78 protein-coding genes, 2 tRNA genes and 1 pseudogene (2 of these 81 running past the window's edge) are annotated in these 115,343 nt (G+C 44.3%); 35 read left to right on the top strand and 46 right to left on the bottom strand.

Translation table 11 applies throughout. The annotated features are described in order from the left end of the window. From BQ8014_RS04600 to BQ8014_RS04580, 5 genes are all read left to right on the top strand, one after another. On the top strand, positions 1-1,477 hold the 3' portion of the coding sequence (locus tag BQ8014_RS04600) for a beta-galactosidase, LacZ type (protein WP_080903334.1). 1,649 nt of this gene lie to the left of the window's left edge; the window shows 1,477 of its 3,126 coding nt (coding positions 1,650-3,126); its start codon lies off the left edge, out of view; the stop codon is at positions 1,475-1,477. A 685-nt stretch (positions 1,478-2,162) separates the two neighbouring features. After that, the gene (locus tag BQ8014_RS04595; protein ID WP_080903333.1) at positions 2,163-4,001 is read left to right on the top strand and encodes a hypothetical protein; all 1,839 of its coding nucleotides are present in this window, start codon (positions 2,163-2,165) and stop codon (positions 3,999-4,001) included. Beyond that, entirely contained in the window at positions 4,001-4,690 is a 690-nt protein-coding gene (locus tag BQ8014_RS04590; RefSeq protein ID WP_080903332.1) for a hypothetical protein, read from the top strand. The genes BQ8014_RS04595 and BQ8014_RS04590 overlap by 1 nt, the downstream gene beginning before the upstream one ends. A 231-nt stretch (positions 4,691-4,921) precedes the next feature. After that, the gene (locus tag BQ8014_RS04585) at positions 4,922-6,013 is read left to right on the top strand and encodes a metallophosphoesterase (RefSeq protein ID WP_080903331.1); all 1,092 of its coding nucleotides are present in this window, start codon (positions 4,922-4,924) and stop codon (positions 6,011-6,013) included. Positions 6,014-6,020: 7 nt separating this feature from the next. After that, entirely contained in the window at positions 6,021-7,160 is a 1,140-nt protein-coding gene (locus tag BQ8014_RS04580; protein WP_080903330.1) for a metallophosphoesterase, read from the top strand. Between the two features lie 25 nt (positions 7,161-7,185). Here the strand turns inward: BQ8014_RS04580 and BQ8014_RS04575 are convergent, their stop codons facing one another. Then, a complete protein-coding gene (locus tag BQ8014_RS04575) occupies positions 7,186-8,130 on the bottom strand; it encodes an NAD(P)-dependent oxidoreductase (protein ID WP_080903329.1) in 945 nt (314 codons plus the stop codon). 200 nt (positions 8,131-8,330) lie between these two features. Between BQ8014_RS04575 and BQ8014_RS04570 the strand changes: the two genes are divergently transcribed. Next, the gene (locus tag BQ8014_RS04570; protein ID WP_080905818.1) at positions 8,331-9,281 is read left to right on the top strand and encodes a diacylglycerol/lipid kinase family protein; all 951 of its coding nucleotides are present in this window, start codon (positions 8,331-8,333) and stop codon (positions 9,279-9,281) included. A 62-nt stretch (positions 9,282-9,343) separates the two neighbouring features. On the opposite strand, the gene BQ8014_RS04565 is transcribed toward BQ8014_RS04570, so the two are convergent. Then, positions 9,344-9,916: a 30S ribosomal protein S16 gene (locus tag BQ8014_RS04565; protein ID WP_080903328.1), complete on the bottom strand. Its 573-nt coding sequence runs from the start codon at positions 9,914-9,916 to the stop codon at positions 9,344-9,346. Between the two features lie 190 nt (positions 9,917-10,106). Between BQ8014_RS04565 and BQ8014_RS04560 the strand changes: the two genes are divergently transcribed. Continuing rightward, complete coding sequence (locus BQ8014_RS04560; protein WP_080903327.1) at positions 10,107-10,949, top strand: tetratricopeptide repeat protein; 843 nt, start codon at positions 10,107-10,109, stop codon at positions 10,947-10,949. A 201-nt stretch (positions 10,950-11,150) separates the two neighbouring features. On the opposite strand, the gene leuB is transcribed toward BQ8014_RS04560, so the two are convergent. The 6 genes from leuB to BQ8014_RS04530 form a co-directional block, all read right to left on the bottom strand. Further along, the gene (gene leuB, locus BQ8014_RS04555; RefSeq protein ID WP_080903326.1) at positions 11,151-12,230 is read right to left on the bottom strand and encodes a 3-isopropylmalate dehydrogenase; all 1,080 of its coding nucleotides are present in this window, start codon (positions 12,228-12,230) and stop codon (positions 11,151-11,153) included. Positions 12,231-12,245: 15 nt separating this feature from the next. Next, positions 12,246-12,698 (bottom strand): methylglyoxal synthase, encoded by a 453-nt coding sequence (locus tag BQ8014_RS04550; protein ID WP_080903325.1) that lies wholly within the window; start codon positions 12,696-12,698, stop codon positions 12,246-12,248. A 51-nt stretch (positions 12,699-12,749) separates the two neighbouring features. Further along, entirely contained in the window at positions 12,750-14,279 is a 1,530-nt protein-coding gene (locus BQ8014_RS04545) for an alpha-isopropylmalate synthase regulatory domain-containing protein (RefSeq protein ID WP_200814447.1), read from the bottom strand. Further along, a complete protein-coding gene (gene leuD, locus BQ8014_RS04540) occupies positions 14,279-14,869 on the bottom strand; it encodes a 3-isopropylmalate dehydratase small subunit (RefSeq protein WP_080903324.1) in 591 nt (196 codons plus the stop codon). The genes BQ8014_RS04545 and leuD overlap by 1 nt, the downstream gene beginning before the upstream one ends. A 62-nt stretch (positions 14,870-14,931) precedes the next feature. Further along, positions 14,932-16,329 (bottom strand): 3-isopropylmalate dehydratase large subunit, encoded by a 1,398-nt coding sequence (gene leuC / locus BQ8014_RS04535; protein WP_080903323.1) that lies wholly within the window; start codon positions 16,327-16,329, stop codon positions 14,932-14,934. A 23-nt stretch (positions 16,330-16,352) separates the two neighbouring features. Further along, positions 16,353-17,849, bottom strand: coding sequence for a 2-isopropylmalate synthase (locus tag BQ8014_RS04530; RefSeq protein WP_080903322.1), 1,497 nt, complete (start codon positions 17,847-17,849; stop codon positions 16,353-16,355). A gap of 541 nt (positions 17,850-18,390) precedes the next feature. Here BQ8014_RS04530 and BQ8014_RS04525 point away from each other — a divergent pair. Further along, entirely contained in the window at positions 18,391-18,801 is a 411-nt protein-coding gene (locus tag BQ8014_RS04525) for a hypothetical protein (protein WP_234997985.1), read from the top strand. A gap of 108 nt (positions 18,802-18,909) precedes the next feature. Here BQ8014_RS04525 and ilvC read toward each other — a convergent pair whose 3' ends face one another. The 27 genes and pseudogenes from ilvC to BQ8014_RS04390 all read right to left on the bottom strand — a co-directional run bounded on the left by ilvC (position 18,910) and on the right by BQ8014_RS04390 (position 60,748). After that, positions 18,910-19,953, bottom strand: a complete 1,044-nt coding sequence (ilvC, locus tag BQ8014_RS04520) for a ketol-acid reductoisomerase (protein WP_080903321.1) — start codon at positions 19,951-19,953, stop codon at positions 18,910-18,912. Positions 19,954-20,030: 77 nt separating this feature from the next. Beyond that, the gene (locus BQ8014_RS04515; RefSeq protein WP_080903320.1) at positions 20,031-20,768 is read right to left on the bottom strand and encodes an acyl-[acyl-carrier-protein] thioesterase; all 738 of its coding nucleotides are present in this window, start codon (positions 20,766-20,768) and stop codon (positions 20,031-20,033) included. Then, the gene (gene ilvN, locus BQ8014_RS04510; RefSeq protein ID WP_080905815.1) at positions 20,765-21,325 is read right to left on the bottom strand and encodes an acetolactate synthase small subunit; all 561 of its coding nucleotides are present in this window, start codon (positions 21,323-21,325) and stop codon (positions 20,765-20,767) included. The genes BQ8014_RS04515 and ilvN overlap by 4 nt, the downstream gene beginning before the upstream one ends. Positions 21,326-21,338: 13 nt before the next feature. Then, the gene (ilvB, locus tag BQ8014_RS04505; protein ID WP_080903319.1) at positions 21,339-23,039 is read right to left on the bottom strand and encodes a biosynthetic-type acetolactate synthase large subunit; all 1,701 of its coding nucleotides are present in this window, start codon (positions 23,037-23,039) and stop codon (positions 21,339-21,341) included. A gap of 27 nt (positions 23,040-23,066) precedes the next feature. Beyond that, positions 23,067-24,743 (bottom strand): annotated as a pseudogene (gene ilvD, locus BQ8014_RS04500) (dihydroxy-acid dehydratase); the annotation flags it as partial. 70 nt (positions 24,744-24,813) lie between these two features. Further along, positions 24,814-26,646, bottom strand: a complete 1,833-nt coding sequence (gene ilvD, locus BQ8014_RS04495; protein ID WP_080903317.1) for a dihydroxy-acid dehydratase — start codon at positions 26,644-26,646, stop codon at positions 24,814-24,816. A gap of 1,058 nt (positions 26,647-27,704) precedes the next feature. Next, on the bottom strand, positions 27,705-28,145 hold the full coding sequence (locus BQ8014_RS04490) for an Hsp20/alpha crystallin family protein (RefSeq protein ID WP_080903316.1): 441 nt from the start codon (positions 28,143-28,145) through the stop codon (positions 27,705-27,707). Between the two features lie 177 nt (positions 28,146-28,322). Then, complete coding sequence (gene murQ / locus BQ8014_RS04485) at positions 28,323-29,153, bottom strand: N-acetylmuramic acid 6-phosphate etherase (protein ID WP_080903315.1); 831 nt, start codon at positions 29,151-29,153, stop codon at positions 28,323-28,325. Continuing rightward, complete coding sequence (locus BQ8014_RS04480; RefSeq protein ID WP_080905814.1) at positions 29,143-30,009, bottom strand: ATPase; 867 nt, start codon at positions 30,007-30,009, stop codon at positions 29,143-29,145. Before BQ8014_RS04480 ends, murQ begins: the two co-directional genes overlap by 11 nt. 7 nt (positions 30,010-30,016) lie before the next feature. Next, on the bottom strand, positions 30,017-31,252 hold the full coding sequence (locus BQ8014_RS04475) for an exo-beta-N-acetylmuramidase NamZ family protein (RefSeq protein ID WP_080903314.1): 1,236 nt from the start codon (positions 31,250-31,252) through the stop codon (positions 30,017-30,019). A gap of 11 nt (positions 31,253-31,263) precedes the next feature. Further along, the gene (locus BQ8014_RS04470; RefSeq protein ID WP_080903313.1) at positions 31,264-33,123 is read right to left on the bottom strand and encodes an MFS transporter; all 1,860 of its coding nucleotides are present in this window, start codon (positions 33,121-33,123) and stop codon (positions 31,264-31,266) included. Between the two features lie 17 nt (positions 33,124-33,140). Next, a complete protein-coding gene (locus tag BQ8014_RS04465; RefSeq protein WP_080903312.1) occupies positions 33,141-34,610 on the bottom strand; it encodes a glycosyltransferase family 2 protein in 1,470 nt (489 codons plus the stop codon). Between the two features lie 7 nt (positions 34,611-34,617). Then, on the bottom strand, positions 34,618-37,620 hold the full coding sequence (locus tag BQ8014_RS04460; RefSeq protein WP_080903311.1) for a golvesin C-terminal-like domain-containing protein: 3,003 nt from the start codon (positions 37,618-37,620) through the stop codon (positions 34,618-34,620). Positions 37,621-37,671: 51 nt separating this feature from the next. After that, entirely contained in the window at positions 37,672-38,838 is a 1,167-nt protein-coding gene (locus BQ8014_RS04455; protein ID WP_080903310.1) for an exo-beta-N-acetylmuramidase NamZ family protein, read from the bottom strand. A 153-nt stretch (positions 38,839-38,991) separates the two neighbouring features. Further along, positions 38,992-40,752, bottom strand: a complete 1,761-nt coding sequence (locus tag BQ8014_RS04450; RefSeq protein ID WP_080903309.1) for a RagB/SusD family nutrient uptake outer membrane protein — start codon at positions 40,750-40,752, stop codon at positions 38,992-38,994. A 19-nt stretch (positions 40,753-40,771) separates the two neighbouring features. Further along, on the bottom strand, positions 40,772-44,134 hold the full coding sequence (locus BQ8014_RS04445; RefSeq protein WP_200814342.1) for a SusC/RagA family TonB-linked outer membrane protein: 3,363 nt from the start codon (positions 44,132-44,134) through the stop codon (positions 40,772-40,774). Positions 44,135-45,312: 1,178 nt separating this feature from the next. Further along, positions 45,313-47,154 (bottom strand): SusD/RagB family nutrient-binding outer membrane lipoprotein, encoded by a 1,842-nt coding sequence (locus BQ8014_RS04440; RefSeq protein WP_080903308.1) that lies wholly within the window; start codon positions 47,152-47,154, stop codon positions 45,313-45,315. Positions 47,155-47,185: 31 nt separating this feature from the next. Further along, a complete protein-coding gene (locus BQ8014_RS04435) occupies positions 47,186-50,425 on the bottom strand; it encodes a SusC/RagA family TonB-linked outer membrane protein (RefSeq protein WP_369808781.1) in 3,240 nt (1,079 codons plus the stop codon). A gap of 1,161 nt (positions 50,426-51,586) precedes the next feature. After that, positions 51,587-52,426, bottom strand: coding sequence for a hypothetical protein (locus tag BQ8014_RS04430; protein WP_080903307.1), 840 nt, complete (start codon positions 52,424-52,426; stop codon positions 51,587-51,589). A 72-nt stretch (positions 52,427-52,498) separates the two neighbouring features. Next, positions 52,499-53,638, bottom strand: a complete 1,140-nt coding sequence (locus BQ8014_RS04425; RefSeq protein ID WP_080903306.1) for a dipeptide epimerase — start codon at positions 53,636-53,638, stop codon at positions 52,499-52,501. 51 nt (positions 53,639-53,689) lie between these two features. Then, a complete protein-coding gene (locus BQ8014_RS04420; protein WP_080903305.1) occupies positions 53,690-54,889 on the bottom strand; it encodes a C40 family peptidase in 1,200 nt (399 codons plus the stop codon). Positions 54,890-55,157: 268 nt separating this feature from the next. Continuing rightward, on the bottom strand, positions 55,158-55,634 hold the full coding sequence (locus BQ8014_RS04415; protein ID WP_080903304.1) for a DUF456 domain-containing protein: 477 nt from the start codon (positions 55,632-55,634) through the stop codon (positions 55,158-55,160). A 4-nt stretch (positions 55,635-55,638) separates the two neighbouring features. Then, entirely contained in the window at positions 55,639-56,016 is a 378-nt protein-coding gene (locus tag BQ8014_RS04410; protein WP_080903303.1) for a YbaN family protein, read from the bottom strand. Then, positions 56,013-56,993: a methionyl-tRNA formyltransferase gene (gene fmt / locus BQ8014_RS04405; RefSeq protein WP_080903302.1), complete on the bottom strand. Its 981-nt coding sequence runs from the start codon at positions 56,991-56,993 to the stop codon at positions 56,013-56,015. The genes BQ8014_RS04410 and fmt overlap by 4 nt, the downstream gene beginning before the upstream one ends. Before the next feature lie 3 nt (positions 56,994-56,996). Then, positions 56,997-58,781: a chloride channel protein gene (locus BQ8014_RS04400; protein ID WP_080903301.1), complete on the bottom strand. Its 1,785-nt coding sequence runs from the start codon at positions 58,779-58,781 to the stop codon at positions 56,997-56,999. A 3-nt stretch (positions 58,782-58,784) separates the two neighbouring features. After that, a complete protein-coding gene (locus tag BQ8014_RS04395) occupies positions 58,785-60,185 on the bottom strand; it encodes a sugar transferase (RefSeq protein WP_080903300.1) in 1,401 nt (466 codons plus the stop codon). After that, on the bottom strand, positions 60,185-60,748 hold the full coding sequence (locus tag BQ8014_RS04390; RefSeq protein ID WP_080903299.1) for an L-threonylcarbamoyladenylate synthase: 564 nt from the start codon (positions 60,746-60,748) through the stop codon (positions 60,185-60,187). Before BQ8014_RS04390 ends, BQ8014_RS04395 begins: the two co-directional genes overlap by 1 nt. Before the next feature lie 573 nt (positions 60,749-61,321). Here BQ8014_RS04390 and recJ point away from each other — a divergent pair. From recJ to BQ8014_RS04370, 4 genes are all read left to right on the top strand, one after another. Continuing rightward, positions 61,322-63,046, top strand: coding sequence for a single-stranded-DNA-specific exonuclease RecJ (gene recJ / locus BQ8014_RS04385; RefSeq protein ID WP_080903298.1), 1,725 nt, complete (start codon positions 61,322-61,324; stop codon positions 63,044-63,046). Between the two features lie 3 nt (positions 63,047-63,049). Further along, positions 63,050-64,978, top strand: coding sequence for a RecQ family ATP-dependent DNA helicase (locus BQ8014_RS04380; RefSeq protein WP_080903297.1), 1,929 nt, complete (start codon positions 63,050-63,052; stop codon positions 64,976-64,978). 120 nt (positions 64,979-65,098) lie between these two features. Then, positions 65,099-65,821 carry a 3-keto-disaccharide hydrolase gene (locus tag BQ8014_RS04375; protein WP_080903296.1) on the top strand — a complete coding sequence of 241 codons (723 nt, stop codon included), beginning with the start codon at positions 65,099-65,101 and terminating at the stop codon, positions 65,819-65,821. A 158-nt stretch (positions 65,822-65,979) separates the two neighbouring features. Further along, positions 65,980-67,653, top strand: a complete 1,674-nt coding sequence (locus tag BQ8014_RS04370; protein ID WP_080903295.1) for a putative transporter — start codon at positions 65,980-65,982, stop codon at positions 67,651-67,653. Here the strand turns inward: BQ8014_RS04370 and BQ8014_RS04365 are convergent. Further along, positions 67,642-68,844 (bottom strand): THUMP-like domain-containing protein, encoded by a 1,203-nt coding sequence (locus tag BQ8014_RS04365; RefSeq protein ID WP_080903294.1) that lies wholly within the window; start codon positions 68,842-68,844, stop codon positions 67,642-67,644. The two genes, BQ8014_RS04370 and BQ8014_RS04365, sit on opposite strands and share 12 nt — an antisense overlap. A gap of 214 nt (positions 68,845-69,058) precedes the next feature. On the opposite strand from BQ8014_RS04365, the gene trxA reads away from it, so the two are divergent. After that, a complete protein-coding gene (gene trxA, locus BQ8014_RS04360) occupies positions 69,059-69,532 on the top strand; it encodes a thioredoxin (protein ID WP_080903293.1) in 474 nt (157 codons plus the stop codon). A 19-nt stretch (positions 69,533-69,551) separates the two neighbouring features. Here the strand turns inward: trxA and BQ8014_RS04355 are convergent, their stop codons facing one another. Both BQ8014_RS04355 and BQ8014_RS04350 read right to left on the bottom strand, forming a co-directional pair. Then, entirely contained in the window at positions 69,552-71,246 is a 1,695-nt protein-coding gene (locus BQ8014_RS04355) for a S41 family peptidase (protein WP_369808780.1), read from the bottom strand. Positions 71,247-71,316: 70 nt separating this feature from the next. Next, positions 71,317-72,294 carry an adenosine kinase gene (locus BQ8014_RS04350; protein WP_080903292.1) on the bottom strand — a complete coding sequence of 326 codons (978 nt, stop codon included), beginning with the start codon at positions 72,292-72,294 and terminating at the stop codon, positions 71,317-71,319. A gap of 102 nt (positions 72,295-72,396) precedes the next feature. Between BQ8014_RS04350 and BQ8014_RS04345 the strand changes: the two genes are divergently transcribed. From BQ8014_RS04345 to xylE, 6 genes are all read left to right on the top strand, one after another. Next, positions 72,397-72,473: transfer RNA gene (locus BQ8014_RS04345), tRNA-Asn, on the top strand. Between the two features lie 34 nt (positions 72,474-72,507). After that, a tRNA-Asn gene (locus tag BQ8014_RS04340) sits at positions 72,508-72,581 on the top strand. A gap of 281 nt (positions 72,582-72,862) precedes the next feature. Continuing rightward, a complete protein-coding gene (locus BQ8014_RS04335) occupies positions 72,863-73,579 on the top strand; it encodes an NrtR DNA-binding winged helix domain-containing protein (protein ID WP_080903291.1) in 717 nt (238 codons plus the stop codon). 18 nt (positions 73,580-73,597) lie between these two features. Then, the gene (locus BQ8014_RS04330; protein WP_080903290.1) at positions 73,598-75,085 is read left to right on the top strand and encodes a xylulokinase; all 1,488 of its coding nucleotides are present in this window, start codon (positions 73,598-73,600) and stop codon (positions 75,083-75,085) included. Between the two features lie 26 nt (positions 75,086-75,111). After that, complete coding sequence (gene xylA, locus BQ8014_RS04325) at positions 75,112-76,431, top strand: xylose isomerase (RefSeq protein WP_080905810.1); 1,320 nt, start codon at positions 75,112-75,114, stop codon at positions 76,429-76,431. 138 nt (positions 76,432-76,569) lie between these two features. Then, positions 76,570-78,129, top strand: coding sequence for a D-xylose transporter XylE (gene xylE / locus BQ8014_RS04320; RefSeq protein ID WP_080903289.1), 1,560 nt, complete (start codon positions 76,570-76,572; stop codon positions 78,127-78,129). 147 nt (positions 78,130-78,276) lie between these two features. Here xylE and BQ8014_RS04315 read toward each other — a convergent pair whose 3' ends face one another. Further along, positions 78,277-80,229 (bottom strand): glycoside hydrolase family 97 protein, encoded by a 1,953-nt coding sequence (locus BQ8014_RS04315; RefSeq protein WP_080903288.1) that lies wholly within the window; start codon positions 80,227-80,229, stop codon positions 78,277-78,279. 159 nt (positions 80,230-80,388) lie between these two features. Between BQ8014_RS04315 and trmB the strand changes: the two genes are divergently transcribed. Together trmB and BQ8014_RS04305 are read left to right on the top strand one after the other, a co-directional pair. Next, the gene (gene trmB / locus BQ8014_RS04310; protein WP_080903287.1) at positions 80,389-81,147 is read left to right on the top strand and encodes a tRNA (guanosine(46)-N7)-methyltransferase TrmB; all 759 of its coding nucleotides are present in this window, start codon (positions 80,389-80,391) and stop codon (positions 81,145-81,147) included. Positions 81,148-81,183: 36 nt separating this feature from the next. Then, positions 81,184-82,293, top strand: coding sequence for an Mrp/NBP35 family ATP-binding protein (locus BQ8014_RS04305; RefSeq protein WP_080903286.1), 1,110 nt, complete (start codon positions 81,184-81,186; stop codon positions 82,291-82,293). Positions 82,294-82,362: 69 nt separating this feature from the next. Here the strand turns inward: BQ8014_RS04305 and BQ8014_RS04300 are convergent, their stop codons facing one another. The 3 genes from BQ8014_RS04300 to secDF form a co-directional block, all read right to left on the bottom strand. Then, entirely contained in the window at positions 82,363-82,788 is a 426-nt protein-coding gene (locus tag BQ8014_RS04300) for a VOC family protein (RefSeq protein WP_080903285.1), read from the bottom strand. 99 nt (positions 82,789-82,887) lie between these two features. Continuing rightward, a complete protein-coding gene (locus tag BQ8014_RS04295; protein ID WP_080903284.1) occupies positions 82,888-84,036 on the bottom strand; it encodes an iron-containing alcohol dehydrogenase in 1,149 nt (382 codons plus the stop codon). Positions 84,037-84,197: 161 nt separating this feature from the next. Beyond that, positions 84,198-87,239 (bottom strand): protein translocase subunit SecDF, encoded by a 3,042-nt coding sequence (gene secDF / locus BQ8014_RS04290; RefSeq protein WP_080903283.1) that lies wholly within the window; start codon positions 87,237-87,239, stop codon positions 84,198-84,200. A gap of 181 nt (positions 87,240-87,420) precedes the next feature. On the opposite strand from secDF, the gene BQ8014_RS04285 reads away from it, so the two are divergent. Next, positions 87,421-88,245, top strand: a complete 825-nt coding sequence (locus BQ8014_RS04285; RefSeq protein ID WP_080903282.1) for an alpha/beta hydrolase — start codon at positions 87,421-87,423, stop codon at positions 88,243-88,245. A 354-nt stretch (positions 88,246-88,599) separates the two neighbouring features. On the opposite strand, the gene BQ8014_RS04280 is transcribed toward BQ8014_RS04285, so the two are convergent. Further along, positions 88,600-89,805 carry an MFS transporter gene (locus BQ8014_RS04280; RefSeq protein WP_080903281.1) on the bottom strand — a complete coding sequence of 402 codons (1,206 nt, stop codon included), beginning with the start codon at positions 89,803-89,805 and terminating at the stop codon, positions 88,600-88,602. Between the two features lie 210 nt (positions 89,806-90,015). Between BQ8014_RS04280 and BQ8014_RS04275 the strand changes: the two genes are divergently transcribed. The 11 genes from BQ8014_RS04275 to BQ8014_RS04225 all read left to right on the top strand — a co-directional run bounded on the left by BQ8014_RS04275 (position 90,016) and on the right by BQ8014_RS04225 (position 108,481). Further along, positions 90,016-91,029 carry a LacI family DNA-binding transcriptional regulator gene (locus BQ8014_RS04275; RefSeq protein ID WP_080903280.1) on the top strand — a complete coding sequence of 338 codons (1,014 nt, stop codon included), beginning with the start codon at positions 90,016-90,018 and terminating at the stop codon, positions 91,027-91,029. Between the two features lie 68 nt (positions 91,030-91,097). Next, entirely contained in the window at positions 91,098-92,309 is a 1,212-nt protein-coding gene (locus tag BQ8014_RS04270; protein WP_080903279.1) for a sugar MFS transporter, read from the top strand. Positions 92,310-92,352: 43 nt separating this feature from the next. Next, the gene (locus BQ8014_RS04265; protein ID WP_080903278.1) at positions 92,353-94,914 is read left to right on the top strand and encodes a GH116 family glycosyl hydrolase; all 2,562 of its coding nucleotides are present in this window, start codon (positions 92,353-92,355) and stop codon (positions 94,912-94,914) included. Between the two features lie 95 nt (positions 94,915-95,009). Continuing rightward, the gene (locus tag BQ8014_RS04260) at positions 95,010-96,182 is read left to right on the top strand and encodes a DUF6786 family protein (RefSeq protein WP_234997982.1); all 1,173 of its coding nucleotides are present in this window, start codon (positions 95,010-95,012) and stop codon (positions 96,180-96,182) included. 12 nt (positions 96,183-96,194) lie between these two features. Continuing rightward, the gene (locus tag BQ8014_RS04255) at positions 96,195-98,135 is read left to right on the top strand and encodes a glycoside hydrolase family 172 protein (protein WP_080903276.1); all 1,941 of its coding nucleotides are present in this window, start codon (positions 96,195-96,197) and stop codon (positions 98,133-98,135) included. Positions 98,136-98,168: 33 nt separating this feature from the next. After that, positions 98,169-99,347: a glycoside hydrolase family 172 protein gene (locus BQ8014_RS04250; protein ID WP_080903275.1), complete on the top strand. Its 1,179-nt coding sequence runs from the start codon at positions 98,169-98,171 to the stop codon at positions 99,345-99,347. An 18-nt stretch (positions 99,348-99,365) separates the two neighbouring features. Further along, entirely contained in the window at positions 99,366-101,141 is a 1,776-nt protein-coding gene (locus BQ8014_RS04245) for an L-fucose isomerase (RefSeq protein ID WP_080903274.1), read from the top strand. A gap of 217 nt (positions 101,142-101,358) precedes the next feature. Continuing rightward, positions 101,359-104,526 carry a SusC/RagA family TonB-linked outer membrane protein gene (locus BQ8014_RS04240; protein ID WP_080903273.1) on the top strand — a complete coding sequence of 1,056 codons (3,168 nt, stop codon included), beginning with the start codon at positions 101,359-101,361 and terminating at the stop codon, positions 104,524-104,526. A 12-nt stretch (positions 104,527-104,538) separates the two neighbouring features. Next, a complete protein-coding gene (locus BQ8014_RS04235) occupies positions 104,539-106,299 on the top strand; it encodes a RagB/SusD family nutrient uptake outer membrane protein (RefSeq protein WP_080905809.1) in 1,761 nt (586 codons plus the stop codon). 18 nt (positions 106,300-106,317) lie between these two features. Then, positions 106,318-106,743 (top strand): DUF4945 domain-containing protein, encoded by a 426-nt coding sequence (locus tag BQ8014_RS04230; RefSeq protein WP_160150030.1) that lies wholly within the window; start codon positions 106,318-106,320, stop codon positions 106,741-106,743. Between the two features lie 73 nt (positions 106,744-106,816). Continuing rightward, positions 106,817-108,481, top strand: a complete 1,665-nt coding sequence (locus BQ8014_RS04225; RefSeq protein WP_080903271.1) for a ribulokinase — start codon at positions 106,817-106,819, stop codon at positions 108,479-108,481. A gap of 253 nt (positions 108,482-108,734) precedes the next feature. On the opposite strand, the gene porU is transcribed toward BQ8014_RS04225, so the two are convergent. The 3 genes from porU to BQ8014_RS04210 all read right to left on the bottom strand — a co-directional run bounded on the left by porU (position 108,735) and on the right by BQ8014_RS04210 (position 114,379). Next, positions 108,735-112,091, bottom strand: coding sequence for a type IX secretion system sortase PorU (gene porU, locus BQ8014_RS04220; RefSeq protein WP_080903270.1), 3,357 nt, complete (start codon positions 112,089-112,091; stop codon positions 108,735-108,737). A gap of 745 nt (positions 112,092-112,836) precedes the next feature. Continuing rightward, positions 112,837-113,712, bottom strand: coding sequence for an NAD kinase (locus BQ8014_RS04215; RefSeq protein ID WP_080903269.1), 876 nt, complete (start codon positions 113,710-113,712; stop codon positions 112,837-112,839). A gap of 4 nt (positions 113,713-113,716) precedes the next feature. After that, entirely contained in the window at positions 113,717-114,379 is a 663-nt protein-coding gene (locus BQ8014_RS04210) for a CBS domain-containing protein (protein ID WP_080903268.1), read from the bottom strand. A 149-nt stretch (positions 114,380-114,528) separates the two neighbouring features. Between BQ8014_RS04210 and BQ8014_RS04205 the strand changes: the two genes are divergently transcribed. Continuing rightward, entirely contained in the window at positions 114,529-115,200 is a 672-nt protein-coding gene (locus BQ8014_RS04205; protein WP_080903267.1) for a MotA/TolQ/ExbB proton channel family protein, read from the top strand. A 13-nt stretch (positions 115,201-115,213) separates the two neighbouring features. Continuing rightward, positions 115,214-115,343, top strand: the 5' end (the start) of a protein-coding gene (locus BQ8014_RS18950; RefSeq protein ID WP_087880542.1) for a cell envelope integrity protein TolA. The gene runs 692 nt beyond the window's last position; 130 of the gene's 822 nt are visible here — the first part of the coding sequence; it begins with the start codon at positions 115,214-115,216; its stop codon lies beyond the right edge, outside the window.

Here is a 115,343-nt window from a genome sequence, read left to right as displayed (position 1 = left end):
AATGGGTAACAGTATGGGTAATTTCCAGGATTATTGGGATTTAATGCGTTCGAGCAAGAATATGCAAGGCGGATTCATCTGGGAATGGCTGAATCAAGGATTCCCGGCTACCGATGAGCAGGGGCGCCCCTACTGGGGATACGGAGGCGATTTCGGAATGTATAACAAACAGAACGATGGAAATTTCTGTATCGACGGAGTCATTACGCCCGACCGCAACTATAATCCGCATACGTACGAAGTGAAAAAGGTCTATCAGAACATTCTTTTCCGGGCTAAAGACCTGGACAAGGGGATTATCGCCGTGATCAATGACTTTAAGTTCAAACCACTGGATGACACCTATGTATACCGTTGGGTTTTACTAAAGAATGGCGAGCCGGTAGCCGATGGCAATTTTGATGTCTCTGTTCCCGCCAATTCGGAAAAGGATGTAAAACTCCCCTTGCCGAAGTTGACGAAAGAAGCCGGCGTGGAATATTACCTGCAAGTATATGCTAGTCTCCGCAAAGAACAACCCATTCTCCCGGTCGGTTTCGAAGTCGCCAAAGAAGAGTTTGCTTTCGCCGGTAACAATTATTTTGCAGCAAAGGAAAGTATAGGAGAGAATTTACAGGTGAAGAAAGACGATAATAAAATCACTGTTACCTCCGGGGATATTTCCTACGAATTTGCACTAAAAGACAGATGGAAAGGACTCGCATCTTTCAAAAATCAGAACTCCATTCTGGACCAGTTGCCCGTTCCCAACTTCTGGAGAGGTCCTACCGATAACGATTTCGGAGCCAATGAGCAATCGACGCTGGGAATCTGGAGATCGGCCTCACATAATCTGAGTTACCAATATAACGGCGTTAAGGAAGCAAACGGCACGGTCGCCGTCTCATATATATGCAAGCTGAACGGAATCAAAGCAGAAGTCGCCCTCACCTATACCGTGAATAAGAACGGAAGCCTAACCATCGACTATCATTTCACGGCCGACGGGGAAACACCGGAACCGATGCGTATCGGTATGTTGCTCACCTTGCCGAAGCAGTTGAATCACTTCACCTACTACGGACGGGGCCCATGGGAAAACTACATCGACCGCAACAAGTCCACATTAATAGGCATTTACCAAAGCACCGTAGAGGAAGAGGCCTTCCCGTACATTCGCCCTCAGGAGACCGGAAACAAAACCGATGTACGTTGGTTGACACTAACCGACGATAATGGCAAAGGAATCCGTATCGAAGGGGCCCAACCGCTATCCGTCAGTGCAACGAACTACCGTCCGGAGGATCTGGATCCGGGACTAACGAAGAAGCAACAGCATCATTCTGATCTGCTTCCACGCAAGGAAGTGTTGTTGAATGTCGACCTGATCCAGCGGGGAGTTGCCGGATTGAATTCGTGGGGAGCCAAACCTTTGGATCAATACCGTATCTTAGGAAAAGACTATCGTTATTCCTATACAATCTCGGTAATCGATTAATTCATCACGCCGAATGGTTTTGACAAGAAGAAAATGATTTTGTTTTTTATAGAGTATCATATTTTAGCTATTTATTTTTAAAATAAAATATCATTGTAAACTCAGACTTTATATACAAATTATTATATAACAATGAAAGTTTAAATTACTCTATCCTCTGAAAAGATTGGAGTAATATATGCAGAAGAAGGTAGAAGAGGGTGTCAAAAGTCATCGCTTATCAACTTAAAAATTGATAACTATGAATGAACGCAGTCATAACTATGAACAAACGCAATCATAACTATGAATCTGTTCATTCATAGTTATGAATTTTAGCAGGATTTTCTTTTGGCACCTCTTCTGTTTCTTCCAAAAGGGAAAAGACATAGTCCAAGATTTGAATGCATTCGTTAAGTTCTTCCCTTGTTAAAAATTATATTTTTCTTTCAGTACGCATAATTTCTCCTTAAAAAGATTTGCCCGCCGAACGCTGATAACTTACGACCAGACGGATCAGATAGGTTTTGTCTGTTACAACATTTCTTCTTCACGTTGCCACTTAACAAAGCATCCGCCACTACAACTCCTTAAAAAACATACTGTATTTAGGCCGGTTTATTAAAACATTTTATAACTTTAAACGCCCAAAAGTTAATCCTTTGGGCTATTTTTTGAAAACTTCCAATAGACTCACATAATATCTATGAAAAAATTACTTATAAATATAATCTGCTCATTATCGTTTTTGTCATGTCAATTCGATAGTGATAATATTCATTTTGTAGAAATAGAAAAACCGGAGCAAACAGCTGTTATAGGAATTGATCTTGCCGGGGTTACGCCCGAAGGAACTATATATCTATACACCGGTACCAAACTATATTACTCTTTATATACATCAGGCAAAGACCTTCTGGATATAAGTTTCAACCTGGATGGTGAAACTGTTAACAGCCAAGGCGGATACTTTCTCTTAGACCCGGCTAATTTGAGCGAGGGAGACCATCCATTAAGTGTGGATATCAAAGTCAAAACCGGATCGGGCAGTGTTGCCGAATTACTTGGAGCCGAATATTATCAAGGGAAATACGCGTTCACGGTGAAAGTCGTGAAAAATGCAGACCTTGCGTTGACTATCAGCCACAAGAAAAATACAGAGGGGTATCTGGAATTGAACTGGGATAATCCCAATCTGGATAAACTAAATGTAGATTACTATATTATACACTTTGAAGATGCTTATTCCGGTGGAAGACAAAGTATCAGAATTAGTAACCCCGGCCAAAGAAGTTATATTGATAAAAGTTTTGTTTATGGAGCAAGGGTTTATGATATAGAAACCGTATTTAAGAATAACTCAATAGATCCATGGGTTACCCAATATTCGGTAAACTCTGCCGAGATAACAGAAAAGGATGTATTTTTCGAGAGTATCACATCTGAGAAAACCAAAGTTACATGGAAAGCCAACGAATATAAATGTAAATGCATTTTAAAAACGCCCGATAACGAAGTCATATTTGTCCCTGATGGACAATCATATGCAGAAATAGCCACACCTGCGTTTCCTGCCGGCAACGGCTATTATAGTCTATATATATTGCCCGACTACGCACTGAACGAAGAATATATCCGATTATATCCTTCCGTATATATTTATAAAAACAGTTATCCGTTATTATCAGAATACGGGGCATCATCGTTTGCATACGATATCCGTAAAAAGTTACTCTACACCACATCGGGCTATTACATTATCAGTTATGATGCAACAACGATGAGAGAGTTGACCCAACTAAAAACAGCAAGTGATAATACCTTTACCCAAATATCATGCTCGTCTATAACCTCAAAGATGGCTGTAAATATAGGATCGGATATTTATATCTATAAAGACAATACATTTGAGAATCCGGTATATTTCTTTGGTAAAGCGATACCTTATAATAGCAGCTACAATATTTTTTATCTAACGGATAACGATTTAATCGTTGCCGGGATGAGCAGCACCAATGACGGATATGTAGATGTATATAAAGCCACGAACGGCAATTGGTTGTATACGATTCCTCTCAAAGAATATTATTCTAAAGTAACCATATCGCCGGATGGTAAATACCTGTGTGATTACGGTTCGCAAAAATATTGGATATATGAATTAGGAGCAAAAGAGGCAAAAGAGATTCACCATGCCGAAAACAAATACTTAGTGTTTAATAATTGCTTCTTCAACCCAACCAAACCACACCAGCTTGTGATGACCGGTTACGATAGGCTGTATACGATTGATGTTCCTTCGTTTAACGAATCAGAGATGAAAGCGTTGTCATACGTATGTAATGACCCTTTTACCGGTAATTTTATATTTTCAGACAAAAACTATTCCGACAATAGAATGATGAATATAATGAGTCCGGATATGAAAACAACCTTATTAAAGGTCAAAACCAATTATCCTTATATTAAGCTATATAATAATTTCATGGTATCCACATTCTATTCACCGTCATATCATTACGATCTTACTAATTATCTGAAATAATGAAAAAAACACTATTGATATTATTTTGCCTGACAGCAGCCTTTCGGGTAGGAGCTCAGTTTACTGTCAGCTATTCAGCCGGATATGGCCGTTACGACATGGGCGATATGAAAAATGTGTTATCTACCATACAATCACAATTGAATAGTGCAGTCCCGGGTTTAGGTCTTACCAATGTCGATAATTTCCCTGCCTATATTAACCATACGCTGGATATCGGTTATAAATATAAAGTACATGAATTTGGGTTGAAAAGCAGTTTTCTTACAACAGGAGGTAAATTATCCCGGGCCGACTATTCGGGCGAATACAGTGTGAAAATGATTGTTAACGGATTTAGGGAAGGTATATATTATCGAAACTACTTTTACACCGACGAGAAAGATGCTGGACCGTTTTTTTCCTTATTTGCCGAACTATCACCCAATGTGATGATTAGCCATTTAAAACTAAAAGAAGGGTTTTCTATCGCAGATGCCGACGACAAATATGTCGATGAAGAAAACTTTACTAAAGTCGGTTTTACGATATTACCACAAGCAGGAGCAAAATATAATTTTACCCGGACGGTTGGGATACTCATTACAACAGGATATGAATTTTCATTTTCATCGGGCATCGAAGGCGGAGATAATAAAATAAACTGGTCCGGAATCAGACTTGCAGGTGGCTTCTCTTATTTATTTTGAGTTACACGAAAGCAATCTGATTGCAGACCGCTTTTTTATTTTCATAGCTGTGGATATCGATATGCCGGCATAATAAGGTATAATCGTTTCAAGCGTCAGATTAATTACATTCTGTTATTTGGAAGAAATCCCGACTCTTTTGAGAATGGGAATAGCAAATTTCATTATTTTTGTGTAATTCCACCCACCGTACCTACGTAGCATTCTTTATCTTTGCAAAAATTGAAAGAAATGTATATATTCTTTTTTATCTTTCTGGGCAGCTATATACTGGGTAATATATACGTATTTTTCCGTGGCATGCAAGCGATTTGCAATAGTCCGGTTTATGCGAAGGTACTCTTCACAATCGTTTACTGGTGCCTTGCCTTATTGATTATAATGACCTATGCAACCCGGAAGTCAAACCTACCGAACAGTCTTTCACATTTCCTCTATGAGGTCGGTAATGGTTGGCTGGTCTTTACCCTTTACATGGTTATCGCACTGCTGGCGATGGATCTCATACGACTTTTCAACAGGGAATTCAGCTGGGGATTTGTCATCGCTTTCCTATTGACAATCGGCCTGTTAAGCTATGGGTATTATACTTATAAACATCCGAAGACACAAGTTATCAACATAGATATCAACAAGCCGGTGAACACGGCGGGAAAAGCCCTTAAAGTAGTTGCGATCAGCGACCTGCACCTGGGAAACGGAGCAAACAAAAAGCAGTTGCAGAAATATATTCTCATGATCAAAAAAGAACAACCGGATCTTATTCTTATCGGAGGCGACCTGATCGATAACAGCGTCGCTCCGCTCTATTATCAAAAGATGGCGGAAGAACTCTCCCAGCTCCATGCGCCGTTCGGCGTTTATATGGTGCCTGGAAATCATGAATACATCAGCGGCATCAGGGAAAGCATCGGTTATATCCGGCGACTTCCGTTTCATTTCCTTCAGGATTCGGTGGTTACATTGTCTAATGGCGTGCAGATCGTCGGACGGGACGATCGGAGCAATCATTCCCGGAAATCACTCTCCGAACTGATGCAAGCCGTCGATCCGGACAAACCTGTTATCCTGCTGGATCACCAGCCGTACGACCTGGACAAGACCGAAGCGGCAGGCGTTGACCTACAATTCAGCGGGCATACCCATCATGGGCAGGTATGGCCGATGAACTGGCTAACCGACCATCTATTCGAGGTCAGCCACGGTTACAAGAAGAAAGGGAACAGCCATATCTACGTCTCATCCGGCCTTGCCCTGTGGGGTCCTCCTTTCCGGATAGGCACCTCCAGCGAGATGGTCGTCTTCCGGTTAACTTTTAAGTAAAAATGGAATGAGATTATTTTTGCAATCGTTTTTCCCCCAAATTCTCCTCACCTTTTATATCTATTGGCGCGGACGGCAGGCTTTATCCCCCAAAAGCTTCGGGCAGATTCTGTTTACGGTTTTGCTGGGCGGCGAGTTGCTGCTCTTTCTGACCGGATATCTTTTTCATCAGGATTTGCCGGACTCTCTCCTCGTCCCGATTCTCTATATCTGCAATACCTGGTTTGTTGCCAGCCTCTACCTTACGATGCTCCTGTTGTCGCTCGAAGCCGTCCGTCTGATACAGAAAAGGCATTCTTTCCTACCGAAGCGATTAACGCGAAATCCCCAACAGACGCAGACGCGGCTCTTCCTGGCGATTGTGTTCACCCTTGCCGCCCTGATGGGCTACGGCTATTATACAGCCAGACATCCGGTGGTCAAACATGTCCACCTGACCATTTCCAAACAGGCGGCAGGAAGAGACAGCCTGAAGATTGTCCTGATGACCGACTTGCACCTCGGCGAAATGATCGGCAAGAAGGAACTTCAGCGCTTCGTTGCGTTGAGCAATGCCCAGCAACCGGACTTAGTCGTTCTGGGAGGTGATATCTTAGACTATGAATCACGTTATGCTGAAAAAGCCCATCTGGAAGAAATATTAAAACAATTAAAAGCACCGTTGGGTGTTTATATTATTAACGGAAATCATGAGTTCCGTGCCAATCGAGAAACAAAAAGAAGATGGTTACTAAAGACAGGGGGAATCTTACTCGTAGACTCGGTGAGCCAACCGGACAAAAGTTTCTATTTGATCGGACGAGATGATTTTATCAATAAAGGGCGAAAATCGCTCTACCAACTCCTTTGGGGCCTGGATCGCAAGAAACCGTTGATCGTATTGGACCACCAACCGGCCGCACCTTCTGAAATAGAAATGAATCGAGTGGATCTAAGTTTACATGGACATACACATAACGGCCAAATCTGGCCAAATTCCTGGCGGATGAAATTTATTTGGGAATGGCCGTATGGACTATACCGTAAAGGGAACAGCCAAGCTTATGTTTCTTCCGGCATAGGCTTTTCCGGCTCACCCTATCGTATCGGCACCCATGCAGAACTGGTCGTTCTTCATCTCCGGTTCGATACCGGGAAATCTTTGTAGAAACGGGCGCTGCCGGTTTGCAATCTCATCCCACTCTATTTTTAGGTATCCCGTTTAAAAAAGCCTTTATATTGTCAAACAGGATGCCGGCTCTTTTTATTAATGCTTCCCGCGTTGCAAAAGCAATATGAGGAGTTGCTATCAAATGTTTGGCGTTTAAGAGAGGATGTTCCGGGTTAATCGGGGGCTCTTCCTCAAAGACATCGATCCCCGCACCGGCGATCCGGCCTTCATTCAAGGCGTCAGCCAAGGCTTTGCTGTCGACCACCGCTCCTCTTGCCGTGTTTATCAATACGGCATTCTTTTTCATCAGGGCGATCTTATCCTTATTGATTAACCCTCTGGTCGAATCGTTTAACGGGACATGCAGCGAAACGATATCACAAAGAGAAAGTAAAGTATCCAAATCAACATACTGAGTGCCATCGAGTTGCTTTACTGTCCTAGAATAGGCATAGACCTCACATCCGAAACCCTTCGCTATCGAACAGACCCTTGTCCCGATAGCTCCCGTCCCCACGACTCCAAACTTTTTCCCTTCCAATTCAAACCCGACAAGCCCCTCTTTCGTTCCCGATTTTCGAACGACCTCGTTGCAAGGAATAATATTCCTGTAAATCGAAATTAAAAGGCCGAATACCAGGTCACTTACGGCTGCAGTAGAATAACCGGAACAATTGCAGACCGTTATGCCTCTTTCTTTGCATGCCTCCATTGCGATATGATCGACGCCGGTGAAGGCTACCGCAAGCATTTTTAAGTTTCCGCAACCCTGGATGACCTCTTTGTCCAGCGGCAGATTGGATACCGCTATAATACCGGCATCCTTACCCCGTTCTATTAAAGTCTGATTATCAGCTACCCGGGTATCATAACAGACTATTTCCACAGAATCACCCAACGATTCTTTTGCCATTTGGAGAAGGACTTCTCTTTCAACTCCCAACGGCTCAATGATAACTAATTTCATTATTATTCTCTCCTCTATTTTCTTGCACTTCCCTATTAGGAATAATAACAACAAAAGTATTAACTTTTCAGATAGATTTGATTCTGCCGGTAACAAAATTCAAAAACAGAACATCTCCTTCCTGCAATATGCTCCATAAAAAAGATATGGAAGAGGTATTATTCCCTTTTTTGTACTATTTTTGTTCAAACGTCATTTATATGGAAAAGACAAAAGTATGTGTGATCATTAATCCCGTGTCGGGAACCGAATCGAAGAGAAACATCCCAGAAATGGTCGCGGCGGCTTTCGATCAGAAGCAATATGATATCATCATCCGGATAACGGGTTATCCGGGCCACGCAACGGAAATAGCCAATGATGCAGTGAAAAACCGTTTCAAATACGTAATCACTGCCGGGGGAGACGGCACGGTAAATGAAGTGGCGAGAACACTGGTGAACTCCGACACGACTTTAGGGATCATCCCTTTCGGTTCGGGTAATGGCCTGGCAAGGGAGTTGAGCATCGCGATGGATCCGGAAAAAGCGATCGATATCATTCTGAAGGGGAATACCCGCCGGATCGATTACGGCGTGGCCAACGGACACATCTTTTTCTGTACTTGCGGCGTGGGCTTCGACGCGTTCATTAGCGACAAATTCGCAGAAGAAAAGAAACGGGGGCCGTTGGGATATCTGCGGAATATCCTGGAGGGCGTGGTGGATTTTAAATCGGAAAAATACGAAATCACCTGCGACGAAGGCACTATAAAAGAGCGGGCCTTCATCGTTACCTGCGGAAATGCCTCACAATATGGGAACGACGCCTTTATTGCTCCAGGTGCCGACATGGAAGACGGTAAAATGAATATCTCCATCCTGAAACCGCTCAATGCGCTGGAAATCCCGCAAACCACCTTACAGCTTTTCACCAAAAATATCGACAAGAATAGCAAAATGACCAGTCTGCTCACCGGTTCGGTAACGATCAAGCGCACTCATCCCGGTGTTATGCATGTAGACGGTGAGCCGGTAGAGGCCGGAACCGAAATCCAGGTAAAGATCATACCCAAAGGGCTGAGCGTACTTGCTCCCAAGCCTGCAGGGGTAAGGAAAAAAGAAAATGAAAATATCTTCAACGCTTTGACCCGCTGGTTTGCGGAAGAATAACAGCCAACAAAAAAGCTACCCTTTCGGAGGGTAGCTTTCTTTGTTTCCTTAGCGTTCGTTGCTTATTCGGCAGCCGGAGCCTCAGGAGTTGCAGCTTCCGGAGCAGGTTCTACGACTGGAGCCGGAGCCTCTGCCGCTTTCTTGGCAGCTTCTGCTGCTGCCTGTTCAGCTGCAATTTCGGCCTTTTTCTTTGCCAATTCGGCCGCTCTCGCCTTATTTGCTTCCTTCTCTGCTTCTAACTGAGCTTTAGCAGCCGCTTGGGCGGCTTCGCTGTCTTTATTCTTTACTGCTTGTAAAGCATTTTGTTTATCCTTTAACCAAGCCTGGAACTTTGTTTCGGCTGCAGCTTCATCAAAAGCTCCTTTTTTCACTCCTCCCAACAAGTGTTTTTTAAGGTATACTCCTTCACGGGAAAGAATATTCCGGGTGGTGTCTGTCGGTTGTGCACCTACCTGTAACCAATACAAAGCTCTCTCGAAATTCAAATCTATTGTAGCAGGATTGGTGTTCGGGTTGTAAGAACCTATCCTTTCAATAAATCGTCCATCTCGTGGAGCCCTGCTGTCTGCAACAACGATCTGATAAAAAGCGTAGCTTTTACGACCGTGTCTCTGCAATCTAATTTTTGTTGCCATGTTGAATAATTTGAATAATTAATGCTTATTTGTATTAGCGGCTGCAAAGTTAAGGCTTAATAATTAATACACAAGTAGAACAAAGATAAAATATATCGATATATTGAAGATATGTAGTAAAGTTTTAATTATTTCTTAATTCTCTCTATAGCCAAATATATTCTGTAGCTTTGCCTAAAAGTAATAAACGATGCGAAATTGTTTGAGAATTTATTCAATTTTTCTCTGTCTGCTATTCCCATTCTTTTGGTGCAATGGGCAGGTGCAAAGTTACGAAGAATTGATCGGAAAGAGCTATGACTTCATGGAAAAGGATAGCCTTGATGCGGCGGAAGTCTGTCTAATTGCCGCTATGAGGCTGGAGCCCGGCAACCGGTACAACTATGCACTTTTGACAAATCTCGGAACAATACAGCGGCAGTTGGGTAAGCTCGATGAGGCATTGATTTCCTACACTGCTGCCCTCAGCCGACAGCCGAACAATGCGCTTATCTTATCCAACCGGGCTTCGCTCTATCAGGAGATGGGCGACACGGAGAATGCGCTGACCGACTACAATACACTGCTCGCCAAAGAGCCGAATCGTATGGAGGCACTTTACTCCCGGGGCATTCTTTATATCAAGGAGAAAAACTTCCTGTCGGCAGAAGCTGACTTTCAACATATGCTCGAGATTAGCGACAAGTCCAATAAAGCACGCCTGGGCTACGCTATTCTTGAAAAGATGCGAGGAAATTATAAAGAGAGCGAGGATATTTTCGAATATCTCATCAGAGAGGAACCAAAGAATATACGGCTATATGAAGAACGTGCCGAACTATATTTTATGGAAGGGAAAAACGGTAGGGCGATGTCCGATCTGGAAAAGGTATTTCAACAGAATCCTGATCCGGGAGCCGAAATTTATGTGCTACGAGGAAGGGTAAAACTGGCTTTATACGAGAAGACCGCTGCAGCCAATGACTTTCAGAAAGCCCTAAAGAAAGGATATAATAAAAAGGTGATCAACGAATTGATAAAGTTGACAGAATGATTACTGCCCTCGACATAGGGAATCCTCAACGATATACATCCACAAAATAAAAAGACTTTTGGAGAAAGGCCGGCATTACAAGCTTTAAGAATGGCATATTAATCGAATAGAAGGAAATGCAACACTTTCCCTTCTATTCGATCATATGATAGAATTCCCGGATATCCTCATTTGTCATATAGACTTCATCAGGTTATCTTTTTATTTGACTATATAGTCTACATAGGCTGCCACCCAGTCTCCAACTTCGGAGGTAGAGTAAGGCTTGCTGTCTCCTTGTAAAATATCTTCCGTTACGATGCCAGCCGCCATGGACGCGGCCACCGCTTCGCGTATCAGCGCCCCCTCTTCCGGAAGATTAAAGGCATATTCGAACATCAATGCCGCGCTCAAGATCGTAGCCAACGGATTGGCGATGTTCTTTCCGGCAGCCTGCGGATAAGAACCGTGGATCGGCTCGAATACCGAAGTATGCACACCGACGGAGGCCGACGGCAACATGCCGAGCGAACCGGTAATCACCGAAGCCTCATCCGTCAGTATATCTCCGAACATATTCTCGGTTACCATTACGTCAAAGCTCTTCGGCCACTGGATCAATCGCATAGCCGCATTATCCACAAACATAAACTCGGTCTCTACTTGCGGAAATTCCTTTGCGATCTCCTGCGCCACCTGACGCCATAAGCGGGAAGTGGCCAATACATTCGCCTTATCCACTACCGTTACTTTTCGTCGGCGTTTCATGGCGTAATTGTAAGCGAGCCGCACGATGCGTTCTATCTCTTCGCGGGTATAGATACAAGTATCATAGGCAGTATTGCCATCTTCGCTACGTCCTTGCGGCCGTCCGAAATACATGCCCCCCGTCAGTTCACGAATACACATGAAATCAGCGTCTTTCACCAAGTCGGGGCGAAGCGGCGATTTATGCAGCAGGGACGGAAAGGTAGTCACCGGGCGGATATTGGCGTACAATCCCAGTTTCTTCCGCATTCCAAGCAACCCCTGTTCCGGGCGTACCTTGGCAGACGGATCATTATCATACTTCGGCGAGCCGATGGCTCCGAACAATACGGCGTCGCTCTTCATGCAAAGTGCGTGCGTTTCATCCGGATAAGGGTTGCCCGTTGCGTCGATGGCGCAAGCTCCGACAAGCGCCTTTTCATAACTCAGGGTATGGTTAAATTTCTCACATACGGCTTTCACCGCCTTCAAGGCTTGGTCTATGATCTCCGGGCCGATGCCGTCGCCCGGTAAAACGGCTATATTTAATTTCATGTTCTCTATTTTATTCTATAATGATTCTCTTTTAAACGGGATATACTTCGGTTCCATCGGGACATACGTATCGTCATCCCAAAGGGTGCTGGTCAACATTAAATCAGCACTGTAGCGATTGCATGCGATCGGTACATTATGCACCCGGCACTGACGAAGCAACATCTGGATATCCGCTTCATGCGGTTGGGGATTCAGGTCGTCAATCAAAAAGATGGCCAGATCGACCTCCTTGCGTACCACCATAGCTGCAATTTCAGCATCACCTCCCATAGGCCCGGAATTCATCCGCTGAATATCCGCATGGATCCCATGCTCATCAAAGGCCTTTTGAATCAAGCCACCGGTCGTTCCGGTACACACTAGATGGTGTGGAGCCAGGAAATTGGCGTTATGCACCGCCCATTCCACCATATCCACTTTCCGATTATCGTGCGCTACCAACGCAATAGTTAATCTTCTGTTCATATCAAGAGTTTTTTAAGTTTTCTTATTTTATTCTATCCAATTAAAAACATTCTACTCTCCGGGTAGCAAGGCTCCACCTTCGATCTTATTCAACATCTTGAGTGTCGCCTTGATGGCCGCTTCCGTCTGGTCGGCATCCAACCCGCGGGTTTTAAAGTCCTCACCCTCATAATGCCAACTGATCACGGTTTGCACCAAGGCATCCGTCCGTCCGCCAGGAGGAATAGTCACCGAATAGTTCGTCAACATCGGGAATGTACGCCCGAGCGACTTATAGATCCGGCGTACCGCCCGGACGAAAGCGTCATATTGACCATCACCGGCCGACGATTCTTGGTAGACATCGTCTCCGATCTGGATTTTCACGCTCGCCACCGGCTTTAGTCCCTGTGTCAAAGATAAAGAATAATTTAGTATCTTTATCTTCATTTCCAAAGTATCGTGCCGCAAGACATCCGATATAATATAGGGCAAGTCTTCCGGGGTAACCTTCTCTTTCTTGTCCCCCAACTCAATGATACGGTCGGTGACTTTTCGCATCGATTCCTCGTCAATCTCGATGCCCAGGGCCTCCAGGTTCTTACGGATATTTGCTTTGCCGGATGTTTTTCCAAGAGCATACTCACGGGTACGGCCGAACCGTTCGGGGATCAGATCGTTGGAATATAAATTATTTTTGCTGTCTCCGTCGGCATGGACTCCGGCGCATTGGGTAAAGACGAACTCGCCGATAATCGGTTTATTTGCTGAAATATGGACTCCGGAATAAGTTTCGACGATCTTACTGACATGGTTGATTTTCGATTCGCAGATGGAAGTCTTTAGCTTCAACTGGTCGTGAATGACCGCCACCACACTGCTCAGCGAGGCATTCCCCGCACGCTCGCCCAGGCCGTTTACTGTTACATGGACGCCCCGGATGCCGGCGCGGATCGCCGAATAAGTATTGGCCACCGCCAGATCGTAATCGTTATGCGCATGGAAGTCAAAATGCAAACCGGGATAACGGTTCACCATCTTCTTGCAGAAGACAAAGGTATTCTCCGTATTCAGGATGCCCAACGTATCCGGCAGCATAAAACGGCGGATCGGTAATTCCTTCAGGGCGTCAACCAGTTGGTAGACATATTCCGGCGAATGCTGGATGCCGTTCGACCAATCTTCCAGGTAAACGTTGACACCGATCTTCATCTCCTTTGCCCGACGGATAACCTCGGTAATATCGGCCAAATGTTCTTCGGGAGTTTTCCTCAATTGCTCGGTCACGTGCTTATACGAACCCTTGCAGAGGAGATTAACCATTTGGCAGCCGGCTTCCCTGATCCAGCGAAGCGAAGTATCACTATCGACGAATCCAAGCACCTCAAGCTTATCGAGGCAGCCTCTTTTCTTCGCCCACGAAGCCAGCCGCTTCACCGCCTCGAACTCTCCGTCGGAGACGCGCGCGGAAGCGACTTCCACACGGTTGACTCCCAATTCGTCGAGAAGCAACCGGGCGATGCCGAGCTTTTCATGAGAAGAAAACGAAACGCCGGTCGTCTGCTCCCCATCCCTGAGGGTGGTGTCCATTATCTCTATCATCATTGCCGCTTTGCTTCGTACGCCTCTATTTTGCCCTTGTTAGCCAGCAGATAATCGATATCGTCCAAGCCGTTGACAAGGCAATCCTTTTTATAGGGATTAATATCGAAATGCTCGCTCCGTCCGGTCGCGTTGTTGGTAAGTGTTTGCTGGGGAAGGTTAACTGTCAGCGTTGTTTTCGGATCAGCCTCTATGGAAGCAAACAGCTCACTCAGGAAATCGGAAGAGATCACAACCGGTAGCAGTCCGTTATTCATCGCATTGTTTTTAAAAATATCGGCAAAGAAGCTGCTGACGACAACCCGGAAACCATATCCGGCAATTGCCCAGGCGGCATGTTCACGGCTGCTTCCGCTTCCGAAATTCTTTCCTCCCACCAGGATCTCGCCGGAATAACGTGTCTGATTCAGGACAAAGTCCGGGTTCGGGTTCCCATCCTTGTCGTAACGCCAATCCCGGAATAAATTGTCCCCGAAGCCTTCGCGTGTGGTCGCTTTCAGGAAACGGGCCGGAATGATTTGATCCGTATCGATGTTTTCCAAAGGAATCGGTACGCAAGTAGAGGTGATGATGCTTATCTTTTCTCTCATTTCATTTTGTTTTTATATGATTCGATCAATATTCAGGTAGTCCGGAGATTCGCCGGACGAACTCATAATAACTCGCGCGGGTCGGTAATCACTCCGGTCACCGCCGCCGCCGCCGCAACCAACGGGCCGGCCAGGATCGTCCGGGCGCCCGGCCCTTGGCGGCCTTCGAAATTACGGTTGGAAGTCGAAACGGCATATTTCCCTGCCGGAACTTTATCGTCATTCATCGCCAGGCAAGCGGAACATCCCGGTTGGCGCAGCTGGAAACCGGCTTCTTCGAATACCTTATCCAGTCCTTCCTCACGAATTTGTTTTTCCACCTGCCAGCTCCCCGGAACCAGCCAGGCAATGACCTTCGGCGATTTCTTCCTTCCCTTGACGAGGGAAGCAAAGGCGCGAAAGTCTTCGATACGGCCGTTCGTACAACTGCCGATGAAAACATAATCGATCGGCTTGCCCAGAACGGATTCTCCGGCTGTAAAGCCCATATAATGCAAGGATTTCCGATAGGATGTCTGTCCGGCCTCATCGATCGTCTCCAATGCCGGGATCTTTTCACGGATTCCCATTCCCATGCCGGGATTCGTACCGTACGTTACCATCGGTTCGATATCTTCGGCACGAAAGACGACTTCCTTATCAAATACGGCGTCAGGATCGGAATACAGCGTGCGCCAGTAGGCCAATGCCTTCTCCCATTCTTCGCCTTTAGGAGCGTATTCGCGCCCTTTCAGATAGGCGAACGTAACTTCGTCGGGTGCGATCATGCCTCCCCTGGCGCCCATTTCAATCGATAAGTTACAGATTGTCAATCGTTCTTCCATCGTCGTATTGCGAATGGCTTCACCGGCATACTCAACAAAATAGCCGGTAGCCCCTCCTGTTGTCATCTTACTGATGATATAAAGGGCGATGTCTTTTGCCGTCACGCCGGGACGAAGTTTACCGTCGACCTTGATGCGCATGGTCTTCGGTTTATTCTGCATCAGGCATTGCGTGGCTAGTGTCATCTCGACTTCACTGGTACCGATGCCAAAAGCGATCGCTCCCATCGCTCCGTGCGTTGAGGTATGCGAATCACCACAGACAATCGTCATACCCGGTTGGGTCAGGCCGGTCTCCGGGCCGACGACATGGATAATTCCGTTCTTCGGACTCAGTAAGCCGTAATAAGTAAGTCCGAAATATTTTGCATTTTCTTCAAGGGTATCCACTTGTTTTTTCGAAACCGGATCTTCAATCGGCAAGTTCTGATGCAATGTCGGGATGTTATGATCCGGCATACAGGTCACCCGTTCAGGACGAAAGGGCTCCAACCCACGTTTCTTCAAACCGGCAAAAGCTTGCGGACTGGTTACTTCGTGACAGAATAAACGGTCGATATATACCTGGGTTGTCCCGTCGGGAAGCGTATCGACCACATGCTTTTCCCATATCTTTTCAAATAATGTCTGGCTCATTTTCTTACTGGTTTACATTTTTATTATTTCACAAATTTGTTGATCGCGTCGATAAACGCTTCTACCGAAGCTGCGACAATATCCGTATTGGCGGCAAATCCATAATAATGATTCCCGTCATATTCCACCTGCATATGCACCTTTCCCACGTCATCGCTGCCTCTGTTTATGGCTTGGATAAGGAATTCCTGGATTGTCATCGTCCGGTGGATGATAGACTTCACCGCCTTGATCGCAGCATCGACCGGGCCGTTGCCGGAGGCTGCCGCCTCAAATTTTTCGCCGGCAATATCCAGGCAAACGCTGGCTACCGGCTGTAATCCGACACCGGAAGTAACTTGCAGGTAATTCAACTTAATGCGGTGCATCGCCGTACGGTCTTTACCGGCCAGCATCAAGACATCATCGTCATTGATATCCTTTTTCCGGTCCGCCAGCTTTAAGAATTCTTCATAGACCTTGTCCAATTTCTCCTGATCCAGTTCGACCCCCAAAACGCTCAATCTGTGTTTCAGGGCGGCCCGCCCGCTCCGCGCCGTCAATAAGATCGCACTCTCGTCGATGCCGACCTCCTTCGGATCAATGATTTCATAACTTTCCCGGTTCTTCAAAACCCCGTCCTGATGTATTCCTGACGAATGGGCGAAGGCATTCCGCCCGACAATCGCCTTATTCGGCTGAACCGGCATATTCATCAGGCTGGAAACCATGCGGCTAATGCCGTAGATCTTCCGGCTGTTGATATTTGTGCTGATTCCTATCTCCTTATGGCTTTGCAAAATCATGGCAACCTCTTCCAGAGAAGTATTCCCAGCGCGTTCGCCGATGCCGTTCACCGTCACTTCCACCTGCCGGGCTCCGCTCAGAACGCCTTGGATCGTATTGGCGGTAGCCATGCCCAAATCATTATGGCAATGTGTCGAAATGATGGCGTTATGGATGCCGTCGACGTGTTCAAACAAATAGCGTATCTTTGCTCCGTATTCATCCGGAAGGCAATAGCCGGTCGTATCCGGGATATTCACCACCGTAGCACCCGCTTTGATGACAGCCTCGACCACACGCGCTAGATAGGCGTTATCCGTCCGTCCGGCATCTTCGCAGTAGAACTCCACGTCCTCCACCTTCTTTTTGGCATACTTGACCGCCGCTATGGCACGTTCCACAATCTCGTCTTGCGTCGAATTGAATTTATACCGGATATGATACTCCGACGTCCCGATTCCCGTATGGATCCGTCCGCGTTTCGCGTACGCCAAGGCTTCAGTCGCCACGTCGATATCCTTTTCCACTGCTCTTGTCAACGCACAGATCACCGGCCAGGTTACTGCTTTGGATATCTCAACTACACTTTTAAAATCACCCGGACTGGAAACCGGAAAGCCCGCCTCAATCACATCTACTCCTAAAACCTCCAATGCTTTGGCTACCTGTATTTTCTCTACAGTATTCAATTGACATCCGGGCACTTGCTCCCCATCTCTCAAAGTGGTATCAAAAATGAATAATTTGTCTGACATACATTTCTTTATTTATATTATTTTTTCTATTCCATTATTTAAGTAAAAAGCCCTTCTCACAAGGAAGTGAGAAAGGCTCTTTTTATTTTTTGTACTTTAATACCTGCACAATAGTCTCACTTCCCATCCTGCTTACAGAGTAGAATAATCGATAGAGAAATAAGAATACCGTTTAGTAAAGCCGATGACTTCATAGTTCTTTTATTATTAACGGTGCAAATATACGGCCTTTTTTTAAACTGCAAAATTAATTCAATATTTTTTATCTGCATTAAATAACAAAACGTAAGAAAAGGTCAATCGTTAGAGCAAAATCATAACAGAAAAAGAGAATCAGCAACCAGGAAACAAAAACTCTATTTTCGAAAAATAATTATAAAGCACGAGCTATTGATCCCGTTTTTAAAAACATATAGCTATATTTGCAACAATATTAAAAACAAAAAGACTTACAGATTGTTATAATAGAAAAACAGAAAACACTATTTAGACCAAGAGAGTAACGGTTCAATTAAAAACCTCAAAAAAGAATACAAAGACAATGAATGTAAAAAAAGTGATTTCAGTATTGTTCCTATTCACAGTAATAGGGTTATCTTCTACTAATGCACAAAGTGTTATAACGAGTGTTCAGACAACTGCCGCCATTGAAAATATCCAGATAAAAGTGGCCAAAGATATAGCTGATGCGGACAAAAAAGCAGAAAAGGAAATAGAAAAGGCACAAAAAGACGCGAGTAAAGATGCTAAAAAGGCAGAAGAAAAAGCGGAAAAAGACGCCAAAAAGCAAGCTCAGAAAGGAGCTGAGAAAGCACAGAAGAAAGCGGAAAAGAAAGCAGCCAAAGCCAGAGAAAAAGCAGCTAAGGAAAAAATAAAAATCCAACAGGAGGCTGATAAAAAGATCCAAGAATTAAAAACAAAAGATCCCCTTACGACCAGCTTTTCAAAATAACGGATGATCTGTCTTCGGGCTATTATAGCATCGAAAGAGAACAATAAAAGCGGGCAGCCCGGATGGGCCGCCCGCTTTCGCTAATAGAATGTTATACCGCAAACATTCTCAACTATTTTCAGGACGTAACTGACGGACAACAGCTCCGGCGCGCCACATTTCACTGTCATGGAGTGCCTTCAACTCGGCATTCAATTTTTCCCGGTAATCCGGTTGGCTATTGGAATCGATAGAACGTTGCGCTTCATTTCCCAATGCAACTTCCTTATACAGTTTTTCAAAAACAGGCTTTGTCGCGTCATGGAAGGGTACCATCCAGTCCAATGCACCGCGTTGGGCCGTAGTCGAACAGTTAGCGTACATCCAGTCCATCCCTCTTTCGCTGAACAAAGGCATCAGAGATTGGGTCAATTCCTCTACCGTTTCGTTGAATGCTTCCGAAGGATTGTGTCCATTCTCACGCAACGTCTCATACTGCGCAAGAAGCAAGCCTTGAATAGCTCCCATCAACGTACCGCGTTCACCGGTTAAATCCGAATAAACTTCTTTTTTGAAAGTCGTTTCAAACAAATAGCCGGAACCGACACCGATACCCAAGGCAATCGTGCGTTCCCATGCCTTTCCGGTAGCGTCTTGGAAGATAGCATAGCTGGAATTTACGCCGCGACCTTGCAAGAATAATTTACGCAAACTGGTACCCGAACCTTTCGGAGCCACAAGGATCACATCTATATCCGACGGAGGGACAATATGCGTCCGTTCTTTGTATGTAATAGCGAAACCATGGGAAAAATACAGCGCTTTGCCAGGAGTCAGATATTCTTGAATACGAGGCCATACTTCAATCTGAGCGGCATCCGAAAGAAGATACTCGATAATTGTAGCCCGCTGGCAAGCTTCTTCAATCTCAAACAAAGTTTCGCCCGGCACCCATCCGTCGGCAACCGCTTTATCCCATGTCTTCCCTTTACGTTGTCCGACAATGACATTGAAACCATTATCACGCAAATTCAAGCTCTGAGCCGGCCCTTGTACACCATAGCCGATGACTGCGATCGTTTCGTCTTTCAATACTTCTCTAGCCTTTTCCAAAGGAAATTCTTCGCGGGTAACGACATTTTCGTCTACACCTCCAAAATTTAATACTGCCATTTTTTTATAAATTAATAATGTGTAAAAATAATTGTTCTTTTAATCTTATGAAAATCCATTCGCCTTCCGTTCCGGGTTCAAGACACCGAAGGACGCCAGATAATAGATGCACGGCAAATGGATTTCCCTTCATTGCAAATCGCTGCGTCATACTGATTCTCCTGCAATTCCTTTAAATGCAACGACAGATCCATGCCATACCGCCCTTCCGCCTGGTAAGCTATTTCAAAACGGGAAATCTCCTTTGTCCTGAACGTTTCCAGATCGAAGAGATCCAGGATATGCTCCATGTATTTGATGCTGTTCAAATGTCCGTTCACATCCAAATCACTGTACTTTACCCGGTAAACAACTCCCTCCGTCTCTCCTTCCACCGGGCGGATCTTACCCGGACGGGCGATCGGACAAGGGCGATCCGTCAGATACTCCTTCAATGCGGTTTCGTCCAAAGGAGCTGCCCGCCGGCTTTCCGTATCGATGGCCGCCCAGATAGACCGGGCATATCCCAGCGTTTTACCGTCCGAAGCGGTAATCTCAAAGCAACGCTCGGTAAATAAGCGGGACACCTCATCGATCCAGGTATAGATCCGGATCGGTTCGTCCAGGAGAGGATAGCCTTCCATCTGAAGAGCCAACCGCGATAACACCCAAGTCGTTTGTTTTTGGTTCATATCGCTATAGCCGAAACCCCGCCCGGTGGCATGGCGGGTTGCTGCGTGCAGCAGGTAATTTCCCAAGGTCGGGATCATTACCCTTCCTCTAAAATCCAGTGAGTAGGCTTCGGTCACATAGGTATATTCCCCGACTTTATTCATTTTTTCAACTGTTTATTTTCCAATTTCGATTCGATCTCCGCCAACATATCACTCAAGCGTTCCACTTTGCTTTTGGTGATGGCGACACGTCCCGAACGGATGAACTGCAAGACGCCGATCGTTTCGCTCAGTTCCTTAAAGAGCGCCTGTGTTTCCTCGTAATGCCCGCTCTTTTCCAATACTACGCAATCTTCGTTCATGTCGAGGATATGGGCATGATACCGCCGGATCAATTCCTCAACCGTTCCCATCCGGATAAACAGCTCCGTACTCAGTTTGTACAAGGCGATCTCCTGATAAACAAGATCCTCATCCGTGTTATAATAGGCTTTCAGTATGTCTACCCGCTTGTCGATCAGATTGACGATCTTGTTAATCGTATCTTCGTCCGAGAATGTCGTGATGGTAAACTTATGAATACCTTGGATTGCGGACGGTGAAACGGATAAGGTTTCAATATTTAACTGCCGGCGCGTAAAGATAACGGTTATTTGGTTTAGAAGTCCTACCGTATTTTCAGAAAAGATAATTACAGTATATAATTGTTTTGTTGACATATGCTGTTCCTCCTTAGTTATCACCCATTATAATATTCGTGACCGTTGTTCCGGCAGGGATCATCGGATAAACCATGCCGCAGGCTTCCACCTTGGTGACCAGCAGGTAGGCTCCATCATGCTTCAGCATTTCTTCGATCGCGCCATCCAGTTCCTCGCGTTTCTCCACCAACCGCCCGGCAATGCCGTACGCCTTGGCTACTGCTACGAAATCGGGATTTTCCATCGTCGTCTCCGAATACCTTTCCTTGAAGAACAGTTCCTGCCATTGGCGTACCATTCCGAGGAAGCTGTTATTCAAGACAATGATCTTCACATTCGTCTTTTCCTGCATGATAGTACCCAACTCCTGTATCGTCATCTGGAAACCGCCATCGCCAAGGAAGCAGCAGACCGTGCGTTCCGGAGCGCCGATCTTTGCGCCGATCCCGGCCGGCAAGCCGAAGCCCATTGTCCCCAGTCCTCCGGAAGTAACGACACTCCGGGTACGTTTATATTTGAAGTAGCGGACTCCCATCATCTGGTTCTGCCCCACGTCCGTAACCAGTACGGCATCGTTGCCGGTCGCTTCCGAAATCTTATGGATCACTTCTCCCATCTTCAGTGGGCCTGATACCGGATAAAGTTCCTTTTTAATGACTTTATTCTTTTCCTCTTCTTCATCAGGAAGGAAGGAAGCGAGCCACTCCGTATGTTTGGCCGGCTGCAAACGTTCCGCCACAGCGACCAGTGTCTCCTTAACATCACCCAGGACAGGAACATCCGCCAGGACATTCTTCCTTATTTCGGAAAGATCGATGTCGAAGTGGATCACCTTTGCCTGCTTTGCATACGTCTTCAGATCTCCGGTCACACGGTCGTCGAATCGCATGCCGATGCCGATCAGCAGGTCGCACTCATTCGTTTTCCTGTTTGGCCCGACGTTCCCGTGCATTCCGAGCATCCCCTTATTCAGCGGATGATCCGTAGGAATAGCCGACAGTCCTAAAATAGTAGAAGCAAACGGGATATCCGCCTTTTCAAGAAAAGCTTGCAATTCCTTTTCGGCATGGCCGAGCAGAACGCCCTGCCCTACCAGCGCCAGCGGTCTTTTCGCCCCGTTGATCAACTCGGCAGCGGCAGCCACATCGTCCGGATTAACATCCGGAACCGGTTGGTAACTGCGAATATACCGGACCGGCTTATATTCATAATCTACCAACCCGATCTGCGCGTCCTTGGCAATATCGATCACCACCGGCCCGGGACGACCCGAAGAAGCGATATAGAAAGCGCGGGAGATAGCCCAGGCGATATCCTCCGACCGTCGTATCTGGTAAGACCATTTCGTTATAGGCTGGGTGATCCCGATCACGTCGATTTCCTGAAAGGCGTCGGTTCCCAACAGGGGAGACGCCACCTGTCCCGAGATGACGACCAACGGGGTACTGTCCATCAAAGCGTCGGCAATCCCCGTAACGGCATTGGTTGCCGCCGGGCCGGAAGTAACGAGCGCCACTCCTACTTTTCCGGACACTCTCGCGTATCCCTGGGCGGCATGAGTCGCCCCCTGTTCATGACGGACAAGGACATGCCGCACCTGATCCCGGTAATCATACAGACAATCATAAACAGGCATAATCGCGCCACCGGGATAACCGAATATCGTATCGACTCCCTCGGCAATTAAAGTTCGCAGCAAAGCTTCCGAACCGGTTATCTTCTGTTTCTCCATTTTTATTTATTCTTCTTTTATTTCATTCTATTCAATGATCCTTACTCCTCCCTTATCGGCGGAAGACACCATCCGGGCGTAAGCCTTCAATGCTTTGGAGACAACTCGCTTGCGCAAGGGAGGCGTAAAAGCCTCCTTCCCCCGAGCTTCTTCCTCGCGGCGGCGTCCGGCCAATTCGGCATCGCTCAATTTCACGTTGATGCTACGTTCCGGTATATTGATATCGATGAGATCCCCGTTCCTTACCAAGCCGATGGCGCCTCCCGAAGCGGCTTCAGGAGAGATATGCCCAATAGACAGGCCGGAAGTCCCTCCACTGAAACGGCCGTCGGTAATCAATGCGCACTCTTTTCCCAAATGCCGGCTTTTGATATAGGAAGTAGGATAAAGCATTTCCTGCATTCCCGGCCCGCCTTTCGGGCCTTCGTAAACAATAACGACAACATCGCCCGATACCACTTCGCCTTTCAAGATCCCGCGGCATGCCGCTTCCTGTGAATCGTACACTTTAGCCGGACCGGTAAAATGGTAAATGTTTTCGTCTACTCCGGCCGTCTTGATCACACAGCCGTCCAGGGCGATATTTCCTTTCAGGACACCCAGCCCGCCCTCTTTTGTATAAGCATGTTCCATGTCGCGGATACATCCTTCTTTCCGGTCGGTGTCCAACTCCTTATAATAAGATTCCTGTGAACCCATCACCAGGTTGAAGCGGTTGGCAGGAGCGCTCTTATATATTTTTTCCGCTTCCGCCCGGACGGAAGTCCCTGTAATGTCATATTTTCCGATAGCTTCCCGGAGCGTCATTCCGTCGATCCGGCAAACAGATGCATCCAAAAGGCCTCCTTTATTCAACTCTCCCAGAATACCCAAAATACCTCCGGCGCGGTTGACATCCTGGATATGGTATTTCGCCGTATTCGGCGCTACCTTGCAAAGGCAGGGCGTCCGCCGTGACAAAGCGTCGATATCATCCATCGTGAAATCGACACCGGCTTCCTGCGCAATCGCCAGGAGATGCAATACCGTATTGGTAGAGCCTCCCATGGCGATATCCAGCGTCATGGCATTCAGGAAGGCGGCCTTTGTCGCTATGGAACGGGGCAGGACGGAATCGTCGCCCTCGTTATAATATCTTTCCGCATTGCGGACAATCTGCCGCGCAGCTTCCTTAAACAGGTTCGTCCGGTTGACGTGCGTCGCTACAATCGTACCGTTGCCCGGCAGGGCCAATCCGATCGCCTCGTTCAGGCAATTCATCGAATTGGCCGTAAACATACCCGAACAGGAACCGCAAGTCGGACAAGCCGCTTGCTCCAGCCTGCGTATATGTGAATCGTCCACGCTGTCGTCCGCCGCTTGTACCATAATATCGATCAGATCATACTGCTTATTGTCCAACACGCCGGCCTCCATCGGCCCTCCCGATACGAAAACGGCAGGAATATTCAGCCGCATGGCCGCCATCAGCATCCCCGGGGTAATCTTGTCGCAGTTACTGATACAAACCATAGCGTCCACCTTATGGGCATTGACCATATATTCCACACTGTCGGCAATCAAATCACGGGAAGGCAATGAATAAAGCATCCCGTCATGCCCCATGGCAATCCCGTCGTCGATGGCTATCGTATTGAATTCGGCGGCGAAACAGCCTAATTTCTCAATCTCGGCTTTCACCTGCTGTCCCACTTCATGCAGATGGNCGCAGCAAAGCTTCCGAACCGGTTATCTTCTGTTTCTCCATTTTTATTTATTCTTCTTTTATTTCATTCTATTCAATGATCCTTACTCCTCCCTTATCGGCGGAAGACACCATCCGGGCGTAAGCCTTCAATGCTTTGGAGACAACTCGCTTGCGCAAGGGAGGCGTAAAAGCCTCCTTCCCCCGAGCTTCTTCCTCGCGGCGGCGTCCGGCCAATTCGGCATCGCTCAATTTCACGTTGATGCTACGTTCCGGTATATTGATATCGATGAGATCCCCGTTCCTTACCAAGCCGATGGCGCCTCCCGAAGCGGCTTCAGGAGAGATATGCCCAATAGACAGGCCGGAAGTCCCTCCACTGAAACGGCCGTCGGTAATCAATGCGCACTCTTTTCCCAAATGCCGGCTTTTGATATAGGAAGTAGGATAAAGCATTTCCTGCATTCCCGGCCCGCCTTTCGGGCCTTCGTAAACAATAACGACAACATCGCCCGATACCACTTCGCCTTTCAAGATCCCGCGGCATGCCGCTTCCTGTGAATCGTACACTTTAGCCGGACCGGTAAAATGGTAAATGTTTTCGTCTACTCCGGCCGTCTTGATCACACAGCCGTCCAGGGCGATATTTCCTTTCAGGACACCCAGCCCGCCCTCTTTTGTATAAGCATGTTCCATGTCGCGGATACATCCTTCTTTCCGGTCGGTGTCCAACTCCTTATAATAAGATTCCTGTGAACCCATCACCAGGTTGAAGCGGTTGGCAGGAGCGCTCTTATATATTTTTTCCGCTTCCGCCCGGACGGAAGTCCCTGTAATGTCATATTTTCCGATAGCTTCCCGGAGCGTCATTCCGTCGATCCGGCAAACAGATGCATCCAAAAGGCCTCCTTTATTCAACTCTCCCAGAATACCCAAAATACCTCCGGCGCGGTTGACATCCTGGATATGGTATTTCGCCGTATTCGGCGCTACCTTGCAAAGGCAGGGCGTCCGCCGTGACAAAGCGTCGATATCATCCATCGTGAAATCGACACCGGCTTCCTGCGCAATCGCCAGGAGATGCAATACCGTATTGGTAGAGCCTCCCATGGCGATATCCAGCGTCATGGCATTCAGGAAGGCGGCCTTTGTCGCTATGGAACGGGGCAGGACGGAATCGTCGCCCTCGTTATAATATCTTTCCGCATTGCGGACAATCTGCCGCGCAGCTTCCTTAAACAGGTTCGTCCGGTTGACGTGCGTCGCTACAATCGTACCGTTGCCCGGCAGGGCCAATCCGATCGCCTCGTTCAGGCAATTCATCGAATTGGCCGTAAACATACCCGAACAGGAACCGCAAGTCGGACAAGCCGCTTGCTCCAGCCTGCGTATATGTGAATCGTCCACGCTGTCGTCCGCCGCTTGTACCATAATATCGATCAGATCATACTGCTTATTGTCCAACACGCCGGCCTCCATCGGCCCTCCCGATACGAAAACGGCAGGAATATTCAGCCGCATGGCCGCCATCAGCATCCCCGGGGTAATCTTGTCGCAGTTACTGATACAAACCATAGCGTCCACCTTATGGGCATTGACCATATATTCCACACTGTCGGCAATCAAATCACGGGAAGGCAATGAATAAAGCATCCCGTCATGCCCCATGGCAATCCCGTCGTCGATGGCTATCGTATTGAATTCGGCGGCGAAACAGCCTAATTTCTCAATCTCGGCTTTCACCTGCTGTCCCACTTCATGCAGATGGGTATGCCCCGGAACAAATTGTGTAAAAGAATTGACAACCGCAATGATCGGTTTACCGAATTGTTCTTCCTTCATGCCGTTGGCCCGCCATAATGCACGGGCCCCGGCCATTCGTCGGCCTTCGGTACTGTCTGAACTTTTTAACGAATTTTTCATCTATCTTTATTTTGTAACACTTTCAACATTTTGCCTTCATAATTTAATAAAAAAGCCCTTCTCTTATCGGAGAAAGGCTTCAAGTTCTATTTCATTATTTATACAAATACCTGCATACCTTTCTCCTTACCGACTAATGACTAGAAGGACCACCACGAGAATAATATGCAAGTTACTATTTATCATATAAGACTTCATTTCCTGTTTGATGCTGCAAATGTATAACAAATAATCATACAAACAAGGAAATCAAAAGGAAAATATGCTATTAACTTTCATTTTAAAAGAAAAAGCCACCTGCTTTCCACATTATCATATCGGCGGACGACTTTCAGACCGCCCCTGCTGTTTGCCTTTCTTGCTTCCTCTTTCAGCAGTCAAGTAAGCTTGCATTTAGCCTGAAAGCTGTTTGTTTTTCCGTCTCCATTGCTATATCTCCATTATGCATTGCATTACGAATGTAATGCTATCGCTAAGTTTCGTAAGTAAAAACCAACTTTTTTATTTGGATAGATTCTCTGGCTCCTTTGGATACTGGCTGATATTTCTCAGGATGAACCTAAATATATTTTTATGATTATCCGCATCGCGTCCTACGTGAAAAATCGAGTATACTGAGTGAATAGATCGAGTATACTCGATTTTGAAATTCAGTATACTGAATGGATATATTGAGTGCACTGATTTTTTTCAGGGATTTAAATGCCTCTGCCAGGATATTATGCGGATAATCATTTATATTTTGACCGGGTCAAAAATATGTTAAACAATGGTCAAAAATAAATTAAACGGCGTCAAAAATATAATCGAATGGCAATTCTTCAAACTTTCTCAGGTACCCATTGGAATTTTGTTGCATGGGAATGTGAAAAAAATTAATGGAAATAGATAATAAAAGCTATATATAGATGAAAAACAGAATATTGTAGAGGAGGAAATGATAAATGACCAATTGCCAAAAAGCTATGAAATAGGGAAACGGGCGGAATGATAAAACAAAAAAAGGCTGTCCCGTTAGTGCGGGACAACCTCTTTTCAATTCTATAACCGGGATCCTATTATTTAACCTCGATCATCTTGACGTTTTTCTTGATTTCTTCCTCTTTCAGTTTAGGAAGGTGAACGCTCAAAACTCCGTCTTCTACCTTGGCTTCTATCTTTTCCTTGTCCACATTGTCCGGAAGAATCATTGTTTGTTCAAACTTGCTATAAGAGAATTCACGTCTCAGATAACGAGCCTCTTTCTCATCTTCATTAGACTTTTCTTCCTTATTTTCTTTCTTCTCCATACTTACGACCAAGTTATTGTCTTCGTCGATCCGGATATTGAAATCATCTTTCTTCATTCCGGGGGCGGCCAATTCAACCCGGTATTCATCTTTTGCTTCTACCACGTTGATAGCAGGAGCCGTTGCATTCGTTCTGAACATCCAATCGTTATCAAAAATGTCATTGAAAACGTCAGGCAACCAACTTTGATTTCTTCTTACAGGTTTCATAATCTAAATCTCCTATCTTTAATGGTTATTATTTTTACTCTTTTCATGTAACTATTTGCAAAGGGTGTGCCAACCCCCAAAAGTGACAATATGATTCTTTTAGCAAATAGAAAAAGGCCAAAAAGTCATTTTAAGAGACTTTTTGACCCTATATAAGAGACATTACTACCTATTTGATTATTCCCCCTTCGGCTCTCCTGAACGATAAGCCTCAACAGCCTTCCTGACGGAGCCATGGAAAAGGAGCAGCCTTTTCGCATGTTCATAGCCCAGTCCCAGCTCCTCCATCACCATCCGTGAACCCCGGTCGACCAGTTTGGCGTTACTTAGTTGCATATTGACCATGCGGTTTCCTTTCACCCGCCCTAATTTAATCATGGTCGTCGTAGAAATCATATTCAAAATCATCTTTTGCCCGGTTCCCGATTTCATGCGGGAACTACCGGTCACGAACTCGGGCCCGACGATCATCTCGATGGCAATGTCCGCTTCCTGGGAGAGCGGAGCGTTAGGATTACTACAGATGGAAGCCGTCAGGATGCCGTGCTTCCGGGCTTCACGAAGGGCGCCGATCACGTAAGGAGTCGTTCCGGAAGCGGCAATGCCGATCACCGTATCCTTGTCATTCACCTGATGAGCCAGCAAATCGTTCCAACCGGCTGTCGTATCGTCTTCCGCATTTTCGACCGGATTCCGAAGGGCGGTCTCCCCGCCGGCAATGAGTCCGATGACCACTGTGTTCGGCATGCCGAAGGTGGGAGGAATCTCAGAAGCATCCAAAACGCCTAACCGTCCGCTGGTTCCCGCCCCGAGGTAAAAGATACGTCCCCCCTTTTGCATACGGGGGATGACCTGCGACACTAATTTCTCTATCCGGGGAATTACTTTTTCGACGGCCAACGCCACTTTTTTATCTTCTCGATTGATATCGGCCAGTAACTCTCCGACGGATCGCTCTTCCAGATGATCGTACAACGAAGGCTGTTCGGTTATTTTTTCAAAGGACATCTTTCTGTTTTTTCAAAGTTGAATGATATTGAATCAGACCTTCCATTGGAGACTGGGTGATCACGCCTATACGGGTATTCAAACCGGCAGCCGCCTCCTTCAGGACAGACTGGAAATGAAAAGCGACCGACCCGGTAAAGGAGACCGACAGATTTTTATAATCGTACTGCATCACATTCTTTTTAAAGAAATCGATGAAGGCGCTGTAAACGATGCCATACACGCTTTGGTCCCCGATATACCTCAAAAGGAAAGGAGACAGGCTAGCCAGGAAACGATTTGGCATCGGCTGCTTATAGACCCTATCCAGTATTTCCGATTGGGTAAGATCCATCTCTTTGAGGAAAAGTTCTTTCAATCCCGGAGTCAGTTGGTTTTTAAGGCAAGCGCCCAAAAAGAGGCGTCCCAATACCGCACCGCTCCCCTCATCACCCAGAATATATCCGAGAGGGGAAATATTCTTTCTTATCTCTTCGCCGTCATAGTAACAGGAGTTCGATCCGGTTCCGATAATGCAGGCAATGCCTTTTTGATGTTTGCACAATCCCCGGGCGGCAGCCAGCAAGTCACTGCCGACGTGAATCTGTGAAACCCTTATGCCAGAAAGGGTATCCTGGATAGCACCTCTTATCTGATCCTGTTTTTCCGGGACACACCCGGCTCCGTAAAACCAAATCTCGCCGATCGGCAAGTCTTTCAATTCCGGCGCCAGTTTAATCGATAACTCTTCGGCAATATCCTCCCTGTTACGAAAAAACGGATTGGCTCCTTTCGTATATAATTGCTTGACCTGTTTACCCTGATCAAGCAAACACCAGTCTACCTTGGTAGATCCTCCATCTGCTAACAATATCATCATCCTTTTATTTATATAAATAGTATTTCTTTGCTATTTTCCTGAACGGCTCTACATCCTTATACCAGGCATCGGCAATATCGGCAAAGCGGTTATTCTTAGCAAAGCTTAATCGTATCTCATCGCTTCCGGAAACTTTATCAAACATATTGAAACGCCCCTTATCCGCATGGTCGAAAACCGCCCTGTCCGGATATAATGCCGCTATTTCCTGCATCACATAGAATTGGACTTCGGATAAGCGCGCTTTTGCATAATCCGTAATATGCACCTGCACGCCTTGCAACTGCTTTCCCTGCCCGACCGAATAAAAAGGCTTCAGATAGATCGGCCGGAAAATCAGTCCGGGGAGTCGGAGGGCATTCAGCCGTTGCGCCAGCTTGCCGGCCTCGATCCATTCGGCACCGAACATCTGGAACGGAATCGTATACCCGACTCCGATGGAGAGATAGCCTAATTCGCCGGCAATTCCGGATAATGGATAGAAAAAGGCTGTATGGGGATGGGGAATATGCGGGGAAGAGGGAATCCATTGCAAACCTGTTTGCGTATAGTCCATTTTCCGCTTCCATTTCTTCATCTTGATCACCTTCAGATTGCAAGGCTTAGCCAACATGCCTTCGCCGTTTAATAACAGCGCCAATTCCCCGCAAGTCAAACCATAGACATAAGGGATCTTAAACTGGCTGACAAAAGAAATAAAACCGTCTTCCACCAAACCGCCTTCGATCTTCAGCCCGCCGAGGGGATTCGGGCGATCCAATACCATGAATTCGATATGATTCTCCGCAGCCGCTTCCATCGCCACTCCCATCGTACTGATATAAGTAAAAGAACGGCAACCGATATCCTGAATGTCATAAACCAGGACGTCAACGCCTTTCAGCATCTCCGGGGTAGGTTTGCGAGTCTTCCCATAAAGGGAGTAGACAGGTAGGCCGGTAGCCGGATCAGCCGCACTCTCTACCTTGTCACCCGCATGTTCATCCCCCCGCACACCATGCTCCGGGCCGAAAAGAGCGACCAAATTAACATTCGGCGCCTGATAAAGCAGGTCGATCGTCGAAACGAGTTCGTTATCAACCCCGGTCGGATTGGTAATGAGCCCCACCCGCTTACCTTCCAGCGGTTTGAATTTCTGTTCCTTCAGAACTTCAATGCCAGTCTTGATCCGTATTTTTTGAGCCCTACTTCCAAAGACAAATAGAAAGCAAAGCAAAAGTAACCCAATCTTAGCCTTCATTTAATTCTTATTTATATTTTATCTCTTTTTTTGCCATAATCCGAATCTATTTTCAGCAATGACGCGGAAATAATCGGAACGATACTGCATATCATAACCCAGATAAAGAAATGATTATAGCCTAACAATTCCTGTAACCAGCCGGCAAACATCCCCGGAATCATCATCCCCAAAGCCATAAAGCCGGTGCAGATCGCGTAATGGGCCGTTTTCTGTTCTCCATCAGAATAATAAATCAGATAAAGCATATAGGCCGTAAAGCCAAATCCGTATCCGAATTGTTCCAGAAAGACGCAGAGATTGATAAGAATCAAGCTATCCGTCTGCGTAAAACTCAGGAAAACGAAAGTCAGGCATGTCAATAGCATGCTGAGCATCATCGGCCATAACCATTTCTTCAGTCCTCCTTTGGCCGCTACGACTCCACCGATAATTCCTCCGGCCGTAAGCCCGATAATCCCGATGGTGCCATACACCAAGCCGACTTCGCCGGTCGTCAGCCCTAAGCCTCCGATCTCTTTGGGATCCAACAAGAAAGGGTTGATGAGTTTCAACAACTGCGCTTCCGAAAAACGATAGGTCAGCATGAAGAAAATTCCCGCCGCTGCCTGCGGTTTCCTGAAAAACGATACAAAGGTAGCAGAAAACTCTTTTAGAATGGAACTTGCCGTCAGATGGGTATGGGACTTATCCGCATCCGGTTGCGGCAGTGAAATGCGATGCCAGAAACTGAAAAGAAGGAACAGGCCGGCCAAGACAAAAAAAGTAATGGACCAAGCGAAAGGAATGTTTCCGGACAGCCCTTTATATTCTGCCGCAGTTTGCGCCGTCAGTTTCGGGTCTACCTGAAAAACGAGGTAGGCCGGTTTATTCCAGTTGTGTTCGTTGAACGACAACCGGTCTCCATGAATCAGGGAAAGGCTCTTGTCACCCCGGTTCATCGTTGTATTGAGAATCATTTCTTTCCCTTTTTCGGGAGGCCCGGAGAGATGAACGGCGGCAATGCCTACATTACCGGTACGGTCGGAAATTACTTCGGCTTTCTTTTCCCCGAAGTTCTCCCGGATCCAATTCCCTAAAGGGCGGGCTACATAAACAGACCAGAGATCCGCTTTTTCTTCCGATTGCCCTCCCTGTTCCGCACCCTTTTCCTGCCGTATAAAGCCATTGGTGAGGTTAGACGCCGTAACCGTAGCCACTATTTCTTTTAGTTGTTCCTTCTCAATCGGCGCCGTCCCGATTTTCAGCGTTTCCTGGCTCGGAATGAAATGGATCGTACCTTCTTTTGCGGCAAAACGATCCGTTGAAGGGAGAGTCAATGTCGTAGTATATTCGGGAGAAGCGTCGATCTTCAGTTTCAACGGTTCAACTCCCGAAGCGCTCTCCAAAAAACCGGCGATGATAATCAACACCCCCTGCCCCATGATGGTGGCAACCCGGTAAAAAGTGCTGCGGATCCCCACAAACAAGGCCTGTTGATTGGTATCGAGCGCCAGCATATAATAGCCGTCCGCCGCAATATCATGCGTCGCCGAACTAAAAGCTAAAAGCCAGAAAAAGGCCAGTGTCCCTTGAAAGAAAAACGGAAGCGGAAGCATGAAGGCGATTCCGGCAAATCCGGCGCCGATCAGTAATTGCATGATGACGATCCACCACCGTTTGGTTTTCAATAAATCGACGAACGGGCTCCAGAAGGGTTTAATCACCCAAGGCAAATACAGCCAACTGGTATAAAGCGCAATATCGGTGTTTGAGATTCCCATGCGTTTATACATAATGACCGAAATGGTCATTACCGCTACATACGGCAATCCTTCAGCCAGATAAAGGCTCGGCACCCATGCCCATGGGGATGTTTTTTTCCTTTCCATATGGTTTCGTTGAATCGTTATTCTTTCTTTCTCCGGTTATACGCAATACGGGCTTGCAATTCCCAGGTACGAATCCTGTCTTTATATGTATTATGACCGTTTTGCTTATGAATATCCAGTGAAGCGTCAGAGTTATCCTCCCAACGGCGACAAAGGTACAAAACTTCATAGATACGTCCGATTCGATATTCCCGGGAAAAATACAATCCGAGGGCATAATCTTCGCCATAACTGGTGTTCGGAACGTTAACCTCTCTCAGTACCGGTGTATAGAACGCACGGGGAGCACCCAAGCCGTTAATACGCAAGGCATTGTTACGCCCGTTATCCGGCGTCCATTCCTTATGGTCGATGATCCCCGGAGGAATTTGATTCATCCCGAAGTCGGTGAGCATATAAGTCCCGACCACCATGGCGCAATTCTGGGCATAAAAGGCATCCACGATCTTCTGCAAGGTATCTTCCCCGGAATAAACGTCGTCACTGTCCAGTTGGACGGCAAATTTACCACAAGAGGAGTGATGGATACCGGCATTCCAGCAACCTCCGATCCCCAATTCCGTATTACCGGGAATCAGATGTATCAACCGGGGATCCGTACGAAAACGGTCAATTGCCTCGGTCGTCCCATCGGTCGAGTAGTTGTCTATGACAATCAGATTGAATTTAAATGATGTTTTTTGGCTCAGTACCGAGCGGATCGCATCGGCTATCGTACGCACACGGTTCCGAACCGGGATAATGACCGACGCTTCATATTCAAAAGAAACCTGGTTAAAATCAATCGGTTTGAATTGGGGGGAGAGATAAGCGCCTATCTCTTTAAGGTGGTGCGTACAGGCAGCCTCCATCTCCAATTGGACAGCCCGGTTCTTCGGATCGACATAATCAAAAAGCCTCTCCCCGCTTTTCCGGGTATCATTTTCGACTTCCGTATAGAGATATTCATTGATGTGTACTAGTTCAGCCACTTGGGAAACCTTCAGCCTCAAGTCATATAAACCGGCTTGTCCATAATCCGTATCCATTCGTTCAACAGCATCCCTCAGTGCTCCGGTACGATAGAAAAGTACCGAGCCGAAATTGAAATCATCACGCAGGCTCCCGCGTTGATAGGTAATAACCGGACTATTCCGCTTCTCCCCATTGATAACCTGGTAATGGTCTGCATAGATTAATCCCCCTCCGGTATCTTCTGCAATCCGGAGGAACCGTTCGATTGCCAGATAGCCCATCCGCAAATCAGCGGATTTCGTATAGATCAATGTATAATCGCTCGTCGCTTTCTGCGCAATCTTCCGGACAGTTGCAGTAGACCGCAAAGAATCAACTTCTATAAATTCACATTCTCCTATGGTTTCCCCGGATTCTCTCTCGGCTAACAAATAGATATTAGCTATAAATCGGGAGGAACGAAGGGACGCAATTGTATTTTCCACTTGTTCCGCCGATTGATATGGTAAGAAACAATCGATTCTTTTTTGCATGAATATTCTATTGATTGTTAAACATAAAATTAAGTATTCTTTTCATCAGTGAATCTCTCTGGCTATCATTTTCAATCGTTTCGAAAGGAAAACCGAGTATGCAGGTACGGTAACTTCCATCGAAGACAACGCCTGCACTCAGGTTATTCTCCGAATAACGGAATATCGTATAGGCATCTTCCCCCGCTGGCTCGATTGCATCCGGTGACTGAACCGCATAGGAAAGTGAATTCAACTGTTGATAAAACATAAAACTCTCCATGGAAAGAGTAGGAAAGGGCGAGGCGACGCTTTTTACCCAACCGGTAAGGGTAGCCCTCCCCACACGCCATTTGTATTTTAATATGTCTTCCGCAAAACGCCGGTCTTCTTCGTCAGCCTCCGCTGTATCCCACAGGTCGGAAGCGATATAAGAGCCGCTGGCAAAAATATTCCCTCCCTGTTGGCAATAGGCGCTAAGCTTGTTTTGCAATTCTTTGGGAAACGTCTTAAACTCCGCGGGAAAAACGCCTCGTCCTATTTTTGTCTGCTTCTGTTTTCCCAAGATCAGATCGACCAGAGGATATTCTTCCAAACGGACTTGTCCCTCCGATACCGCCTTTACACTTGAAGAAGCAAAAGAATAGCCCGCTTTCTGAACGGAAAGTCCGTGTAGCAAAGGATAATCGAAACTGTTTCCAGCAAGGACGGTCGTTTCATAATTGGCATAACTATTGCCAAAGCCGGAGGCGTCGTCGTCCATCCAGGGTATCTGGCGGCGGAATTCATTTTGCCGTCCGATATAATTGTATTGTTTTTTATATTCCACCCCCTGGTCGATAAAATCGAGAAAGCCGCCCAGGCTATCTTTCGAACTAAAGCTGCAGGGCGCGGATAAGCGGTCAAACCCATTGACGATCAATACGGATCCTTTCTCATTCGAACGCCGGCATACGGAAAGGATTTCGGAAGGAAAGCTTTCTCCACCTTCATTCACGGCCGTTATTTTGAAACCGTAAATCCGGTCCTTCTGAATGTCAATCCTTATTCCGGGTCCTTCAATGATCCGTCCATTGTCAAAGCCGCCTTCCCCGATCCGGGTGTATAAGATATACCGGTTCGGCCGGGCGGACGGCTCGGCGACATCGATCGTCGGTTGCCAGCGGAGCTCCACTTGGTTCTCTCCCGAGAAAACAGCGCTGAAGGATTGTACCGGAAGCGGCTGCACGACATATTCGGTTTTATACTGGTTGGAAAGATATTTCAATATCCCCTTGTAAATCGAACGGCTTACCGTAAACCGAAAACGGGGATCCAGCCCATAGCGCATGTCGGCGAAATTCTGATGGGAAAGTAATTCCAGAAGCATTGTCGGCACATTGGGCACCCTTGCTTCGGCATACGAACGGTTCCATAAATACCGGCGCGTCCATTCAGGTTCATACTCCCTGCGGATATCGGAGACAATCTCCGTCATAATCAAATCCGTCAGATCACGCGATGCCCATCGGGAAACGCCGTTTGCAAATTTCTCCTCGTTAAAGTGCGTCATATAGATGCCCAACGTCCCGATAGTGGAATCGTTATAAGTGGTCCCGGCATCCGTATGAAAAGCCATAGCCATATCGATCGGTATATGCAATCCTTCCTGTTCAGGCGCAACCGGCGAACCTCCGGAGATATAATTAACCCAATAGGCGCGGCTGGTATAATCGTCGGTATAATCGTTCTCACTATTACTGCGGTTATAAACGCTATCCGGCATTCCGGCCCATTGCAGCCAATACCTGGCTCCCTCCGTATAGCGGGGATATCCACTGATCTCCGGGCGATAATGTATGGCCAGGTTCTTCGGATTTTTTGGCAAACGGGCGATATTTCCCATGCCGCCGCCAATCTTTACGGCATCCGCCGTGATAACGCGTCCACTTTTTTCACTTTGGTTAGACAAGGTCACTTTCGCGTTTGGATTTATCCCTTTATCGAACATGAATTCGCCCAGATAAATCCAGGTACTGCCCCCCATTGTCTGGTTGATTTTGAAATCGGTACGTCCTCCCGAATGATACACGCTATAAAGAGCATCTTCCGTACTGTTTTTTTCTGTCCGGTAGGAAACATAGACTCCGTACATTCCTTTCTCCGGAATATCGGGAATCCATTCGCAAAGGCTCTCCTTACCCTTGCTTATGGTTTTTGTTTGTTGGTAAGAACCTGCGCGGAAAGGATTCTCTCCATCCAGATACACTTCTTTCCAATGAGCGAAGCCAGCGCTATCTCCTTTCGCCCACGGCTCTTTACCGACGGTTTCCCTATAAACGGACTTTCCGCTGCTTTTTTCCTTATCTACAATAATTTCATCCTGCTGAGTATCCCTTTCACGGGGGAGCAAGACCGTCGCTCCGGCGTTTTCCAGCATCGGGACAAGATAAGGCAACACGTAACTCTGCGTATATAAATCCTCTACGGTCTGGAAAATGCGCGCCCGCTGCCACTCCCACCGGGCCAACTTCTGTTCATAGTAGTATCCGTGACTTTGCCACAAGGCAATATGCCGGTTTGATAACCCGCTCGCATAGGACTCAACCGGCGCCGAGAGATTTCTTTTAAGAGGCGGATCCTTTTCCCTATTGGTAAAAATTCTTGTCTTATCTATTTTATAGGTTGTTCGGTAGAAGTTAGGGACTAAATCCCGGATATTTTGTCCGTCGGAAAATACGTTAATTTCATATTTCTTATAAGATTCCGGCAAATAATCACGCACACACATTTCGATCCGCCCGACTTTCTCTTCCGTCATCGGCATATATGACAGGATTAAATCAGCGTATAGATCAACCGTCTTTTTCTTTGTATCGACAAAAAAGCTATCGATCCTCACTTTACCGTCCGAAACCGATTGCTGGTAAATATTCGTAAGTTGTTTATATAACGTACTGTCCACCTCGATCTGCAACACTTGTCCCGGTAAAAAAGCCGGAAGGCAAAGCAGGATTCCCAAAACTAACCATAAACGTTTTCCCTTTTCCATATATTTCCTTCAAATGACAACAATCAACCCCATTTTATTTCATCTTTTTCTCTATTCCGGATAGAGAAGATAAGGCCGACGTTGCTCTTTAAACTTTTCAACATCTCCTTTCCACCGTTCTTTAATTTCGGCGGCGGATTTACCTTCGCCTATCATCCGGCGAATGTAATCCACTCCAACCAATTTTTCGAAGAAAGGAGTAAAAAGTTGCGTTCCAATGTTTAAATTAGTATAAACATCGATCAGATAACTCAAGTCAAACCCTTTTTTAAAAATCTCTTCATCCGGTATATTTCTCAAATCCACGCCATAACACAATTTATTAAGCAAAGGAGGATTTTTTGCACCGGGAATACTCCGCGGAGTGAAACTAAAGGTATATCCCAGCATATTCGGATGTCCGTATACCTGAAAAGGGAACTCCGTTCCGCGTCCCAGGCTGACGGGAGTTCCTTCGAATAAACAAACGGAAGGATAGAGGTATACCGCTTTCATATTAGGTAAATTCGGAGACGGAGCAACCGGCAATTGATAAAGTGTCTGATGTGTATAGTTTTTACATTTAATCACCGTCAGATTGCAGACGTGTCCTTCCGGCAACCATTTCTCTCCATTCGTCATCAAAGCCAGTTCTCCGAGGGTCATGCCGTGTACCACCGGAATAGGAAGCCATCCGACTCCGGATTTATATTTCATATCGAGTATGGGGCCGTCCACATAATGCCCGTTAGGATTAGGGCGATCCAGTACAATCATTTCCTTGTTGTTTTCAGCACAGACATCCATCAACCTCACCATTGTAATGTAGTAAGTATAGAAACGAAGTCCGACATCCTGTATATCGAAGACCAATACGTCAAACAAGTCCAGGGACTCCTTCCCGGGTTTTTGCGAGTCTCCATCGTAAAGGGAACGAATCGGGATTCCGGTCTTCTCATCGACAGAGCTTTTCACATGCTCCCCGGCGTCCGCATTCCCCCGGAAACCATGTTCAGGAGAAAAGATCACCGTCACATTAAATTTCTTCCTCTTCAACAAATCGACCAGATGCTCCTTCCCCACCATTCCTGTATGATTAGAGAGCACCGCCACACGTTTTCCCTTCAGCAAAGGAAAGTATTCCGACGTAGCCTCAGCCCCCACCTGTACATTCTGAGCCTGAACAGGAAAAAAAACAACTGTCAAGATGAATAAAAAGACAAACCTGATAGCTTTCATTATCGACGATTATTGTTTTATAGCCATTGTTTATTCTGTGATATCAATTGTAAATTTAGCCAGAAAGAAAACAAGATTATAAATCTTATCCTCTTTTTTCTAAAGAGAGTCTGTCGGAATCATTAAAATCCGACAGACAACCCATCTCATAAATTACCAGCCAGGATTATTCAAAACATCAACACCGTGAGTTTTATAAAGTTGTATCTCATTCGTTGGTATCGGATTCAAATAATTTTTAGGATCTACAAACTCTCTGCTAAGAGTATTGCTATTATACATTATTAAATATCCCTTATCGTTTAAGACAATCTTTTCTCCTGCCGGAACAGTTCCGACATAAGCTCCCAAGGCAACATCCGGATTTTTATTTGTATCCGTATATTCTCCTTTATGCCACCGCATCAAATCATAAGCCCGGATAATGGACCAAGTCATCAACTCTGCCCGCCTTTCCCTGCGTACTTCCCAGATAATGGAAGGAACAATCCCGGATACATTCTCTAAGGCGGTTGTCCGTTTCGGATCATTAATTGTGACTCCATCTACTTGGACATTGTCATCACTAAGGTAAGTTAATTTCGGTAATCCCACCCTTGCTCTAAGCAAATTGACAGACTTATCCAAATCGGACTGAGTGATAGATCCTAATTCGGCACAAGCCTCAGCATAATTCAACAAGACTTCAGGATAAGTAAATACAGGTGCATCAATCGTATTCTGCCCTGTAGTTGTTATGTTTTGAGAAGCACTGTTATAATATAAATTTACCACGTATCCCGAAGATGATGTCCTTGATCTCGAAATGGAGTTTGTAATCCCGGCATAACTGATTCCTTCACTGTCTATTGTTGCTAATAGACGAGGATCTCTATTTGCAAGGACATTTTCAAGCGATTTATCCCCCAAATACTGGGAATTCCCGCTTTGTTCAATGGGCAAACCGTTTAAAGTCGTATAACTTTCGATGGCCCACTTTGTCATTCCGTTGCCAATAGAAGATGTATTTGTAAATGCCTGAACCGAATGAGCCAATAATCCGGTTTTATACGATTTATATAGGATCATCTCCTTATTGGATGCCAAATCTTCCGAATTATAATTTGCTTTAAATGATGCGGGAGTAGTTCCAATACTATAAGTGCCGGAAGACATTAACTGGTTTGCCGCCTCTTTTGCCGCAGTAAGATATGTACTTCCATCTCCTAACTTATGATACTTACGATAAGTGCCTTCATATAAGGCTACACGTGATTTCAATGCCAAAGCAACATCCTTGTTTACCGTATTATCCTTGCTGTTGGCATTCAATTTTGCAACAGCCTCCGTCAAATCGGCTAACACATTATCGATTACCTTTCCCCTTTCGGTATAAGGAACGTAAATAACCTCATCATTGGCGACCGAACCAACAGTGTAATCATAATATGGAACGTTTCCAAAACGCTGTACCAAACGAAAATAGGAATAAGCTCTAAAGAAACGTGCAACCCCCTCATAATGATTCCTGGCAGACTGGCTTAGTCCCGGTACTTCAGGCAATTTCTCCAACATCTTATTCGCTCGACGAATGATTGTGCTTCGATCGGACCAATATGTATTCGACACAGTAGCATTGACTGTATAACGAAGGAAATTCGCATTCGCCAAATCATCCGTGATATTAACAACATTACTTGTAGAACCCGTCCATAAAAAATAAAACTCCGCCGTTGTCCCTACTCCATTCCCATAACCAAGAAATTCATCATAAAAACCCCAAGCATAAGTTTTAAGATTAGCCTCGCTCGACCAAAAATTATTATCGGTAAAATCAGACAATGGCTGTCTATCTAAAAAATCGTCACAGGAAGAAGCCGCAAAAAGTACGCCTGCAAACAACAATGTTCGAAAATATTTATTTCTACTTTTCATAACTACTCTATTTTATAATTTAGAAATTAAGTTGCAACCCCATCGAATAAGTTCTGGGGTAGGGATATGTCCGCCCCCATGCCGCTTCGATCTCATTAATTTCAGGGTCTACCGGCAGTCTGTCGCTTTTAAACTCTGCCAGATTTTGCCCGCTAAAATATACGCGTACCTTATTTAAGCCAATTCTTTTAGTTAGTGGCTGTGGCAAGGTATATCCTATGGTCACATTTTTAAGCCTCAGGTAAGACATATCCAATAAATACCTGGATTGAGTAATAAAGTTGTTAGAACCGTTTACTCCTCGTCCAATGATATTGGTCGCATGTCCGATAGCCGGCCGGGGGAAATAAGCATTCAAATTATCCTCTGACCAGAAATCTAATTGTTGTGCATAAAGAGCATCCGTACGATTGTATAATGGCAGAATCAAATCAGAATTTGCCCAATAATCGCGTTTCCCGATTCCTTGAAAAAACACATCGGCATCGAAGCCATAAAAAGTACCGCCTATACGAAAACTGTATTCATACCGAGGTGTAGTATTTCCAATCACCTTCAAATCTCCTGGATTGTTTACCGTAAGTTCTCCGGCATCAATCGTTCCACTTTTATCTAAATCTTTATACTTTATATCTCCGGGACCATAAGTGAAGTTTCCACTGATTAACCCGGCCTGGCTGGCAATGCCTGAGTTTAAAACATACTTACCGGAAGCGTCTTTCGTAAAGTCACCTTCCTGAAACAACCGGTCGGTTTCAAATCCCCAGATTTCTCCCAATTTCATCCCTTCATATAACGCTCCTAAGGTTTTATTTGGATTATCCCATTTCGTAATTTCAGTTTGATAGTCGGATAATGTAGCGACGGCATATAAATTAATGTTTTTATTTATCGGGATGTTAGCATCCAAACTTAATTCATAACCCGTAGTTTTCATTTCTCCGGCATTTGTAAATGGGGCATCAGTCCCTACCGCCTTCGGTATTTCCATTCCGATTGCCAACATATCTTTATTATAACGTTGATACCAGTCTGCCGTTAATCCGAATATATTATTTAAGAAACGTACATCCAATCCCACATCATAAGTTAAAATCGTTTCCCATGATATATCTGAATCCACAATTCCGGGAGTACCAACTGTAGGAGCCAGAGCACTACCAAGTATCCAGTTAGCTGAAGCTGTATTCATCATACTTCTGAACGCGTTATCTTTCACTTTTTGGTTACCGATAGAACCGATGGAACCTCTTATCTTCAAATCATTGATTACACTTTTTACAGGTTCCATAAAAGACTCTTCAGAAATACGATATCCAACTGAAGCGGACGGGAAAAAGCCCCAGAGTTGATGTTGGGGGAAACTGGAAGATCCATCATAACGTCCGTTCAATTCAAGTAAATATTTGCCCATATAGTCATAGTTTACTCTTGCAAAAAATCCGGCTATTGCATATTGAGTATGGGTTGGCTTCAGCATATTCCATGAAGATGTAACAAATTGGTCCCCGGTAGTCAGGTTAATATCAGTCATCGAAGGATCCATTACTCCTCTTCTTTCGGAATAAGTTCGTTGGAAATCATTTTTCTCGATATTTGTTCCTCCCATAACTTTCAGGTTATGGCTATCATCAAACGATTTCGTATAGGTGGCATACGCATTGAACAGATGGTTTTCCCGTTTCGAATTGCTATGTGCAATCTTGTCCGAAGTGGATCCGCCTCCTGTACCGACCTGAGATAGGGCCGTTCCTATAATATTATTGGGATCCCAACCTCCCGACCAAAAATCCAAGACTTCTATCGGATGCCCATTTATATGCAAATCATTGTTTTCCGTAGTAAAACGATATTCCATTTTGAAGGTCAGGTCTTTTGTTATCCGAGCAGTCAGATCTGCGCTTAATCGCATGAAGTCCTGTGTATTGTCATTCAAATTAGCTTGGCTCATATACCCCGGAGCATGGCGGAAATAATATCCGTCATACGTTCCATAAGGGAAATATTTACCCCAACGCATATAATAACCGAAATATCCATTATACTCACTCACATTCGTGCCACTTCCTGCATTATAATAATTGAAGGGTTCCTTATGATTTTTCCGGCTAAACATATAACCGACATTAGAAGTCAACCATGATGCTAATTGGGTTGTCAAATTAAAGTTCGCATTATAACGTTTCAGTTTGTCGGTATTAATGCGCATAAAACCACTTTGTTCGGTATAACCCAAGGATATCAAAAAATTAGATTTCTCCCCGAAGTTCCCTTGGGCAGACAAATTATGATTCATTTGAGGAGTCCAATCTCTCAGCATTTCTTTATGTGGTTCCCAAACCCTGTAAGTATAAGCCCGGCCATCAATGATTTCCCAATCTTCTCCGTAAATCATTTCTTTATTCTTGCTGTTACGGCTTGAGGCATAATTTTCTTTCCATCTTTTAATTCCGGTTAGCAGTTTATCATGAAACATTCCAAATGATTCTCCAATCTGTCCGTTAGATCTGAGGCCTGCATCAATCATCACGGGTAATTCGTCTAACGGATCAGCAAATTCCGTTAAGATGGAAGGCTTGCTATACGCAAAATTATTACTATAGCTAAAGGTCACCTTCTCCGAACTTTTCCCTGATTTTGTAGTAATGAGAATTACTCCGAAAGCAGCCCTTGCTCCATAGATAGAAGAAGCTGCAGCATCCTTCAATACGGAAATATTAGCAACATCTTCCGGATTTACAAAGGAAAGATCGGTCTCAACCCCATCTACTAAAATCATCGGGCTCCCACTTGCTACACCATCAATAATTGTCCCGGCGCCACGCAATCTCATGGTTGGGCCCGCTCCCAGGTTTCCGTTTTTATAGGTAATTGTCAATCCGGGAGTTATCCCTTGCAAAGCTTTCTGAATATCGATCAACGGCTTACTGTCAATAGCCTTTGAAACATCGATTGTTGAGACCGCCCCTGTCAAGTTTTCTTTCTTTTGAACGCCATATCCAACCACTACAACTTCTTGTATTTGTTGCTGATCAAGTTCAAGGATAATATTAATCACATTTCTGTCAGCCGGAACTTCCTGTGTCTTATAGCCTATGCATGAAAAAGACAAAACCGGATTCTGCCCGCCGACCTGCATTGTGTACTCTCCTCTGGTATTTGTCATTGTCCCATTGGATGTTCCCTTAACGACCACACTCACTCCTATGACCGTTTCTCCATTTGTGTCTGTTACGACACCGGTTACCGCTCTTACCTGTTGCATGATGGCCGGGTTCGAACTCAAATTTTCACTCGCATACAATTTGTTCCCGACAAATGTCAAAAGGAAAGTCGAGAAAAGGTACAAGAGACCGTCTGATAGCAATTTACTTTTTTGCATAATTAAATACATAAAATCGGTTTAATTTTTTATAAAGAATTAATCTGCATTCGTTTAATCCCACATTCAATAATCGCCTATCTTTTAGACAAATTACCGTGATTAAACTTCTTACTAAGTATTATCTTAACTATATAGATCTATGTCCCAACAAAATATAGCATTTATCTATTGTTGCCGACTTTGAAATACCTTCAGCCAAGATATTCTAATGGAATTTTCCATTAAATACAAATACTAAAATAGAATCTACATACTCTCATCATAGGAAAACATAGACTTTTTTTGGTTTCTCATATTCATTCCTTTTTTATTAAACAACTTAAATACCATAACTAACAAGATAAACAATTAGAAAAATCAATTCGATAGAAATAAATCTAAAACAAGATCACAATAACCATAATTAATTCATTTGTCAAACTATTATGCAAGTATAAGCATTATAACTGAAACAAAATAACAATTTATGAAATAAGCTCACTAATTTATTTATTTTTACAATTAGGATTTAAAAATAAAATTAGACAATTCGATTGTCGAGAGTTGTCGTTTTTCAATATAAACATTTAATAGTAGTGTTCAACAACACAATTACTATTTACTAAGAAGAACCAGGTACAGGTTAACGCCCTAAGCAAACACAACAAATATATATAAATTAAACACAACAAATACAAATAAAGATTTCCGATTTAGTGTTTATTATTATTTATTCACATGCACATTCCGTATTTATGAACAAATCATGCCATCTCATCAATTCCGACAGGACTCCATTCGGTCGCTTCGCCAAATTCAACAAGTTTTGCCAGGATTAATCAGTTCCGAAGTACGCATATCAATTATTGGCATTGCAAATTCAACTCTGTCGGGATGCTTTTCTTTTCATCCGCCCCGCCATGGCATAAATTCAGTCAACTGAAGGCAAAAAAACAGTTAACCGATTGCCTGCAGTTAACTGATTTTTTAATGGATAAGCGGTTAAAAGAGAGGGTATGTCAAAAGTGACATGTACTGAAAAATCCAGTGCACTGAATTTTATAATTCAGTATACTGGATTTCATAAATGAGTGCACTGGATCAATTTATCGAGTGCACTGGATTTTCAAAGCGGCACAGTGCTTTCTAGACAGACTCATGATTTTCCACAGGACTTCCCTCTCTTTTATAAGTTCTTATTCCGCCGTATCCCACCATACATTAACCGACCAGACCGCGTCATCCAGGTTCCAAAGTGTTCCGTTTTCCATATTAGCGCCCGGAACTTCATAACCGATAGCCTGCAGATTGTCTTTATTGTAGTTGGTCTCATGAGAGCATTGACGCCAGCGGCGGAAATGCTTGCCAAGAGGTATCGCCTTCTGGGCATCGACATTTACGTAATACTCAGCCGGAATATGCCAATTCAAGAATACATCCTCCCTGTAATCATAACGACGCATATCATTGAAGATTTCAACGGAAAATAACATCGCCATTCTCTTCTGGGTCATAATCTTTGCCAAAGTAAGATTAGCGGCTGTACCGATTCCGTTAGCAAGATAGTTGTCAATATCCGCCTGTTCCATCGGAGTGAAAGAAGGACATTTTTTCAGACCGTCATCTTCTGAACACCAAGTATTCAGTTTCAGGTTCATGGCTTGGATATTCGCCTTGATGCCCTCTTTGTAAGCCTCGAAAGCCTCGGCAGAATTACCTTGCTTGAACAAGACTTCGGCCTTGATGAAACAAGCCTCATGATAGGTAGCGATATAAGTCGGAGAAGAAGGACGGATATAGAAGCCTCCGGAAGTAGCCGAACGGTCGTCCGAAGCAAGTTGGCGGGCCAATAAGTCCTTATTGCTGAAGTAACCCTTGGCACTGCTCTTCATGTGGACGTAAATGGTATCACCCAGACGTTCGGCACCGGCTGCCGGATCAATGTACCAACCGTTTGCGTCAGAAAAAGAAGAGGCATAAGGAGCTTTCTCCAAACGGATCAATGTGTTCATATCAATTCCGGCAGAGCGGCGCCAGTTACCGTTCCATTTCAAACCTGCGGGAGAACCGGCACCTTGCTCAGAATAAGCCCAAGGAATCACCTTGTCGGCACGAGGGTCTTCTACGCCGGAATTTGCAAAATTGGTAAAGTTATCAACCAACATCCGGGTTACAAAATAATTGGAATTCATACCCAGGACAGAAAATAAAGGAGCGTAGTCAACCGGCTCATCCCAATTCAGAACATCGTGCGTAGGACCATTGTCATCCGTGTGGTTGTATACAGTATTGTCGTCGATACCAGCATGAGCTTTGGCCAAACAAGCCAGGATTTCATTGGCATCCCACTTCCCTTCCTTATAGCTGCCTGCTCCTTTTTTACTCAGGTGATTGATCCAGCGGGCTTTGAAAAGATAGGCCATCTTCAGCCATTTGTTGACATCACCGTTATTCCAGGAATCACCCACCGAAAGAGCCGATACAGATGTTTCCTGTGTTTTCTGGAAAAGTTCGATAGCCTCGTCTATTTCGTTCAGGCAACCTAAGAAAATGGTTTTCCCATTATCATACTTGGGAAGAGCTTCTTTGCCCAAGCCCTCGGTATAAGGCATTTCACCATAGAGGTCGGTCATTAACATATAGCCATAGGCATGGATCAAGCGGGAAGCGCCGGCGTAGTGATAAGCGCCTTGCGCCATGGCTTTGTCGTACAAATCTTGGAGATTGGGACCAGCACCGACCAAGAACCATTGATACGGGGTAGTGTTGATAGCATTTACCGGAAGCCACTGCGACATGCCGCCATAAGTACTGGTGCGGCTATTCATTGTCATATCGCCCATTGCCATGTAGCTGCGCATACCGGCAAACTGGTAAGCGCTGTTCATATAAAATTCGATATGCGCCAACCGAGTCTCTATTGTCGCGCTTTCCGCCGTCGGGGTATTGGGATCGACATTGATGTCGAGCCAATCCGTACAAGACGCGAAAGAAACTAAACCGGCAAAACTTAATATAATTGATTTAACTACTTTCATAAATTTGGATTTTAGTTATTCTACAATAAAATTAGAATGTCAAGTTAAGGCCCAATGCCATACTTGAAGTAGACGGAACACCATGGTAATCGAAACCTACTGAAGAAGAACCGCCACGTCCGGAGCCGGCTGCAGCTACTTCAGGATCGCCATCATAGTTCGTAAAGAGCAACACATTGTTCGCCGAAACATTAAACACGGCACGCTTGATAACCTTCAATTTGTTCAGGAGCACTTTAGGTACATCATACGACAGGGAGACAGTACGCAAACGGAGAGCATTGACATCCGTCATATAGTTGGCGCTTTCAAGAGTGTAATAGCTTGTATAATAATTCTTTATAATATTGGCGCCGCTCATGGTTACACCGTTGAATACATACGTCTGGTCGGCATTCCACTCATAAGAACGATCTACATATTCATCGCCAACCTTCTCTACACCATTGATTACAAGATGGTCGCGCACATCGCCTGAGAACTTGCTGGTACCGGCGTTGGTCATATCATACTTCGTGCCATTGTAAACATGACCACCCTTACGAAATTCCCATAACACATTCAATGTCCAACTCTTATAGGTCAATGTATTGTTCCAGCCACCGGTAAACTTGGATTCACGGTTACCTATCTGATAAGTGTTTTTGTCGGAAGTAGGCATACCATTCTTGTCAAGGATGATTTTACCATCATCCGTACGGGTCCATTTTGTACCGGCAATGGCCATGAAGTCACCGCCCGAGAAAGAAGCGGCCTTTGCGTTACCAAACTGGACATCGGTTACATACATTACGTCCATACCTTCGGGAAGTCCGTCCATCGTACCGCGGTTACCGGCGATATTGATGCCTGTTTCCCATATTAAGTTTTTGTTTTTAACAGGCGTACCGCTAATAGAGAGTTCCATACCCTTGTTATATACATTACCTGCATTGATGGAAGTAAAAATATAACCGGTAGATTGCGGACCGCGCGGAGAAAGGATCTGGTTATATGAATCATTGGTATAGTAAGCATAGTCCAAATTCAAACGATTATCGAAGAAACGCATTTCCAAACCGATCTCGGTGGACTTGGTTATTTCCGGCTTCAAATAAGGATTACCACGTGTCCAGGTGTTACCCACGCCTACCTTGTCGCCAATGTAAGTTCCCACAGGCCATAAGCTTGTGTTGGTTTCATAAGCGCCGGTATCCTTACCTACCCTTGCATAGGATGCACGTATCTTACCAAAGTTCAACCAGTCCATTTTAGGTAAAAATTCGGTGAACACAACGCTACCACTGAAAGACGGATAGAAGTAAGAACGGTCGGCCAATGGAAGAGTGGAAGTCCAGTCATTACGTCCGGTCACCGTAAAAAATACCGTATTCTTCCAGTCTGCACGGAACTCACCAAATACACCGACCAAACGTTTCCTGGAAAGTATTGACTTAAAGTTGCGGTCGGTACTTTTCACATTATCGGTCGAATAGAAATTCGGCACTTGGAAATTCCACGCCATCTTATAATCCGTATTCGTCTTTGTATAGTCGGTAGATGTGCCCAACATCAAATTGAGGTCAAAATCACCGAATTTCTGATTGAAGTTCGTCATCAAGTTGGTAGAAAGGTATTGGAAGCGCAGCGTATTATCGCTCATCATACCGTTTTTCCAAACCTCCTTAATCGCTCCATTGGCGGCAATACGGGTGGCGTTGTCGGTCGTATAAGAGTCAACGCCCATACGATAGGCTATCCACCACCACTTCGTGAGGTCTGCCTTTACATTAAAGGTACCGGTGAAGCGTTCCGTAGCGTCATAAAGTTTATTCTTGTTTAAAATCCAGTAAGGATTCTCACGCTCGGCGGAGGGCTCAAGGCGATCGCCGAACATACGGTAACGCGTGCCGTCTTCATTCAAATAATGAGTCATGTCATCGCTCGGCGACCAATTGTTCACAGCATAAAGAGCGCCCGTACCCTGTGAATTATAAAGGGCGGCCGAAGTCAGCGTCTTTTGCGTACGAGCCTGTGAATAAGCGGCGTTTGCCCCAAAAGTGAAAATTTTGTATTTCTGCTCACCATTGAAGCGTAAAGTGGTTTTGGTATAGCCCGTAGTCGGTATGATACCATCCTGATCATAGAAAGAACCGGATAAATAGAAGCTGCTGTTCTGTGTACCCCCCGATACGCTCAGGTTCGTATCCAGAATGCCGCTTCCTTGATAGAAATTATCGATATTGTCATAAATAAGGTCGCTTGTGGTCATCTTTGTCCCCCATGAATTATAGGAGAAGTCATTGAAGGATGTACCTGTGTAATTACCATTGCTATCGTATTGGTCTTCCATAAAACCTCTCTTGTACTTGGTTTGCACCTCAGGTAATGATTTTGCCCAAGAAGAAATGTACTTGGTAGATAAATTCACTTCTACGGCACCTTCTTTACCTTTCTTCGTGGTAACCAATATCACACCGGCAGAAGCACGGGAACCGTAAAGCGCGGCAGCCGCAGGACCTTTCAGTACCGACATGCTCTCGACATCTTCCGGGTTGATATCCATTACACGGTTGGACGTGATTGAAGAAGACGCGCCGGCGCCATCAAAAGCGGAGTTTCCGACGACAGTGGAAGAGTTGTCATAAATAACCCCGTCCACCACAAACAAAGGCTGGTTGTCGCGGCCTTCGCTGGCAGAAGTTCCACCACGAAGAATAATCTGCGAACCGCTACCGGCGGCTCCTGATGATTGAGTCACATTCACACCGGCGATCTTACCGGAAAGAGAGTTGATGATATTGACATTCTTGTTCTTCATCAGTTCCTCTGCTTTCACATCTTGCACGGCATATCCCAAAGCTTTCCTGTCTTTCTTGATACCCATTGCCGTGACTACCACTTCGCTTAATGCCTGAGCATCTTCTCGCAAGGTCACAACATAAGTGTTTGCAATATCTACTTTCACTTCTTGGGTGGTATATCCCACGAACGAGACGACCAGTGTGTTGCCGGATTGTGCGTTCAGTATGAATGAACCGTTCACATCCGTCATGGTGCCTGTGCTGGTACCTTTTACCAATACGCTCGCACCAATAACAGGCTCTCCGCTTGCGTCCACCACTTTTCCCGAGATTCTTTTTACTTGCTGTTGCTCCAATACTGTGTGAGAACTGCCTGACATCGTTTGGCTGGCCATTATGTCGCCACTGCCCACGAACAGTGCGCCGATTGCCGCAGCAATGAGATATTTGCTGCGGCAAGTCTTCCAACTTTTTTGATTTTCATTCATTGATCGAGTTATTAATTTTTTTAAACATATGAGTAAACTTACTTTCCGCGGAAATGATCCGCTTTCCGATTGGGGGGATACAAAGCTCAACATGTAGGTATTCCATAGGCCTTTTCTGTTTTTAATTAGATGATTCGTTTTATTTTTCCAGTTCTGCATACCTTCTGTCCATATCTGTTACTATTTCGGTAGCCGTTCCTTTTACAGTCACACTGACTCCAATTAAGGGTTCGCTGTTTTAGCTGTTACTGTCTCTTCAACTTTTCTCGTTTGTTGAACTTCAAGAGGATTGCCTAGCCCGATCGGGCCGGCGAGAATTTTCATACACGGCGTAGCCAAGGACAAAAGTCCTATTGATAGCACATTAAGGAGTGTCTTAAATGAATTCATATTATTTTAATTTAGTTAAGAAAAAGCACACAAACCATCAGCAACAATGTACCATATTGACATGGCATGAGAAGTAATAGAATCATAATGATCCAGAAACAGCTCTATTTGAAATCTTTTGCAATTATAAACAATTTATTTATAACAAAAGAGATATTACGCATTAAATTCATTGTTTTAATATTTTTTACAATTTAGCCATAACAAGGAATTTGATGGTTTCTGTGATGAGAGTTCTTATTCTTACCAATTCAGCCTTAAAAAATAGCTTATAATCAAACTTATAGTTATTTCATCAGAGTTGGAAAACCTAACATACAGGTTAACATGGTTCGATTCAGATTAACAAATTCAACACTCAGGACAAAAATATACAAAATAAAATCAAAGAAGAATAAAAATAGGAATATATATTTATATTTTATTGCTTTTTTTTATAAAAGAACGTTTCAACGCCCTCTAATATAACTAACTCAAACAGAATAGTAATCGTCTTAAGGAACAAACGCAAACAAATCAGAAAAACAAATTATTCTAACGCCATAAGGGTATTTTTTAACAAAACCACTCGACTTTTTGATAAAAATAAATAGATGTTTCTTCCAAAACAATGGATAATTCGAAATGGGAGCCATCCGGAAACAATGCAGTTAGACTTTCGCAAGCTCAAACAAAATAGACTCTGCGAAACTTTAAAAAGAAAATAGTCCGGTAAAAAATTAAATCATTACCAATGTTGGCCGATAAGATAAGTGAGAAGGAAGGGAGAAGCTACTCCGACCTCCGGTGGTATTCGATCAGGCCATCGACGGGGTTTTCTTCGATCGCATCGATCTGAATGCCATACTTATGGGCTACCTTACGAAGGGAAGCGCCGTAAACCATGGCTATTTTACCGACAAAGCGCACCGGATAACTGCGATAATTATATTGCAGTATATTCCGCTCGAAGAAAGATATTTGATTTGTCTCAATGAGCTTTGAAACATACGGATCCGTCAAATGTTCAGCCAAGAAAAGAGATAAGATCGACAGCATTTTGTTCGGAGACGACTTGGTATAAATATAATCAAGGATATCATCCGGATCAATACCATACTTCACATAGAATTCTTTCGTCAAGTCTTCGGGAGCGATTCCTTTCAGGCAATCCGAAAGGAAACTTTTTCCCAATGCGGCGCCGCTTCCTTCATCTCCTAAAATATAACCCAGCGGGGGAACATTCATCTTTATTTCCGTCCCGTCATAAAAACAGGAGTTCGAACCGGTATCGATAATGCAGGCTATCCCGGCCTCATCCTTAAACAATCCGCGGGCGGCAGCCAGTAAATCACTCTCCACGTTAGAAGGTGTACGCAACTGGGATTCCAGCGAAGCCTTTACAATATTCTTCTTGGCATCGGAGGAACATCCGGCACCATAATAATAAATACTGGAAGCCTTGGATTTGAAAAAAGCCACGGGAAGTTGTAAACGGATGATATGACTGATCTCTTTCCTTGATTGGAAGTATGGATTAATCCCATCTGTCACGATACGCTCCTGAACGCCTTCTTCGTCTATCAAACACCATTCAGTACGGCTTGAATCACTTTCTGCTAATATTATCACGTCTCTGTCTTACTTAATAATAGTATATAATAGTATTGGGGTAAAAATAGTCAGAAAAAAACATTCCTGCAATTATTTTGGAATGATTCCGATGCCCGGACGATCATTTAGGGTCAATTTACCGTTCACGACCTCAACACCGGAAAAAATATCATTGCTTATCAATAAGTTTCCATCCAGGTCCGCCCAATCGATTGCCGGGGACAGCTGAGCTGCCGCGGAAATGGCGCAAGAGGTTTCCGTCATGCAACCGACCATCACTTTCATGTTGGCGGCCCGCGCAACAGTCAGTATTTTCCAGGCTTCACGCAGCCCGGTACATTTCATCAACTTGATATTGACTCCCGTAAAAGCTCCTTTCAAACGAAGGACATCGGGAAGGCGCTGGAAGGATTCATCGGCAAAAATAGGCAGCGGACTCTGCTCCGTCACCCAAGCAGCATCATCCAGATTATACTTGGGCATCGGCTGTTCCACCATTACGATTCCCTGCTCTTTCAGCCAGAAAATCATGTCCAATGCCTGATGCTTGTCTTTCCAGCCCTGATTGGCATCCACGGCAATCGGTTTGTCGGTTACCGAACGGATGGCCTGTATCATTTGTTTATCCGTGTCGCGCCCTAATTTCACCTTTAAGATCGTATAAGGGGCGGCCTCGCGCGTTTTCTGCTTGACCACCTCATCCGTGTCGATTCCGATGGTGAAGGTGGTGGCGGGAGCTTTTTCTTTATTGAGTCCCCAGATGGCATGCCAGGGTTTTCCCATCAGTTTGCCGACCAGATCGTGCAGAGCGATATCGACGGAGGCTTTCGCTGCCGTATTGTTCTCAGCGATGGAATCTACATAGGTAAGGATGTCGTCCAATTCGAAAGGATTGGAGAATTGCTCCAGGTTAACCTTTTTCAGAAACTCCAGTACCGAGGCCTGCGTCTCTCCCAGATAAGGAGGCATGGAGGCCTCGCCGTATCCGGTCACTCCGTCGTATGAGATCTGGGTCAATATGACCGGAGTCGTCGTACGCGAAAAGTTGGAAATGGTAAACACATGGCGTAACTGTAAGTCATACGGTTTAAAAGTCAATTTAATCTTGCTCCCGGCAGAAACGGATTTCTTCCCGTTTTGAGCGGAAAGCATCGTAGGTTGCGAAGCAAACCCTGCCCCTAATGTTGCTAATGCAAACGAACTTAAAAACTGTCTTCTGTTCTGTGACATATCTATTCTTTTTTAGGGAAGACCCGGAGAACTTCCCGGTTTACATTCTATTTACGGTTGTACTTTATACCACGGATGATCGGCGACCGACCATATTCCCGGCGTCCCTACCGCATGGATAAAACGGGCCGCACGGATAAATTCGCGGGTATTATATTCATCATAATTTGTTTTCGTCGAATCAAGGCTACTTACTTTTACGCGTCCGGCTTCATGGATAAACTCCTTATTCCCGATATAAAAACCGACATGCCGGATCTTTTCTTTGCCGTCTTCCGTCTTTTTACCGAAAAACATCAGATCGCCCGCCTGCAAATTATCATAACCCGCACTAATATCCACCGGCTCACCAGTATGTACCTGTTGCGAAGCATCCCGCATCAGGATCACTCCATGCATAAAGAAGACAGTCTTAGTCAATCCGCTGCAATCCAATTGTTTTACCGATGTTCCTCCCCATGAATAAGGAATTCCCATCAGCGTGAATGCTTTTTTCACCAGGCTCTCGCCGGTCAACGGATTCGAGGTCAACCATTTTTCCATTTTCAGCACCCGTGATTTCGGAACAAAAGCCTGCCGTCCGTCGGGATAGGCAACTTTATAAAAGCCTTTTTCTTCGCCTTCCAGGCGCAAGATATTCCCGTAGACCAGATCCGACACCGTCTGGCTTTTCTCATCCGGTTTCTGATAGCTGAATCCATAATAATCCGTATAAACGATCTTTGGTGCGACAATCCATTCGTTGAACTCCTCTTTTGTCATAGGCTGGAAAGTGCTTGACTCCGCCCAGGAGATATAACGATCCGGCGTCTGAAGGCGATACCAGCGTCCTTTCTGCAGCACCCGTACCGGCGTCCCCAGCAAAGCCTGTGTCGCCATCTCGGAAGCAAATCCGCTTTTCACCCGCATATCGGCAACCGACAGATTGATCACCCCGTAGGTTCTTCCTTGCAAAGCGGTGTCCGGTAAAAGGAGAATGCTGTCCAACACTTCCGGGCGTTCTTTCCGCGCCAAAGCAAGCAATTCGTCATGCGCCTCCGGCAAAGTCGTCGCCCCTCGCAATACCGGCTTGCCGTCAACTTCGTCGATCTCCACATCAAAGACATCGACCCGTCTGTCGGGAAGGTACTTCTGCTGCATGCTGTCGGCAATCGCCCGTAACTCCGGATCAACCGGGCTTTTCTCTGTTTTATCAGAACAGGCAAAGACAAATAAAAGATATCCTATTAAAAAGGGAAATATCCGTTTCATTTATTTCAGTTTCTCGTTGTTGTAAAAAAGTCGTTTTAATCACCAATATGGTACAAATATAAGCAATAATCCGACAGAACGATAAATAACAGCTAAATTATCCCAAAATATCCATTAGAAATGTAAAAAACATTCTCACATGACTGTCACTAATAGATTTTCCCTCTCCTTATTATTGGAAAAGGCCGGTTAAGACAGACGACCGGCAGGTCGCCCGACGCCATCTATAATAATACATAAATTTTCATATTGACAAGAGGCTTTTATTTTACAGCAAGGCGCGGATAAAACAGAAAATGAACCAAAGGCAAACGCCCACTTTAAGCACGGTGCTAAGCAAGAAGCCGGCAAACGCTCCGAAGCCGGCTCTTAGCGAGGAGGCCATGCCCTTCCCTCCTATCAATTCTCCTATAATGGCGCCTACAAGCGGTCCCATGAGAATACCCCAGGGCGGGAAAATAAAAAGGCCGCCCAACGTCCCGATCAAGCATCCCCAGCTACCCCAAGCAGTTCCTTTCCAGAGCTTCACGCCCCAGACAGGTATCAGATAATCCAGCACCAGTGTCAGCAAAACCACAATCCCGTACACAATCAACTCTCCGGCAGAGAACTGTACCCGGTGAGTGAAATGCAATAACAGCAGGCCCGCATACGATAATGGAGGTCCGGGCAAAGCGGGAAGAATACTTCCGGCCAGTCCGACAAGCAAACAGATTGCTCCTAAAATAATCAAGAGGATATCCATCCGTTTATGTTTTTTTTGTACGGTAAGACAGGATATAGAAGGTGACACAGACGGTAATCACCAGGAGCCCTGCCACAATCCAATAGTTTTTGATCAGGTAGATCGAAGTCAGGATGGCCGATGTCCACATGACAACAAGGGAAACCACTTTTGCCTGTAGCGTCAGTGCCTTTTCTTCCATAAATCCTTTCATGTAGCCGCCGAAGTATTTATTCTGCATCACCTTCCGGTACAGTTTCTCGGAACTGCGGAGATAAAACCAGCAGGTAAGTAACCAGAAAGGAGTCGTAGGAAGGATAGGCATAAAGAGCCCTATCCCTCCGAGTACCAGGAAAAGGGAACCGAGTGTTATATAAGTTGTGCGTTTAATCTGCCGGATCATTCGAATTTATAATCGGTTATATTTTTAAATCCGTTTAAAAAATCCTTGGTACACAAACGTTTCTTCCCGGCAAGTTGCAAAGAGAGAATCCGGAGGTAACCGTCCGGTACGACCACATCGATATACGTCTTCCCGTCGCTCTGCAGGCTTCCGGCCGGATAGGGATGGACGGCCACTTGCTTCTTCGTGTCATAAATCTTCAACGTTTGTCGACTTCCGTCCGTACCTACCATTTCACACCAGGCGGCAGGATAAGGAGAAAGCCCCCGGATAAAATTATAGAGGTCCTTTAGCGGCCGGTTCCATTGGATGCGGCAGGTCTCCTTGAATATCTTTGGGGCCAGCCGCAATTCCCCGGCTGCCGGGAGAAGCGTTTCCTGTGGAATGGCATCCACCCGTCCGTCGTTTTCCAATAACATGTCGACCGTCTCGATCACCAATCCGGCGCCGAGTGTCATCAGTGAATCGTGTATCGTTCCGGCATCGTCTTTTTCCGAAATGGGAAGGCGCTGTTGGCGGATGATCCGTCCGGTATCGATTTCATGGGTAAGAAAAAAGGTAGTTACCCCCGTCTCCTTCTCACCATTGATGATCGCCCAGTTAATCGGAGCGGCTCCCCGGTATTGTGGCAAGAGCGAGGCGTGCAGGTTGAACGTCCCGAACCGGGGCATATTCCATACTACTTCGGGAAGCATACGGAAAGCGACGACAATCTGCAAATCGGCCTTCAAGGAATCCAGTTCAGCCAGGAAATGTTCCTCCTTCAACTTCTCCGGCTGGAGAACCGGGAGATTTTGGGACAGGGCAAATTCCTTTACCGGACTGGATTGCAAGACATTCCCATGGCGTCCGACCGGTTTGTCCGGCATCGTGACGACTCCTACCACCTGATACCCTTCCTCTGTCAATCGCCGGAGACTCTCTACGGCAAACTCCGGGGTGCCCATAAATATGATTCGTAAATCTTCCTTTTTCATTTCTTATTCCTCCGAAAAATTGGCGACCAATACATCGCGGTACGCATTAAATATTTTAGACTTGGAAACGAAGCCTATATAGCGGCCTTCCCCATCAACGACCGGGAGGTTCCAGGCTTTCGTATCGTCAAAGATACGCATAATCTGTTCCATCGGCATGTCGACCGTAATTTTCGCCGGTGAAGAGACCATAAATTTCGACACCTGCAACCTGCGGTACAGATCGGGACGGAACATGATATTACGTATATTATCCAACATCACCAGCCCGACCAATTTTCCTTTCTGGTCTATTACCGGGAACATATTCCGCTGGCTTTGGGCAATGACTTTCACCACTTCTCCCAAGTCCATGCCGGGAGTAACCGTCAGAAAGTCTTTCTCGATGACCTTATCCAGCTTTAACAACGTCAATACGGCCCTATCCTTATGGTGCGTCAGCAACTCCCCTTTCTGGGCCAGACGCATAGAGTAAATGCTATGGGGTTCGAACGCGAGAATCGTCAGGTAGGAACCGATAGATACAATTATCAGGGGCAGAAACAGCTCATACCCCCCTGTCAGTTCGGCAATCAGGAAGACTCCCGTCAATGGCGCATGCATGATTCCGGCCATAACTCCGGCCATTCCCAATAGGGCAAAGTTTTTCTCCGACACATAAACTGTGAATCCCAATTCGTTGGAGACATGCGAAAACAGGAATCCGGCGATACATCCCAGAAACAAACTGGGAGCGAATAATCCGCCGCAACCGCCTCCTCCGTTGGTTGCGCTGGAAGCAAAAACTTTGGTTAGCAGAATCAGAACCAGGATCGAAACCAGCCCCAGGCTCCCGTTACCCGAACCATAAAAGAAACTCCGGTCTGTCAGATACCGGAACTGCCCGTCCAGCAAATAACCGATCGTATCATATCCTTCGCCGTAAAGAGGAGGAAGAAGGAAGATCAATACGCTCAAAAGAATGGAGCCGGCAAAGAATCTCTTCCAATAGGTTTCCAATTTCCGGAATATCCCCTCGATCCAATTCATGGTCCGCGTAAAATAGAGTGAAAGCAAACCGCAGAAAATACCCAGCAGAATCACGTAGGGAATGCGTTCGATTTCGAAGATTTCGGTCTGCGAAAATTTGAACATCGCTTCCGTTCCGGTAAAAATATAAGATACCGTAGCCGCCGTCACCGAGGAAATCAGCAGAGGTAAAACCGAAGTCATTGTCAGATCCAGCATCAGCACTTCTATAACGAATACCAACCCGGCAATCGGTGCCTTGAAGATACCGGCGATCGCGCCTGCCGCTCCACAGCCGACGAGCAGCATCAAAGTCTTCTGCTCCATCCGGAATAAGCGCCCCAGATTCGAACCGATAGCGGCGCCTGTCAGCACAATCGGAGATTCGGCCCCCACCGAACCACCGAAGCCGATCGTAAGGGAACTGGCGATGACGGAGGTAAACATATTATGCGCTTTAATCCGGCTTTTCCTTTGGGAGATGGCATATAATATCTTGGTCACCCCATGCCCGATATCCTCCCGTACGATGTATTTGACAAAAAGTCCGGAGAGCAAAATCCCGATGATAGGGAAAACCAATAGCATATAATTGGCTCCCGTCAGGGCAAGGTTACCCATTAGCAAATGTTGAATCGTATGAATCAGGAACTTCAGAAGGATAGCGGAAGCGGCCGTAAAAATCCCCACGAAAAAACTGATTACTAAAATAAACGTTTTCTCTTTTACATGTTCTTCCCGCCATTGCAAGAACCGATAAAACCAATCCATTTTACACATATATTATATACCTTTGCCCGTAAGTACGGTTCGGATGGTATAGATTAATATTGTCAGATCCAAAGCTAATGACATATTTTCATAATACAAAATGTCATAATCCAAACGTTCGATCATCTGATCCACCGTCTCCGCATAGCCGTACTTTACCATCCCCCAGGAAGTAATGCCGGGACGGACATTGTGTAGCAGGTAATAATAGGGAGCTTTCTTCACGATTTTATCGATAAAAAAACGTTGCTCGGGACGCGGCCCGACTAAAGACATATCCCCTTTCAATACATTCCAGAACTGGGGTAATTCATCCAGACGGTATTTACGCAATATCCGGCCGAAAGGAGTTACTCTCGTATCTTCCTCCTTCGTCAAATGAGGTTCTCCTTCATCCGAATGGATATACATCGTCCGGAACTTGTACATGGTAAAAGGAGACCCCATATAGCCAATCCGCTCTTGCCTGAATATAATAGGCCCGGGAGAATTCCGGCGCACCCGCCAGGCGATATAGGCGTATACCGGAGAAAAAAACAGCAAAACAAAAATAGCAACCAGCTTATCGATAAAAAACTTGATGTTTTTTTCAGCGGAAGAAAAATTATTTTCGGTTACATCGATCAGAGGAACATCCTGGAGCGTTTTAACCTTCACACGGGAGAGTAAATTGTTCTTTTCGCTCATCACCTTGATCGGACGTTTGTATACATAAAGCGAATAAAGGATGGATAAGGTATGTCCGTTCAGGGCTCCCCCATTAGCCAGAATGATTTCATCAACCGTCTGTTCCTCCATCAATCTCGGCAAATCGGAAAGCTGGCCGAGCACCTTCACCGGATCTACTTTTAACGGCGCATCATCCTTTTCCCGTACAAAACCGACGATCTCATAACCCAAACGATATAAATCTTCCGAAAGCTTTTTGGCATTTTTCCCGATGCCGATAATCAACACCTTCATCGCCCACTTCCGCTGCCTTATCTTACGTAAGCCGCTAAAAGTAATGCTACTCCTCCCCACGTAGGTCAGAACGAATTGCAGCAGGAAAAGAAAAAAGAAAAGCTGGTAATAAATATGGAAGGAATGGGGCAAATCATTTAATATGATAACAAAAAAAACAAAGAGAACACCGATCGTAATCGTCACGAAAGTAGAAAAGAATTCCCCCAGTCGCGATTTGCCGAAAGGCTTGTTGTAATAACCTGAAAAATAATATAAGATAAGCCAAAAGAAAGGAATGAAGATCTGCCCCTTCAGTACCTGGCCGGAAAGAAGGTAGCGGTCTAAAGAAGAAAATCCTTCATGGACGGCCACTTCATTATAACGCAGTACATTGAGTAAAAGCCACGCCAGAGATGCCGTCAGAAAGTCCGTCACGACATAGATTGCGATCTGCTTCTTCCTGTTCATTATTCTCTGATTACTTTAACTTCGCCTCCGGGTCCGAGTTTAATAATACCTGAGGGTTTCGCTTTTTGAGTGTCGTCCCGGCGGTAATTGACAATATAATCCACACCTGCCTTTATCTCTTCCGAAATTTCTTTGAAAAGGGCCGGCGAGGGCTGCCCGCTGATATTGGCAGAAGTGGAAACGATCGGTTTGCGGAAGCGTTCGCACAACCGGCGGGAAAAAGTTTCCTGCGTCACACGGATTCCCACACTACCGTCTTCACCCAATAAAGAAGGCGCCAGATTTCGGGCTCCAGAGTAAATTATAGTCAACGGACGATCCGCGACTTCCGCTAAATCCCATGCAATTTCCGGCATATCATTTACATATCGTTCCACTTTTACAAAGCTATCCGTTAACACCAGCATCGCCTTATGGTCTGCCCGTTGCTTCAAAGCATAAACTTTCTTCACCGCTTCTTCATTCGTTGCATCACACCCGATTCCCCAGATTGTATCGGTAGGGTATAGAATAATCCCGCCTGCCTGCATGACTTCACAGGCCTTTTTGATTTCATCTTCCATACAGTTCCTTTCACACATGTTTGTACAAATGTACAAATCATTTGCAAACAGAGAAAAAGAAAGCGATCCAAATTCAATGATCCTCCCCCTTTCTATTCTTCTTATTATCGTTTCTTATTGGAATATTGAAATCTATTCTAGTCGCTTATCAACTGAAAAAAAATGATAGTACTGAACGAACACAATCATAACTATGAATGCGCACATTCATAGTTATGATTGCATCCGTTCACAGTTATGAATTTTTACAGGATTTCCGACAATAATTTGCCCTTTAAATAGAAATATTATTATAACATCTTATCATATTTCTTTAACACTCAAATGCCATTTATAAATGCTATAATGCTGTTACTCATTAAAAAGAACAAATAGATCAAATAACATTTAAAGATTTCCTTCTTTTTCCCTAAAAATAATTCAGGTTAAAAAAGAACGTTTTCATCCACACGCAACAAAATATCCATTTTAAATTTCTAATTTTACATTTCAATAGATTACCCAAAATAGATACCTGAAAATCTGTCTGGGTAACAACGAGAGAGGAAAGAAATAAAATAATAATATATATAAATGACAACCAGATGGAACTTTCGAACCCCTACAAACGAAGAAATACATAAGCAAAAAGAGCTGGAAGCAGAACTGGGACTTAACCCGGTGATATGCAGGCTACTTGTCCAACGTGGGATTACTACGCCCGAAGAGGCAAAGAAATACTTTAAACCCAGTTTAAGTGATTTACACGACCCTTTCCTGATGCCGGATATGAAAGCGGCGGTAAAACGGTTGAACAAGGCACTGGGCAACAAGGAAAAAATTCTCGTGTACGGGGATTACGACGTGGACGGCACTACTGCCGTTTCATTGGTTTACAGATTTTTGCGTCCTTATTCATCCACACTGGAATATTATATTCCGGATCGGTATGACGAGGGGTATGGTATCTCCTTTAAAGGAATCGACTATGCCCAGGAAAGTGGAATAACGCTTATCATCGCCTTGGATTGCGGCATTAAGGCAATCGACAAAATTAATTATGCCAAACAGAAAGGAATCGATTTCATTATCTGCGACCATCACATGCCGGATGAAACACTGCCCGAGGCCATTGCGGTATTGGATGCGAAACGGAGTGATTCGATCTATCCCTACGAACATCTCTCGGGTTGCGGCGTAGGTTTTAAATTCATGCAGGCCTTTGCCGAAAGCAATAGCATCCCTTTCTCGTCGTTAGAGAAGCTGTTGGAGCTGACTGCCGTCAGCATCGCCTCGGACATTGTCCCTATTACCGGCGAAAACCGGATACTGGCCTATTACGGGCTGAAGCAACTAAACAGCAATCCGAGCTTGGGACTAAAAGGGATTATCAATATCTGCGGCCTGTCGGGTAAAGAGATTACCATCAGCGATATTGTCTTTAAGATCGGGCCCCGGATCAACGCTTCGGGACGGATGATGAACGGAAAAGAGGCAGTAGACTTACTCTTGGCCAAGGATGTGGACGAGGCGCGGGAGAAAAGCGAAAATATTAACCAATACAATGACGAACGTCGGGAACTGGACAAACGCATTACGGACGAAGCCAATGCTATCATCGACGAGTTCAAGAACATGGAAGACCGGAAAGCCATGGTCGTCTATAACCCTAATTGGCATAAGGGAGTCATCGGCATTGTCGCCTCACGGCTGACGGAAAAATATTTCCGCCCGGCATTGGTGCTGACTAAATCGAACAACCTGATCACCGGGTCGGCTCGTTCGGTGAGCGGCTTCGACATCTATAAGGCGATCGAAAGCTGCCGCGACTTGCTGGAGAATTTCGGAGGGCATACCTACGCTGCCGGCCTGTCCATGAAAGAAGAGAACCTGGAGGCATTCACCAAACGGTTCATGGATCTGGCAGCCAAGGAGATCATTCCGGAACAAATGACTCCACAGCTCGATATCGACGCCGTCATCAACCTGAAAGAGATCAATAGTAAATTTGTCAGTGAGCTTAAGAAGATGAATCCTTTCGGGCCGGAAAACGAAAAACCGATCTTCTGCTCCCGACAGGTACAGGATTATGGCACCAGCAAACTGGTCGGAAAAGACCTGGAACATCTGAAACTGGAACTCATCGACAGCGGCTCTTACAGCCCGATCCATGCCATCGCTTTCGGAATGCACCAGCACAACAACTATATAAAAGAGATGAAGCCGTTCGACCTTTGCTACACGATCGAAGAGAATACATATAATGGCAATACGACCATCCAATTGATGGTGAAAGATATCAAGCCTTCTGATGAATAATTCATGGACATCTACCATGAGATAGTAAAAAAGTACTGGGGGTATACCTCCTTCCGTCCTTTACAGGAAGACATTATCCATTCGGTAAGCGAAGGAAAAGATACTCTCGGACTGATGCCCACCGGCGGGGGAAAATCGCTGACCTTTCAGGTTCCGGCGATGGCGATGGAAGGCATCTGCATTGTTGTTACCCCACTGATCGCCCTGATGAAAGACCAGGTGGACAATCTGCGGAGGATCGGTATCAAAGCGACAACCGTTTATTCCGGCATGACGCGCCGAGAGATCCTGATCCAGTTGGAAAACTGTATCTATGGGAATTACAAATTCCTGTATATCTCACCCGAACGGCTTTATACCGAGATCTTCCGGATAAAACTGCAGGCGATGAAAGTCTGCCTGCTGGTCGTGGACGAAAGCCATTGCATCTCTCAATGGGGATACGACTTCCGCCCGAGCTACCTTCATATTGCAGAGATACGCGACCAATTGCCGGGCGTCCCTGTCCTGGCATTGACGGCCACCGCGACTCCGGAGGTTGTCCAGGACATTCAAGAGAAACTGCATTTCAAGGAAAAGAACGTCTTTCAGAAAAGTTTCGCCCGCCCCAATCTGGCCTATATCGTCCGCCATACGGAGAACAAGATGCAGCAACTTGTCCGTCTCCTGCAGAAAGTCCCCGGGACGGCTATCGTATATGTGCGGAACCGGAAAAGCACGAAAGAGATTGCTTCTGTCTTGCAACAGGCCGGCATCTCCGCCAACTATTTCCATGCCGGGCTAAACCGGGAAGAAAAGACCCAACGGCAGAACCGCTGGAAAAGCGGCGAATGCCGCGTCATCGTTTCGACCAATGCGTTCGGCATGGGGATCGATAAACCGGACGTGCGCCTTGTCGTCCATATGGATATGCCCGGTTCGCTGGAAGAATACTACCAGGAGGCGGGCCGCGCCGGCCGTGACGGGGAAAAGGCTTATGCTGTCGCACTCTGTTCCAATCAGGATAATACGAAACTAAAGAAACGCCTGTCGGATGAGTTTCCGGCAAAGGAATTTATCCTCCGGGTGTACGAGGCGCTGGGCAATTACTTTCAGATTGCCGCCGGTTACGGCTTCTTCACGACCCACGACTTCCCATTAGCTGCCTTTTGCGCCGCCTATCACTTTTCCATCCTGCAAGCGCACTATGCCCTGAAAATATTGGAACTGGCGGGTTACATCGAATATACCGAAGACCCGGAAAATGCCTCCCGTCTGATGTTCCTTGTCACCCGGGAAGAGCTATATCGATCGCTGACGCAAGATAAGCGGACGGACGAAATCATCCAGGTCATTCTCCGTTCTTACACCGGCCTCTTCGCCGATTATATCTACATCGACGAATCGTTAATCGCAACCCGCGCCAATGCGACGGCTGATGAAGTATACCAAACCTTAACTGGCCTGTCTAAATACCGGATTATCCATTATATTCCACAGAAAAAAATGCCGCAGATCATATTTACCCGAAGCCGGGAAGAATTGAAATACGTCCGGATCGACCGCCCAGTCTACGAAAACCGGAAGGAACGGCTTCAGTACCGGATAGACAAAGTGCTGGAATACATCGGAAACGACCGCTATTGCCGCTCCCGCCTGCTTCTATCCTATCTGGGTGAGAAAGAGAGCCGCGATTGCGGCTGCTGCGATGTTTGCCTGAGCAAGAGCCAATCCGGACTGACCAACTGGGAATTCAACCGGATCCGCGAATCCTTGGCCCAATCGCTGCGGGAAAAAGAAAAGCCGGTACTGGAACTGTCCCAGGCCCTCCCCTTCCCGAAGGAAAAGACACTAAAAGTTATCCGTTTCCTTGCAGAAAACGACTTTCAGTTCCATCTGGCAGACAATATACTCTCCTACCAACCGGAGGATACGGATGAATCCGGGAAATAAGAGAAAAATATCCCGAAAATATCCGCTTGTACAAAGTATTTATTTTTCAAGAATCCATATCTTTGAATGATGATATCGCAAGAATCAACTATTAATCTTAAGAATAAAAATTAAAACGACATGAAAACGACAATTTTATCTCTTCTCATTACCGCGCTATGTGTTATGAATGTACAAGCGCAAAAGGATAACAGCCTTTCCAATCAGGAAAAGAAAGACGGATGGATACTGCTCTTCGACGGAAAATCAATGGATGGATGGAGAAAATGCAATTCGACGGAAATAGCACCCAACTGGGTGATCGACGAAAATGCGATGAAGGTCAGCAGGGGAGAAAAAGCCGGGCAGGGACAAGGGGGTGATATCCTCTTCGGAAAGAAGAAATTCAAAAACTTTGAGCTGTCCATCGATTGGAAAATCGAGCGAGAGGGAAACTCCGGTATTTTCTATAACATCGTTGAATACCCGAACAAACCTATTTATTACGCAGCACCGGAGATACAAGTGCTCGACAACTGGAATGCCGGGGATAACAAACTGACAAATCATCTTGCCGGCTCCCTTTACGACATGCTTCCCGCACTACCGCAAAACGCCAAGCCTGCGGGAGAATGGAATACCATCGTAGTCCGGGTGAAAGAAGGTAAGGTGACCCACACTCAAAACGGTGTGAAAGTAGTTGAATACGAACTCTGGACACCCGAGTGGAAAGCGCTCGTGGCAGGAAGCAAATTCAAAGATTGGGAAGGATTTAAGGAGGGCCCCGCCAGAGAAGGTTACATTGGCCTGCAAGACCATGGATACAACTGCTGGTTCAAGAATATTAAAATCAGGGAGATCTAAATAATAATCCGATTTTTCCCTGAAAAGAGACGAAAAGTAATTCGGGTCACTTTAATAAATACAGTTCTATGCACTTTTAGTGACAATATGCTCTCTTTCCAGCCGGATGATACAGATTAATCTATTATATTTGCCGGCGAAAAAAGACAAGCTATCTTATGAATTGGTTGACGGAAGCCTTTGATGGACAATCCACCGTGCAGGCTGTAATTATTCTCTCTTTAGTATCTGCTATTGGATTATCATTAGGGAAACTGAAAATATTCGGAGTCTCCTTAGGTATTACTTTCGTCTTTTTCACTGGAATCATTGCCGGGCATTTCGGGTTGGTTGTCGACCCGATGATGTTGATGTTGGCCCAAAACTTCGGGCTGATACTCTTTGTCTACGCTTTAGGATTACAGGTAGGGCCGGGATTTTTCTCTTCCTTTAAGAAAAGCGGTATCAAGCTTAATACCATCTCCATGGCCTTAATTCTATTGGGACTGATATTTACTCTCGTCTTCCATTGGACAACGGGAATCCCTCTGTCTGATATGGTCGGCCTCCTCTGCGGAGCAGTAACCAACACTCCAGCTCTCGGAGCCGGACAACAGGCTCTCCTTCAGATGGATCCGGGTAACACCAAAGGGGTTACGGACATGGCGCTTGCCTGTGCCGTTACCTATCCACTTGGGGTCGTCGGAGTCATTCTGGCTATCATCGTCCTAAAGGCCCTCTTCTTTTCCGGAAAAGAGCAAACAATGTCGAAGGAAGAGAGCAAAGACCAAACGAAGATCTCGGAATTCAGAGTCAGCAACCCTGCTATTTTCGACAAAAGCGTCCGCGAAGTAGTCAAACTCTCCCATATGCATTTCGTCATTTCCCGGATCTGGAGAAACGGTAAGGTCAGCATCCCGACCTCTGATGTCAAACTGGAGCCCAATGACCACCTACTTGTGATTTCCTCCAAAGGAGATTTGGAAAATATCCGCCTGCTGTTCGGCATGCAGGAAGAGGTGGATTGGAACAAAGAGGACATCAACTGGGATGCTATTGACAGCCAATTGATTTCCCGCCGAATCGTCGTTACGCGCGACAAGATCAACGGCGTCCGGCTGGGTTCCTTGCGCCTGCGCAACTTGTATGGAATTAACATTACACGGGTTAACCGCGCGGGCATAGACCTTATCGCCTCTCCCAATCTTCACCTGCAATTGGGAGACAAGTTGACAATTGTCGGGGAAGCCAATTCCGTCAAAAATGTCGGAAAGATATTGGGCGATGAAATCAAACGGTTGGATAATCCGAACCTGATTGCCATCTTCCTCGGCATCTCCATGGGGGTATTGCTGGGACTAATTCCAATCCAGATCCCGGGACTCAGTACGCCGATCAAATTGGGGATCGCGGGCGGTCCGATCATTGTCGGCATCCTGATGGGTGCGTTCGGCCCCCGTTTCCATATGACGACCTATACCACGCAGAGCGCCAACCTGATGATCCGCCAATTAGGTATCGTCATCTATCTGGGAGGACTGGGACTTCAGTCCGGGGGACAATTCTTCGAAACCGTTTTCAGCAACCAGGGACTCATCTGGGTATCCATCGGCTTTTGCCTGACGCTGGTTCCGGTTTTGCTGGTCGGCTTTATTACTTCTCGTTTCCTACATGTGGACTATGCCCAAAACATAGGAATGCTCTGCGGAAGCATGGCGAATCCGATGGCGTTGAGTTACGCCAATACGACAGTCGAAGGAGATGAACCTTCGGTAACTTATGCGACCGTCTACCCGCTCTCTATGTTTATCCGGGTGATTTCCGCCCAACTTATCCTATTATTATTCAGTTGATACCGCATCTGGCTTGACACAGCGGATCAGTACCTTCGCGCCGGAAGCAAGCGTAGTAGCAAAGAGATAAACCTCGCCCCCTTCGGCGATCTTCGTCCGTTGGCGTAATTCGCGGACGGAAAGAGGAAAATTGCGTACAGTCAGATTGGCTTGGGGAATTTTTTTCGCAATCGTCTTCATGGTCTTGCCGTTGCAAGGTATCGATTCCTCTACAACAAAGGTCCGCCCCGGAAAAGCGATCCGCCGTTCCGAAGTATAAAGATGACTGTTCGAATGCAGCTTCCGCAATCCATACCGAATAGCGATCGACTGGTAAGCGCCGGCCTTTAGGATGGAGGCGTTAGGTTCGTAAAGAAAGGCCGCCGCCCCATCCGCCAGCCCGGCATGACTCTCCCGTTCTTCTGCTAAAGTAAAGCGGTACGACTGCTCTTCGCCTTCCGCCGGAAAGTTGACGCAGTAAATGGCAGGCTCTTTCTTTTCCGCCGGATCCCGAGCGATAATAAAAAGCAATTCCTTGCATTCATTCTTTACCGAAAGAACATGCACCTCCTCCGTCCCAGGCAACTGTTTCAGTGTGTGCTGAATATCTAACATCGGGGAGAGCTTGGCAATCACCCGGGGCGCTTTCCGCAATAAGCGGGAAAGCAGTTGCGTCAGATCCGGCTCGCAATCCGAAAGGGCGAAAACGCGCCGATTTCCTTCCCCCCGCCGCGCCGGGTCGAGATAAAAACAATCGACATTCTCCAACTCCGGCAGCAGATCGACCGAATTTCCCTGGATAACCCGGATATTCCCTATGCCCAAAGCCGAAAAATTAGACCGTGCGGCCTCACAATAGCTGGGAAAACGCTCGATATACGTTACCTGGTGTATCTTTTGCGAGAAAAAATAACTATCGACACCCAGCCCGCCGGTCAAATCCGCCAGATGCCAGTCCGATTCCGCCAACCGTTGCTTATAGCGGGCTGTCTGTTCGGAAGAGCACTGCTCGGCCGCCAGTTTAGAGGGAAAGAGAAGGGAATCGTCAGCATACCAGTGCGGCAGCTTGTCCTTGATCTGCTTCCTGGCCGCAATCAGCTCTGCAGCATATGGCACATCCACTTCCGGATAACGGGAAGCACCCAGCAGAAGTTCTACCGGATCATCCTCCCGGTGCTCTTGTATAAAAGCTTTTAGCTTATCGGTTTGCATACGACACAAAGTTAAGGAAAAATCCGTTTTTAGGCGATTGATTTTGTTACTATAGTACACTGAATTTAAGTGCAATGCACTGACAGATTAATTTTCCCACACACAAATAGACAATCGCCTATGCCGGATGATTCAATCGGGTACTATTTTTTCTTAAAAAAGTTCTTATCTTTGGCTTCATTAAAATTAAAAAATCATTACTTAAGCATTATATATGACGACACATTTAAAATTAGTTTTCCTTCTGCCGTTTCTATTGATCGCCAACAGCTGTCATTCAGCTAACGCCAAAGACGAAGCAGGGAATAATGAGGATACAGGAAAAGGAGAAGTGATTGCACTTAATAAAAGCGACTTCCTTACAAAAGTCTATAATTACGAAAAGACGCCCGACCAATGGGTATATGAAGGCGATAAGCCTTGCATCATCGACTTTTATGCCGACTGGTGCGGCCCGTGCCGTCAGATTGCCCCGATCCTAAAGGAACTGGCCAAGGAATACCAGGATGAGATTGTCATCTATAAGGTAAATGTGGATCAGGAAAAGAATTTGGCCTATACCTTCGGTATACAGAGCATCCCCGCGACCCTCTTTGTTCCGGTTCAGGGAAAACCCCAGATGTCCGTCGGAGCCTTGCCCAAGGATGCCTTCGTCAAGCAAATCGACAAAATCCTGTTAGGCAAATAAAAAGATTTTGCAAACACCCTTAACGCCGCAGCAGATTGGAGGCGACTTCACCGTTCACAGGCGCACTCAATGTCTTTTCATAAAGTGCCGGATCGGCTAAAACCTCCAGAGCTTTCTCCAGTGATTTATCGTTTCGCAAGCTGTTGATCAGCTCGCCTTTCTGATAATAATAACGCTTCACGATTTCGGAAGTCAGGAGTTTCTTGATTTCTTCCTTATAGCGGTTAAAATCACGTTCCAAATCCGGAGTCAATTTTACTTTTAACGCTTCGAAAAGGACAGAGTCTTCCTCGATATATCCTTCCATCTCCGCTATTTCTCTTAGGTTAGCCAACGCCTTTTCGCTCTGGCGATCGTATGTGAAGTCCTTCGCTTTGGCATAAGACTTGAAAGCGTCGAAATCGGCATCTGTCGCTTCAAATTCTTCCGCCGGGCCAATCGTCGGATGTTTCTGGACCCAATCCGTTACGAAATCGAATAAAGTATATCCGGTCATCAGATAGTACATCATGGTCGGCATCTTCTCCTCTTTTACTTCAAAGTCAGGGCTAACACCTCCGCCGTCGCGCACCAAGCGGCCTTTTGAGGTCCTGAAAACTTTCGTGAGGCTATCCGGGATCACTCCCACACTGCCGTCCGGATTCCGGTGCGCATAGTCCAACTGCTGGATGCAACGCCCGCTGGGAATATAATAACGCGCCATCGTTACCTTCAGTTTACCGTCATAAGGCAAATCGCGCGTAGCCTGTACCAGGCCTTTTCCAAAAGAACGCTGTCCGATCAATACGGCGCGATCCAGATCCTGCAAGGCCCCGCTAAGAATTTCGGAAGCCGAAGCAGAACCGCCGTTGATTAATACGGCAAGCGGTATAACCGTGTCCAGAGGCTCCATAGTCGTCCGGTAGATCCGGTCCCATTGCTTGATTTTTCCACGGGTAGAGAGCACTTCCTGCCCTTTGGGAACAAATTGATTGACGATTTGAACTGCCCCGTCCAGCACTCCCCCTCCGTTATTCCGCAAATCAAGGATCAAAGATTTGATATGATGGTTATTTTTTAAGTCCTCAAACGCACTCTTTACTTCCTGGGCGCTTTTGTTGGTGAAGCCCTGCAAGTAAATATAGCCGATACCGTCTCCTCTCACCCCGTAGTAGGTCACCTGATCGACGACGACCTGCTTGCGGAGAAACTCGAATTCACGCGGTTTCTTTTCGCCCGGACGTTGTATCTTTAGTTTGATCTTGCTGTTCGGAACGCCTTTCAGCAACTCACTGACTTTATCGTTAGAGAATACGGAGACATCGATCGTATCGATAGCCAGAATACGGTCGCCCGCCTTCAATCCGGTAAGTTGGGCCGGCATTCCTTCAAAAGGCTCCGCAATAATAACTCCCCCCTCTTCCCGTTCACGGATATAGGCTCCGATGCCGCCATATTCGCCGGTCGTAATAAAATTCAACCCCTCCATCTCGTTCTCAGGAATATATTCGGTATAGGGATCCAGCCCTTTCAACATACCGTCGATGCCCCGGCGTATGGTTTTATCCACGTCAATGGAGTCGACATAAAACAACTCCATTTCTTTGACCAAAGCATTGAAGACATCTAGATTCTTACTGATTTCAAACCGGCTATCCGTCTGAGCCTGCAGATTGACGGACGGTTTCAAAATTACGACAAGCAGCAGAAGACAGACGATACGGACCAACTTCATTTTTCGCATTTTATCTGAATTATTTTGATATGACATTTCATTTTGTCCAAAAGTAAAGAATAATACATTTTCAAGACAAAATCTCTCTTACTTTTAACTTTATTTGTTCCCATTGCCTGTCGGGAATCTGGGCTCCGATGATATCGACTACACAACCTGCCAGAAAAGAGCCTACCCGTGCCGATTTCTCCAAACTTCTCCCGGCTGACAAGCCATAGAGGAAGCCGGCGGCGAAATGATCTCCGGCACCAGTCGTATCAACAGGTGCGCCGCCTGAAACAGGAATTCGGATAATTCCATCTTTACATCCGACTAATGCTCCTTTACTACCCATGGTAACCACCGAAATATCCGCCATGCGCGAAATAAACGATACGGCCTTTTCAGCTTGCCTGCCAGCAAACGCTTCGGCTTCGCTTTCGTTGGAAAACAGGATGTCCACATAGGAAGGAATAACCTCCAAAAGCAATTCTTTAAATCCGTTGACAACATTAAAATTCGATAAGTCCAAGGCGACTTTGAGCCCCAATCGCTTGGCCTGCTTCAGGACCGGAACAAAAAGCCGTTCGTTCGCGATAAGATAGCCCTCAATATAAATGCAGTCGTAAGCCGAGAGGACTTCGTCCGGAATCTCTTCCGCCGTCAAAGTGGCGGCCGGGCCGAGAAAAGTAGCCATCGTACGCTCCGCATCCGGAGAAATCATGACCGTGGAACTGCCGGAAATGCCCGGGACATGGGAAAAATAAGAAATCACGTTTGCTTTTCGCAAAGCCTCTTCGTAATAAGCTCCGGCCTCATCCGAACCGATTTTCCCGATAAACCCGACCGACGCGCCTAACTGCGCCATTGCCCTCATCGTGTTGCAAACAGATCCTCCGGGCGCCTGGCTTCTCTTCAGGTTTTCCTGAGCTTTCCGGATAGAAACCATCTGATTCTCATCGATAAGATCCATTGTTCCCTTTTGAAGGCCAAAAGAGGAAAGTATTTCATCATTTTCCAGTTGAAGGAGTACATCCACCAAAGCGTTTCCTATCCCAATCGCTTTCATTCTTTTTTTTCTGCAAAGATATTGCATATTTCGAAAACATCCTGTACTTTTGCAACACATTTTCCGGGGGGCCTACAAGAGGCCTGAACGGAGATAAGAAATTCTTCCTTAGCTCAGTTGGTTAGAGCATCTGACTGTTAATCAGAGGGTCCTTGGTTCAAGTCCAAGAGGAAGAGCCACTTTTTCGGTTATAATAGGTATTGAAGTTTTTTTTCTTCCTTAGCTCAGTTGGTTAGAGCATCTGACTGTTAATCAGAGGGTCCTTGGTTCAAGTCCAAGAGGAAGAGCATCCCGGAGGCATCCTTAATCAGGCTGCCTTTTTTCATGCCCGCTTATTGTAAAAATTAACGATTGAACGCTTTTCCTACCGCTTTTTTAAAATACTTATAGTAAGCTACTTATCCATTTGAATGACTCGCCAGAAAAGAAGTCTTATCATATCTTATATGATATATAACATTTTTATTTACAATAATTTAACCCTAAAATAGATCCCGATCAAATAAGCATTAAATATAAAATGTTATATTCGCATTCTCCAGGGGAAAATAATTAAATAGAGGCTGCCATGAGTCCAAATTTTATTCATACCTATGTATCGATCGATTGCGTTGTCTTTGGTTTCGACGAAAAACAATTAACCATACTTCTGGTACAACGGAATGCAGGAACTGGAGAATCCAAGGCACTGAAATTACCGGGTAGCCTGATCTATAATGAAGAAGATGTAGACGATGCCGCCCAACGAGTTCTATTTGAATTAACGGGTATCAAAAAACTGCCATTAAAACAGTTCAAATGTTTTGCATCACCGGATAGAGCCAGCAAGCAGGAAGACAGGCTGTGGTTGGACAAAGCCTACAAACCGGATATCAATCGGTTGATAACAGTTGTATATATTGCTCTTTGCAAAATCGATCGGAAACTAACGAATATCTCCAGATACAAACATTCGGAATGGCGCTCTGTAAATTCAATACCACATATGCCTTTCGATCATAATTTAATTGTAGGTGAGTCTTTGGGGGAAATCAGGCGCTGGGTTGAATATGAACCGGCAATCATCTCCGAACTCCTTCCTCAAAAATTCACGATAAGCCAACTGCATAAATTATATGAGGCAATTTATAACCGGTTTATCGACATTCGTAATTTCCACAAAAAGGTAGCAACGATGCCTTATATAGTAGCATTGGATGAAAAAGAAAAAGGCGTTCCCCATCGGGCGGCCCGTCTTTACAAATTCAACAAGAAAGAATATAATAAGCTTAAATCGAATCTATAAACAAAAAAGGGAAATACCATGTATCTATTAGGCTATGATATAGGAAGCTCTTCGGTAAAGGCATGTTTGGTAAAGGCCGACTCGGGAGAAGTGGTTGCGTCGGATTTCCATCCGAAAACAGAAATGAAGATCAAGGCAATCAGACCTGGATGGGCAGAACAGGAGTCGGAAGAATGGTGGAATAATCTGAAAATCGCCCACGGGTCGGTTATGCGGAAATCCAAGATAAAAGCGGAAGAAATCAAGGGCATCGGCATTACCTGGCAGATGCATGGCCTGGTACTTGTCGATAAGCATCAAGAGGTATTGCGGCCGGCAATCATCTGGTGCGATAGCCGGGCCGTGTCCTACGGCGAACGGGCGTTCAAGGCAATCGGAGAAGAACGATGCCTTTCCCATCTGCTCAATTCTCCGGGCAACTTTACGGCATCCAAGCTGGCTTGGGTAAAAGAAAACGAACCGGCTATTTATGAAAAGGTTGATAAATTGATGCTGCCCGGCGACTATATTGCCATGAAGTTATCAGGCGATATAGCGATGACGATCGAAGGACTGTCCGAAGGTATTTTCTGGGACTTTAAAACAAAATCCTTATCAGAAGACGTATTGAGTTATTTCGGTATTCCCAAAAGTTTTTTCCCTGAAATAAAGCCGGTATTCGGCATACAGGCGCAGGTCTCGACAACGGCGGCCCGTGAACTCGGATTAAAAGTGGGAACGCCTATCTCCTACCGGGCAGGCGACCAACCCAATAACGCACTGTCCCTAAATGTTTTTAATCCCGGAGAAATAGCCTCTACCGCCGGTACATCGGGCGTGGTATACGGGATATCGGATCGATTGGATTATGATAGGGAATCACGCGTAAACACCTTTGCCCATGTTAATTACACGAAAGATAGGCAGCGATTGGGAATCTTATTATGTATCAATGGGACAGGCATTCTCAATTCATGGCTGAAACAGAATCTGGCTTTGGAAGGATTATCCTATGCCGACATGAATCTTCTGGCAGCCCAATCTCCCATCGGAGCCAAAGGTATCTCGGTCGTTCCTTTTGGGAACGGAGCGGAACGAATACTCAAAAACAAAGATATCAGCTGTTCCGTACACGGGATTAATTTTAACATCCATACAAAAAGCGACCTGTTACGTGCCGCTCAGGAAGGAATTGTTTTTTCATATGAATACGGGATGGAAATCATGAAAGAAATGGGTATGGACATTCATTTAATTCGGGCAGGATACGCCAATATGTTCCTCAGTCCGTTATTTGCACAAACCCTGTCGAATGTAAGCGGCGCGACTGTGGAATTATTTAACACCGACGGAGCCGTCGGAGCCGCCAAAGGAGCAGGCATGGGAATCGGCATCTATGCCACTCATAAAGAGGCCTTCGCCTCCCTGAAAAAACTGTTTGTTTTCGATCCTGAAAAAGATAAGAACGACGCCTACATAGAAGCTTATGAAAAATGGAAGAGCAGGTTAAAGAATTATTCAATATAAATATTCACAAACAAAATAAAAGAGAGATGGCAACAAAAGAATTCTTTCCCGGAATAGGGAAAATCAAATTTGATGGAAAAGAGAGTAAAAATCCGATGGCATTTCATTACTACGATCCCGAAAAAGAGATCAATGGTAAGAAGATGAAAGATTGGTTGAAGTTCTCCATGGCATGGTGGCATACGCTATGTGCCGAAGGAAATGATCCATTCGGTCCGGGAACCAAAACATTCCCTTGGAATATGAGCGCTTCAACCTTGGAAAGAGCGAAGGCGAAAATGGATGCGGGGTTCGAATTTATGCAAAAAGTCAGCATTGAGCATTACTGTTTCCACGATGTAGATCTGGTTGATGAAGCGAGTACCATCGAAGGATACGAAGCTAATCTGAAAGAAATGGTCGCTTATGCCAAACAGAAACAAGCAGAGACCGGCATCAAATTACTTTGGGGAACAGCTAATGTTTTCGGTCATAAACGGTATATGAACGGTGCCGCCACGAATCCCGATTTCAACGTCGTAGCCCGCGCCGCCGTACAAATAAAAAATGCAATTGACGCAACGATGGAATTGGGTGGTACCAACTATGTCTTCTGGGGAGGCCGCGAAGGATATATGAGCTTATTAAACACCGACCAGAAACGCGAGAAAGATCATCTGGCACAGATGCTTATCCTTGCCCGTGACTACGGCCGCTCCAAAGGCTTCCAAGGAACCTTCCTTATCGAGCCTAAACCAATGGAACCGACCAAGCACCAATACGATACGGATGTGGAAACCGTGATCGGATTCCTCCGCCACTATGGACTGGACAAGGACTTCAAAATCAACATAGAAGTCAATCACGCTACACTTGCCGGACATACTTTCGAACACGAATTGGCTTGCGCGGTAGACGCCGGACTGTTGGGCTCGATCGATGCTAATCGAGGCGATTACCAAAACGGATGGGACACCGACCAATTCCCAATCGATTCATTCGAACTGGTACAGGCATTCATTCAGATCATCCGGAATGGAGGATTCGGTAATGGCGGCATCAATTTTGATGCAAAAACCCGCAGAAATTCAACCGATCTGGAAGATATCTTTATCGCACATATTGCAGGAATGGATGTCATGGCACGTGCATTGGAGAATGCCGCACGGCTTCTCAACGAATCGCCGTATCTCCAAATGCTGAAAGAGCGCTATGCTTCCTTCGACAACGGAAAAGGCAAAGAGTTCGAAGAAGGGAGACTTTCACTGGAAGATTTAGTATCCTACGCCAAGCAAAAAGGCGAACCAGAACAAATCAGCGGCAAACAGGAATTGTATGAAGCAATTGTAAATATATATACGGAATAATACCGGGCAGGGGATCAAATGTGTGTCAAATGCCATCCTTTTTCCGGTTGAAAAAGTCATAGTTATGATTTTTTCAACTTTCCTATTGGGACAGTCACTTCTTCTTTTTATCGAAAAGACCATTATAAATAGAAATCCATGAAAAACCAAAAAGCGAGTAAATTATATGTTGCGGGGATAACCGTCATTGCAACTTTGGGCGGACTACTCTTCGGGTATGACACAGCCGTTATCTCGGGGACGGTCGAATCCTTGCGCCATTTCTTCATCGAACCGATGGGACTTTCTCCGAATGAGGCGAATGCAATGGAAGGGTTTGTCGTCAGTAGTGCCCTCATCGGTTGTATTATAGGTGCCGCTATCGGGGGTTGGCTGAGTCAGCAATTAGGACGCAAAAAAGCCCTATTCACGGCAGCCATCTTATTTCTATTGGCGGCCCTTGGTTCTGCTTGGCCTGAAATAGGCTATCACTTGCCGGATTCCACCGATCATACCTTTGTTTACCATTTCGTATTTTATCGTATTATCGGAGGTATAGGTGTAGGGATTGCGTCAATGGTATCCCCCATGTATATTGCCGAAATAGCCCCGCCGGCAAAACGGGGAAGTCTTGTTTCTCTCAACCAATTTGCCATCATTCTCGGAATGCTGGTAGTCTACTTTGTCAATTATTTTATTGCCCAACAAGGTGATACGAAATGGTTGCATCAGATTGGATGGCGATGGATGTTTGCTTCCCTGGCAATCCCTGCAGGACTATTTTTCTCCTTATTGTTTTTTGTACCGGAGACACCCAGATGGTTAACCATGAAAGGCCAAACAGAAAAAGCCGAACACATTTTAATGAAATTAGTAGGTAATAAAGAAGCGAAAAAAGAGTTGCAGGAAATTCGAAATAGTTTCACTAAAGAAACCGGTACTTCAATAAAATCTTATTATCATTTTATGCTTATCTGGCTGATCTTATTTATCGCGGGCATACTTGGATTGTCATTCCTGGGCATTTCAAGCGCTTTTGAGATAGCGATGATCGCCAGTTTCCTGATCGCATTGTATGTCCCGATAAAATCATATGGATTCGTAATCATTATTACCGGCGTTTTACTCTCTGCTTTCCAACAATTTGTAGGTATTAATGTCGTCTTGTATTATGCTCCGGAAATATTCAAAAGCATGGGCTCGGGTACTGATTCGGCACTATTGCAAACGATTATCGTAGGAATTGTCAATCTGTCATTCACCGTCTTAGCGATTCTTACGGTCGACCGGTTCGGTCGTAAACCACTGCTTATCATTGGGGCATTGGTCATGGCGGCTTCCATGCTGGTACTGGGCACCTCCTTTGCTGCTAATCTGCCGTCAGGTTTGAAACTGGTATGTATGCTTACCTACACAGCCGGATTTGCCATCTCCTGGGGCCCCGTATGTTGGGTCATGCTGGCTGAGATATTCCCCAACTCCGTCCGTTCCGTCGTGATGTCGATTGCCGTCACCGCCCAATGGGTTTCCAATTTCCTCGTGTCATGGACTTTTCCGATTATGGATAAGAACGAGACATTGGTCTCTTTTTTCCATCATGGTTTCTCTTACTGGATATATGGAGCATTAGCCGTATTAGCAGCTATCTTTGTATGGAAGCGGCTCCCCGAGACCAAAGGCAAAACCCTGGAAGATATGGAACAGATGTGGAAAAAATAAACAGGGCTTTTCTCAGAAAAAATACCAACGCAAAAAGCAACATCAAGAGAGTACATTTTAACAAAATGTACAAACACCAAAAGGGGCTGCCCCCTTTTTTAGGCAGTCCCGTGGTTTTTTAAAGAAGCATTTAATTATTGTTTTAAATTATTCGATAACAGCCACCCAACCACCATTCCTTACCATTTTAACCGATATCTTATCATCGGATTTTACGGTCGTCTCTTTCTTACGATAATCCATGGCTTGATAACCGGCATTGATGCCGTCTTCAAATGAAGTCATACGAAAGCTTTTTCCATCTGGAAGAAAATCAAGTGGAATTTCAAAAGTCCGCTCTTTCTCCTTGTTATTGGTAATTCCACCAATAAACCATTTGTTTCCTTTGCGCTTGGCCACGATCACATAATCACCCACGAGAGCCTTGAGTGCCCGGGTTTCATCCCAGGTAACAGGTACTTCTGTAATAAATTCCGTACATTCCCGGTTGTTATAATATAAAGTCGGATTGTCAGCTAACATCTGTATACCGCTTTCAAAAATAACGAATAACGCCATTTGATAAGCTCGGGTTCCAATACTGGCCGAGTTCGGGCGTTCTGATCTATAAACATCAGGTTGCATACTGATCATAGCACCGGGAGTATAGTCCATCGGACCTACGGCATTCCGCATAAAAGGCAAATAGAGGCTATTGTCGGGATAACATCCGCCCATTTGTTCCATTCCCCTTACTCCTTCGTAAGAGAGGACATTCGGATATTTATATTCCAATCCGGCCGGTTTGAATGAGCCATGAAAATCCACAAACAGTTTATGCTTGGCGGCTTCCCGGGCTACACGTTCGTAGTAATTAACCATCCATTGATCGCTCCGATCCATAAAATCTATTTTAACTCCTTTTATTCCCCATTCCTTGAATGTTTTGAATATATCGAAATTATTCTCCACAGTGAGCCAGGTCAACCAAAGCACAACACCGACATTTTTTTCTTTTCCATAACGGATAATTTCATGTACATCAACTGTCGGGTTGGGAGTATAAGGATCGCGGGTACTTTGCGCCCATCCCTCATCCATGATTATATAAGGAATGCCAAACTGCGAAGCGAAATCAATGAAATATTTATAAGTATCCAGATTACAACCTGCTACGAAGTTTACATCCGCCCCATACGGAGTTGCTCCATTCCACCATTCCCAACTAGCCTGCCCAGGTTTAATCCAGGAAGGGTCGGTTATTTGGTTTTTAGCAGCCAACCTATATGTCATCGTATTCTCTACCAACTGCTTGTCATTTTTAGTAATGACAAAGTAACGCCACGGATAGCTCCTTTTTCCAGATGTTTGCGCAATATAATCGGCTTCTTTTAATATTTTCACACTCCTATCTCCATCTTCTCCAAACTCCAGTGGTACTTTGGGAAAGGTGGATCGCATGCCGTTTTCTTCCGTACCTTTCAGGAACATACAAGGGTAATCGCTCAAATCGGATTCTGAGATGAGTATCTTATATGGTTTTTGGGTATCAATCAGCACAGGTAATGCACTCATCTTATCGGATGGCTTCCATTCATTCGTTTTGATGTGCGTATAAGCTTCTTCATAGGCTGTCTTGAATCCTTGGGGTTGTTGTAAGTGTGCGAGATAAGCATCGGGAAAGTTAATCACAAAATCTTCTCCCGTTACATATGCTTCATCTTTGTTGTTAGTGATGAAACGATAAGCTATTCCGTCGTTAAAGGCACGGAACTCTACAACATAATTACCTTTAAAGGTTAGTCTGAGCTGATTATAATAGTTATTAACCACAGTATATTTAAGAGGAATCACGGGAGTCAGCGTTTCATTTACCTGCGTTTGTTTCCGGCTTGTTAATTTAGGTTGTTCACCGAATACATTATCTTTTAAAATAAGCCGCATATAACATTCCTTCAATAGTTCATCATTATTATATGATACTGAATAGTAGATTTTATCCGCAAGAAGGATAGATACTTTTATTTCTTTATTGGGAGATGTTAATTCTATTGTTTTCGCATATAAATTATTATTTATAAGAGACAAAACAACAAGGAGGAGTAAGATTATTCTTTTCATTTTTATTTATTTAGCGTAAATCATTCATTCACTCTTGTCTTTTTGTATTTGAATTGTTCACATAGGTTTTCCACTAAACACTCATATACTTATTTTAATACGAAAGTAACATCTATAATCCTAAAAGCAAAATATTGGTAAAATAATTATCTTTGCCCCATGGGAAAGAATAAGTTGACGAAGTTTGCGGAAATGGCGGAGTATCCGCATGTCTTTCAGTATCCTTTTGCTACGCTGAAAGAGAAAGGGTTCGATCTTAAAGGACACTGGGGGGAGCGATTCTTTCGGAATAACCATCCGATCGTCTTAGAATTGGGCTGCGGCAAGGGGGAATATACCGTCGGGTTGGGACGCGTGTTTCCGGAGAAAAACTTTATAGCCGTCGACATCAAGGGCGCACGGATGTGGAGCGGAGCTACGGAGGCGCTGGATTCAGGCATGACAAATGTTGCTTTTCTGCGTACGAACATCGAACTGATCACTGAGTTCTTCGCCCCGGGCGAGGTACAGGAGATCTGGCTGACTTTTCCTGACCCTCAAATGAAGAAGGTGAACAAACGCCTGACATCTACCCGCTTCATGCGGCTCTACCGTCAAATCCTTTCCGGCGACGGCATCATTCATCTGAAAACGGACAGCCATTTCCTTTATACGTATACACGTGAGATGATCCGGGTCAATGCCTATCCGGTGAAGGTCGACACGGACGATCTTTATCATTCGGAACAAAACAATCCGATTTTATCCATCAAAACCTATTATGAGCAACAATGGCTGGATCGCGGCTTAAACATTAAATATCTCCAGTTTGTTTGTGAAGAACGGGAGGCACTGGTCGAACCGGATATTGAAATCGAGTGGGATACCTATCGTAGCTTTAACCGGAATCAACGCAGTGCACTCACGGCAGGCAAATAAACATCAGAATTAAATAATTTCTAAAATTTCGTATCTATGGCAATCTATCCGAAACTTATATTGGATGCGCTGTCGAAAGTTCGCTACCCGGGAAGCGGCAAAGATCTGGTTTCCGCCGGAATGGTAGAAGACGACATTCGCATCGAAGGAAATAAAGTCAGTTTTTCCCTTTTGTTTGACAAGCCGAACGATCCGTTCACCAAGTCGGTCGTCAAGGCGGCCGAAGCGGCAATCCTGACCTACGCCGATCCGTCGATCGACATAAAAGGGAACATTACGGTCGTCACCCGGCAAGCGGCGCGTCCGGCAGAACCGGAAAGATTATTGCCGGATGTCAAGAATATCATTGCCATTTCTTCCGGTAAGGGAGGTGTGGGGAAGAGTACTGTAGCGGCCAATCTGGCTGTTTCGCTTGCCGGGATGGGGTATAAGGTAGGGTTGTTGGATGCCGATATCTTCGGCCCTTCCCAGCCGAAAATGTTCCATGTAGAAGATGCCCGGCCCGGGCTCGTCCAGGTGAAGGGCCGCGAGTTAATTGAACCGGCCCGGAACTATGGCGTCAAGATGCTCTCCATCGGCTTCTTCGTTAATAAGGAGGATGCCGTCCTATGGCGGGGGTCGATGGCTAGCAACGCACTGAAGCAATTAATTAGCGACGGTAATTGGGGCGAGCTGGATTTTTTCCTGATCGATCTTCCTCCGGGAACAAGCGACATTCACCTGACCATGGTGCAAACCTTGGAAATTACGGGCGCCATTGTCGTCAGTACACCACAGGAAGTAGCTCTGGCCGACGCCCGAAAAGGCATCAGCATGTTTACGGGAGATAAGATCCAAGTTCCGGTCCTGGGATTGGTCGAGAACATGGCCTGGTTTACGCCGGCAGAGCTTCCTGAAAATAAATACTATCTTTTCGGCAAAGAAGGTTGCAAACGGTTGGCGGAAGAATTGAATATCCCTCTGCTCGGACAGATTCCCATTGTCCAAAGCATTTGTGAAGGAGGAGACAATGGCAAGCCGGTCGCACTGAACCCGGATACGATTACGGGCGCCGCTTTCCGTGCTTTAGCCGGGCAAGTGGTCGAAAAGGTACAGTATAGGAACGAACATATAGCGCCCACTCACCGGGTAGAAGTACATAAATAAAGGCATTAAAAATCCCAACTGTTACTTATAGTATTCAGTTGGGATTTTTTATTAACAGAACAAACCCTTTCACTTCGTTTGCTTCGTGAAATTAATTGCCCAAGGGATGCCGAACTTATCCGTAAATTGGCCATATAAATCAGCCCAAAATGTTTTTTCGAGCGGCATCGTGATCTTCCCTCCTTCGGATAATCCGTTGTAAATCCGGTGTGTTTCAGCCTCGTCAGCCGTACAAATTGTAACGGTAATGGCATCTCCAAAGGTCGCGGCTTGTCCGAACGCCTCGGAAGAGTCAGCACCCATTAGCGAAACATACTCCGTCAAAGGCAAGGACATATGCAGGATTTTCTCCTTTTCCAACTCGGGAACCTCCATATCCGGAATGTTCTTATAACGCTCTAGCTCTTCAAATTCGCCGCCAAAAACGGATTTATAGAAATTGAATGCAGCCTCGCATGTTCCGTTAAATGATAAATAGGGGTTTACTGATAACATGATCTTTTGCTTTTTAAATAATTACTACTTCTCTGATAAATCTTATTTTTTCCAAATGATTTAAAACATACATCATTCAGACATACAGATCTATCGGTTTCAAACTCTTAAAAGGAGAATCTCTTTCACTATTTCCGGAGTAATGTTGTTACATTCTCCCAAAATCCATCCCCGCTCTTTCAAACGATTGGAAACTTTATCGGCGACTTCAGCGCCTAGTCCGTAACCGGAAAGATGCGTCTTCACTCCCATCTTTTCAAAGAAATCTTCGACGGCTTGGATGGTCCGTTCCACAGCATGCAAGCCCTCTATTCCGAAAACTTCCTTTCCCAGGCGGGCGATCTTCTTTGATTTTTGTTCCTTCAAGACGGTCATCACGCCGGGAAGAACAATCGCTAAGGTTTGGGCATGATCCAAGCCATAGAAAGCTGTGATTTCATGACCGATCATATGCGTTGCCCAATCCTCTGCCGCTCCGCAGGCAATCCATCCGTTCAATGCCCAGGTAGAAGCCCACATCAGATTAGCCCGTATGTCATAATCCGTCGGTTTTTCCAAAGCCTTCGGCCCTTCCAGCACCAGCACCTTCAAGATAGATTCCGAAAAGAAATCCTGCATCAATGTATCCTCTTCGCTATAGGTCAGATATTGTTCGATCACATGTACAAAAGCATCGACTACTCCATTTCCTATTTGTTTCGGAGGCAAAGAATAAGTAACGGTCGGATCCAATACCGAAAACTTCGGATAAGTGAACGGAGAACCGAAGGCCAGCTTATCCTTGGTCTCCGCACGGGTAATTACCGCTCCGGCATTCATTTCCGAGCCGGTAGCCGAAATCGTGAGAATCGAGCCGAAAGGCAATGCTTTTTTCACCGCAGCCTCTTCCGAAAGGATTTCCCACGGATCGCCATCTCCATAACAAGCGGCAGCCACAATAAACTTTGTTGCGTCAATAACCGAACCGCCGCCAACCGCCAACACAAAGTCGATTCCTTTCTCTTTGATCAGTTTCACCGCCTTCATACAAGTTTCGTAATGCGGATTCGGTTCGATCCCTCCAAATTCATAAAATTCGAAACCTTTCAGAACTTCCACTGTTTGGTCATAAACTCCATTCCGCTTGATACTTCCTCCGCCATAAGTCATTAGGACCTTGCTTCCGGCAGAAATTTCATCCGCAATCTTCTTTATCGAACCTTTTCCGAAAATAATTTTTACCGGATTTGCAAATTCAAAATTTTTCATAGATACTTTATTTATACATTAACAAAACAAGCTTAGGAGTTTATTGGTTTCTTTTCCGAAGTTAAAAGATAAGAATGGATCTATCGGTTTTACCAAAAAAAAGAAGGATGCTTTTTGAAACATCCTTCTTTCTATTTTTTGAAAAACCACTCAATGTCGTGTCACTTCGCTTCCACTTCCTTCACTGCGTGTTTCTTAATCTTATCTTTTTGTATTTCATAGGCAATCGGCGTTGCAATAAAGAGCGTACAATACGTACTGACCACAATACCGATCAAAATCGCGAAGGTAGAAGTCTGGATCGTACTTCCTCCCAAGGCAAAAATACAAAGTACGGTCAGGAAGGTGGAAAATGAAGTATTAAACGTACGTGACAACGTAGAGTTCAAAGAATCATTGATCACCTGGAACCGATCCCGTTTCGGATATAATTTAATCGTTTCGCGGATACGGTCGAACACAACCACCGTATCATTAATTGAATATCCTATAACCGTCAGGATCGCCGCTATAAAGGTCTGATCCACCTCCATTGAGAATGGCAGTATCTTCCAAAGCAAGCTATAGAAAGCGATAATACACAAGGTACATATAACAACCGAAACGAATACGCCAACAGAGAATGCGAAGTCACGGAAACTTATCAATATGTACAAAGCCATACAGAACATCGCTATGATGACCGCAATGACCGCATTTGTCTTAATATCATCCGCCATGCTCGGCCCCACTTTCTGGGAACTCATGATGTTTTGCGCAACGAATTGCTCGACCGTTTCAGTCTCCGGAAGCCACGGTTTCAAACCTTGATATAATTTATCCACGATCTCACGGTCGACTTCCGTATTATTCTCCTCAATCTTATAGTTGGTAGAGATACGAACCTGGTTGGAAGAACCGATCGTGATAACATTAACAGTTCCCTCCAATTGTTCATCCATAGCAGCTCGTATATCTTCCGTATTGACCGGCTTGTCAAAACGGACGATGTAGTTACGTCCGCCTGTAAAATCAATACCATTATTCAAACCGATCGTCGCCAAAGAGATTGCTCCCAGCACAATGATAGCAACCGGAATCAAATACCCGATTTTACGACGCCCCAGGAAATCGAAATTAGGATTTACTAAAAAGTGCCTTGTCAGCTTTGTGTCAAATGTCTGATGTTGCAGTTTACCCTTTGAAAGCAAAGCCTCATATACTATATGTGTCAGGAAGACCGTTGTAAGGAAAGAAGCAGACAAACCGATGATCAACGTAGTAGCAAATCCCTTAATCGGCCCTGTACCGAAGAATAACAAAACGACACCTGTTATAATTGCAGTTACGTTACCATCAAAGATAGCCGAGAAAGCCTGTTTATATCCTTCCTGTATCGCATGTCCGACCGACTTGCCGCCCCGGAGTTCCTCTTTTGTCCGTTCATAGATCAATACGTTCGCATCCAGTGACATACCGAAGGTAAGTACCATACCGGCTATACCGGGTAAGGTCAGCACCGCCTGGAATGAAGCCAGAATACCCATCGTGAAAAAGACATTCACCAGCAAGGCGCCGTCGGCAATTAAACCCGGAATGAATCCGTAAACCACACAGAAATAAACCATGATAATGACCAATGCCAGCAAAAATGAAATTAGACCGGATTGAATGGCCTCCTGCCCCAAAGAAGGGCCGACTACATCTTCTTGTACGATATGAATGGAGGCAGCCATCTTTCCTGATTTCAATACATTGGCTAAGTCTTTCGCCTCTTCCGGGGTAAAATGGCCGGTGATGGACGAACGCCCACCGGTAATCTCATCATTTACCCGCGGAGCGGAATAAACGAGTTCATCCAGCACGATTGCAATGGAACGGCCTATATTTTCCTTTGTCAAACGGGCCCATGCTTTTGCGCCTTCCGCATTCATGGACATGCTGACTTCCTGTTCGGAACGTCCCAGTTTACTTGCAAAGTCGGCGGAAGCATCCGTCACTACATTACCGCCTAACGCCGGGCTTCCGTCACGATTCGACACCTTGATGGCATATAATTCATAGAATTGTTCTTTGTCGTCGACTGCCTTTACTCCCCATTTGAACACGAGGTTACGAGGTAAAACATCTTTTACTTGCTTCAGGTTCAGGTATTCGTCGATTTTCGCGCGATCACGGTGATGGGCTATGCCGACAACCGCGCCTGGAGCCAATTGTCCGTTGTATTGATTCAACTGAAGGATAGAAAACAAAGGATGTTCTTTGGCAAATTCCTTGGCGGAAGCGGTCTCAGCCATTTTGGCAGAGTCTCCTCCCTCGATCTTGGCCAACAAATCATTGCCAGCTTTTGTTTCTGTCGAGTCAGCGGAAGCGGTGGCGGCGGCCGGTAGGACGGAAGTCGTATCCGCTGCAGCAGCAGTACTATCCGCTGCATCCAATTCCGCTTTTATCGAATCGTTGGTAACCAGTTTGGCCAACAGATTATCTGCAGCGATCAATTGCTGGTAAATTTCCGTCAGATCATACGTTTCCCAAAATTCGAGGTTGGCGCTGCCTTGCAGCAATTTACGGATACGTTCCGGCTCTTTCACACCCGGAAGTTCCACCAGGATACGGCCGGTTGTTTCCAGACGCTGGATATTGGGAGAAACCACTCCGAAACGGTCGATACGGGTACTCAACACATTGAATGAGTTGTCTATCGCGCTTTTCAATTCCGAACGAAGTATCGAAATTACTTCCGCATCCGACTTCTGAAGGGTTATTTTATCTTTCAATTCAAAGGTACTGAAAAGGGAAGCAAGGGAGGTATTCGGCGACAGCTTCCGGAACTCTTCCACAAACAGGTCGATAAAATCTTTCTGGCTGGCAGCCTGATGGGCGAAAGCAAGATCTAATGCCTTGTTGAAGTTCGGATCTTGGTTATTTCCCGAAAGCGAACGAAGTACATCGGCCACATTCAGTTCCAGTATTACATTCATACCGCCTTCCAGGTCGAGGCCTAATGTAATCTCCATCTCATGGCATTGCTTCAACGTATAGCCGAACCATACTTTCTGAGTTGCTAACGAGTCTAAATAATAACTCTCCTTTTCCAGATCTCCTCCGGCATATTTAGCTGCTTGCCCGTCATAATATTTGCTCACAAAAGAGAACGACAAATAAAATAAGCAAACCAGTGTCAATAAGACAGAAAAGACTTTTACAAATCCTTTGTTTTGCATGTGATTTTTATATTTATATTATATTGTTTTTTATTAGTCCGCTTTTTCAAGGTGCAAATATAGAGTTTTTTTAATTCTCAAAAGCCAATCATGATAATTATTTGTCACATCAATAGTTCTTTCATGAAGGGAAATAGTAACTTTGCCTGTCAAAAAAACAAACCGATAAGATAAAAGCCCTATGAAACAACTGGTACTCTTTCTTTTCCTATTCACCTGCAACCTTCTTGCCGCCCAGAAGCAAGTAGACACGATCGTCGTCGAAAGCCCGTCCATGAACGTCTCCATTAAAAACATAGTCATTCTTCCGGAAAACTACGGCGGGCAAAAAGCCTTTCCCGTCCTTTATCTTTTGCACGGATACAGCGGCCACTATGACAGTTGGTTGTCTATCAAACCGGAGTTGCCGGAACTGGCGACGGAAAAAGGACTAATCATCGTTTGTCCGGACGGCAAAAACAATTGGTATTGGGACAGCCCGGTGAATCCGGAAGTACGCTACGAGACCTACATCTCCAAAGAGTTAGTTTCTTATATAGACCAACATTATAAAACCGTGCGGGACCGTAAAGGCCGCGCCGTCACCGGACTGAGCATGGGAGGGCATGGCGGCCTATGGCTCGGCATCAGGCATCAGGATGTATTCGGCGCCTGCGGCTCGACCAGCGGGGGTGTCGACATCCGTCCGTTCCCGAATAACTGGGAGATGAAAAAACAACTGGGAGACTACAAAGACAACCCCGAACGTTGGGACGCCCATACCGTAATGACGCAGTTGAACAAGATACAGCCCGACTCACTGGCGATTATTATCGATTGCGGCACAGAAGATTTCTTCTATAACGTCAACGAGAAACTTCATAACGAACTTCTCTACCGGAATATCAAGCACGATTACATCACGCGCCCTGGAGCGCATAACAGTGCCTATTGGAAGAATTCCATCGATTATCAAATCCTTTTCTTCAGCACTTATTTTAGTCATTGTTTAAATTCTACTCGTTAATTTGTTTAACTCTGTTTTTAGTTTTTAGGGCAGTTGATTCATTTGTGAAGTAGAATAGCGGTTTATTTGAGCTGAGTAAAGGGAGCAAATACACAAAAACAGGGCAAACTCCTGTTATGTTCGGCGGAAGCTGGAGCTTCCGCCGATGATAAAAGCGAGGCGAGAGCCTCGCAATGATTATCCTTTATTTGTATGATTATCCGCCTTGTGTCCTACGTGAAAAATCGAGTATACTGAGTGAATGAATCGAGTATACTCGATTTTATGATTCAGTATACTGAATGGATGTATTGAGTATACTGATTTTTCCAGGGATTTAAATGCCTCTGTCAGGATATTATGCGGATAATCATTTTATCCTTTTTTTCTCCTTATATCCGGCAGAAGGCAGGCAACGAGTCCGAGCAAAGGCATATAAGCGCAGACGTTATAAACGGCCTCAATTCCATAATGGTCAGCCATATACCCTAGGACGGCCGAAGCGACTCCCGCCACACCGAATGCAAAACCGAAAAAGAGTCCGGAAATCAATCCCAGTTTATAAGGCAATAGTTCCTGGGCATAAACCAGGATCGCCGGAAAGGCGGAAGAAAGAATCAAGCCGACGCAAAAGCTGAAGACCGCCGTCCAGAACAGCCCCATATGAGGCATCAGCAAACTGAAAGGCGCCGCTCCGAGGATCGATCCCCAAATGACGTATTTCCGCCCGATCCGGTCGCCGATCGGTCCGCCCAGCAAGGTTCCCGCCGCCGTAGCGAAAAGGAAGAGAAACAGAAAGTACTGCGAGTGTTGCACCGTCGCATCGAATTTCTCTATTAAATAAAAGGTATAATAACTGGTCAGGCTGGCCATGTAAATATATTTCGAAAAGATGAGAATCAACAGGATCGCGATGGTAAAGACGGTCTGCTTCCGAGGCAAGGGCATCTTGACATGCGCCGGAGCCGCTTGCTCTTCCCGCTTGATATGGGCCAGATAGCGTTGGTACCAGCGTGCGATCGGCACCATCAACACAATAGCCGACAAGGCAAGCAAGGCAAACAGACTCAGATTCTGCCGCCCGTAGGGAGCGATCAGCAGGGCGGCCAGCAAAGGACCCAGTGAACTGCCGAAATTACCGCCGACCTGGAAAACCGACTGCGCCAGCCCTCTCCTTCCACCCGACGCCATGGACGTAAGCCGGGAGGCTTCCGGATGAAAAACGGAGGAACCCAGCCCTACTAAAAAAACGGAAAGCAATACGAGTCCCAGTGTCGAAGCGTAAGCCAACAAGATGATCCCCAACAGGATAAAGCTCATGCCCAAGGGAAGCGACCAAGGCGAAGGCCGTTTATCGAAATAAAGTCCGAAAAGCGGTTGGAACATGGAAGCCGCCAGCTGATAAACCAAGGTAATTAATCCGATTTGCCCGAAACTCAATACCAGATCGTCTTTCAAAATCGGATAAGAAGCGGAAATGAGGGATTGTAACGTATCATTCATACAATGCGCAATTCCCAAAGCGATCAAAACACGGAAAGCCGTCTTTCCGGGAACTGCCTGTGAGGCATCCTTCTCCATAATCAACCATTCTTTATTGGCCGCAAAAGTACACAATCGAATGATATAAAACTACAATATCGTCCGTGAGATTCATTTTCCGGAAAAGCAACCCGTTTAGAAATATGCTCAAGAACATATAATTTAATCTTAAAGGTTAAACGATTAATCTTTATATTTGCGACATCATCAAAGACTAATACTCATTGTTATCCTTTAAACCGTTTCAAAATGAAAGGCACATCAATAAAGGACATAGCTAAGAAATTGGAAGTATCGAATGCTACGGTATCTTTAGTCCTGAGCGGCAAAGATAAGGATGGGCGCGTCAGCAAAGAAGTAGCTGAAAAAATCATAGCAACAGCCAAGATGATGAATTACCAACCGAACAATATCGCCCGGAGTTTGCGGATGGGACATTCACAGACGATAGGGCTCATCGTCGCAGATATATCCAACTCTTTTTTCAGCACATTGGCTTTTTACATTCAGGAAGAAGCGGAAAAATACGGCTATACGGTGATCATAACCAATACGAATGAAAGCGTCGACAAGATAGAAACCATGATTAATATGTTCAGGAACAGGCAAGTCGATGGTTTTCTAATCGTACCCACCGAATATAGCGAAGAATACATACAGAAATTAGTAGAAGACCATGTGCCCCTGGTTTTGATAGACCGCTATTTTCCTTCCGTCCAATGCAGCTATGTCGTTATCGACAACTATCGTGCTTCGCTCGAAGCGACGAGGCTATTGATCGAACAAGGGTGCAAAGACATAGTACTGTTCACTTACAAAAACCTCTTGCCGCATATATTAGAACGGAAAAGCGGATATATGGACGCTTTGGCGTATGCCGGTTTGGCGGAAAAACCATGCGTCAAGGAAATACGTTATTCGCATATTAGTGAAGACATTGACAAGTCTGTCGACGAATTGTTTGCAGACGGATGCAAGGTCGACGGGATACTATTCGCCACCAATAGCCTCTCCATGTATGGCGTAAGAAGTATTATGCGTAAGAATATAGCCATACCGAATGATGTAAAAATCGTCTGCTTCGACAAGAACGAAGCCTTTGATTTTCTTCCGACTCCGATCCCTTATGTGCTGCAACCGATTGCAGAGATAGGCCAGAAAGCGGTAAACCTGCTGATTGAGCAAATAAAAGCTAAGCAAAACGCTCCTAAAGCCATTCAGATTCTAAAGCTTGCGGCAACGCTACATAATGATTTGTTGTAAAAGCGGAAGCTTTTATCAGGATTTAAATGCATATTCTTTAAGTTAATCGATTAATCATTATATAAAACATGAAATCCATTTTTAATTCTCCTTCCGGCAAAAGTTACTTGATTCCATTTATCCTTGTCAGCAGCCTGTTTCTTATATGGGGTTTTGCTCACGGCCTATTAGATGTTCTTAATAAACATTTTCAAGTTGCTTTTACTATGAGTAAGGCACAATCCGGTTTGGTTCAATTTTCCACCTATATTGCTTATGGTCTGATAAGTCTTCCGGCAGGAATATTTATGAAAAGATATGGCTATCAGAAAGGAATCATCTTGGGATTGTTATTGTATGCCGTAGGAGCTTTCAGTTTTATTCCCGCTGCATATTTTCATTCATCTAATCCATTCCTTATCGCTCTTTTTGTAGTAGCCTGCGGACTTTGTTTTTTAGAAACTGCAGCGAATCCTTACTCTACCGTATTGGGGCCGAAAGAAAGCGGTGCACAACGGCTGAATTTATCCCAATCGCTGAATGGGCTAGGCTGGGTTTTAGGTCCATTTATCGGAGGACAATTAATTCTTGGCGCAACAGCGGACGACACAATGGCATTAACAAAGCCTTATATTCTTATAGGAATCTGTATCCTAATCATTACAGTCTTCTTTTTCTTCATAAAATTACCTGAAATAAAAGAAGAGGAAGCGGACGAAAAAATAGTGGCTATCTCTACCACACGCTTAAATCCTTTATGGAAGCATAAGCATTTCGTATTGGCAGTGGTCGCTCAAATTTTATATATGGCGGCACAATCCGGTATTTTCGGCTTCTTCATTAATTATGTCACAGAACAAGATCCAAGTATTACACCTGTAAAAGCATCTCAATTCCTCGCATTCGGAGGTATGCTATTATTCATGATAGGAAGGTTATCCGGTAGTTTTATAATGGGGCGCTTCAAACCGGATAAAATACTGTCTGTCTATGCATTTATTTGTATTATAGCAATGATATTAGTTATTCTTGGATTAGGGAAAATATCATTATATGCATTATACATAAGTTTCTTCTTTATGTCTATCATGTTCCCGACTATTTATGCATTAGGTTTAGCCGATATGGGTATACATACAAAAAAGGCGGCGTCATTCCTCACAATGGCTGTTGCCGGAGGAGCTTTTTCTCCTATTTTGATGGGATTGATAGGGGAACAAAATATAGCCATCGGCTTTATTATCCCTTTATTCTGTTTCTTTTTCATTTTATTCTATGGAATGAAAGGATATAAAATGTAGAACAAAATTATTCGCCAGTTACAACTATATTCCATATAATGCCATGAAAAAAGTTTATTTAAAATGTTCAGTTATATTATTGACAATTCTCTTACTCAGTTGCGAAAAAAAAGAGATTCGAGAGCGAAGTTATAACGAGAAATACACGGGTGAATATACAAACCGCATTGCTTTTCCTATCGGAGGAATAGGGACAGGCATGTTCTGCGTGGAAGGAAGTGGGGCCCTATCCAATATGTCTCTCCACCACCGGCCGGAGGTCTTTAATGAGCCGGTTATGTTTGCCGCAATCCATTTCAAAGATATAGAAGGCGGAACAAAAATATTAGAAGGGCAGGTTCCCGATTGGAAAAAATTCGGCGCCCCAAATTCCGCGTTGGGTGGTGGCGGGACATGGGGGCTTCCCCGGTTTAAAGAATCCACTTTTACAGTGCATTTCCCTTTCGCAGAAATTGACCTGAAAGATGATAAATTACCTGTGGAAGTTAAAATGACGGCATGGAATCCATTTATCCCTACGGATGCTGACAATTCCAGTTTACCTGTTGCCGGATTCGAGTATGAATTTCATAATACAAGTAGCAAAGACGTAGAAGCAATATTTTCTTATAACACAAGAAACTTCATGTATGTGCATGACAAGGGTACTTCTTTTATCCAATCGACTGACAAGGGTTTTATTCTTAGCCAGACAGGAACAGAGACAGAACCGTTTCATCAAGGAGATTTTGCCATTTACACGGATAATCCCGGAACAATCGTTAATCATAACTGGTTCAGGGGAGGATGGTTCGACCCGTTAACCATGTGCTGGAACGATCTTACATCCGGCAAAATGAATACATCCCCTGAAAAAGAACCCGGTGCTCCAGGAGCTTCTTTATTTGTGCCTTTCAAACTTAGACCAGGCGAATCAAAAACCATTAAGCTATTCATGGCATGGTATGTACCAAAATCCGACTTAAGAATTGGAGGTGATCCTAAATCTGACGTAGATATGCCATATCAACCCGTATCTGCCGATGGAAGCAGCAAATCTTATCCGTACGACAATAAAGGTGAAGGAACTTATCGTCCCTGGTATAGCAGCCGGTTTGAAAGTGTGCAATCTGTTGCCTCCTATTGGTCGAAAAACTATAAGAGCCTGAAGGCCAAAACGCAGAGTTTCACTGATGCTTTTTATAATAGCACATTACCGGCTGAAGTGATTGAAGCCGTAGCAGCCAATCTCACCATATTAAAATCACCTACCGTGTTTCGGCAATATGACGGACGCATGTGGAACTGGGAAGGTTGTGGCGACACTTGGGGGTCATGCCATGGCTCATGCACACATGTATGGAACTATGCACAAGCTGTATCCCACTTATTTCCTGTTATGGAAAGATCGCTGCGAGAAACTGAGTTTTTTGTAAGTCAAAATAAGGAAGGACACCAGGCTTTCCGTTCCAATCTTCCGATAAGACCCGTAATCCATGATTTTCATGCCGCTGCTGATGGCCAACTCGGCGGCATCATGAAAGTATACCGGGAATGGAGAATTTCAGGAGACAATAATTGGTTAAAAATGATCTACCCGCTTGTAAAACGAAGTATGGATTACTGTATCAAGACATGGGATCCGAGAGAAGTCGGAGCTATAGAAGAGCCTCATCACAACACCTATGATATCGAGTTTTGGGGCCCTGATGGTATGGTCACAAGCTTCTATGCAGGGGCTTTACAAGCCATTAGTCTGATGGGTAAATCCTTAGGAGAAGATGTTTCAAGATATGAGACTCTCATGATGAAGAGTAAATCCTATATGGAAGAAAAACTATATGACGGTGAATACTTTATTCAGGACATCCGATGGAAGGATCTGAATGCACCGGATCCGACTAAATCACAAGCATTCCAGACATCCTATTCTCCCGAGGCATTAAAAATACTGGAGGCAGAAGGACCTAAATATCAATATGGGAAAGGATGCTTATCAGATGGGATCCTGGGGTCATGGATATCTTTAGTTTGCGGTATGCCTGAAGTGATAGACAAGGAGAAAGTAAAAAGCCATCTGCTTTCAGTTCACAAATATAATCTGAAAACAGATTTGCGAAATCATGCAAATCCTCAACGCCCGACTTATGCTTTAGGAAATGAAGGAGGATTGTTATTGTGCTCTTGGCCTAAAGGAGGCAAACTACAGCTGCCGTTTGTATATAGTGATGAGGTTTGGACGGGAATCGAATATCAGGTTGCCGCACATTTAATGTTTGAAGGAGAGGTTGAGAAAGGGTTAGAAATTGTACGGACCTGCCGGAAACGCTATGACGGACGCATTCGCAATCCATTCAATGAATATGAGTGCGGAGCGTGGTATGCACGTGCCATGGCCAGCTATGCTCTATTGGAAGGTTTGACGGGTATAAGATATGATGCGATAAATAAAACTTTATATATTGATTCACGAATTGGCGACGACTTTACATCGTTTTTATCTACAAACACCGGATTTGGAAATGTAGGCCTCAAAAACGGTAGGCCATTTATCAATATTAAATATGGAACAATTGATGTCCAGAAATGTATGATTGCAGGTAAAGAAGCTGTATTAATAAAATAAGATATCAAACAATGAAAAAAATCATTCAATTATCTACTATAATATTGGTGTTGGGAATATTGTTTAGTTGTAGCAATAAACAAAAAAAATTAGATATGAAATCATTTGAAAAAGGAACGTTCGGTTATGATCTTAATTATTTATCGAAGAAAGACAGTCTGATCGTAGTTCTGACGGCCGATGGAGAAGAGGCCCGGGTCATCGTCTCGCCTAAATACCAGGCAAAAGTTTTTACCAGTACCGCCGATGGCTTATCAGGACAAAGCCTGGGCTTTCTTAATTATAAAGTCTTGGATTCCGGAAAGATTGATGAACACATGAATGGATACGGAGGCGAAAACCGGTTTTGGCTGGGACCGGAAGGAGGACGGTTTTCTATATATTTTGCGCCTGAGACCGAACAAATATATGACAATTGGCATACACCCTCGCCTATCGATATCGAACCTTGGGAAATTGCTTCGGCCAACCAAAAAAATGTCAGCCTGAAAAAAGAAATGGAAGTAACAAACTATCTTGGTAATCGGTTGAAATTACGTGTCGATCGGGCGATTTCTCTCATTGAAACTCCTGAGATTGCATTCACGCTAAGTCTTAAACTGAATTCGGGTATGAAGGCTGTGGCCTATATGACAGAGAATTCAATTGTTAATTTAAATGATTTCGAATGGACAAAGGAAACCGGTATAATCTGTATTTGGATGCTGGATATGTTTAATCCGGGGCCACGGGCCGTTACCATCATCCCGTTCAATCCGGGAGATGAAAAAGAGTTAGGCAAAATAGTAACTTCGGATTATTTCGGAGAAATACCGGCCGACAGATTGAAAATACAGGACAGCACTATCTATCTGAAAACAGACGGCCGGTACCGAAGTAAATTAGGGCTAAACACCCATCGTACCAAAGCTATTGCCGGCAACTATGATCCCGACTCAAAAAGGCTGACTGTAGTGACCTTCAATGTGGATAAAGACGCGGTATACCTGAACCAGGAATGGAATCCGTCAAAAGATCCCTTGATTGGGGATGCCTTGAACGCCTATAACGACGGTCCGCTGGAAGATGGTAGTATCATGGGACCTTTTCTCGAACTTGAAAGCGTATCTCCGGCAGCCTTCCTTAAACCGATGGGTACATTAAGCCATAAACATACGGTCTATCATTTTATTGGAGAAGAAGCCGATTTAACTCCGATTACAGAAAAATTGTTTGGTGCGACAATCGATGAAATCAAATCGGTTTTTCAAGAATCAGAGTCAAACTAAAAAATAAATCCTATGAGAACTCTTTCTTTTAAATGCTTTTATTTATTTCTAATCGTCTTTACTTTTTTTCTTTCGAAAGTGAAGGCTCAAGTCGGAACTTTACATTTCGAGCTGGAACAACTTTACCGGATTGACCAGCTTCCTGTTTACCGGCAGGTAATCGTGGAGCAGGAGTCCAGCTATGATAGAACCGGACTGAATGACGATGGATTTTCCGGTAAATATTCGTATATCCGAAAGGAAGGAGATAAACTGGTTTTGGCCGATTTAAAAGGTCCCGGCGTCATTAATCGGATCTGGACCCCGACTCCGGTTGACGGGATCATCGAATTCTATTTTGACGGAGAAAAAAATCCACGTATTAGGATGCCGTTTATCGACTTGTTTTCCGGAAAAGTATTCCCGTTTCTGGCCCCGATCTGTGGAAATGAAGTAGGAGGTTATTATTGCTATATTCCTATTTTGTACAAAGAATCATGTAAAATCTTGTTCTCCGGTGAGAAAATGCAGTTCTATCAGATTCAATCTCGTTCTTATCCGAAAGAAACAAAAACAGAGACTTTCTCTACGGATTGGACCGAACGGGATCAAACGGCATTCAATAAAGCTTGCGCTTTCTGGCGTTCGGAAACAACTCCTTTAGATGTCGGGCGCAACGAAGGGATGCAAATAAAGGAAGTAATGAAACAAATTACCCTTTTACCCGGAGAATCTGTCCTTTTTTTTGAAAGTAACCGAGGCGGTCATATCGTAGGAATCGAATTAGAATCCGGTAACATCTTGGAAGGTCAGTACAAGGATATTCTCATACAGGCGCAATGGGACGAGGATAGCGATTGGGCTATTTATTGTCCGGCAGCCGACTTTTTCGGATATGCTTATGGTCAGCCGGCTATGCGAAGTATTCTTGCGGGAACAAATGCCGGGAAGATAAATTATTGCTATCTGCCGATGCCTTTTGAGAAGAGAGCCAAACTGGGAATGGTTTATGAGAAAAGGGCGGAGAGTACGCAATCAAAAGTGGATATGAACATTAGAGTGTATTATACGGACGTTCCTCAGAATCCTCGGGTAGAAGGTCGTCTATATACCATTTGGCGTAGGGAAGTCCGGCCGGAAGATCGTAAACCGTATCTTTTTGCAAATATTACTGGCAAAGGGCATTATGTAGGTACAATCCACCAGGCGCAAGGCCTGCAACCGGGGATGACTTTGTTTTTTGAAGGAGATGATTCCACGGTCGTGGATAATAAAATGAGGATGCATGGCACCGGGTCGGAGGACTATTATAACGGAGGATGGTATGCATTGTTGGATCGATGGGACCGGGGTGTCAGTCTTCCGATCCACGGTTCTCTGGACTATTCCCTGCCGATGTGCCGTACAGGTGGTTATCGCTTCTTTCTGAGTGATAAGCTGAGCTTCGACCGGACGTTTCTGCATACTATAGAGCATGGACCGGAACATAATCTGTTTCCGGTCGATTATACCTCGGTCGCCTTTTATTATGGGGATAAGCCGTCTGCAAACCAGGTTAAACCGATTGAGGCATTACGTACGATCTATTACCCCGACGAACATGTCTTTTTCCCGCAATTAATGGATATATCTTTAGGCGGGGATACGGAAATTAAGAACAGGGGCCGCCTGGTGGTTTCTACGGAAAGAGAGGGAATGATCCGGATTATGTTAAACGAAATACCGGAAGGAATTTATCGGATCGGACTTACTTATTATCAGACTCCGGATGGCGGAGAGTTTTCAATTTGGAATCGCCAGAAGATGCTTATGGATTGGAAAGAGGCCTATGCATCGAAAGAGAAAAAGCTGGAAAGACAGGAGTTGGGCATGATCCATGTGACCCGACAAACTAATTCAATCTCTATTAAGGTAAGAAAAACAGAAAAAGGAAATCACTTTCATTTTGAAAACTTATATCTCAAAAGGTTATAAAGATTAATACTCATATACTAAAATTTAATGCAAATGAAAAAGACTGTTATATTCATACTCAGTATGATGATTGCAATCGCCGGGATCGCTCAAGAGCTCGGAAATGAAATGTATGATTTGTCGAAAATCCGTAGCGGATTAAAAAACAAACGGGTCAGCAGCTATGACAAGACGGGGAAAAATGGAGACCGGCTTAGCGGGATTAAAGATGGGGAAAAAGCGGTTCTTTTCGATGTAAAAGGAGCGGGTATAATCACGCATATATGGATTACGATTGCGCCTGTTCCCGAAGTTCTTAGCCGGAACGATATTATCCTCCGGATATATTGGGACGGAAAAGACTATCCTTCCGTCGAATCGCCGATCGGACCTTTCTTCGGCCAGGGATGGAATGAGCGGTATAACTTTTCCTCTTTTCCATTGGCAGCCGGCCCCACTAACGGTACGGGGCTCGTTTCTTACTTTTCCATGCCGTTTGGGAATGGAGCCCGGATAGAGATAGAGAATCAGACTGGGCGTACGATTGATGCTTTTTATTATTATGTCGATTATCTGGAAGTGGATAAATTACCGAAAGATCTCGGGCGTTTCCATGCGTGGTATAACCATGAATTGACGAAAGCTCTGCCTGAAGGGGAAACAGAATGGGGGCTCGTAGGACTTCAAGGGGAAAATAAGGATGGTAAGAATAATTATGTTTTTGCCGATATTAAAGGGAAAGGTCATTTTGTAGGATTAAACTATTATGTACACAGTCCTTCGCCGATGTGGTATGGTGAAGGAGATGATATGTGGTATATTGACGGGGAAGCACTTCCAAGTTTAGTTGGTACGGGGACCGAAGATTTTTTTAATACCTCATGGTGTCCTAAAGAGCCCTTTTATCATCCCTATTATGGTTATGCGCGGGTTAATAACGATATAGGTTGGTTGGGGCGTACCCATGTCTACCGCTTTTTTATCAACGATCCGATTTATTTTGAAAAATCATTGAAAGCCACAATCGAACATGGACATAACAATAATTTGACATTGGATATCGGGACTGTAGCTTATTGGTATCAGAGCGAAGCATCCGCCTTGCCTCCGGCTCCAAGTAAGGAACTCAGAAAGCCTAAACCGATGATTGGAGTCAATGAGATCCATCGGTGGCGCCATGAGTGGAGAAAAAATAAGAATAACGATCCACAATTATGGGGAAACGAAAAATAAAATAAATAGGGAGGAAAAATGAAAAAAGTAAATTATCCGAAAATCGGCATTCGCCCGATCATAGACGGTCGGAGAAAAGGAATCCGGGAGTCTCTGGAAGAAACGACAATGAATATGGCACGGAGTGTGGCGGAGTTGTATATTCAAGTCTTACGTTATCCCGACGGATCTCCCGTAGAGTGTGTAATATCCGATACTTGTATCGGAGGCGTTAAAGAAGCTGCCGACTGTGCAGAAAAGTTCGAACGTGAAAACGTGGGTCTAAGTATCTCGGTCACTCCCTGCTGGTGCTACGGCTCGGAAACAATTGATATGAACCCGTTGATCCCGAAAGCCATCTGGGGATTTAACGGCACCCAACGCCCGGGGGCTGTCTACCTGGCTGCGGCCTTGGCTGCACATAACCAGAAAGGTCTGCCTACGTTCGGTATCTACGGCCGGGAAATACAGGATATCGGAGATAGTGTGATACCGGAAGATGTAAAAGAAAAACTGCTTCGTTTTGCTAAGGCCGGTTTAGTGGTGGCCATGCTGCGCGGTAAGTCTTATCTGGCCATCGGAACGGTATCAATGGGTATCGGAGGATCAATGGTTAATCCGGATTTCCTCCAGGAATATTTTGGAATGCGTACCGAATACGTGGATTGCTCGGAGATTCTTCGCCGTGTACAACAGGAAATTTACGACAAGGATGAATATAGAAAGGCATTGGCTTGGACAAAAAAGCATTGCGTCGTAAATGAACTGCCCGACCATAATCCGGAAGCGATCAAACGTAGTCGCCGGCAAAAAGACGATGACTGGGAGTTTGTTGTCAAAATGACACTGATCATGCGTGATCTGATGACCGGCAACAAAAAGCTCGGCGAGATGGGTTTCGGAGAAGAAGCTTTAGGACACAACGCCATTGCCGGAGGCTTTCAGGGCCAGCGACAGTGGACGGACTTCCTGCCGAACGGCGATTTCTCGGAAGCCATTTTGAATTCATCTTTCGATTGGAACGGACTCCGTGAACCTTTTGCCTTTGCTACAGAAAATGACCATCTGAACGCCATGTCGATGTTATTCGGTAAGCTATTGACTAATACGGCACAATTATTTGCCGACGTTCGTACTTATTGGAGCGCCGAATCCATCGAAAAGGCAACAGGATGGAAACCTGAAGGAAGGATGAAAGAGGGAGCGATCCATCTAATCAATTCCGGATCATGTACATTGGACGGTACCGGTCAGCAATCTAAAGACGGAAAGCCAGCCCTGAAACCTTTCTGGGAAATTTCGGAAGAGGAGGTGGATGAAATGTTGAAAGCCACTCAATGGGGACCGTCTTCACTGGAATATTTCCGTGGAGGAGGCTATTCTTCGAAGTTCCTGACCAAAGCAGGCATGCCGGTCACCATGTGCCGCCTGAACCTGGTGAAAGGCCTAGGTCCTGTGCTTCAGTTAGCAGAAGGCTGGACAGTCACCTTTCCGGACCATGTATTTGATGAGATTGACAAACGAACGGACAAAACCTGGCCGTCAACGTTTTTTGTTCCACGTACTACCGGAACCGGACGTTTCAAAGATGTCTATTCGGTGATGAACTATTGGGGGGCCAATCATGGCGCGATAAGTTACGGACATATCGGGGCGGACCTGATCTCGCTTGCTTCCATGTTTTCTATCCCTGTGTGCATGCACAATGTCGACGAAGACAAAATCTTCCGTCCTTCAGCCTGGTCTGCATTCGGGTCAGATACAGAAGGCTCCGATTTCCGCGCTTGTCAAACGTACGGACCTTTGTATAAGTAAAGGTAAAGAACCAGTAACCAGAGGTTTTTACAATTGCAAGGGTGAAAAACCTCTGAGGTTACTGATTCTGAAAAGAGCATTGTATTGCTCTAATCTCTGGAATCATAGATACAAAACCCACGGTAATCAAATGATTATCGGGGCACGCTTGTATTTATGGGGTAAATATACACAAAAGAAGCATAGACTCGAATTTTAAATGTAAAAATGAGTTATTATGAAAAAACATTTGTATCATGAATTGATTAAAGGTATAAAAATTATTAGAAATCTTAATCTGTTAAAGACTCTGCTTTGTATACTAGTTCTGTTGACTATAGTCAATCTGGTCAAGGCAAATAATGATCCTCAAAATACCATTCAAGTTAAGACAGTAACAGGAATAGTCACAGAAGTCGGAGGTGAAGCATTACTCGGAGTAAGTGTTTTAGTAAAAGGCACTTCTACTGCTACTATGACAGATTTAAACGGACAGTATTCAATAAATGTAGGATCTAATACTGCGGTACTTGTGTTTTCTTATCTCGGTAAAAAAACACAAGAAATAACAATTAACAACAGGTCTGTGATTAACGTTGAATTGCAAGATGATGTACAGGTCCTGGAAGAAGTTGTAATTCAGACAGGTTATATGACCCAGAAAAAAGCCGATTTAACAGGATCATTAGCAATGGCTGATTCCAAAGATATTGAACAGAACCCAAGTGCTAATGTGATGAAATCATTGCAAGGAAAACTGCCTGGAGTCTATATTACAAGTGATGGGAATCCGGCTGATAACGTTGGAATACAAATTCGGGGAATTACCTCTATGCGTTCGGCAGCTCCCCTGATTGTTGTCGATGGGCAACCCGTAGATATCAACCTGAGAGATATAAATACGCTTGATATTGAATCGATCCAGGTATTAAAAGATGCGGCTTCCGCTAGTATTTATGGGTCCAGAGCTGCTAGCGGCGTTATCTTGATTGAAACAAAAAAAGGGAAAAAAGGAGAACTGAGTATTAAATATGATGGGTACGTCGGGTTCTCGAGTTTGGTCAATAAACCGGACATGTTAAATACGCTGGAATACGGGAAAGCTATTTGGCAAGCCACGGTCAATGATGGTAATGATCCGGCAACCGCCATTCGGATATACAATTACGACTGGCATAGGGATTCTGAGGGTATACCTGTACTAAACTCAGTAAGTCCGGTAGAATGGTTGAACAGCCAAAAAACGATGCCTTCCGCCGATACGGATTGGTGGGACGAAATGACCCAGACCGGAATCAATACCAGTCACCAAATAACTGTTTCAAACGGCGGAGAAAAGGCGAGATCATTATTCTCTCTTAATTATTACAACAACGAGGGAACTTCCATCCATTCACATTTCAAAAGATATACCACTCGTTTGAACAGTGATTATGATCTGATTAAAGATCGATTGAAGGTCGGGGAAAACTTTACGGTCTCTTATCTGAATTTTAACGGACAGAGCGATGTGTATAATTCTATTATAATGCCCTCCATTGTCCCTGTTTATACAACAGACGGCGGATGGGGTGGAACAGCTATGTCTCTCGGCATGGATGATTATAACAATCCGGTTAGGTCTGTGACTATAAATAAAGATAATAACGATAATTTTGTAAAACTATTAGGAAGCGCTTACCTTGATTTGGCAATTTTGAAAAATCTTCATATTAAAACTCAGTTCGGCGTAGATTATTCTAATTATTTTTACAGGTACATAGATTATACCTGGGAAGAAGGAGGAGGAAGATCCGATACGCAAAACGGAGTTAATAATTATCAGAGTCATTCATTTAACTATACATGGACGAATACTTTAATATATAATTTAAATCAGAGTAAGCATTCTCTTGACATACTCCTCGGACAGGAAATGTATCATTATGTGAATGATGGATTCAGGTCTTACCGCTCAGGCATTTATTTGGAAAATAGAGATTATGCTTATCTTGATGCGACCACCGGTGATATTAGGGAACAACCTGGATGGGGGGATGAGGCAGCCTTGTTATCCTATTTTGCAAAAGCAAATTATTCGTTTGATTCCAAATATTTACTTTCTGCAACCATTCGTTATGACGGAGCTTCAAAATTCGGAACAAATAACCGTTGGGGAACTTTCCCTGCTTTTTCTTTGGGTTGGAGGATTAAGAACGAAGCGTTTTTAGAAAATCAGAAATGGCTCTCGGAACTAAAACTCCGTGCCAGTTGGGGTATGAACGGGAATTCCAATATTCCTTCTAATGCTCTGGTTAATATATATGGTGCCGGATATGATGCTACCGCTTATTCGATAGGAGGGAATGACAATGGAACGTTGTACTCCGGATATTACAAAATTCATACGGGAAATCCGAACCTAAAATGGGAAGCGACTGAACAGACCAATTTAGGATTTGATTTTGGCTTTCTGGATCAGCGTTTGAGAGGTTCTTTTGATTATTTCTATAAGAAAACGGATAATATGCTATATGAGCCGCCTTATATCGGAGCATTAGGAGAAGGCGGTTACCAGTGGGTGAATGCGGCCGACATGGAGAACAAAGGGATAGAGCTTCTGGTCAGCTATAATAATCACTGGTCTTCTGATTTCTTGTTTACGGTAACAGGAACTTTGTCTACGTATAGAAATAAAATAAAAAGTTTGCCTGAAAATGTCAGATATACTTATGGCGGAAATGGGTTGAAAGACGACATTATCGGACGTCCTTTGAATTCACACTATGGATTGGTCGCAGATGGAATATTCAAAACCCAGGAAGAAGTCGATAATTCTCCGGAACAGCAAGGAAAAGGCTTGGGCCGTATCCGGTATAAAGACTTGGACGGCGACGGTCGTATAGATGAGACTTACGATAGAACCTGGATCGGCAACCCACACCCTGACTTCGAAGCAGGTATCAATTTTGAGGCCTCGTATAAAGGGTTTGATTTGGCATTGTATTTTCAAGGAGTTTTCGGACAGGAAGTATATAACTCTTGGAAAGAGTACAGTGACTTTTGGAATATTACCGTACAGAATGATAAAAACCATCCGACAAGAATCTTAGGTGCATGGTCTTTAACGAATCAAGATTCGGATATTCCGGCTTTGTCCCGTAGAAATGAAAATGGAGAATTAAGAATGTCGACCTATTTCATCGAAGACGGATCTTATATGAAGCTTCGGACGGCGGAATTAGGATATACCGTACCCAAGAATATTGCGAATAGGATATATATGCAACGAATGAGACTCTATGTCTCTGGTCACAATTTATTCACATTGAAGAGTAAGGATTTTACCGGACCGGATCCGGAAAATCCCGGATTTTCTTACAGAATCCCTCTTACTATGACGTTTGGAGTTAATTTAACCTTTTAAATAATGAAGATTATGAAAAAGATAAATAAATTCAATGCTTTTATTTTAAGCATAGCTTTTTTATCGTTTACGATCGGATGTAGTGATTTTTTAGATGTTAATCCTAAAGCTGTACTGTCTGAAAATTTGATACAAGATCCGGAGAATATGGATGGATATGTGACAGCCGCTTATTCTTATATGCCGAGCCTGGGGTATGCTACTTCTCATAATCCATGGATGCACGGGAGCATCCGTTCGGACGACGCCTATAAGGGAGGAGGAGGTCTATCAGACCAAACGCCCTGGTATGAAATGGAAATTTTTACAGCCGTGACGTCCAATGTCGGAAATAATGACGGCCCTTGGTATTTAGGTTATTGTGGCATTTCCCGTTGTAACACCGCCCTCCGGCAATTGAATGCAATTGATGCTTCCGTCTTTCCGGAAAAGGAGGTACGTATCGGGGAAATGAGATTCTTAAGGGGCTCTATTTATTTTAATATGAAATTATTCTGGAAGTATATTCCGTATATTGATGAAACAGTAGAAGTTTCCGCCGAAGTTTATGAAGGAGTCTCCAATCATCCTGCCGAAATGACCAGTGATATGGAAATCTGGGAGCGAATACTGGAAGACTTTGAGGTTGCCATAGAAAAATTACCTGAAGAACAGCCGGATAAAGGTCGGGTCAATCAAATCGCAGCAAAAGCAATGGCTGCAAAAACCTTATTGTTTATGGCTTATGAACAGAATGACAGGCATCAGGTAGTGAATATCAATAAAGACAGATTGCAAAAGGCTCTGACATATTTGAACGAGATTACCGATAAAGAAGGTCAAAGGGTGGCTTTATGCCCTGATTTTGCGGAAAATTTTCTTCCGGAATATGATAATCAGACCTTGGAGTCTATCTGGGAAGTGCAGTACTCTATCAATGACGGCTCCACCAGTGGGAAAGTGGATTGGGGAGATGAATTAAATGCACCCTGGTGGCCTCCCCATTTTAATTGCTGCGATTTCCATAAAGTAAGTTATAATTTGGCGAATGCATTTAAAACCGATCCGAATGGGTTGCCGATGTTTGATACATTTAATAATGAAGAGCTTAAAGGAAATTACAACAACTATTTCCATAACAATACGTTTGATCCTCGGTTCAGCCACACGGCAGCAGTACCGGGACATCCATGGAAATATAACATGCAATTACTTTTTGACAGTACTGCTTCCCGTGCACCTTTCCAGTACGGTTATCTGAATTCTATGAAAGAACAGGTAGATCCAAACTGTGATTGCGTACGTAAGCCATTCTATGTTCAAAATTCAATGAACAAGCGAAATATTCGGTATGCGGAAGTTTTATTATGGAAAGCAGAATGCTTGATCCAATTAGACCGATACACAGAAGCATTGCCTTTAATCAACCGGATAAGGCAACGGGCTGCTAATAGTACCGGACGCTTGATATTCTCGGATGGAACTCCTTTGTTAAATTACAAAATCAGTTTATATCAGGATGGCGTAAACTGTAACTGGACGAAAGAATTTGCAATGAAAGCATTACAATGGGAAAACAGGCTGGAAATGGCGTGCGAAGGCAGAAGATTCTTTGATTTGCTACGGTGGGGAATCCTGGAACCAACAATGAACGCCTATTTTGCAAAAGAAAAGACGCGTTTAGATTGGATGGAAAAAGGCCTTTTCATTGCCGGCAGAGATGAATATAAACCTATTCCTCAAGCTCAAATAAATTGGTCTCATGGCAATTATATACAAAATCCCGGATATTAATTAAAATATATGAATCGTATGAAAAGAATAGTCTATTTGTTGACGATATTGACAATGGTACTGATGTATACCAGTTGTTATGACAGGGATATTTTAGATCTTAAAGAAGGCGTTTCTTTACCTCCTGTCACTAACTTGACTTACTCGCTTTCCGGACAAACAGCCTCTCTTACCTGGGGTATACCGGGTGATATTTCCAGCGAAATAAGCAAGCCTTTAAGTGTGAATATCCAGGTACTTCAATACAAACCGGGAATATTAAGTCCGATTCGGGTTTATACTGTAACTTTGGAAAATGAACCGACAACCGCTACTTTTACTGTATCTACTACAGATGAAAATGAATATCATGTAATAGTGAAATTAGTTGGCAATGTGAAAGAAGCCGTGTATGGAGAATCTACTTTGATTTATTCTTTAGGACAAACTATTGTGATTAAATAAACTTTACAAAGAAACAGGGCGTAGTCATAGCCTCTACGGCCTGTTTCTATACATAATCCGTTAATATCAAGTTATGCAATCAAACTACATCATCGGCATCGATTACGGCACCGACAGTTGCCGCGCATTGATCGTTAATTTATCGGGAGAAGAGATAGCTTCTTCAGTTAAGTATTACCCTCGCTGGAAACAGGGTTTATATTGTGATCAGCAAAAAAATCAATATCGCCAGCATCCACTCGACTACATTGAGAGCTTTGAGCAAGCAGTAAAAGAGGCTTTATCTAAAGTACCGGAAGGAACGGCGGAGAAGATTGTAGGCATGGCATTCGATACGACCGGATCTACTCCTGTGTTGACTGATACTGAAGGCACGCCATTAGCCTTGCTGGATGAGTTTAAGGATAACCCGAATGCTATGTTTGTACTTTGGAAGGATCATACAGCTATCAAAGAAGCCGAGGAAATAAACAGATTGTGCAAAGAATGGGAAATCGATTATACTTCTTATTCAGGAGGAATCTATTCCTCCGAATGGGTTTGGTCAAAAATGCTACATGTATTACGTGAAGATGAATCTATCCGGAAAGCAGCCTATAGCTGGACGGAACATTGCGACTGGATGCCCGCTTTGCTAACAGGAAAGACAAAACCTGAAGAAATGATACGAAGCCGCTGTGCTGCGGGACATAAGGCTATGTGGAACGCATTATGGGACGGACTTCCTTCGGAAGAATTTCTCACGACCTTGTCTCCCCTTTTAGCCGGTTTCAGATCACATCTATTTACAGAAACTTTCCCATCCGACAAAAAAGTGGGCACATTGACTGCTGAATGGGCTGAACGACTTGGTCTGCCGGAAAATACGGTTGTCGGTGTCGGAGCGATAGATTGTCATATGGGTGCCGTTGGAGCCGGCATAAAGCCGGGTACCTTTGTGCGGGTTATGGGTACTTCTACGTGTGATGTGATGGTCATTCCCTATAAGGACATAGGTGACAAGCTTATTTTAGGAATATGTGGACAGGTTGACGGGTCAGTGGTACCAGGTATGATAGGCTTGGAAGCAGGTCAAGCTGCTTTCGGCGATCTATATGCTTGGTTTAAAGAAGTTGTGGCATGGCCTCTGACTAATATATTATCCCAATCTTCCATTATAAATGAGGATACAAAAGAAAAGCTGATAGCGGAAACTTTGGATAAGATCATTCCCGTTTTATCAGAGCAGGCTGCCAAAGTAAACATAGAGGACAGTATGATTTTAGCTACCGACTGGTTTAACGGACGTCGCACACCTGACGCAAATCAGTTGCTTAAAGGAACAATTACCGGGTTGACATTGGGCAGCACTGCACCTCTGGTTTTCAGGGCGTTGGTTGAAGCGACGGCTTTCGGTTCCAGGAGCATTGTCGAGCATTTTATAAAAAACGATATAGATATAAAAGAAGTAATAGCCATAGGCGGCATCTCTCTGAAATCCCCATTTGTGATGCAAACGCTATCTGATGTACTCAATATGCCGATTAAGGTAGCTAAATCGGAACAAGCGTGTGCGTTAGGAGCTTGCATGTTTGCTGCTGTAGCAGCGGGAATATATCCGGATATAGAAGAGGCACAAAAACACATTGAGCAAGGATTCACAAAAATATACAATCCTGATCCAAACAGGCATATCTATTATTCCAACTTATATAATACGTATTTGAAAATAGGGAAATTCTCTGAATCAATAATATAAAGTATTGATCTCCGATAAAGGCTTTCTTTAATAATTAAGCGATCCCATTTGAGGTCGGGTTAATTATTTAACGGCCTAAGGTAATTAACGCATTACGCCTGTTATCTCTTAATGCTGAAAACCAAATGATTGCCGGTTTAATTACTGGTTTGTCATATGGGATTAATCCTAAAAATCGGTGGGTAAATATTCAAAGGTCAATGGAAATTTAGAGTGAACAAAATCGAGTGCTCTAAAAAGATTGGTGGATTTTTTAATGTCCTAAAATAATCATTTTCTTGGTTTCTGTTGCCTCTTTTGAATTAGCTGAAGAAATGATTGCCCGATATAGGTATACTCCGGGGCGTAATCTTCCACCAGCAGAATTATATAAATCCCACTTGATAGAATAAATATCAGTAGAAGCTGAAGTGGTTATTTCTTTCGAATTCCATTGCAAACGACCAGTTATATCGAACACTTCAAATTTTACATTTAAATTAGAACCTATACGATTATGAATCAACTGAAAAGTGGCACTTTCTTTTGTCGGAGATGGGAAGGCAATTAGTTCTGCAATTTTAGGACGTAACCCATCCACCACTTCAAAAGAAAAATTATATGCAGCTGGGTTATTCATTACATCCCATACTTTAAATTGTGCAGTATGCATACCCGTATCTAGTTTTGCAATGCTAAAACCTATTTCACCTTCTCCATCTACCTTAAAAGATGACGAATAATAAGCGTTTAGGTTGTATGTTTTGTATGGAGAGCCGTCTATAGTCAGCGTAATATCATGTCCGATACTGCTTCCTGTAATGTTGATGCCGCTCTCATCCCAGACTTTTGCCATAAAATAGGGTGTGGCATTCACTTTTCCACCGTCTCTAAAGGTTGTATCATTTAGACATGCCAAACGTATCTCTGGAGGGGTTGTGTCTTTAATTTGAGATGTATCTGTACCATTAACTATATAATTTGTGAAGTATCCGCTGGCTTCTTTATAGTTCGTTTCATCTACAGCATAAAAACTCATTTTAGCAGAAGTTCCGGAAGAATACTGTATATCCTTTGGAACTATGAAAGAAACCGTAAACTCGCCATTCTTCACTTCTGCACTGCCCGAATAAATAAGGTTGGGGTAATCCTGATAGGGGATTGGATCATGAAAATTTCCATATGTTTTTAAATTAGTTAAATTATCAAATATGGAAATATAAACCAATCCATTAAAATTTGATGATAAGGTACTGTTGATATTAACACTTCCTTTTAAGGATACTTTTTGCTGAGACTTTAAGTAAATGGTTTTATCAGTTATTACCTCATTATTAATATGGGTAAGTTGTACATTATAATCTGATGAGGGTAATTTTATGGCTGGATCTCCAATTAAACATATACCCATTTTTCGAACGTCATTCATACTTCCTTTTGATTTTACAATCAAATCACCTAATCTATATCTATTACCACTGACGATATTATTAATAATATTAGTGTTAAAAAATGCATTATCATTATTTATTGCTACTCTTGTCGTAGTAAATAGAGCAATTCCACCTCCACCTTTCTTTAAAAATACATCCTCTCCAGCAGTTGTAGTGCTTCCATCAAATGGACAAAAATCACAAGATGCAGTAATAAAGATTGGTGGATGTGGATAAGTCAAGTTGTTAGCCATGTATTGAGTATATACATTTTCGTCACTTAAGGATCTTTCGTTTCCATGCCCAATATAATGCATATATAAAATACCACTTTGCAGCTTGTCTTTAATAAGTTTAATAACATCAGGATATGTGCTTTGTCCCGCATTATTCTTTTTATATTTATCAAACATACCTTGATTAACAATTAATTGAGGCATATTATTAAGAACCAATTTACTTAAACTTATAGACTCATATGTAAATATATTATCATAACTATCTACACCTCCACCATCATCTCCTAATATTAAAACTTCGTTTTTCCATTTTCCAATATTGGATGGTTGGATATACGTAATAGTTTTGTCAACTACATTTTTAGCATCAGTAATTGTTTGTACAGGAAAACGCCCTACTCCAACTTCTGGTTCTGGTTGATATCCTACTTGTCCAAAATAATCTTCATAGACTTCAGATGCATCATCTAAAGAGTTTTTTGTTTGATACGTTAGAATGAAATTATCCTTTAATTTTTGTGATATATTTTTCCAAGCTGAAGATAAAAACCTGTTATCATATGTACCATCACCAAATAGTAATAGATATTTACGTGAATTATCTTGGTCATATAACATTTTCATGAAGTTGCGAATAGCTGTAGCATCTGGTGTTCCGCTAGAGAACTCATTATATATTTCTTCAGGGGAAACAACTAAAGTTTTTAAAGTATCATATGCTTCATGGGCTTTAGCTAGCCTTAGTGCTTCTGATTTGAAAGCTGGAGGAGCCAAGATTACGTAATCAATATTAGTTATAGCATGTAAGTTTTGATTAGGAACTAAAGAGACATCTTTAGCTGTTATTGATGGGAAAGTTTGTTCTGTCTGGATTAAAACAAATTCATCTTTTTGGATAGAAGTATTAATAAAGGAATAGGAATTTTCTAATAGTTCTCCCGTCATTTGAATAGGAGATATTGGATTTGAAACCCTCCATATCATTGTATTTGAGTTTGCATTTTCAATAATATATTTTGCTATACTTGTCCAATATTGTGTGTTTCTAAAAAACATATATGGTTCTCCATAGTTTTTTAGTTGTCGCTGGAAGTTAATACGTAAAAAGTTTAGGAATGCAGTTCTGTCACCGGAACTAGAATAGGTTAAATCGAAAGTTAAATCTGATTTTTGTGTAATTGGGAATGAAACCGTACCTTTAATCTCTGTACCCTTACAATAGGTTTTTAAACTTGCAGATCCATTATAGTTTGGCAATAACTTATTCATAATTTGATTGCCATTATAAGCAATGTATAGTTGTTTTGTCCCATAGTTCGGATTTGCAATAAAACAATAATCAAGATATCCAGTACCTTCAATTAAACCATCTACTTTACCAAAGGGAAAACTCTGTTTAGAATTAACAAATGATTCTCCATATAATTCTCGACCTGAATTATTAACAGACACCAATTCTTTTTCATGTAATAGATAATCATCAAATGTCGTTACTCTAGTAGCCGCATCATACTTATACTCATCAGAAAGTTGAATGATGTTGGGAGTTTGGCTATCAGTCAGGAAATAACAACCATAAGTAGAATACGGATTATTTTCGTGTTGAAAAACAAAATTGGAATAATACCATCTGATGACACCTAATCCATAAAACAGTATATAATCAGGACCTTGATATATTGATACATTTGGCAAATCATTATAAAATGTTGCATTTAAACTTTCGTTTAAAATATTCCCCCCATAACCAAATACAGCTACTTTAGATGGATCTGAGAAACCCATCTTTTTAAGCTCGGCATAAGTAATTTTGTAAATACCGGTTTCTTCTATTTTGAATTTAACCCATTTCCCTTCGCTAAGTACTGATTGGTTAGTATATTGATTTTGAGAATAAACAATAGTCGATACATATAATAAGACAAGGACATTTAATATAAATCTAGGTGTTTTATACATAATTTCAATTTTATGTAAAAAACGACCTGAGTTCACTTTTATTATAATTTGAAAATATTACTTCTCATTGTAAAAAGAATAAGCTGATGGCCAGCAGCCACTAATCCCTTCAGTATCGGTACAACACCAATATCTTTTTCCAATTCTGGGAAAGTCATGGGTCACACAGGTGCTATCAAAGTCTATTACTATAATCATGGTAATTGACGTAAGTTTAAGTTTGACAATGGAATAGTCATTTGATTGCTGCTCTGCACATACTTGGTTTGATTGGTGAGATTGTAAACGGTGAAGTAAGTAGCATATATTCCACGGTTTCTACCAACGGCATTTAAATTTACTTCAAATTTCAAAACATACCCCACTTCTTTCCAGAATTTGCCGGAAGACTTCATTAGAGTGCCAATAACTATATGTTACATACAAAACATAAAAATAAGATCATTGCCTATATAATATTGAATTATATGGCGAACCGGACTACAATACAAGACTACATATCATTAAAAATATAGGTTATTTTGTGTTATTCAGTAGTTTTTTGCTTTACGATCTCTCTTGTAATTAAATGAAAATAAATAGAGTGTAGGGATTTCTAATGTATATAAAAAAGGAAAGGTTGTCATCACGACAACCAATCTTCATTGTTAACCTTAAATCTAATACCATGAAAAACACATTGCAAATATAAAGCATTTTATGTTATTCAACATAGTTTTTAGAAAGAAAATTTTCATTTTTAACATTATTTCATTCTTGCATCCGCTCCCCACATCAATTTATCCCTCAAAGTCTGGTAAAAAGTATGGTTGTAACGCTTGATTATCTTCGTTGTATAACTTGCCTTCCGAACCGATAACTGGATTCCGGCAGGGAAAACTTCCGAACCGCCGTCCAAAGCGATCAGAAAAGATTTGGTACGGCTCTCCACGCTTAATGTAATCGTATAGGAATCCGGAATGACCAACGGACGCACATTCAAACTATGGGGTGCAACCGGGCTAAGCACAAAATTATTGCAGGAAGGAAGCAGGATCGGGCCGTTCACACTCATCGAATAGGCTGTTGAGCCGGTCGGAGTGGCAATCACCAAACCGTCAGCCTGGTAGGAAGTCAAGTATTCGTGGTTCAAAAACGTATGAATTGTAATCATCGATGAGGTATCCCGCTTCAAAATAGCTATTTCGTTCAAGGCATAATTATGCCCGGGATACACCCGGTCTTCCGTCACCAGACGAAGCAGGGTACGTTCCTCTACCTTGTAATGCCCATGGGAAATCTCGTCCAGCGTCTCATTAATTTCATTTCCCCCGACATCGGCGAGGAAACCCAACCTTCCGGTATTGATGCCCAGGATAGGAATATTCTGCTTCCCGATCTTAGCAGCCGTATGCAACAAGGTTCCGTCGCCTCCAATGCTTAAAGCGATATCCAGCTGATAAGTTTCGTCAAGTAACAAACCATTGACCGGGGGATCGTACCCCAAGATATCCGTCAGGAAAGAATAGAAACCGCTTTCGATATAGATTTCCATTTTCAGAGTATCCAACTTGTCAAACACGTTCTTGATGACCTGTTGTTTGTCCGTCTGATACTCACTACCAAATACGCCTACTTTCATTGATTTATATATTCATATAACGCATTAACTCTTCCATCCGCTGTTGCAATAAATCGTCCACCATCCCCTGCTCCATATAATAATAACGAATTTCGTAGTTGAAACGTTCAAAACTACGCACGAGAGGAGACGCATCCTCCAGGTCGACTTTGATCGTGACGATCAGCCGGCCCGTTACCGGATCCCGATGGGAAAGCAGGCTCAATAAATGGGCATTGTTTGATTCCACAATGCGGGCGATATCCGATACGACATAATCCTGCGGAAGTATCTCCAGCACAATGATACTGCCGCTTTCTTCCGCATGGCAGAGCTGGGAAAATATATCTAATACCGTTTCACCGGTCAAGACACCAAGATAACGGCCCCGTTCCGATACGACCGGCAAGACGGTCAGATGATAACGGGACATCTTTCCCAGCACCTCGTGCCAATGCCCGTCCACTCGTACGCTGGGAGCAAAAACAGCTAATGTCGACAAGGCATGCTCCAAATCCGGCATACCCATGACTTCCTTCTCCGAAACCAACGACTGATAATCGCCTTCCTCCGATAACAAGGGAAGATGCTTTGCTTTCAAATCTTCCATTAATGTTATGGCATACGCTCCGGTGTCCGAACTTTTTAACACAGGAAAGTCCTTTGTTATAAAATCTTTTATCAACATATTCCGTTAATTCCCTAAATCCTACTAAATTTGCCTCTACTTTCAATGCAAATGTAGTGAAAGAGGAACAATTATAACGCTTTGCGGAAACTATTTTAATCGTAAAAGAGAGAATACATACGATTTCGCATGACAAAAGAGAGAGAAAAATGTTATTCATATTAGGAAACATTAAAATACAAGCGGCTGAATCGATGCCCGACCTGTCGAGTCCTTACGGAATGATTCCGATAGGTGACGACTGGTCCGCCCTCTTCACACCGACGGGTTGGTTCTTCCTGTCGGCCCTTGTTCTGCTGGCTCTTTTTACACTTTATTATGTAATTCAAAAGGTGGTAAGCCTTTCCTCGGGCATTCAGGAAGAAGAGACATTCATGAACCGTATCAGGGACTATCTGACGGAAGGTAAGACCGAATCGGCCGTCAAACTCTGCCGGAGCCAGAAAACCCCTGCCGCAGAAATTATCCAAAAGGGGATTTCCTACCTGGGGAGGCCGGTAACCGAAATCGTATTTATGCTTCAGATTCGGAAAGAGCAGGCTTTTAACCAATTAAAGAAAGGAATCCCGCTGTTGGCCGCTCTGATGATCGGCATGCCTCTGTTCGGATTATTGGGGACAAGTTGCCTTTGGGTGGAATCCTCCGGAAATAGGGTTTTCCCGGGCGAAACACTTTTTCCGCTAATCAGCGGGCTATCCATTGGTATTTTCGCATTAATTACCTATTTTTATCTTGTGATCAAAGTGAACCGGATTCGGAACAGTATAAACAGTTGCATTGCAACATTTCTCGACATCATAAATGAACCGGCGCACGCTTAAACAAAAAAAGAAAATGAACGAAAAGAAAGATAATGTAATTGCCTTGACCAGCTCCGTGCTCATCCACATAGCCATCATTCTGTTTCTCACGGCCTCGCTCTTGAAAACCAACCTGCCCGAAGTCCTTGACGGAGGGATCCTTG

This window comes from Parabacteroides sp. Marseille-P3160 (genome assembly GCF_900162725.1).
Taxonomy (GTDB): Bacteria; Bacteroidota; Bacteroidia; order Bacteroidales; family Tannerellaceae; genus Marseille-P3160.
Note: the sequence above shows the minus strand (reverse complement) of the source record. Positions and strands in the feature narration are given on the sequence as shown.

Excerpts from the sequence above, each read along its gene's own strand:
- BQ8014_RS04455 (WP_080903310.1), bottom strand. The coding sequence starts at position 38,838 with ATGAAAGCTATCAGGTTTGTCTTTTTATTCATCTTGACAGTTGTTTTT.
- BQ8014_RS04465 (WP_080903312.1), bottom strand. The coding sequence starts at position 34,610 with ATGCAAAAAAGAATCGATTGTTTCTTACCATATCAATCGGCGGAACAA.
- leuD (WP_080903324.1), bottom strand. The coding sequence starts at position 14,869 with ATGAGAGAAAAGATAAGCATCATCACCTCTACTTGCGTACCGATTCCT.
- BQ8014_RS04550 (WP_080903325.1), bottom strand. The coding sequence starts at position 12,698 with ATGAACAGAAGATTAACTATTGCGTTGGTAGCGCACGATAATCGGAAA.
- leuC (WP_080903323.1), bottom strand. The coding sequence starts at position 16,329 with ATGAGCCAGACATTATTTGAAAAGATATGGGAAAAGCATGTGGTCGAT.
- BQ8014_RS04205 (WP_080903267.1), top strand. The coding sequence starts at position 114,529 with ATGTTATTCATATTAGGAAACATTAAAATACAAGCGGCTGAATCGATG.
- fmt (WP_080903302.1), bottom strand. The coding sequence starts at position 56,993 with ATGAAAAAGGAAGATTTACGAATCATATTTATGGGCACCCCGGAGTTT.
- BQ8014_RS04260 (WP_234997982.1), top strand. The coding sequence starts at position 95,010 with ATGAAATCATTTGAAAAAGGAACGTTCGGTTATGATCTTAATTATTTA.
- BQ8014_RS04415 (WP_080903304.1), bottom strand. The coding sequence starts at position 55,634 with ATGGATATCCTCTTGATTATTTTAGGAGCAATCTGTTTGCTTGTCGGA.
- BQ8014_RS04225 (WP_080903271.1), top strand. The coding sequence starts at position 106,817 with ATGCAATCAAACTACATCATCGGCATCGATTACGGCACCGACAGTTGC.
- BQ8014_RS04270 (WP_080903279.1), top strand. The coding sequence starts at position 91,098 with ATGAAATCCATTTTTAATTCTCCTTCCGGCAAAAGTTACTTGATTCCA.
- BQ8014_RS04305 (WP_080903286.1), top strand. The coding sequence starts at position 81,184 with ATGGCAATCTATCCGAAACTTATATTGGATGCGCTGTCGAAAGTTCGC.
- BQ8014_RS04545 (WP_200814447.1), bottom strand. The coding sequence starts at position 14,279 with ATGATAGAGATAATGGACACCACCCTCAGGGATGGGGAGCAGACGACC.
- BQ8014_RS04475 (WP_080903314.1), bottom strand. The coding sequence starts at position 31,252 with ATGAAGGCTAAGATTGGGTTACTTTTGCTTTGCTTTCTATTTGTCTTT.
- BQ8014_RS04450 (WP_080903309.1), bottom strand. The coding sequence starts at position 40,752 with ATGAAAAGTAGAAATAAATATTTTCGAACATTGTTGTTTGCAGGCGTA.
- BQ8014_RS04570 (WP_080905818.1), top strand. The coding sequence starts at position 8,331 with ATGGAAAAGACAAAAGTATGTGTGATCATTAATCCCGTGTCGGGAACC.
- BQ8014_RS04315 (WP_080903288.1), bottom strand. The coding sequence starts at position 80,229 with ATGAAAAGAATAATCTTACTCCTCCTTGTTGTTTTGTCTCTTATAAAT.
- BQ8014_RS04395 (WP_080903300.1), bottom strand. The coding sequence starts at position 60,185 with ATGAACAGGAAGAAGCAGATCGCAATCTATGTCGTGACGGACTTTCTG.
- BQ8014_RS04285 (WP_080903282.1), top strand. The coding sequence starts at position 87,421 with ATGAAACAACTGGTACTCTTTCTTTTCCTATTCACCTGCAACCTTCTT.
- BQ8014_RS04355 (WP_369808780.1), bottom strand. The coding sequence starts at position 71,246 with ATGAAGTTGGTCCGTATCGTCTGTCTTCTGCTGCTTGTCGTAATTTTG.
- BQ8014_RS04275 (WP_080903280.1), top strand. The coding sequence starts at position 90,016 with ATGAAAGGCACATCAATAAAGGACATAGCTAAGAAATTGGAAGTATCG.
- BQ8014_RS04590 (WP_080903332.1), top strand. The coding sequence starts at position 4,001 with ATGAAAAAAACACTATTGATATTATTTTGCCTGACAGCAGCCTTTCGG.
- BQ8014_RS04525 (WP_234997985.1), top strand. The coding sequence starts at position 18,391 with ATGAATGTAAAAAAAGTGATTTCAGTATTGTTCCTATTCACAGTAATA.
- xylE (WP_080903289.1), top strand. The coding sequence starts at position 76,570 with ATGAAAAACCAAAAAGCGAGTAAATTATATGTTGCGGGGATAACCGTC.
- BQ8014_RS04425 (WP_080903306.1), bottom strand. The coding sequence starts at position 53,638 with ATGTCACAGAACAGAAGACAGTTTTTAAGTTCGTTTGCATTAGCAACA.
- BQ8014_RS04445 (WP_200814342.1), bottom strand. The coding sequence starts at position 44,134 with ATGCAAAAAAGTAAATTGCTATCAGACGGTCTCTTGTACCTTTTCTCG.
- BQ8014_RS04280 (WP_080903281.1), bottom strand. The coding sequence starts at position 89,805 with ATGGAGAAGGATGCCTCACAGGCAGTTCCCGGAAAGACGGCTTTCCGT.
- porU (WP_080903270.1), bottom strand. The coding sequence starts at position 112,091 with ATGTATAAAACACCTAGATTTATATTAAATGTCCTTGTCTTATTATAT.
- BQ8014_RS04480 (WP_080905814.1), bottom strand. The coding sequence starts at position 30,009 with ATGATATTGTTAGCAGATGGAGGATCTACCAAGGTAGACTGGTGTTTG.
- ilvN (WP_080905815.1), bottom strand. The coding sequence starts at position 21,325 with ATGTCAACAAAACAATTATATACTGTAATTATCTTTTCTGAAAATACG.
- trxA (WP_080903293.1), top strand. The coding sequence starts at position 69,059 with ATGACGACACATTTAAAATTAGTTTTCCTTCTGCCGTTTCTATTGATC.
- BQ8014_RS04350 (WP_080903292.1), bottom strand. The coding sequence starts at position 72,294 with ATGAAAGCGATTGGGATAGGAAACGCTTTGGTGGATGTACTCCTTCAA.
- murQ (WP_080903315.1), bottom strand. The coding sequence starts at position 29,153 with ATGTCCTTTGAAAAAATAACCGAACAGCCTTCGTTGTACGATCATCTG.
- BQ8014_RS04420 (WP_080903305.1), bottom strand. The coding sequence starts at position 54,889 with ATGAAACGGATATTTCCCTTTTTAATAGGATATCTTTTATTTGTCTTT.
- BQ8014_RS04470 (WP_080903313.1), bottom strand. The coding sequence starts at position 33,123 with ATGGAAAGGAAAAAAACATCCCCATGGGCATGGGTGCCGAGCCTTTAT.
- BQ8014_RS04515 (WP_080903320.1), bottom strand. The coding sequence starts at position 20,768 with ATGAATAAAGTCGGGGAATATACCTATGTGACCGAAGCCTACTCACTG.
- BQ8014_RS04230 (WP_160150030.1), top strand. The coding sequence starts at position 106,318 with ATGAAAAGAATAGTCTATTTGTTGACGATATTGACAATGGTACTGATG.
- BQ8014_RS04410 (WP_080903303.1), bottom strand. The coding sequence starts at position 56,016 with ATGATCCGGCAGATTAAACGCACAACTTATATAACACTCGGTTCCCTT.
- BQ8014_RS04380 (WP_080903297.1), top strand. The coding sequence starts at position 63,050 with ATGGACATCTACCATGAGATAGTAAAAAAGTACTGGGGGTATACCTCC.
- BQ8014_RS04400 (WP_080903301.1), bottom strand. The coding sequence starts at position 58,781 with ATGTGTAAAATGGATTGGTTTTATCGGTTCTTGCAATGGCGGGAAGAA.
- BQ8014_RS04300 (WP_080903285.1), bottom strand. The coding sequence starts at position 82,788 with ATGTTATCAGTAAACCCCTATTTATCATTTAACGGAACATGCGAGGCT.
- secDF (WP_080903283.1), bottom strand. The coding sequence starts at position 87,239 with ATGCAAAACAAAGGATTTGTAAAAGTCTTTTCTGTCTTATTGACACTG.
- BQ8014_RS04255 (WP_080903276.1), top strand. The coding sequence starts at position 96,195 with ATGAGAACTCTTTCTTTTAAATGCTTTTATTTATTTCTAATCGTCTTT.
- recJ (WP_080903298.1), top strand. The coding sequence starts at position 61,322 with ATGACAACCAGATGGAACTTTCGAACCCCTACAAACGAAGAAATACAT.
- BQ8014_RS04330 (WP_080903290.1), top strand. The coding sequence starts at position 73,598 with ATGTATCTATTAGGCTATGATATAGGAAGCTCTTCGGTAAAGGCATGT.
- BQ8014_RS04440 (WP_080903308.1), bottom strand. The coding sequence starts at position 47,154 with ATGAAAGTAGTTAAATCAATTATATTAAGTTTTGCCGGTTTAGTTTCT.
- BQ8014_RS04250 (WP_080903275.1), top strand. The coding sequence starts at position 98,169 with ATGAAAAAGACTGTTATATTCATACTCAGTATGATGATTGCAATCGCC.
- BQ8014_RS04390 (WP_080903299.1), bottom strand. The coding sequence starts at position 60,748 with ATGGAAGATGAAATCAAAAAGGCCTGTGAAGTCATGCAGGCAGGCGGG.
- BQ8014_RS04580 (WP_080903330.1), top strand. The coding sequence starts at position 6,021 with ATGAGATTATTTTTGCAATCGTTTTTCCCCCAAATTCTCCTCACCTTT.
- BQ8014_RS04585 (WP_080903331.1), top strand. The coding sequence starts at position 4,922 with ATGTATATATTCTTTTTTATCTTTCTGGGCAGCTATATACTGGGTAAT.
- leuB (WP_080903326.1), bottom strand. The coding sequence starts at position 12,230 with ATGAAATTAAATATAGCCGTTTTACCGGGCGACGGCATCGGCCCGGAG.
- BQ8014_RS04565 (WP_080903328.1), bottom strand. The coding sequence starts at position 9,916 with ATGGCAACAAAAATTAGATTGCAGAGACACGGTCGTAAAAGCTACGCT.
- BQ8014_RS04490 (WP_080903316.1), bottom strand. The coding sequence starts at position 28,145 with ATGAAACCTGTAAGAAGAAATCAAAGTTGGTTGCCTGACGTTTTCAAT.
- BQ8014_RS04240 (WP_080903273.1), top strand. The coding sequence starts at position 101,359 with ATGAAAAAACATTTGTATCATGAATTGATTAAAGGTATAAAAATTATT.
- BQ8014_RS04335 (WP_080903291.1), top strand. The coding sequence starts at position 72,863 with ATGAGTCCAAATTTTATTCATACCTATGTATCGATCGATTGCGTTGTC.
- BQ8014_RS04530 (WP_080903322.1), bottom strand. The coding sequence starts at position 17,849 with ATGTCAGACAAATTATTCATTTTTGATACCACTTTGAGAGATGGGGAG.
- BQ8014_RS04375 (WP_080903296.1), top strand. The coding sequence starts at position 65,099 with ATGAAAACGACAATTTTATCTCTTCTCATTACCGCGCTATGTGTTATG.
- BQ8014_RS04265 (WP_080903278.1), top strand. The coding sequence starts at position 92,353 with ATGAAAAAAGTTTATTTAAAATGTTCAGTTATATTATTGACAATTCTC.
- BQ8014_RS04460 (WP_080903311.1), bottom strand. The coding sequence starts at position 37,620 with ATGGAAAAGGGAAAACGTTTATGGTTAGTTTTGGGAATCCTGCTTTGC.
- BQ8014_RS04560 (WP_080903327.1), top strand. The coding sequence starts at position 10,107 with ATGCGAAATTGTTTGAGAATTTATTCAATTTTTCTCTGTCTGCTATTC.
- BQ8014_RS04575 (WP_080903329.1), bottom strand. The coding sequence starts at position 8,130 with ATGAAATTAGTTATCATTGAGCCGTTGGGAGTTGAAAGAGAAGTCCTT.
- BQ8014_RS04245 (WP_080903274.1), top strand. The coding sequence starts at position 99,366 with ATGAAAAAAGTAAATTATCCGAAAATCGGCATTCGCCCGATCATAGAC.
- BQ8014_RS04435 (WP_369808781.1), bottom strand. The coding sequence starts at position 50,425 with ATGAATGAAAATCAAAAAAGTTGGAAGACTTGCCGCAGCAAATATCTC.
- BQ8014_RS04365 (WP_080903294.1), bottom strand. The coding sequence starts at position 68,844 with ATGCAAACCGATAAGCTAAAAGCTTTTATACAAGAGCACCGGGAGGAT.
- trmB (WP_080903287.1), top strand. The coding sequence starts at position 80,389 with ATGGGAAAGAATAAGTTGACGAAGTTTGCGGAAATGGCGGAGTATCCG.
- BQ8014_RS04370 (WP_080903295.1), top strand. The coding sequence starts at position 65,980 with ATGAATTGGTTGACGGAAGCCTTTGATGGACAATCCACCGTGCAGGCT.
- ilvD (WP_080903317.1), bottom strand. The coding sequence starts at position 26,646 with ATGAAAAATTCGTTAAAAAGTTCAGACAGTACCGAAGGCCGACGAATG.
- BQ8014_RS04235 (WP_080905809.1), top strand. The coding sequence starts at position 104,539 with ATGAAAAAGATAAATAAATTCAATGCTTTTATTTTAAGCATAGCTTTT.
- BQ8014_RS04215 (WP_080903269.1), bottom strand. The coding sequence starts at position 113,712 with ATGAAAGTAGGCGTATTTGGTAGTGAGTATCAGACGGACAAACAACAG.
- ilvB (WP_080903319.1), bottom strand. The coding sequence starts at position 23,039 with ATGGAGAAACAGAAGATAACCGGTTCGGAAGCTTTGCTGCGAACTTTA.
- ilvC (WP_080903321.1), bottom strand. The coding sequence starts at position 19,953 with ATGGCAGTATTAAATTTTGGAGGTGTAGACGAAAATGTCGTTACCCGC.
- xylA (WP_080905810.1), top strand. The coding sequence starts at position 75,112 with ATGGCAACAAAAGAATTCTTTCCCGGAATAGGGAAAATCAAATTTGAT.
- BQ8014_RS04295 (WP_080903284.1), bottom strand. The coding sequence starts at position 84,036 with ATGAAAAATTTTGAATTTGCAAATCCGGTAAAAATTATTTTCGGAAAA.
- BQ8014_RS04210 (WP_080903268.1), bottom strand. The coding sequence starts at position 114,379 with ATGTTGATAAAAGATTTTATAACAAAGGACTTTCCTGTGTTAAAAAGT.
- BQ8014_RS04595 (WP_080903333.1), top strand. The coding sequence starts at position 2,163 with ATGAAAAAATTACTTATAAATATAATCTGCTCATTATCGTTTTTGTCA.